This window comes from Candidatus Leptofilum sp., assembly GCF_965223525.1.
Lineage (GTDB): Bacteria > Chloroflexota > Anaerolineae > Promineifilales > Promineifilaceae > Leptofilum.
In genome coordinates, this window is record NZ_OZ245005.1 from 115,343 (window position 1) to 230,685 (window position 115,343).

Genomic DNA, 115,343 nt, shown 5'->3' on the forward strand with positions numbered 1-115,343 from the left:
CACGATTCTCATTGGTGAAGTCGAAGACCAAGCCGCCCTCTACGGATTACTGGCTCGCATCCGCGACCTCGGCATTTCGATCTTGCTCGTCGCTCGCCTGCACCCCGCCACAGGCAATCAATCCCATTTACAGGAGAATGAATGATGAAAAAACCATGGCTTGCCGCAGTAGGAAACTTTTTCTTTGCTGGATTAGGAACGTTGCACAACGGCCGTCGTAAAACGGTTGGTATCGCATTGACCCTGGGAGCAATCCTGCTCACCTACGTTGAGTTCTCTATTCAGAAACCGTTGCCACAGTTGTGGGGAACTATGTTTACGGCCGTATTCATTATCAACACCGCATTAGCCTACGATGGCTACCAAGAAGCAAAACAAATAAACCATTTGGAGAATAAACAATGAAAAAAATTTTACTTGTTCTAGCTATCGCTCTGACATCAATCACTGTTGCCAATTGGTCACTTATCAAACAGATCGCCACCTTTAGCCCCATCTTCATGCCCAGGCATGGCTCGACGCCTGCCAATGAAGCCGAGGCACACCTACAAGATATTGAATACCTAGAAAAATTGTTGAACTATGACCGCAGCTTTGACGAGGCAGCCAGAGCCGAGTTTGTACAACTCCTCGTCAGCAGCAAACAGAATGTTGACTCGATGAGTCTCGCCGACTTATATATGCTGGGTGCCAAAGCGACTGCTCTGGCCGATAATGGACACACAGGGATGTCACCATGGCCGATTCGGGGCGAATTTAACTCTGTCGGTGTACGCTATTTTTATTTCCAGGATGGTTTGTATGTGGTGCGGGCTTTAGCCGAGCATGAGCCGCTGATCGGCAGGCGTGTCATTGAAATTGACGGCCAGCCTATTGATACGATCTTGGCAATTTTGGATAGTTACTCTGGCGGTACGGCCGTTTGGCAACGATTAAACAGCGTCATCCTGCTGGAATCTCCCCAGCTATTACATGCAGCCGATTTGGTAGATTCGCCTGATGGCTACACATTAGCTGTTGAAGATCAATCTGGCAACACCCTTCAAGTTGAATTGAATGCCCAATTGCCCCTAGCCCCAGAAAACATCCCTTTTCCCCGAACCAATAAGAACCTGGATGCTGAGGCTTGGCCGGTTGAAGGGGATGAGTGGGTGCGGGCTTTGCAGGACATTTCGGCTGACGAAGTGCCGCTTTATTTGCGACAAATGGATCAGCTTTATATGTGGACACCGCTCCAAAACGACGGTGGCTACGTCCGCATACAGGAAATGGTTAACACCCAGGAGCAATCCATTCAATCCTTTTTTGATGACAATCTCAAGCCACTGCCGGATGGTTCCTTGCAATACTTAGTGGTTGATCTACGTGCCAATGACGGCGGTGACTTTGTGTTGTTCGTTGAGGCTGCCAAGTGGTTGCCGGACAAGGTGGCGGATAACGGCCGTTTATACATCCTCGTCGGTTCCCAAACATTCTCGGCAGCCATCAACAGCGCTGGCTTGCTGAAATATTATGGCGGCGAGAAAGTCATGATCATCGGCTCGCCGATGGGGGATCGTGAACAATATTGGGGGGAATTTGGTATCGACTTCCATCTACCAAATTCCGGATTCAAAGTGAGATATGCCACGGGCTACCATGATTGGGAGAATGGGTGTGAGGATCACCCCTATTGCTACACACAGTTCTTGAAACATGGTGTGGCCGCTGGCAGTCTAGCTCCCAGCCACATCATCGAACCAACTTATGCAGAGTATGCGGCAGGTCAAGATGTGGTGCTGGAGTGGGTTTATGAGCAAGAACTTACCGTAGCATCAGTAAATAGTAATCAGTGAGTAGTGAGCAGTGAGTAGCAGCAACTTACAAAAAGGAGTACAAAATGAAAGTCATAGGATCAGGATTTGGTCGAACGGGAACAAAGTCAATGAAATTGGCACTGGAGCAGTTAGGTTTTGGGCGTTGTTATCATATGGAAGAGGCATTGGCTGACGCAGGACACACTGAAACTTGGTATCATATCAGCCAAGGTCAGTCTGCCGATTGGCAACAGTTATTTCAAGCGTTTGGGGCAACGGTGGATTTTCCCGGCTGCGTTTATTATCAGGAGCTTTTAGAGACTTTTCCCGATGCCAAAGTAGTACATACTGTTCGAGACTCAGAAAGTTGGTATCAAAGCACCTACGATACCATTTATCGAGGGGTCAAAGATAAATTGTTTCCCAGTTGGTTACAACGCGCCGTAAAACGGATTGGGCAGCTTCAGGGGATGGTGAGCAATATTATCTGGGATGGCGTGTTTGAAGGGGAGTTTGAGAATCGGCAACGGGCGATTGAAATTTTTGAACAACATACGGCAGAGGTGAAGCGCACGGTTCCTGCAGATAAGCTGCTTGTTTTCAGCGTGAAGGAGGGCTGGGAACCACTATGCCAATTTTTGGATGTGCCCATTCCGTCTATACCGTTTCCCCATGTCAATGATCGGAAATCGATGCTAAAGACTTTTCGGAAACTTCAGTTTGCCGTACGGGCTATTCCTGTTGCTTTGGTAGCGAGCGTTGTGGTTGTTTTGGCGACGATTATCTGGGTGTTTTAAACGGCCGTTTCACATTATCTATCAGTAAATGATCAAGCACTCCCAAACAAAAAACGCACAGTTGCCTGTGCGTTTTTATTTTTTATAGAAGACTATGAGGGGTTACGGCCGTATATGCCCATCTCCAAAACAAACCCACTTGTAAGTGGTCAGTTCTTCCAGCCCCATCGGGCCGCGAGCGTGTAGCTTTTGGGTGCTTACAGCCACCTCGGCGCCCAGGCCAAACTGTCCACCGTCATTGAAGCGGGTGCTGGCATTCACAAAAACGGCCGAACTATTTACCTCATTCACAAATTTGGTGGCGTTTTGCCAGTTGTTGGTCACGATGCTGTCGCTGTGCTCCATGCTATGGGCATCAATGTGGTCAATTGCTTCGTCCAATTCCATAATTTTCACACCCAGAATCAGACTCATCCACTCCGTGCTGAAATCATCGGGGCCAGCAGGCACCACTTTGGCACCGTGTCCGTTGCCGCTCAAAATGTCCAGCGCGCGTCCAGCCGGACGCAGCTCCACATCATTTTGTGCCATCCGATTGGCCACTTTGGGCAAAAAGTCATCGGCGATGGCGGGATGCACTAGCACCGTGTCTAGCGCGTTGCATACGCTGGGCCGCTGCACTTTGGCGTTCTCGATGATGTCCAACGCCTTCTCCTGATTGGCACTCTCATCCACAAAGACGTGGCAAATGCCAATGCCGCCAGTGATGACGGGAATGGTCGCTTGCTCGCGGCAAAGGCGGTGCAAGCCTGCCCCACCCCGCGGGATAAGCATATCTATATATTTGTCCAGCCGCATCATCTCGGCAACCAGGGCGCGGTCAGGATTGTCAATGTACTGAACGGCCGTACCTGGCAAGCCCACTTTCTCCAACGCTGCCTGAATCACGTTCACCAGCGCCAAATTGCTGCGTAATGTTTCGCTGCCGCCCCGCATAATGGCGGCGTTGCCCGTCTTCAGGCACAACGTAGCGATGTCAATCGTCACATTGGGGCGTGCCTCATAAATAACGCCCAGCACCCCCACTGGAATACGACGGCGGCTGAGGCGCAGGCCGTTGGGCAGCACGCGGCTGTCAAATTCCGCCCCCACCGGGTCAGGCAAGCTGACAACCTTGCGGGTGTCGGCAGCCAGGCCAGCCATGCGCGCTTCGGTAAGCAGCAGCCGATCGAGTAAGCCTTCGCTGAGTCCTTTTTTACGGCCGTCTTCAATATCCAGCGCGTTCTGGGCCAAAACGGCTTCGGTTTGCGCCTCCAATTCATCAGCAATCGCCAGCAAAGCAGCGTTCTTCTCGTCTGTCGTCAGGGTTGCCAACACCCGCCCGGCAGCTTTGGCTGCCTTCCCCATCGCTATTAAATCAGTCATCACATTCTCCTGAATGCAAACTGCGATTGGTCTCTAATTTTCTAAACTCTTCTTGCAGTTTACGTAAATTTGCCTTTGCCACAGAGATTAAGAGAATTTTCTCTTTTCCCTCTGTGTTCTCTGTGGCTAAAAAATCTACAACAAAATCAAATCGTTCCGATGTACGACTACTGACCCGTAGCCATAGCCTAACTCCCCTTCAATTTGGTCAGAATGCAGCCCCGCAATTTGGTGCAAATCGCTGCTAGTGTAGCGGGCGATGCCTCGCGCCAATTCTTTCCCATCTGGCCCCTCGATGCAAATAGTGTCCCCGCGAGTGAATGTACCAATAACGGCCGTAATACCTGCAGGCAACAGGGAACGGCCGTTTTCCAACAACGCCCGCACCGCCCCCGCATCAATACGTACACAGCCTTGCGGCTTCCGCCCCGCAAAAATCCAGCGCTTGCGGTTTTCCAACGGATTTTCCAAAGCGGGGAATCGAGTTCCCACCGGCTCTCCCCCGGCAATGCGGGCAATAACGTTTGGCGCACTGCCAGCAGCAATCACTACATCTGCCCCCGCGCGACGTGCCACATCGGCCGCTTGTAGCTTGGTTGCCATCCCCCCAACGCCCAGGCCACTCACGCTGCCACCAGCCAACGCTTTCACCGTTTCATCAATCTTGTGTACTTCGGGAATAAGCTCCGCGTCGGGGTTTGTTCGGGGATCGGCCGTGAACAGACCCGGCTGGTCTGTGAGTAACAGCAGCAAATCGGCCTCCGCCAATGTGGATACTAGTGCCGAAAGATTGTCATTGTCGCCAACCTTAATCTCTTCGGTGGCAACAGCATCATTTTCGTTAATGACAGGCACGATGCGATTGTCCAGCAGCGTTAGCAAGGTATCCCGCGCATTGAGATACCGCTTACGATTGGTCACATCTGCCCGCGTCAGCAACATTTGGCCTACGTGGATGCCATAAATCTCAAAATAGCGTTCCCACATTTGCATAAGGCGGCTTTGCCCCACGGCCGCAAACATTTGCTTGTTAGCAACAGTGTTGGGGATATCCGGGAACCCTAGCCGATGCCGCCCGACCGCAATTGCCCCTGAGGTGCAAATGATAATATCTTTCCCTAGACGATACAGCTTTGCACATTGGCGCACCAGTTCCACCATGTGAGGATGATCCAATTCGGGAGAGCCACCAGTGAGCACGCTGGTTCCTAATTTCACAACAATCCGCTGATACTCCATAATACTCCTGTATTGCTGCTGTCCTTTAGATTTAGTGATGATAGCGCGTGGCTTTAGCTGCAATTCGGCCGTTTCCATATCTTTTTCTCGCGTATGTCTGTGAAGTTTGCTGCGTCACTGCACAATAATCAGCATTTCTTACGTGGGCGATTACGCTGTTTGTGAATAATGTATGATAAATGGCAGGAATTGTCGTGCCAAAAAGAGTGGCATTTTGCCCCATTTCTCTGCATACTTATTGATGGGGGTAGCTTATTGTTTGCTGTGCAGCAATATCTGCATAATTTATTTGCTATCAAGATTAAGGAGAGTTACCGATGTCAGGATTAAGTCATCTACCAGCTGGTGTTATCACCGGAGATCAAGTTCAGGAAATTTTTACTCATGCCAAGGCCAACAGCTATGCGTTACCTGCGGCCAATGTGGTAGGCACCAACAGCGTCAACGGTGTTTTGGAAACTGCCCGCGATGTCAATTCACCTGTTATTTTGCAGTTTTCTAATGGCGGGGCCACCTTTTTTGCAGGGAAAGGGCTAAGTAATGAGAGCCAAAAAGCGGCCGTTGCCGGGGCAGTTTCTGGAGCGCATCATGTACACCAGGTAGCTGCCATGTACGGCACTCACGTCATTTTGCACACCGACCACGCCGCTAAAAAGCTGCTGCCCTGGATTGATGGGATGCTGGACGCGGGCGAAGCATTTTACAAAGTTCATGGCATCCCGCTCTATAGCTCTCACATGCTGGATTTGTCTGAGGAACCCATTGAAGAAAATGTCGAAATTTGCCAACGATACTTGGAGCGCATGAGCAAAATGGGCATGACGCTGGAAATTGAGCTAGGCATTACCGGCGGTGAAGAAGACGGCGTAGACAACACCGATGTAGACAGCGCCCGCCTTTACACCCAACCCGAAGAAGTTGCTTACGCTTACGAGCATCTCATGAAGGTAAGCGACAAGTTCACCGTGGCCGCAGCCTTTGGCAATGTTCACGGGGTTTACAAGCCGGGCAACGTCCAGCTACGGCCGATTATTTTGCACAACTCTCAAAAATACATCGAAGAAAAGTTTAGCACCGCCGAAAAACCGATCAACTTTGTTTTCCACGGCGGCTCTGGCTCCAGCCCGGAAGAGATTGCCGAGGCGATCTCCTACGGCGCAATCAAGATGAACATTGACACCGATTTGCAGTGGGCCTTCTGGAATGGTGTGCGTGGCTACGAGCAGAAAAACCACGGCTATCTGCAAGGCCAGATCGGTAACCCGGACGGCGACGATGTGCCCAACAAGAAGTTCTACGACCCACGCAAATGGCTGCGCGTGGCTGAAGATTCCTTCCGCACGCGCCTGAAGAAAGCGTTTGAAGATTTGAACAATATCAATCGCCTTGCCTAAAATGCAAATTGGTCAAAACAACCTAGCCTAAAAAAACGGCCGTTCCCTCACGAGAACGGCCGTTTTTATTCACTTAAATTCAACGCCTGAGTCGCTAATCAAGCATCTCCGAAATTAAGCCTGTTGCCAGATCATGCACTTCAGCCGCATCGGCCGCCGAAATGAATCCAATGTTTTCCATCACGTCTGTTACGGTAATGATGACAATCAAATTTCTGATGGCCGGATTGTAAAAGCCTGCATTGTACGCTAGCTTGGCCCGTTCAGCCCTGAGCACCAGAATTTGCCCGATGCGGCCAGGGAAATCACCGGCATCCGTCAGGGCTTGTAGCTTGGCAATGAGCGCATCAAACTGCTCATCAACCGACGGTGCGTAGGTAGTGAAGCTAAACGATGCCGGCACTTGCTGCACGTTACCGTTGCTCACCTGCCCGCTAGCAGAAACCGTGTAAGTCGTTCCCTGTGCCAACGGCATGTCGGGCGTGAAAATCACGGTTTGATTCGTATCCGTCATCACAAAGGTACCAGAAATAACGCCAGACGGCCCGGAAACCTCAAAGCTGGTGCCGTCATCCATCGGCAAGCTCCAGGTGAGGGAAACCGTTGTGTCCACTGGCACATCCACAGCACCATCGGCAGGGCTACTTTCGGTTACGATGGGATCGCGCCACAGCTGCACCGCTTTGGTATCATCCGGGCCGTTGCCCCAATCCGTTGCGGTTAAATCAACTAGCTGCGTCCCATCCGTGCCGTAGCTCACGACCATTTCACGGTTTGTCAACCCAACGATTTCACCCCAAGCTTCTACCGTTTCCCAGTTGCCCCGCGTGAATTTGTACTGAACGGCCGTACCGTCCAAAACATCCAGCGTGTAGCTCCAGGTCGTCGCATCCACTTGCGTCATTGGCACCAAACCAGGATCCCACGGCCCGAAGGCATCCAAATCGCCCACAATGTAAACCGTGCCCGGCGTGTAAGCTGGCACCCCCACTGTGAAAGTGACGCTTACCAAACGCGCTTCGGCCGTGGCGTCCACCGTGTTGGAAGCTGCCGAACGATTATAGTTGTCATCAAAGGCCACCAGATAGTAGCTGTACGTCTCGCCGGTTGTCACGCTGCTGTCGGTGTAGCTTGTTGCCGCCGACTCAGCGATGGTGGCCAGGCGCGTACCGTCCCGGTACAGCTCAAAACCAAACAGATCGCCATCGCCGTTAGGATGAGCATCCCAGGCCAGTGAAATACTGCCGCTGGTGCTGCCCGCTATGGCTAGATTGGTCGGAGCAGCAGGCGCGGTTGTGTCCGCGCTAGCAATGACTGCCAATACACCAAACGGCCCCGGACAGGTCGCATTGCCCTCATCCGGCCCGTTTACAGCGTAGAACCAGGTCGCCCCACCGTCCCCGCTGTAGCGCGTGGTGTAGCAGTAGGTGCCTAGCGCATCGGGCAACATGCTGCCTACATACTCATCGTTGCTGCCAGAATCTACGTTGAAGGTCATGTCTGTCCACGTCCAGCTATCGTCGGGTGTGGACCCAACCGCGCCAAAACCAACCTGGGCTAGCAGGCCAGGTGTGGCACCAGGCTCGCTGGTCACGCCATCAATCCAGATTTGCCCGTAGACATTTTCTGTACCAGTAATGGTGCTGATGGTGTGCGTAATCGTCGGTGGCCACTGCAAATTGGCCCAGCCGATGCTGTAGGCTGTTGTAGCCGAGGCTTCGTTGGAGAGAGCAGCCTCAAGCCCGGTGGCATCATCGCGGCTGACGACGACGTAATAGTAGCTGGTCGCTACGTCCAGGCCGCTGTCGCTGTAGCTGGTACCTATCACATTCGTTACCAGAGCATAGCCACCGCCGCTCACCAAACTGCGGTAGACGTCGTAACTGCTGGCTCCGGTATTGCTCCAGCTTAGGTCAACATTATTGCTGGAAACTGCCGTAACCATCAAATCCATCACAGCCGCAGGTGGCGCACTCAACACGCCATCCAGCACCAAAACCGCCCCGCTCATGCTGGGCATGCTGCTCAACACGATGTTGCCTGCAGCATCCACGGTGTAGCTGCCACCGTTTAGCGCATCGGTAAAGGTTGCGCCGATAGGTAGATAGCCGCTCACATTTAAGGTCACAGCCTGGGCTGAACCTGCGCGATTAACCACCACAACCGCTACATCGGAATAGTCTGGCATGAGACGGCCGTATGCGTACACATTCGCCCCGTCATCTACCAACAACGTATCGAAACTGCCTACACGAAGCGCCTCTGAGTTGTTACGCGCCGCCGTTAGCGTTTGGTAATAGCCAAACAAGTCATCCTGGCTCGTTTGCGATTGCAGATGGCTGTAGAACGGCGTACCCGTCTCATCCAGCCACGGGTATGGCAGACGATTGTATGGATCATCCTGCCAGGTAGAGCCATCCCAGGTAACTGGGCCGACTAAACCAACCTCGTCACCGTAGTAAATGGTTGGCGCACCGGGCAACGTCATTTGCAGCAGCACCACCCCGCGCAGGCGGGTCATGGCGTCGCTCCAGTCGTAGTTGGGATCGTCGTAAAGGGTATCGTCCTGCAAACCGGTATTCTCATCCAGCATGAACAAGGCACGATTGGTGTCGTGGCTGCCCAGCAGGTTCATCATCGCTTGGAACGCTTCAGGCGGATACCGTTCTTCTAAATTGTGCAGCTGTGCATCCAATTCTGATGGCGTCAGCGGCGACAAAATGCCTGCCGAACTGCCCGAATTGTGATCATTGTCTACAAAATCGCTGTCCCGCCAGAAGCTCATGATTGCCGAGCCAAACTGGTAATTCATCGTGGCATCCCACTCCTGGCCAAGCGTCCAGGCAGTGGCAATATTCCACTCTTCGCCAACGATGTACGCATCTGGGTTGGTGGTGTGAACCGCATCGCGGAAGCCTTCCCAGTAATCGTTGTTGGGGTCATTGGTCAGACCGGAATCCACGTCGCCAGCTACGTCCAAACGCCAGCCGTCAGCCCACTGCATCCAGTACCGCCCAATCGAATCCTCGCCACCAGCCCAGAAGTAATCGCGCACTTCCTGGTTACCGGCGTCCAGCTTTGGCAAGCTGTCGAAGCCAAACCAGGATTCGTAAGTGGTGTCCCCAGCACATGGCCCACCGTCCTGTGGCGAGAAGTAGTACCAGTCACGGAACTCGCTGGTTTCCGATTCACAAGCACCTTCCGAGGCATAGCGATTGTAGCGGTCAAAGTAGATGCTGTCCGAGGAGGAGTGGTTAAATACGCCATCCAGCACCAGACGAATGCCCCGTGCATTGGCCTCGGTTGCTAACATCTCAAACAATGCCTGATCACCAAAATTGTCATCAATAATGCCAAAATCGGTGGTGTCGTATTTGTGGTTCGAGGGCGATTCAAAGATGGGGTTCAGGTAGATCACCGTCACGCCCAAATCTTGCAGATAATCCAGCTTGTCGATGATGCCCTGCAAATCGCCACCGTAGAAGTTTTGGCCGTAGATTTGGAAACAATCATTCTCATCGCGCGGATCGCAAATCGGTGTGTGCCAATCGGTACCCTCAGAGCGCACAATGCTGCCTCCGGGAATGTCGTAATGGAATTCGCCCGCAGGCGGGTTGTTCGTTGGGTCGCCATCCCGGAACCGCTCGGGGAAAATTTGGTACATGATGCCATTTTTCACCCAATCTGGCGTCTGGAAGGTGGGATCATAAACGGTGAGTTGCCAACTGTTGTCCACGCTGTCGCCGAAGGTTTGGCCCCAGCCGCCATTGCGTGTGTCATCGTCTTCGTAGTAGGCAACGGCCGTTCCATCCACAGCAATAAACCGGTACCAGTAAATGGTTGGATCGGCACTGGAGGGGACGGTGGCTTCCCAATATTCGTAAGTGCCATCATCGGCCACGCGGCTCATGTTCAGCAGCATTTGCACATTCAGGCGGTCGTCCCAAACGCGCACCTGCGCTCCGGTGAGATCGTTGCTGGCGGCGCGGAGGCGGAGGGTAACGGCCGTACCGGCCTCCACCGCCCCACCGGGTGTGCGGAACAGCGTATTGCGGCTGTTGTGGCCCAAATCGTCCCACCAGATGTCGTTATCGTGGCTGGCCCCGCCGCTGGGGTTGTTGATGCTATCTTCTATCGTATTGTCGGCGCAGTTGTAGCGGATGGTTACGGCCGTTTCCTCCGTCACATCCAACACAACATTATCTGCCGGATAGCTCTCATCCCAGGCTTCATCGCGGGCAACCTTGTATTCGTAAGTGCCTACGGGCAACGTGGCTGTAAAGCTGTACCAATCGCTGCCTGCGGCCTCTTGCCAAAGCATCGTCCGCAAATTGTCTGGTGCCCACTCTGGCCCGCCAACCACTGGCTGCAAATTGCCAGCCACGGTAGCAATACATTGATTGGCATTGTCCGCCACGCGATTGTCGCCAGGCTGGAAGTACCAGCGCATCTGGCTGCCATCGGCCGCAAAGGGAACGTTATCCGCCGGATGGGCATTATCCCAATTGTCAAACTCCACAATTTTGTATTCGTAGCTACCAGCAGGCAGATCGTTGCCTTCAAAACGATAAACGCCGTCCCCGTTGTTGTCTTCCATGCCTGTCTCAACACAAACATTGTTCCACTCGCCGCAGGCGGCAGAAACGGGCAAATCATCCTGGAAGTTACCAGCCACCACCCATTCCGGGTCGGCGGTGGTTTGGATTTCATGTTCTACCGTATTGTCGGCACAGTTATAGCGGAAAGTGACGGGGGTATCAGCAGCCAAACTCAAAGCAACATTATCGGCGGGATAGCTCTCATCCCAGGCTTCGTTGCGCGCAACCTTGTATTCCCACTCACCAGCGGGCACGGTGGCGGTGAGGCTGTACCAATCACTCCCAACCGATTCTTGCCAAAGCATAGTCCGCAGGTTGTCGGGTGCCCAATCACCGCCGCCAAGCTGGCTTTGGAAGCTGCCTGCAACGGTCGCCACACATTGGCTAAAGTTATCGGCTATCAGACTGTTTTCTGGCTGGAAATACCAGCGCACCTGTCCGCCATCCGTGGTAATGGCCACATTGTCGGCTGGGTGGGCATTGTCCCAATTACCCAACTCAACAACCTTGTATTCATAGCTGCCGGCGGGCAAGCCATCAGCAATGAGCCGATTGACGCCATCGCCGTCGGCATCTTCGGTGGTAGTGGCAGCGCAGACATTGTCCCACTCGCCGCAGGGCGCACCGGGCAAATCGTCCTGAAAATTGCCAGCCACCACCCAATCAGCCCCAAATGCCAAGTTCCAGGGAACCAGCAAGAGCAAAAGCAAGCTCGTTCCCAAAAGTAAGTGCCATTTCGGCTGAAATGTGTATTTTCTCTCCATTCTTTGACTCATATTTCCTCCGTTTGTAGCCACATGGCGTGGCTACCAGTTCAGTGATGAATAGGAATATTAAAAAACCGCGACCACCTGTTTGTCGGCAGTCGCGGTTCTAGATTTAAACCAATACGTTGGATAGGTTGTCAGCCCAAATTTGCAAGGTGAGCTGACGAAAAGAAACAATTTTTTGTGGATGAGGTTGCCCGGCTGTGGGCCGCAGAATGTGTATCACTTTCTTCCTAAAGAAAAATGATTGCAAATGCAGTTAGTTGACACATCAACTAATTCTAATACACAAAATTTATGCAGTCAATCTTACGGCCGTTCTTACAAAAACGCATATCTTTAGCAAAAATTTGGCAGATTGTGATGAACGGATGAGAACGGCCGTTTCGCATGCCGCAACTTGGCTAACAAGCAGTAAAATTGGAGAGGGGTATCAACCGTCAATCTGGGCAAAAACCCAACGACTCACCAATAAATGACCCTGTATTGCCACCAAAATTACCTTTTATGGTACAATCGCTGGCACAAACATTCACTCGAAAAGGAGCATCCAAAAATGGCAGATATTGAAGCAGTGGCCAATACCATTGTAGAAAATGTGGAGAAAGTTATTGTCGGCAAGCGGTCGGCCGTACAGCTTACCGTACTAGGACTGTTGTGCCAGGGGCATATCCTCATCGAGGACGTACCTGGCGTGGGCAAAACCGTGCTGGCAAAATCACTATCGAAATCAGTTGGCTGCAAATTTCAACGTATTCAGTTTACACCAGATATGCTCCCTAGTGATGTCACTGGCGTCTCTGTATTTAACCAAAAATCACGCGAATTTGAGTTCCGGCCTGGCCCAATTCACGCCCAAATTGTGCTGGTAGACGAGATTAACCGGGCTACGCCTAAAACGCAATCTGCTTTGCTGGAAGCGATGGAAGAAAAGCAGGTAACGGTAGATGGCACAACGTACCCGCTAGAAGCCCCATTTATGGTGCTGGCCACGCAAAACCCTATCGAATATGAAGGCACCTTCCCCCTGCCCGAAGCACAATTAGACCGGTTTTTGCTGCGGATTCAGCTTGGGTACCCAAGCAAAGAGCAAGAAATGGACATTCTGGATCGGCAGCAATTTAAGCATCCAATTGAGTCTATTGAGCAAGCTGTCTCGGTTAACGATCTGCTGGATGTGCAAACGGCTGTTAAAGAAGTGTACATTGATAATCTGGTAAAAGAGTACATCATCGAAATTGTCCAGCAAACGCGTGAACACCCGGATGTGTATCTTGGCTCCAGCTCACGGGGGGCATTGGCATTGTACAGGCTAAGCCAGGCGCGTGCCGCTATGTTTGGCCGCGACTATGTATTGCCCGATGATGTGAAGGCGCTAGCTGGCGCTGCCTTGAGTCACCGCATTATTGTTGGCCCTGCCGCCCGCATCAAGGATATTGAACCAGACGTCATCGTACAGGATATTTTAGACAGAGTGCCTGTGCCCGGTGGCCAAATGCAAGCATCTTAACAAAAGGCCAACTCATGTTTAAATTTAGGCAACAACGGCGAACGGCCGTCATTGTGCTGGCATTTGTGGCGCTTTTTAGCGGCCTGATTACCGGGCGAGAGATATTGTTCAACCTAGCTTATCTCCTGGGGCTGCTGCTAATCATCTCTTTTGCCTGGGCCTGGACCAACATCAACTATGTCCATCTGTCCAGAGTCACCCGCACCCGCCGCGCTCAGGTGGGACGGCCGTTAGAAGAACGATTCACCGTCCGCAACACTAGCCGCATCCCCAAATTGTGGCTCGAAGTGCGCGATTTTTCCTCATTGCCCAACCATTATTCCAGCCATGTCGTCAATGGCCTGGGACCGCGCCGCACCTACACCTGGCGCGTAACCACCATTTGCCGCCAACGGGGACGCTACCAGCTAGGCCCCATCCGCCTTAAAACCAGCGACCCGTTTGGCTTGTTCCCAATGCAGCGAGATTTGGTAGCAACAACAAACGTGGTCATCTATCCATTAACCTTTGAGATTCACCAATTTGCCCTGCCGCTTGGCATTCTGCCCGGTGGTGATGCGCTGCGCCGCCGCACGCATTACGTTACCACCAATGCCTCTGGCGTGCGCGATTATGCTCCTGGCGACAGCTTTAGCCGCATTCACTGGCGCAGCACCGCCCGCCGCAATCGGCTAATTGTCAAAGAGTTTGAGCTTGATCCGTTGGCAGACATCTGGATTGTGCCAGACATGGCTGTGTTTGGGCACGTTGCGCCACGCCCGGAAGATGAGGCAGAAGAACTTAGCTGGGGGCCTTGGGGGTTTATTCCTAATTGGCGACAGGGGGATGAGTTTACGCTGCCGGCGACCACCGAGGAGTACACGGTGACAGTTGCCGCTTCTTTGGCACAGTATTTCTTGCGGCATGACCGCGCTGTGGGCATGTTGGGCTATGGCCAAACCAATGAAATTGTGCAGCCAGACCGCGGCGAACGGCAGATGAATCGCATTTTGGAAACGCTGTCGGTGCTGCGTGCAGAAGGCGAAATTCCTATCTCAGATATGCTTCACGCAGAGTCGCATCTGTTTCCGCGAGGCACAACCGTCATTGTCATTACGCCCACAACGCATGAAAAGTGGCCTACGGCCGCTCGGCAACTGGCTCGTCGCGGGCTACGGGTGGTATCGGTTTTGATCAATCCAGCTTCATTTGGCGGGGTTCGCGGCTCAGATGGGGTGTTTTCAATGTTGCAAGCCAGCGGCATGGTAGCCTACATGGTGAATAGTGAGGATGATTTAACGACCGTTCTTAGCCAAAGCCAAAAGCAAATGGGTAGTTTTACCGTTGTGCAGTAGCCAAACCAAGAACTATTTGTGGTGCTTTATGGCTCCAAAACAGTAAGCGGAATTGTTTCTACGGGTGTTGGTTGAGGTTGATTGGCAGTAACTAGCGAACCTGAGAGGCTCCAGGGGCCAGCGTGTTCAATTTTTACCCGAACCAATTCCCCTTTCAAATCCCGGGGGTCGTCGAAGAAAACCAGCTTGTTTTGCGGGGAACGGCCGCGCCAGCTCCCTTTGTGCTTATTTTCAACCAACACTCCTACAGTTTCACCCAGCCAGCGTTGATTTCTTTCTTGCGAAATCTCTTTTTGCAACGCTTCGATGAGATGGAAACGACGCCGTTTTTCAACATCCGGCACGTCATCTGCCATGCGGCGGGCACTCACGGTGCCAGGACGCGGACTGTATCGTGCCAGATGCACCTTGTCTAGCTTTAAGTCTGCCAGCACGTCGTAGGTGTCCTGAAATTGCGCCTCGGTTTCACCTGGAAACCCCACAATGATGTCGCAATGAACGGCCGCATCCGGCACAATCTTATGAATTCGCTCTACTAGCCCACGGTATTCAGCCTGGGTGTAGCCACGCTTCATGTTGGCTAACACTTCATCGTTGCCAGCCTGAATAGGCACTTCAATTTGGGGCATCACTTTGGCCAGATCGGCCACCGCTTGGAGAATCTTGTCGGTCATGTAGTTGGGATGGCTGGTCAGGAACCGAATGCGCTGCAAGCCGTCAATATCATTGATTACGCGCAACAGATCAGCCAAGTCAGGCCCGTCAGGAATATCATACCCGTAACGGTCCACAATTTGGCCTAGCAGCACCACCTCTTTCACGCCCTGAGCCACTAGAGAGCGAACTTCAGCCGCAATTTCGCCGATAGGACGGCTGCGCTCAATGCCGCGCTTTTGGGGAATGATGCAAAAAGTGCAGGCATGGGAGCAACCGTAGACAATACTCACTGGCGCAGAAACGAGCTGGCCACGCTGGTCGGTAGGCAAAATCACCTCGCCATCCATCATGGCGTGGCGTTGCGTGGTTTCGGCTAGCTCCAGGTAAAGGTCATCATCTTGCCGCAACAGGGAGACGAGCGGTTTGCCATCGGTAGCGGGCTCCATGAAAACATCTACGAAGGGAAATGTTTTCGACAATTTTTCGTTGCCACGCACACCCACTACGCAACCCATCACGGCGATGGTTTTGTCTGGATTTTTTTCTTTTAACGGCCGTAAATTTTGCAGCTTGCCATACGCCTTATCTTCCGACTGCTGCCGCACCGTGCACGTTTCCAGCACAATCACATCGGCATCTTCGGCACGGCCGGTGGATGTGTAGCCGAGCTTCTCTAGCTCCGTAGCCACACGGCGAGCATCGGCGTAATTCATCTGACAGCCTGTAATCCAGAAATGATATTTTTTACTCATAGTTTTAGTTGCTGGTGGCTAGTTGCTAGTAAACCATACCAGCCACTAACCACTACTGCTAGCCACTTCTCCCAACAATTAGTAGTTCGGTTAACCGAAACGTGATTCTATCGTTGGAGATTTGGGGCGTCAAGAAGTCGGCAACGGCCGTTGGTGCCTGAATTAGCATCGCTTTTAATCGGGTAATGCCATCTGCCGACGCCTGCATCCGGGCTGCCCAGCCACCGAATTCCATTTCCTTACTCAGCAATTCCTGATGCACCACGCTCAACCCAGCTTGGCCAAAGCCATAAACCCATTCAGAAACGCTCCAACAACGGCCGTGGCTTGGGTCTCGCAGCTTCTCAAAAGCGTTGACGTAGTTACCAGCATCATTCAGCAATTGCGCCTTTTTACCGCGCAGATGCGTTCCCGGCACAATGTTGTCTACGACGGCCAACAAACCGCCGGGTTTAAGCACTCGTGCCGCTTCGTTGATGAACTGCTGAATATTTGGGAAATGGTGGGGCGCAATGCGGCAAGTCACGCACTCAAACGATGCGTCATCATAAGGCAACGCCTCTGCATCAGCCGGGGCAAAAGTGACGTTGGCGAGCCCTTTTTCTTGAGCCAGATTCGCCGCGACCACCAACATTTCTGGGGTGAGATCGGTGGCGGTAACGTGGGCAACATGAGGGGCAAAGGCAAAGGCGGTATGCCCTGCGGCGGAAGCCACGTCTAACAAATACCAATCTGGCTGGGGATGTGTAATTTCTACCAGGCGCTTTAGACTATATCCTTTGGCATGAACGTTGCTGGTGGCATAGGCAGCGGCATTGGCACCAAATTGCTGTCGAACTTTTTGTTTGCTCATTTTGAATTTCTATTGGTTTATCCAGGCAAGTGACGTGCAATTGCCATTTTCGTGGGGAATGGACTGTTGAAAATTGTAGGCAGGTGCTACGAGGCCTATAACGTTGGTGTCTCGTGTAAAGGCTAGCCAATTACCATCCATTGCCCAATCAAAGGTGAAGGAAGGCAGAAATGTGTCAATGTTAACCAGGATGGTTTGCAAGCTGCTATCTTCAAAGTCGTACAAAAATAGTCCGCCAAAGAAGTTGTTTTGCTGGCTCGACACTGTGGTTTCCGGCTGAATGGCACCGGTTGCTACCAGAAAACGGCCGTCTGGCGAAAAACCAAGCGTGTGGTCTCCTCTGGAAATATCGAGTGCAAACAAGCGTTCAATGTCTCCTGTTTGACGATCCACCAGGTACAGGTGGGCTTCAAATATTTGCTCCACAGCCATGACAACCAACAAGTCTGGGTTGGTGGGATGCGCCAATGCGTACCGCATCTGGAGCAAGTTGGTGGCGAGCTGCTTTGGCAAAACGTTTACTAAATCCTCGGTGGTGAGCAAGGGAACAGCCGTTGGATCAGCAATGGAGGCAATAACCAGCTCCTGCATGGGGGTTTGTGTCTCTCCCAAAACGGTGCGAATGTAGCCAAACTGCTCGTTGTTTACCCAAAACGGAGCAACCCCTTCACCTACCACAACGGCCGTTTCCAGCGCCTCAGCCACATACCTAAAAGAGATTTCAGAAGGCGTGTCTGGTGCTTCTGGGCTTAGTGTAATGATACGGCCGTCAACCACATATTGCGTCTCGGCAAACAGTGGATTTGTTGTCAGCAGCATTCCCTGGCCATCAGGCGACCAATATGGATTTCGGGTCAATTGTACGGTCTCACAGTTTCCATCCCGACAGCTTTCAATATCAATAAGCAGCGGCTCAGGGGAAAACTCCTCTTCAATGCTGCCAAAGTAAGTGAGCAAGAATTGGCCTTCTGGATCCATTTGCCCCAACGAAATCGTATAAACCTCGTCCGGATTGGCAACACTTATCCCGGCACCGTCTTTCCACCAAATGGTTTGCCAATCAGGTAACTCGGAGGTTGTGTCAATTTGCTGCAAAATGATGCCGTTATCATGCGGAGGGGGGTTAAAAAAATAAAGCCCAGTAAACGTGGTTTCTTCTACCCACTCATCTTTATCTAGCTGGTAACGATACAAAATAGATTCAGGAAAGTCGCCAAATTCACCATCCGTAACGCAAGCAATTTGCAGATCTTGGGCAGGGAGCGGGATAGGCTGTTGAGAAACGGCCGTTGCTTCCGCCTGCGTCATCGCATAAAACCACCAATCACGCGAAATTCGGTTCATTTCGCCAAACAGTTGCCCACCGGCCGCTTCTTGTAAGCCAACAAGCCAGGATTGGTACACGCGTGATTCATTCATCTCGCGCATTAAATCCATTGTCGAAAGTTGAGGCACATATTGGTTAAGCAAAAAATCAATAAATCCATATAACTGCCAACTGTCCTCGTTGTTGATCAGGGCAAAATCGGTGCTACTCCAATAGGGAAACAGCAGTTCTGTATGCACACCCACCAGCGCCAATTCCTGCTGGGTTTGCTGCGTCACTGGCCAATCGGCCACGCCCATTTCGCTTAGTTGAAAACGCATCAACGCCTGAAACATAGGGGCTTGTTGGCAGCATTCATACCCTACAGATTGGGCAATCAGGCCAGAAAATAGCTGCGCGGCATACGCATTTAGCACCGCCTGGTAGCCTGCCTCGTTAACGGGCAAGCCAATGAGGGAAGGTGTGGGCAGATTAAAGCGCAAATTACCATCGTATAAGTTGGCCGGGTCGGCCACTGTCAGTAAGCTCTCTGGATTAAAGTCTAAGCGCAGCCGGATGGGCGTGAAACAGTTCAAATCTAATCGTTCTGCACATGCTTTGGCCACCAAAGCATCCAAATCCTCTGTAAGCTGCATGGCAATCTCTTCATCCCGCGTCGGGAAGCTGACATTAACTACCTCACCTTCTTCTGTTTGCCACTCTCCCCAAAACTCCTCCAGCGGCGGCGCAAACAGCCAGCGAGTTTCGCCACGCCGGTAAACGGCCGTTTGCAGCAAAATAATCGTCTCCATCCCATCTTCAGTAAAGGCCCGGTATTCTTGACCATATTGCAGTTCAGCACTTTCTAATGCCGGATCAATCTCAAGCGACACAAACCGATCATCTGCCCGGGACAAAGGCGCATAAGCAGCTTGTGGGCTTGCTAATGCCAAGCCAAAGGTGGGATTTTGAGAAAACAAACCCGCCGCCAACAAATCAGTCTGTGCTTGGCTCCAGCCAAGGTCGCGGCCAGATAAAACCGCCTTACCCAAATCGCCATCCTGCGCGGCAGCAGCGCGGCCCAACAGATTGTGAGTGGCAAAAATGTCTGCCTCTACCGCTACAGTTGCCTCTTCCAGACGCTCATTCACCTGTTGGTAAATGATAAAACCGCCAACAGAAAGCAAGATGAGTATGAGGATGATTGTGCGCCAGGGACGGATAGGCGGAACGGCCGTTTCTGGCGTTTCCTGCCACTGTTGCTCATCCCAGTCACTCTCTTCTTCTGTTTGCCAATCAAAAGACATTGCTATCCCCTTGCAAATTGGAGCTTGGTAGTCAAAAATAGCCCAAACGAACACGAGATACCATACCACTCAAGTATGAAACCGACCTGACGGAATTGCCACGTTTATGCAACTGTATTAACCAATTCACAGGAAAAACTCAGATAAGCAGCCCCCTGCTCCTGACCACTATTAAACGGGCTTGTCCAACTGCCACATTGTTGCCCCCCCCAACAGCAACAATGTACCAAAAATGAGATACCCCTCCACCACTGTTGCCTCAGTTACAAAGACACCAATCATGCCGCTCGCCCCAGTGAGCAAATAAAGTAGCAACACTGCTTCACGCTGGCTAAACCCTCGCTGCACTAAGCGGTGGCTTAAATGATCTTTACCGGCCGTATTGGGGCTAACCCCACGCCGCAGCCTGGAAACCACGACCAGCGTTGTGTCAAAGATGGGCAATCCCAAAATAAAGATGGGTACCATCCAGGTGACAAAGCTGCTGTTGGCTGGGAACCGTAGCTGCAAGCCCAGCAACGCTAAAATGAAACCAAGAAATAGCGAGCCAGTATCTCCCATGAAGATTTGGGCTGGCTTAAAGTTGAACCGTAAAAAGCCAAGACAGGCACCGAAAACGGCCGCTGCCAAACCAGCCACCAAAAACTGATCATTTTGCAAACCCAGCAGCATAATAAACGCCGCCGCCACGCCACTGACGCCCGCACTCAAGCCATCCATGTTGTCTAAAAAGTTGATGGCGTTGCTGATGCCCGCCAGCCAGACAAAGGTAATTGTGTAATTAAGTAATTGAGGGATTGGCAATTTAACGTGGATATCAAATAAGGTCAGGATGAGAAAGCCCAAAAACTGCCCAGCCAGCTTGGCCCAGGCGGGCAAACCGTAGCGATCATCCAGCAACCCAACCAACGCAACTACGGTAAGTGAGAGCAAAACGCCCGCTACCGTGTTGGGAAACGCTGGCACGAAGGCAATGACCGCCAACACGGCACCACCAAAAATCGCCACGCCACCCAGCAAAGGCATGGGCGTGCTGTGCATCTTGCGTTTTGCCGGACTATCTACAAAGCCAGTGCGAAGCGCCAGGCGACGCACCCAGGGAATGCTAAGTGCCGTGACAGAAAGAGCCATGAGGAAGACGGCGATGACGGTTCTCATATGAAAACGGAGATTGGAGACTGGAAATTGGAGATTATCACTCGCTTCCCACCTCAACAATATCAATACGGAGAATTTGGTCGCCAGTGAAATCAGGGTTTTGCTCCGGGTCACGTAGGGTGAGGCTTTGTAGGGCTTCTTCACCGTCAATTAGCTCGCCAAAAATGGTGTGACGGCCGTTTAAAGCCGGTTGCTCTGCCAGCGTGATGAAAAATTGGCTGCCGTTTGTATTTGGCCCAGCGTTAGCCATTGCCAACAGACCAGGACGATCAAACAGAAGGCCATTGTCCACCTCATCCGTAAAGCGGTAGCCCGGCTCGCCACCGCCCGTGCCCAGTGGATCGCCCCCCTGGGCCACAAAATCGGCCAGCACGCGGTGGAAAGTGGTGCCATCGTAAAATCCCTGCTGTGCCAAAAAGACAAAGCTATTCACCGCGAGTGGTGCTTCCTCTGCGAAAAGCCGCAGGCGAATTTCGCCCTTTTCAGTCTGAATGATGGCCTCATACATTTTGGCTTGATCAATCACGAAGGCGGGGTATTCGCTGTAGAAGTTGTGGCGTTCAGCGAGGGGGATGGTGGCTAACGGCCGTTCCTCATCCCCAGACGACTCAGGCAAATCAGGCTGTGGCTGCAGCTGCTGCAGGAAAAGCTGCACCTCCCCCTGATACTCCGGGGGGCTCAACTGCAGCACTTCAAGCGCCACTGCCTCCGCCTGTGCCAAATCGCCCAGGTCACGGTACGCTTGCGCTTGCAAATATTTCACGTTCCAGGCCGGGATTTCTTGCTGGGCGGCATCCAGCAGCAACGCCTGGTCATAAGCGGCAATTGCCTCTGAATATTCATCAATTCGCTGGTAAAGTTGACCAGCCCGCACCCAGGCACGGGCCTTGTCTGGCTCCAGATCAAGTCCCTGGCGCAACGCCGTCACCGCTTCGGTATAATACGCATCGGCTTCGGCATCGTCTGCTTCGGCAGCACAGGCGGCTGCTGCATCTGCCCAGGCAAAAAATGTCTCCCCATAAAATGGGTCAATCGTGGCTGACTGTGCGTAAATAGTCAGACCATCGGCGCAATTTTGCCCCTGGCCCAGCACCAGCCGGGCGTACTCATTGCGGATCACCGAGTTTTGTGGACTCAGTTCCAGGGCACGTTTGTAAAATTGCTCTGCATCTGCCAAATTTTGGGCGCGCACGGCATCGTTGCCGCTACTGTTGGCCCAGAGCGTATTCAATCGCGCCAAATTCGCTGTGTGATCTGTATTGAGCGGGTTGATTTCCTGCGCGATGAAAAGTTGCTGCTCTGCCTCGGCCAAAAGCTGCTCTTGCCGCACCGAATCGGTTGTTACGTTTGACAGTTCTAAATAAGAGCGTCCCAGGAAGAGGTAGTAAAAATCTTCGTTTGGGGCGCGGTTAATCGCATCCTGGTAAATGGCGATAGCATATTCCCACGCATTGGGATCAGTTGTGGAGGCAGCTTCACTGTCGTAGAAACGGCCGCGTTTGTACACAATATCTGCCTGCACAATTTGCAAATTCGTGAACACGGTCATCACGCCCGCTACCACCGTTAACGCAGCCAAAACACCGTATCCTGGCGTTGTGCCATTATTCCGCAACCGCGGCTTCTTTCCCATGCTGACGGCAAAGGCTGCCACCACCATCAAAACAAAGACAAAGAGATAAAAGTAAGTCAAAAAACCTGCGGTATACGCTGCCTCGCCAATGAGGTAGTTTGGTAGCTGCTCCACAGTTTGCGGTGGCGGCTCAAAGGCACGGTAGAGCAAGGAGTAGCGAAACAAATTGGCCTGGAAGAGTGCGTACAGCAAGCCCAGCACAAATGAAACGGTGGCCACGATGCCAACGGGTGTTAGCAAATTGCGCCAGGCTGGGTCCCACAGGTAGTAGAGGAGGATGCCGCTGAATACGGCCGTACCCAACCCCACCACAAAACCACCGCCCACCATTACCGGCAGCGAGAAAAGCAAACCAGTAACGGCCACGCCAGCAGCAAACAAACGCGCATTTTTTGTAATATCCAGCAACAAGTTGCCGCCTGCCCACAGGCAAAGTGCCCCCCAAATCCAGAGCAATGTTTGGCCCAGCAGAGCCGTTGCACTAGCATCAGCCGCCAGCGGGAAAATAAGGCGAAACGGGAGCGAAATCCCACCCATTACCAAAAAGGCGATGGCGATGCTGTTGATCCGACTTTTGTTGATGTTGCGGGTAACGGCCGTTATCCGCAGCTCCCTATCCTTCACCATTTCACTGATGGCAATGAGCAGCCCCAGGCTCCAGGCCAGCACCAGCATCAGATAGACAAAGGGCGATTCCACAAAATCCCGCTTGATATTCATAAACAGGCTTTGGTTCAGTACATCCAGCGCGGTTAAATCGCCAGCACTTTCAATAACCAAATCAGGCGGTTGTGAAAACGTTACGAAAGAAAAGCCGATAATGCCAATGAGCAGCGTCAGCATAAAGCTATACAGCAGCACGGGGCCAGTCCAGTTAGCAAATACGGCCGGAGCCGCTCCTTTGCGCCGCGTCCGGCGGCGCTTGCCCTTGCCTTTGCTGGGTGCTGGGGCATCTGCCTCGGTGTCAATCGCGTCGCCCTGCTGGCGTGGCAACCAATAGGTGATGATAAACAGCAGCCCGACAAACAAGAAGAAGTGCAGGCGCGTCGCGGAGATGGCAATCCCAAAATGAATTTCGACAAAATGGGCCAAAATGGCAGCAACCAGAGCCACCACCAGCAGACGTTCGGCGGCAAACGGCCGTTCATTCTTCTCATCGCTGCTGGCAAAGAGGGCATAGTAAACCAGGTACAGCACCAGCCCCAAAATGGAGCCAAATGGGAGCGCTACGCCAATGTAAACCACGCCACGCACCAAAGCAAAAATAACGGCCGTAATCACCCCCGCACCAATCCATAACCCAATGAGCAAATTCCGCTCAAAGGTACTCTGCAGCACGCCCAGCCAGCGGAAGCTGTACAGGAAAACGCTGAGATACAATGCCTGCCATACCAGAAAGCCCAGCACGCCGGTAATCACCAAAGCGTCAAACGTCTCATTGTGCGAGCGATCCGGCGAGGCGTTGCGCGCTTCTAGCGTTGCCAGTTCTGGTGGATAAAAGCTGTTGTAGGCCACGTACATAGATTCTGGTCCATAGCCGACGAACGGCCGTAAAAAATTAAATGTATCGCTGCTGCCATCAGGAAACGTGATGGGTTCATGGGGCTGGATCAGATCCAAAACGCCCTCCCAAATGAGGATACGCACCCGGCCCGTGCCTGTGTCGTCCTCCAGCACCTCACCCAAACGGCCGATTCGGGGCAGATCGCGCCATTCGTTTAGCGTTTCAAAGACGTTGCCTACCACAGGTGCTTCGGCCAATTCTGCACTGGTCAGATTAAACATTACCAGCCAAACTGCCAACAATGCCGACATCACAATCCAACTAAACCAAAGCCAACGCCAGCCGCGCTGCGCCGCTACCAAGACAAATATGCCCACGATGACCAGCCCGACGGCAAAAACAAAGGCCACAAAGCTAGACATCACCCCAGCCAAGCTGGCTAAATAGCCCGCTCCGGTGAGTCCGCGCAAAATGAGCAAGATGATGGTGTAAGAAACGGCTGTTCCCACCAAAACAAACGCCGCGCCAGTGCCAGCTTCTTTTAGGCGGAACCGCCCCTGGTCTTCGGCCGCGTTACGCAGTCCCACCAGCACCACCAAAATGAAGGCAAACAGTCCCACGCCCAGTCCCAGCCACGGGCCACGGCTGCCAGACCAGTAAATGGCAATAAGTTGGATCGCCACCGCAAAAATGTAGGCCGACGAGCGCATCACATCCGCGCCAGACAGTTCTTCATCGCTCAAAATGGAGCTAAACGAGGCGATGATCCGCGCCACGGTCAGCGGTACGGCCATGATGAGGTAAGCTGCAATGAAGATGGCATTGCCCATGTGCCCGGCCACGCGAGCGGTCACATCCCCTGCCCAGGGTAGCGGATCTAAATCAAAATGTTGCAGCAGGCCGTAAAAAGCTACGGGGATGGATGTGATGATAACGGCCGTTACCAACCGCCGCACCTGCGCCCGTGTCCGCATCGTGGCAATTGTCGTGCCAAAAATAACGATGTACGAAAGCGTCGTGTACGTTCCCTGCAACCGCTGGTACGACCCCGCCCAGCTCACCGCAGGCGTCACCGAGAAAATGGAAGAAATAATGTAAACCAGCACCAGCAAAGTGATAATCAGCAAAAACGGCATCCGCCAAAGCGAATTTTCGGTACGCCAGCGTAGGCGAGACGCCTGCTCCCACTGCCGCAGCTCGACAAATTTCACCAACCAGGCAGCCCCCATTACGAGCGCAATGGAGCGCATAAGCGTTAATTTATCCGGTTCAAAAACACGATCAGAATGAATGTTGAAGAAGAGCGGGACGGCAATGACCACAAACAGCCAGCCAACCTCAATAAGACCATCGCACCAGCGAGAGAGTTTTGTTTCCATAAGGCCGCAATGTTAACTGAAAAAAGGTGAATGGTAAACGGCCGTTTTACAGTAATCTTGTAGGGGCGAGGCGGTGGCGAATAATCTATCCCCTCGCAAATAATCCGGTCTCGCCACCGCCTCGCCCTGGTTCACGCAATTCAGGGCGAGGCAATCGGAGAGAAGGACATTTGCAGACTTGTTATGGAAAGAAATCTCCAGGTTCTCTTGGATACCAACCACCTATATCATTACTATCAAACCCGTATTGATAGGGTATTAATAATTCTTTTTCAATTGCTTTTTCTACCAAGTCAGGATTAGCAAGTATAAAAACAACGGGAGTGGCTAATTCTGTAGGCATACGAACTCAATCACATGTTTCTTGTCAAACGGCCGCATCCGATTGTGCAACTGACGTCGGTTCCAGGCATGAGCAAACGCTTTCACATGACGATTTAACCAAACCAAGCTGCGTGAGAAGCAACGGCTCTTTCTGACTAGTCGAGTGAGATAGTGTCGCAGTTCCGCATTGCCTCCTTCAACTGAGTACGTTTCGCTCTTATCTCTTAGCGATAAATGGTAGCCGCGACGATAAATCAAACTGTCGTACAGAGGGAACTTGTCACTGTAATACTGCTCGGCAGGCGCCTCATCAATCATTTTTTGTGCCACTGCCTGCGTGCGTTGCAAAACGGGCTCAATCCCTAGAAAACAGCGGGTTTGCCGGTCTACAACGGTCATGATGTAGATTTCGTTTTTTTCTCACCGATAAAGGTGAAGAGCTCATCCTGTTCAGCTACTTCCACTGGTTCATTAGGGCCGGGCAAGGTTGATGGCAACTTATCAGCGTATGCTTTAAGCCAATTAGCGACCGACTGTGGCGCAACACCTAGATGTCGTGCTGCCTGACGTTGGCTATTGCCATCCAAGACCAAGCGAATGGCTTGTTGGCGGATGGCAATTGGATGGCCATTTGGCTGAGGCTGGGGTACATATTTACGATTGCAGGCTTTGCATTTGAATACTTGGCTACCAGCCACAGTTTTGCCATTTCTAACTTGAGAATCTGTTCGGTGACAGTGCGGACATTGGTTCATGTGCCTTTTATACCATGCCTTTGTGTTTAGTCACTCCCAAAACAACTTCCTGAGTGAAATTCCCCGTATAATGAGTAATTTCAACAAAACGCAAATTAGTACCTGAATCTGCCATAAGCTGATCTAACAAATTAAAAAACTCGAAACTAACCCAATCACTATCGTGTAGGAATGTGATCTCATACTCCCGTCCATTATTCTCAAATGTCAAAACAAAATCACCATAGGCGTCTGAATTGCTAACATAACGTTCTTTTATATTGGTAGGCTGAAATAAATTGTAAGAATTTTTAGCAAATTCCTCTAAAAGCTGCCGATAAGGTTCATCAAGGGAATCAATATTTTCCAAATCCATGTAAATCACAACAGGCGGTGAAAGGGCACGATACCCATTGGAAACGCTCCAACGAATGCTATCCTCCGTTGCCTCAATTAGAGCAGGGGTAAATCCTTCAAACCATCCCATATTTTTTAATTCTGATCTTAGTTCTTCTTCAATCACTGAATTACCTCCACCACAAGCGGCAATTAGCAAAAATAATGGCAGCAACAATATCAATCGACCCATTTTCTGCAACATGAGAGTTTTCATTTTCAATTTTCCATAGCTATTTTGGTTCAAGCGACATCACATAATCGTAGCTTTCGTTCAGGTATTCTGCTAATTTGTCCAAATCTTTAAACATGTGCTCTGGGATTAGCACATACCCACGCATGACGGCTCCGTAAGACTTGAAGAGGGTCGTGTCAAATTCCTCGATGTACTTTTGCTGAACCTCTTTGCCATAGCGAAAGCCCAATTCACCATCCTTGTTAAGTATCGAAAACATATGCCCATTGGCCGAGGTGTAAGGTACCGTTTTCCCTTTTCGCACAAATCTTGGGCATTTATCCACCAACTTATCGTAGCGTTCTAATTTTTGTTCCCACATGCTATTTTGCCTCCTTACAATTATTTCACGGGCTGTGGCCGGTCTCCTGACCGCGCCACCCACCCGGCACGCCTCCCAGTCCCGTAGGGCTGCTCTGGAGACCGGCCGGATCAATAAAATTATCGAGCTTAATATCGGTCGTGTAACCCGATGCCCTCAAAGATTTGGGGCATACATTTTTCTATCCGCGAGGTGCGGGTTTTGGACTGCTTTGCCTTAGAAAAATGGAGCAGGTAGCCTCTTTGCCGTCCCGGCGTCAACGCCTCAAACGCTTCTCTGAAGGCTGGGTCTTCATCAAAAATGGTCTGCAACTCATCTGGCATGTTAAATTCTGAGGTCTTTTTGTATTCAACTTCCAAGCCTGTTTTTTCCACTTCAATCGCTTCCTGGACGTATGCTTTTATCACAGACTCCAATTCTACAACTTGCTGCACCGTGGTAAAGCGAAGCTGGCGCTCCGCCTGCATGTTTGGCGTGGACTGAATCAAAACGCCGTGTGGGTCTTTTAGCAAAACACCTTTGAAAAAACCAAGCACCACATACTTCTTCAGGGCACTCATAAGCAGGATATTTTTGCCATCAAACGTGTAGCAAGGCACACTCCACTTCACTTCTTCGGTCAAGTCAGTTTCCAGCAGGATGGCGCGTAATTTGACCAACACATCTGGCCAGTTGTGGACTTTGCACTCTGGCGTGCCGCCCAAGGGGCAACGGCCGCATCCAACTGCCAAATAGTTATCAACTCCGGGGTTCATGTTCTTTAGCTCCAACTGTCATTCCCGCCTGCGCGGGAATCCATATTCTTGTCATTCCCATTTTCACGTTGAATTGTGACCCTTGAAGTGTCCTTGATGAACGCTTTTATTTCAAATCAAATCTGTCCTCCCCTCAACGCGCAGGCGGGAATCCATTGCCACATGCGAGATAGACCCCCGCGCAGGCGGGGGTGACAAGCATAATAGACAAATTTAGGTAAAAGCCCACCCTGTTCACCCCTTCATCTCTAGACCAACTTATGACAAACTAGTACAATAAATGGTAATTCGCCGCACCTGCTGAGAAATCCGTCCAGAAAAGGAGTTTCCGATGAGCGATTTCAAATTTGAAGCGTGGCCCACCGAATTCCGCCAAATCAACCAATATTTTGGACAAAACCCACAAAATTACGCCCAATTTGGGCTGCCTGGCCATGAAGGTCTCGATTTAATGGCGCCTACTGGCAGCAGAATTTTTGCCGTTGCTCCCGGCACCGTGCGTGTGGTCAACACGTCGCCAACCGGGCACAATTACGGCATCCACGTCCGCGTAGACCACAAAGACGGCTGGCAAACCATCTACGCCCACATGCAGCGCGCCAACGTGCGCGTGGGGCAGCCCGTCAAGGCGGGCGACCAGCTAGGTTTGGCCGATAACACTGGCAACAGCTTCGGCTCCCACCTGCACCTGACGCTTAAGCGGCAAAACAGCAGCTACACAGACAACAGCGGCACCAAATGGCCGTACAACATCTATGATCCGACACCATTTTTGCTACCGCTCCTCGGCTGGCAGCGTCCGGCTGGCCCCTACACCGATGGGTATGCCTACACCAACGGCATCATCGTAGTGGGTGATTTGGCGCAGGTAAACAGCGGCGGCATCAATTTGCGGAAAAACCCCAGTATTGTGGGGCAATTAATTGATTTGGTTCCTGGCGGCACTATTATTATCGTGACCGGGCCGGCCAAAGGGCAGTACACACCCGTACAAGTGGCCAATGTCTCTTTGAGCAATCCGCCCGTGCCGCCTGCGCCCACGCCAGGGCCACCTCCACCCGCCACGGAACATCAGGTGGACGGCTGGGCGTTTACCAATTATATCACCCGCAGTGGCAACCAGGCGGTTGTGGGGCAATATGGCATCAATTTGCGAGCCGCGCCGCAGCGCACGGCCACCAATATTGGCCTGGTAAAAGGTGGCAGCACAGTCACCGTCACTGGCTCGTCGCAGGGGGAGTACACGCCCGTGCGCGCCCGCCGCATTGATTTTTCTGGCCCGATAAATATTCCCGATGATGTAACCCAACCAACCCCACCGCCCGCTCCGCAACCCACGCCTGACCCCCAGCCGTCTCCTCCGCCAGCAGACGCAATTTTGGGCTGGGCGTACACAAATAATTTGACGATTAACGGCCGTACCGTCACATCCGGTCGCTTCGGCACCAATTTACGCGCTGCCCCGGTACGCGGTGGCAGTAAATTGGGACTGTTTGTGGAGGGGGCAACTGGCACATTGGCAGGCCAAAACAGTGGCGAATACACCCCTGTTTACGTCTCGCGCAGCAGCTTGCGTAATATTCCCGCCACGCTGCCGCCCGTCACCCAGCCCACCCCGCTGCCAGGCGATACGCCAGCTCCGCCGCCTACGCCCCAACCCACAGCGGATACCACGCCCGGCTGGGCATTTACAGCTGCAATTACGGTTTCAGGGAATACGGCCGTTGCCGGACAGTACGGCATCAACCTACGCAACGCCCCCCGGCGGGATGCCAAAAAAGTGGGCTTTGTCCCCGGCAATGCCAGCATGATCGTCACCGGCGCGGCGCAGGGCGAGTACACGCCCGTGCGCGTGGACGACAACATTTTGCAGGATAAAGTGACTGGCCCCGTGGTTGTCATAGACACGATTTCACCGCCGGATAATGTGCAAAACCCAGAGCCTCCTATTCTGGGCAGCGCCAGCATTGGCCTACATGCTTCGGCCGATCCGGGCATCTCTCAAGCAGAGATTGATGAGTTTGCCGATATGCGTCCAGGGATGATCAAAGTGCTCTCTTTTCATGAGCCAACGGCCGTTCAAAAGCTATCCCAGGCCCATCCTCGTGCTCGCTGGGTGGTGCGTGCTTTCCTCGATTTCCGCTCGCAAGGTGGGGTACGCACCATCAGCCCCGGCCAATTCCTCAACGACACCATTAACGACGTGAAGCGCACGCTCAACATGATTGGCTCCGGCAAGGATGTGGTCATTGAGCTGCACAACGAACCAAATCTGGTGCCAGAAGGGCTAACCGGCGCGTGGAGCGATGGTGCATCCTTTGCCCAGTGGTGGCTGGAGGTGCTGCGCCTGTACAAACAAGCGTTGCCGGGCAGCAAATTTATCTATCCAGGATTATCGCCGGGAGCGGCCGTTTCTGGCATTAAGCAAGACCATATCCAATTTGTAGAAGCCAGTCGCGCCGCCGTAGAAGCCGCCGACGGTCTAGGGATTCACACCTACTGGTCCAACGTCTACCCCATGTCCCGCGCTCTCGATGTTCTGGACGACTACATCAGCCGCTTCCGCTACAAGCCCATCTGGATTACAGAAGCGAGCAACAACAAGGCTGGCACGCCCGTCTACCGCAAAGCGCAGCAATATCTAGACTTCTGGCGTGAAATACAAAAACGGCCGACCGTACAGGGTGTTACCTACTTCGTCGCCTCCGCTAGCGACCCCAACTTTAAGGAAGAGGTTTGGGTTGGCCGCGATATCGGCAAGCGCGTTGGGCGTCGTTAGCGCAAGATTGGTTCAATCTTTGAAATTGAACCAATCTCAGGAGAACATGATGGAAATTGTCATCGTTGTTACGGCTGTCGCCCTCATCATCATTTTTGTGGGATATTTGCAGCGAAGCAAGCCCAAAATTAGCTGCCCACAATGCAACAATACGCAGGTGCGCCAATTGGAGCAACAGCTAAAAAAGCTACAACAAGATGAAATAATTGGTCTGGGCATGAAGTTGGATGTTCAGCTGATCATGGAAACCAAATACCGTTGCCAAAATTGCGAACATACCTGGACAATTACTGCCCCAGAAAGCTAGCTTTGTAGGAGATTGCCTTGAAATTTGCCCGCTATGAAGTGAACGGCCGTTCCCCCAAAATCGGCCTCGTTGTAGACAATGAACTGATTGACCTCTCTGGCGTGGCACCTTCCATGCAGGCTGTCATCAATCTCAGTAACGAAGGGATGGCGATGATTGCCCAACATGCCAACCGAAGCAGCCGCCTTCCGTTATCCGAAGTAAAACTGCTTGCACCGCTGCTGCCCCGGCGCAATGTGATGTGCCTGGGGAAAAATTACGCCGACCACGCCCATGAAATGCAGAAAGCCAATGACGAGCCAGTAGAATTACCCAAATATCCGGTTGTGTTTACAAAGGCGACAACGGCCGTTTCCGGCCCCACTGATCCCGTCCCTTTCAATCCACAACTCTCTGAAAAAATGGATTACGAAGTGGAGCTAGCACTCATTATCGGCAAGCAAGGCAAAAACATTCCTGCTGAACAGGCAATGGAGTATGTTTTTGGCTACATGGTGCTTAACGACGTCACCGCCCGCGATTTGCAGCGGCAGGGGAAGCAATTTTTCAAAGGCAAAAGTTTAGACGGCTGCTGCCCTACGGGGCCGTGGATTGTCACCCGCGACGAGCTGCCCATCCCCCACGATTTGGAAATCCGCTGCTTGGTTAATGGCGAGGAAAAGCAGGCTAGCAACACCCGCAATATGATTTTCGACATTCCCATCACCATCGCCTACCTCTCTAATGGCATGACGCTGCTACCTGGCGACATCATCGCCACCGGCACCCCCGACGGCGTTGGCGCAGCTCGCACCCCACCCCAGTTTTTGCGCCCCGGCGACGTGCTGACTTCGATTGTGGAAGGTGTGGGCGAGTTGAGGAATGTGGTAACGGCCGTTTAATTCCTGTCCACCTGCAAAACATAACCCGTACACTAATCGTCCAAAAAAATTGGGGTTGACGGCTACGGCCGTTTCATGGTAGATTATTTCCCATCATTAAAAATAATTTAAATGATAAAATTTCACCCATCATACGAGGAAAAGTTCCCAATGGAACAATTTCAACCGAAAGATATTTTAATCATCGAAGAATTAGAGATGCTCAAAGTTATCTCTGACCCCCTCCGCACTCAAATCCTTGAAATCCTGATCTTTCAACCCGCTACTGTCAAACAGCTCGCTGATAAATTGGGTTTGGCCCCCAGCAAACTGTATTACCACGTCAATATGTTAGAAAAAGCTGGCTTTATCACCGTGGTCGAAACCCGCATGGTGGCCAATATGCAAGAAAAATATTACCGGGCAGTAGCAAACTCCTTCCAATTAGACGAATCTCTACTCACCTTTCACACAGATACTGGGCGTGACACCATCAATACCATGCTCAACAGCATCATGGATGCCACCAAAGATGATATTTTACGCAGCCTGCAAGCCCGCCTTTTTGCCCTAGATCAAGGCGCACCGGAACAACCGCGACGCTTTATGCTAACTCGGCACAACGCCGTTATCTCCGAAAGCCGGGCTAATGAATTTATGGCTCGCCTGGATGAACTACTTAAAGAATTTTCCTCTGAGAAAGAAACAGCAAAAACGGCCGAATCCCAACAAAACTATGCCTTCACCGTCGCCTTCTATCCCTCAATCTACTATCCAGACGAAAACCATGAGAGTTAACTAAAGGCGCAATCATTCGGCCCCAGAGGTGACAGTCACTTCAAAATGGCTTGGATGTTGCCATCACCTCTGGAAAAAAGTGACTGTCACCTGAACACTTTACCTAAAGGCAAAAACATGACCGTAAAACATACACCTCAATCCATGCGAACATTTTTCATAATCTGGGCAGGCCAGATCATCTCAATTATTGGTTCTGGACTTACAGGCTTTGGACTAGCCGTCTGGATTTTTGAACAGACTGGCGCAGCCACACCTTTCGCCCTTACTGTCATGTTTGCCAACATTCCCCAAATCCTCCTTTCACCTTTTGCTGGTGCCCTGGTGGATCGCTGGAACCGCCGCCAGGTAATGATTGCCGCCGACACCGGCAGCGCCCTCATCACTCTGGGCGCTTTGCTGCTGTTGACGATGGGACAGCTTGCCGTTTGGCATATTTATCTCATCGCCGCGCTGCATTCAGCCCTGGCCGCCTTCCAAGAACCAGCTTATTCCGCTTCCATAACAATGCTGGTTCCAAAAAAGGATTTAACTCGCGCCAACGGCCTCATGCAAATGGGCCAAGCAGTGCAAATGCTCTTAGCGCCGCTGCTGGCCGGCATTCTGTTTGTAGCAATTGGGCTCAACGGCATCATTCTAATTGACTTTGTTACTTTTTTGTTCGCTGTAGGAACCTTGCTGTTGGTTCACATTCCGCAACCCAAAAAGAGCGAGCAAGATGAGGCCGAAAAAGCTAAACAATCCTTATGGCAAGAAGCATCGTTTGGCTGGCGCTATTTACGGGATAAAGGTGGTTTGCTAGGACTGCTGTTTTTCTTTGCGCTGGTAAACTTCTTCTTGAACTTTTCGGCCGTTTTGCTGGGCCCAATGATTTTGTCATTTGGGACGGCCGCGGGTTTGGGTACGGTACAGATGGTTGGCGGCTTGGGCATGTTGATTGGCAGCATTGCCATGAGTGCCTGGGGTGGCCCCGAACGACGAATTACGGCCGTTATCGGCTTCATCATGTTGGCTGCACTCGGTCTCTTTATTGCTGGGCTGCAATCTACTGTATGGATCGTCGCCGTGGGCATGTTTGTGCTGATGTTTAGCGTGCCGTTTGGCTCCGGCATCAGCCAAGCCATTTTCCAGAGCAAGGTAGAGCCAGAAGTACAAGGGCGCGTCTTTTCCATTCGCAGCATGATCTCCCGCTCAATGATGCCACTGGCCTTTTTGCTGGCCGGGCCACTGGCAGATCAAGTTTTCGAGCCGCTTTTGCGAGAAGGAGGCACCCTGGCCGAAGGAGTTATCGGTCAGATCGTTGGCATCGGGCCGGGGCGTGGGATTGGTCTGCTCTTTCTCATTTCGGCCGTTGTGCTGTGGATTGCCAGCGTCGCTGCTTTCACCAACCCGCGCATTCGCAACATTGAAACCGAGCTGCCAGATGTGGTGATTGAGGAAGAGGATGTCTCCGACGAATCTGTTCTCGGTTTGGAAACAGCATAGTCATCATAACCTGGGCATTAATCTTAATAGCCTGGGGCTAAAATCCCAGGCTATTCGTTTTTGATAGCCGAAATGATATTCACTTGGCTGGCTCGCACCGCCGGATACCACGCTGCCAGCATCGCCACCAAATACGCCAAGAAAAAACTGTAAATCATTGGCACCACTGGCACCTGCGACTCAATCACAAAACCCCCAATCGAGCGCAAGCCAATGATGAACACGTCAGACAGCACCGCGCCAAAGCTCACGCCAAACACCGCCCCGATGAAGCCCATTGTCGTCGCCTCCGCCAAAATCATGCGGCGCACCTGCCGGCGGCTCATCCCCAGGCTGCGTAAGCCGCCCAGCTCCCGGGTGCGCTCCAGCACATTCATCAGCATCGTGTTGATAACGCCCAGTGCCGCCACGACCAGACCAATCAGCCCCAGCACATCAAACAAGCTAAATGCTTCAGAAGTTATCTCTCTAATTTTCGCCTCAAAAGATGCTTTGCCCTCAACCGATAAATTTTGCCCTCGTCCTAGCTGGTTTTCGATGACATCAGCCACCGGTTCAAGTTCGGCACCGTCGGCCAGGGTAACGGCGAAGCTGCTCACGTCGTTTACGCCAAAATAGCGGCGCATATCCCCCATCGAACCCGTCACCGAGGGTGTTTCGCCTGCACCAAAATCCATCACGATGGCGATAATCTCAAAGTCGCGCCGCCCGCGCCGCGTTTCTAGTGTGACCACTTCCCCAACTGCCAAACCAAATTTATTGGCGACATCTGCCCCAACATACAGCGCGTCCCCTTGCTGTAGCCGAGTCATTATTTCTGGCAAAGTTGGCCCTTCCTGAATGCGTAAATCGCGCACGGTTTCGTACGTTTCCGGGTCAATGCCTACAAAAAGGGCAAACTCATCGTCCCCGTCACTGGTTAAAAGTCGAGAAGCCACAATGCGTGATGCGGTAACGGCCGTTACCTCCGGCAAAGCCAATAGTCGTGCTTCTAAATCTGGCTGCATTGGCAGTGGCGAACGTACAAACAGGTCGCCGCCCAGGGCACTGTTTAGCCACTGCTCAATGTCCTGCTCAAAGCTGCTGGTCAGGCCATTAATTCCCACCACCATGCTGATTCCAACCATCAGCGCCGCCACCGTCAAGGCAGTGCGCCCCCGTGCGCGGTTGATGTTACTGCTGCCTAACCGTCCCTCGTTGCCGAAGATTAAGTTTGTGAACGGCCGTATCACCCGCTCTAATCCATTTGCCAATACAGGAATACAGAGGGTTGCCCCCAGCAACAGCACAAAAATCATGCCGCTGCCAATGTAAAATGCCACCGACTGCCGGAACGGCACATAGTAAAGAATTAAAATCGCTGCCGCAACCGTTAGCGGGCCAAACTTTAACCCTAGCATCAGCCAGCGACGTTCGTCCACGTTTCCCTGCACCCGCAGTGCCTGCAAAGGAGAAATGCGTGCTGCCTGCAAGGCTGGAATCGTCGCTGCCACCAGCGTCACAATCACCCCAACCAATATGGAAAGCAGCATACTTTGCGGCGTTGCCGTTACCTCATTCACCGTCTGCCCGGCAAAGTTACCCATCGTGATCACCAAGCCACGCGCCAGCAGCAAGCCAAATCCCACCCCAAGCACCGAGCCTGCAATGCCCAGCAGCAATGCCTCTGTCAGCACAATTTTGATGATTTGCCGCTGCGTGGTACCCACCGCCCGCAGCATTCCAATTTCGCGGGTGCGCTCAACCACCGTCATGGCAAAGGCGTTGTAAATGAGGAAGGAACCGACAAACAAACTCACTACGCTAAAAAAGTTTAGCCCCTGCTGGTAGCTGGCCAAACTGTCGGTGACCAGTTCGCCCCGTGAGGCTGGCCGCTTCACCTCAAATTCTGGCCCCAGCCGCGTCGCCAAAGCCTCCCGGAAGGCGTCCAGTTCGGCCGTGCTGCTGCTAATTTCGTCTTCAACAATCAGTTCGATCTGGTCAATGTCGCTGGCGGCCCCAAACAGTTCTTGCACAACGGGAACGGCCGTAATCCCCAACACGCCCTCATTGCTAATACCAATCTCCTCTTTGGCAATCAACCCCACCACGCGCAGTTCCACGACGCCACTGGTCGGCGTGAGGATGGCAAAATCCTCCCCAACTTCAATACCTTTATCCTCCGCGTAATCTTCAATGAGCACCATGTTGTAGGCGGTTTCGTTAGAATTTAGTAGACGGCCGTCTACCAAACTGTACGTATGAATCCCCTCATCAGCAGCCAAATCTCGCCCCATCAGCCAAAAATTGGTACCTGGCACGATGTTGCCACCTGCTCCATATTGCTCCTCCCAGCCATCCGCCTCATCCGCGGGGATAGTGATCCCCACAATGCCCGGTGCCGCCGCCACCACACCCGGATACCGTCGTACAGTCGCTAGCACAGATTCGTCAAATCGTTCCCCAGCAGCGGCCGTTTGCACCACCAAATCACTTTGGCCCGCCGCCTCATCAAAAAAACGGTTAATCGAGTTAATGGTGCTGTTATTTGTCGCATTCACAGCCACTATGGCTGCTACACCTACCACAATACCTGCGGCCGTTAACACCGTCCGCACCCAGCGCGCCCGCAAATTGCGAAGCACCATCAACCAGGGCAAGCTTAGTTGAAATCCAAACAAATGAAACATAATCGTACAGGGAGATTGGAGACTGGAAATTAGAGACCAAACCAGTCTCCAGTCTCTAATCTCTACAATTCCAACTCCCGCATTACCCGCATAATGTTGCGAATGTCGTCACTTGCGCCCGATTTGGATTCGATGGAGAGAGTTTGTACGATACGGCCGTCTTTCAAAAACACCACTCTATCCGCATAACTCGCTGCCCGTGGATCGTGCGTCACCATTACAATTGTCTGTCCCAAGTCTTCGGCACTTTTACGCAGAAGCTCCAAAATTGCCGTGCCAGATTTGGAATCCAGGTTGCCCGTTGGCTCATCAGCCAGCACAATCTCCGGATCATTCACAAAGGCGCGCGCAATGGCTACCCGCTGCTGCTGCCCGCCACTCATCTGGTCAGGTTTGTGATCCAGCCGATCACCCAAACCTACCATCTTCAATAAATTGTCAATTTTCTCCCGATACTTTTCAATTCGCTGACCATCAATAAGCAGCGGCAAACCAACATTTTCTGCGGCCGTAAGCGTAGGTACCAAGTTGTAAAACTGAAAAATAAAGCCCACCTTCCGCCGCCGCACCACCGTCACCTCATCATCCGAGAGATGTGTGATCGTATGCCCCGCTAGCGCAATCTCTCCTGATGACGGTTCATCTAGACCCCCTAGCAAATGCAGCAATGTGCTCTTCCCCGAGCCAGATGGCCCCATCACCGCTACAAATTCGCCCTTGCTCACCACAAAAGAGACCCGCTGTAACGCCTCAACCGTCACTTCGCCCATGTTGTACTGCTTGGTCACTTCTATCGCTTCTAAAACAGTCATAAAAACCTCAATTTGCTTTCGTGATTTTTCTCACAACTTAATCTTACCAACATTCACCCAGTTGCCAACGAAGGGAGCAAAATAGGAGTGTCACCCAGTCGTCACCTAATTGACAACCCTACCCCTAACCGCTATAATCTCGTTTCTGGGTATATTGGCTGATTTTTCTGAATTAGGTCGCTTTACAATTGCACATTCTGTAGAGTGCGTATCGAGTCAAAAAAGGATCAAACGTGGTGGCTCACCTGTACGTATTTCGTCAAAGGCTCTGCATTTTTCTCGGCAGACCAATCCATGAATAACGCGTCGTAAACGACATTTTGAATAGAGAATTTTGATCGGCCTATGCCTCGCAGAAAATTGCGCTTAGGCCGATTTTTTGTTTATAATGACCAAAATCCTTATTTGAAGAGATGAAACTCGTATGAGCAATGAAGAATCAAATTTTATGGAAGAATTTCTAGACCAACACGATTACGAAGAACCGCAGGTTGGTGACATTCGCAAGGGCATCATTGTTGCCATTACCCCTCAGGGTGTCATTGTAGATTTGGGCTTGAAGCGTGATGGTCTGGTACCTTCTTCCGATTTGAGCAAGCTAGAACCAGAAGAACGTGAAGCCTTGCAAATCAATGATGAAATTTCCATCTACGTAACCAACACAGATGCCCCAGACAGCCTGTTGGTGTCCATCCATTTGGCACAGCTTAACCAAGACTGGATTGATGCTGAAGCGCTGATGGAAAGCGGCGACATTGTGGAAGGGGAAGTAATTGGCTACAATAAAGGTGGCGCGATTATTCCATTCGGCCGTTTGCGAGGCTTCGTTCCAGCATCACATCTCAGCGAGTTATCACGCGGTCTAAACGACCGGCAACGGCAGCAAAAATTGGCAAAATTGCGCGGCGAAAAAATCCCCGTGAAGGTCATCGAAGTGGATCGCCGGCGGCGGCGGTTGGTCTTTTCTCAGCGGGATGCCCAAAAAGAGTGGGAAGACCAACGTAAGAAAGAGCTTCTTAAAGACCTCAATGAAGGAGATGTTTTAACGGGGCGTGTCAGTGGTCTCCGCGATTTTGGTATTTTTGTGGATTTAGGCGGGGCCGATGGCTTGGTTCATATCTCTGAACTAGCCTGGTATCGTATTGCCCATCCGCGGGAAGTCGTAAAGGTTGGGGATGAGATTGAAGTGTATGTGCTCAATATCAATGCAGATTCACAGCGGATCAGCCTGAGTCGCAAGCGGTTGCTAGAAAATCCGTGGAGCACAGTGGAACAGCGTTATCATGAGAATCAGTTGGTAGAAGGAACTATTACACGCATCGTGGATTATGGTGCTTTTGCTGAAATTGAGCCTGGTGTGGAAGGGTTGTTGCACGTATCGCAACTTTCTCGCAGCCAAGTAGATAGCGCAAGCGAGGTTGTTAACGAAGGCGAAACACACTTGCTGCGAATCGTGAGTATTGACCCGAATCGGCAACGGATTGGCTTGAGCTTACGACAGGTGAGCGCTAGCGAACAAATTGAGTGGATGGCCATGCGTGAGGCAGAAGAAGCTGAAGAAGCGGACGAACCTGAAGCTGAAGCTGAAGAACCAGTTGCAGAAGCTGCTGAACCAACTGAGGAAAACAGTGGGGAAGCAACCGAAACGGTCGAAGCTGAATCAGAAGAGCCAGAAGCAGAAACTGCTGAACCGGCTGAAGAAAGTAGTGATTTAGACAATAGTGAAGAAGAAGCCGAAACGGCCGAATCAGAACCTGAAGAATCAGCAGAAGCTGAAGAAGCTGAGCAAACAGAAGAAAATGAAGATGAAAGTTAGCCACAAGAGCTAACGCAACAGTCTGGTAAATCTGCAAACGATTTGCCAAGAGAAGGAATTTTATGGCTAAAGACGACAAACTGGAAGTAGAAGGAACAGTCACTGAGTTGCTCCCCAACACCCAATTTACAGTTGAATTGGATAACGGGCATAAGGTGCTGGCGTACCTTTCCGGCAGAATGCGTAAATATTACATTCGCATTTTGTTAGGTGACCGTGTGCGCGTTGAAATGACCCCGTACGATCTTGATCGAGGGCGGATTACCTACCGGTACCACCGCAATCGGGCTCGTTAATCGCTTTCAGTTTTTCCGAACAATAATAAATATGGAGCGCCTCGGCAATGCCGAGGCGTTTTTAGGTTGTGAGAGTTACAGTAAGGCAAACCCAGTCTCGCACCTGGATTTTTTCGATGATTTGGCCGCCTGCTTGGGCTACGGCCGTTTCCACCGTCCCCAACTGCTCCTCAATAATTCCGCTTAAAATTAACTTGCCATCTGGTGCCACATACTCCAGCAAACGATCATTCTCAATCAGCGAAACAATCACATGCGCCAAAATATTGACAACCACAACGTCCCATTTTGTTAGTGGCACATCAGCCAAAACACCCTGGTGAATGTTGATGCTATGGATGCCATTCTGAGCGGCATTGCTTTGCGTTGTTTTCACCGCCAGCGGGTCCATGTCGAAGGCACGCACCTGCCCTGCTCCCAATTTAACGGCCGCAATCGCCAAAATGCCAGACCCCATGCCCACATCCAGCACAGTGTGATCCGGCTGGATAACTTTTTCCAAAGCCTGCAAGCACATTTGTGTGGTAGGGTGCAGCCCGGTACCAAAAGCCATGCCCGGATCAAGCACCAAGACCACATCTTCTCGCTTGGCAAAATCGTCATCGTAAGCTTGCTGTTCTGCTTCAATCCAGCTTGGCTGAATCCACACTTTCTTGCCTATGCGAAATGGACGATAATGTTCTTTCCAGGCGTTGGCCCAATCTTCATCTTTTAGCTGGCGAAATGTTGGTGGAGGAATTGGGTACAGGCGACCCATATGGTAGATAATCTCTTCGATGCGCTGGCGACGTTGTGGCGTATCTTCTGTTTCTGGTAGATAGATTTTGACGGTAACGGCCGTTTCCAAAGCATCATGCACCGGGTTTGACTCATCACCCAACTGCTCCAGCACCACGCCGTCGTTGAAGGCAAACGGCCGTAACGCTTCCGCTACCGCCTCGGCTCCTTCCCCATCAGTTATAACACTGACTTCAAGCCAGTAAGCAGCACTCATTTAGCTAAAAACCCAACGCATTGCGAAGCTGATCCCAAATGCCTCGATCCCCACGCGGCACCACTTCCTTGCCCAGCGTGCGAGAAAGCTGCATGAATAGTTCTTCCTGCTCCTCAGTCAGCTTGGTAGGCACGGCCACCTGGATCAGCACATGCTGGTCGCCCCGCCCCATTGGCGCACCTCGCCCAGACCGATCCAGTCGCGGCACACCTTTGCCCCGCATACGGAACACTTTGCCGGGCTGCGTCCCGGCCGGAATATCTAGTGGCTCCTCGCCATCCAGCGTCGGTACCATAATGCTGTCACCCAGTGCCGCTTGCGCCACATTGATGTGTAAATCGAGGTAAATATCTTCGCCCCGCCGCTTGAAAAATTCATGGGGCTTCACGTCTATCACCACAAACAGATTTCCGGGCGGGCCACCACCCTGGCCAGGGCCACCTTCCCCTGTCAAGCGGATTTGGGTATCGCTATCCACACCGGGCGGCACTTTCACACTCAGCTTGCGAACTTCCATCACCTGCTTTTGTCCGCGGCAATTGTCGCAAGGCTCAGGAATAAGCTCCCCGGTGCCCTGACAGGTAGAACAAGTCGTAACGTTTACAAAAGAGCCGAGGATTGACTGCTGCACCCGCCGCACTTCGCCAGAGCCATTGCAGGTAGTGCAAGCAATGGGGCTGCTGCCCGGTTTTGCGCCGTTTCCGTGACACACAGAGCAAATTTCTGGACGGCGAATTTCTACTTCCTTATCCGCGCCGAACACAGCTTCTTGAAATGAGATGGTCAAATCTGCCCGCAAATCAGCTCCGCGCCGGGGGCCACGCCGCCGTCGCCGACTGCCACCAAAGCCCGCGTTAAATAGCTCTTCGAAGATGTCGCCGATGTTGCCGAAGCCGCCTTCAAAGCCACCGCTAAAGCCGCCAGCACCATTTTCGACACCGGCATGACCATACGTATCGTACATATTCCGCTTTTTCTCATCCGACAGCACTTCATAGGCACGCTGGACTTCTTTGAATTTGTCCTCTGCACCTGCTTCTTTGTTCACGTCAGGATGATATTGTCGCGCCAGTTTGCGGTACGATTTTTTGATTTCATCTTTCGAGGCACTGCGCCCAACGCCCAGTACATCGTAAAAATCTCGTTGTGTAGCCATACGGCTCCTAAAGATTTGAGGCTGGAGACTAGAGATTGGCCAATCTCTAGTCTCCAGCCTCTTTAATTATGCGTCGCTAAATTCGCCTTCGATGACGTCTTCATCATCTTCATTACTGCCAGCGGGATCGCCACCATTGGCGGCTGGGCCATCTGGATCAGGCTGTCCTTCTTGCTGCTGGTACATGGCTGCGCCCGCTTCGTTGAGGACGTTTTGCAGGTTGGTAACGGCCGTTTCCAAAGCCGCCGCATCCCCATCACCCTGCAAAATTTCCTTCACCGCGTCTACCTGGCTTTGAATCGCCGCCTTGGATGCCTCAGGAATCTGCTCACCGTTGTCTACTAAGAACTTCTCCGCGGAGTAAACGGCCGAATCTGCCTTGTTACGTGATTCCACTTCTTGTCGCCGGGCCTCATCCTCAGCTGCGTGCGATTCAGCATCCTGCACCATCTTTTCAATTTCAGTGTCTGACAAGCCGCTGGAGGGGATGATCTGCATCGCCTGCTGTTTACCTGTTGCTTTGTCTGCGGCCGTTACATTCAAAATGCCGTCGGCGTTGATGTCAAACGTCACCTCAATTTGCGGCACACCGCGTGGCGCGGGTGGAATGCCATCCAAAATGAACTTGCCCAGGCTCTTGTTGTCAGCCGCCATTTGCCGTTCACCCTGCGTTACATGAATTTCTACCTGCGTCTGGCTATCGGAAGCCGTGGAGAACACCTGGCTCTTCTTGGTTGGAATCGTTGTATTGCGCTCGATGAGCGGCGTGGCCACCCCACCTAGCGTCTCGATGCTCAAGGTCAGCGGCGTCACGTCCAGCAGCAAAACGTCTTTTACATCACCGCCCAAAACACCTGCCTGAATGGCGGCACCAATGCCCACCACCTCATCAGGATTCACGCCCTTGTGCGGGTCTTTGCCAAAGAATTGGCGTACAGCTTCCTGAATGGCTGGCACGCGAGTCATACCGCCTACCAAAACCACCTGCGTAATGTCACTCTTGGACACACCGGCATCTTTCAGAGCATGGCGGCAGGGCTCGATGGAACGCTTCACCAGTTCGTCGGTCAGCTGCTCAAACTTGGCGCGTGATAAGGTGAGGTTCAAATGCTTGGGGCCAGACGCATCAGCCGTGATGTACGGCAAATTCAGTTCGGTTTGCATGGTGGTAGACAGCTCAATCTTGGCTTTCTCGGCCGCCTCGCGCAAACGCTGGAGCGCCTGGCGATCGTCGCGCAAATCAATGCCCTGATCCATCTTGAACTGCTCAGCCGCCCAATCAATTATCTTTTGGTCAAAATCGTCACCACCCAGGAAGGTGTCGCCATTCGTAGACTTCACCTCAAACACGCCATCGCCTACTTCCAAAATGGAAATATCGAAGGTGCCACCACCCAAATCGTAGACGGCAATCAGCTCATCGGCCTCGTTGCCCAGGCCATAGGCCAGGGAAGAAGCAGTTGGCTCGTTGACAATGCGTAACACTTCCAGACCGGCAATCTTGCCCGCGTCTTTGGTGGCCTGCCGTTGGCTGTCGTTAAAGTAAGCCGGAACGGTAATGACCGCCTGGCTGACTGGCTGGCCCAGGTAGGCTTCGGCATCGGCCTTAATTTTTTGCAGCACCATCGCAGAAACTTCTGGCGGTGAATATTCACGCTCGTTCATCACCACGCGCACGTCGCCGTTGGGTGCTTTGCGAACTTCGTAGGGTGCATATTTCAACGCTTTTTGCACGACGGGATCATCATATTTGCGCCCCATAAACCGCTTTACAGAAAAAACGGTGTTGAGTGGGTTTACAACAGCTTGCCGCTTGGCAACCTGCCCCACCAAACGCTCCCCGGTTTTGGTGTTAATCGCTACGATGGAGGGAAAGGTACGGCCGCCTTCCGCGCTAGAGATGACGACTGGTTCACCGCCTTCCATAACGGCCGCAACTGAGTTTGTGGTTCCTAAATCAATTCCAATTATTTTGCCCATTTTTATTATTCCTTCTTACTATTTTTGCTAACCAAGGAGTTAAACTTTTCTCTAAAAGTTGAACTTCTTGCAGTTTTATGCGGCTACGACAACGAGAGACGGCCGTATCACACGATCACCAATTTTGTATCCAGTTTGCAACACGCGGCACACCGCCCCACTCTCAAACTCGTCGGTGGGTTCTTGGGTGACTGCCTCATGTAAATTCGGGTCAAATGGCTCCCCAAGTGCTTCAATAGCAATGACATTAAAATTTTCCAGGGTGTTCAACAGCTTACGCTGCATAAGCTGAATGCCCTCTAGCCAGCTATTCTCGCTGATTTCTTCTGGCAAATTCTCCATTGCCCGCTCAAAATCATCTACGATAGGCAGCAACTTATCCATGACGCTGGCCGTGGCGTTTGTGTACGTGTCCAGACGCTGCTTTTCCATCCGCTTACGGGCATTGGCAAACTCTGCCTGGCTCCGCATCCAACGGTCCTTGAAATCAGCCGCCTCTGCCAATGCAGCGTCTAGCTGCTCCTCAACTGTTGGCGGAGCTTGCTCTTCAGCCTCACCATTTTCGGTAGATTCTGGCGCAGCTTGGCCATTTTCCACCGCTTCAGCTTCGGCAGCATCCTCCTGAATCTCTTCTGCTACTTTTTCTTCACTCACTGGTTCTTACCTCTTCATGCAGATTCTTTTCGTTCGGGATCTTCTAAATAATAGTCATAGACAAAGCCGCTCATGAGGTTGGCGACATATTGCACGGCAGCGACGTTACGGCCGTATGACATTCGCGTTGGCCCAATCACAGCTACCGTACCGCTAAACTGGTCAGCCACGCCGTAACGGGACAAAATGATGGAGCAATCTTTTAATTCTTCCCAACGGCCGTCGCCACCAATCACTACTTGTACCCCACCCTGAGACGTTTGCGTCTCAGCCAGCACGTTGGCCAACAAAGTGCGCTCTTCCAGCACACGAACCGCCTGGCGCGTGCCCTCATCATCCACAATGTTCATCAACCCATCCCGATAAATATCGGTTATGGAGCGTGTGTCTGAGCGGCGCAAAATATCGAGCGTTAGCTTGGCTATATCAGCTTCCAATTCATCCAAATGACCCAAGCGGGCAATCGCTTCCTCATAGTTGGCATCTACCAACAGCGCATTCATCCTGTCTGCCACCGCGCTAAGACGCGCCTGAGAAATTGGCTCCGCCAGCGTCAACATCTGCTGCTTCACCTCGCCACCGTACAGCACCAAAATCATTAGCACCAGTCGCCCTTGTGTGGAAATGAGCTGCAAATGCTTAAACCGGTTAGAACGTGGGCGGGGTGCGGTAACAAAGCTGGCACCTAACGACGTGCGGGCCAGAATAGCCGCTGCCAGCCGCATCCACTGGTCAATATCCAAACGCGCCTGGTGGAACTGATGGCGAATCATCTGCTGCTCATGCACCGGCAAGCGAAATTCGCCTAATAATTTTTGCACAAAATAGCGGTACCCCACCTCGGTGGGAATGCGCCCGGCAGACGTATGTAGCTGTTCCAGGTAGCCCATTTCATCCAGAGCGGCCAGCTCATTGCGAACGGTAGCCGAGCTAACGCCCAGCTCATACTGGTTAACCAGGGTTTTAGAGCCAACAGGCTGGCCGGTTTCGACGTAAGTACGCACAACCAGCCCCAGAATTTTCTCTTGTCGTTCGGTGAGCGTTGCAAACATGCTGTGTCTTGTTGGGCTTTTTCAGATAAATAATGATCCAATTCGATCTGAAAAAGCCTCTAGCCAATTCCAAAAATATCGCCTATTCTGGACATTTATTTTTGGAATTGGCCTTAGCCCTTACGGACAATGAGACTAGTGGTGCAATGTGCAAGCCCTAGTCTCATTTTGGTTTCTGGAAATTGTTAGCACTCTCTTTAATTGAGTGCTAAAGGGGTGCTTCAAATATCATAACATGCCGCTTGGCGAGCGTCAAATAAGAACAATGTTAGATCGAGGGAGAGAGTGCTAATCTTGAGAAGTGGCGGAGGGGGTGTCGGACGGCCGTATCTCCTGCAACGGTTCTGGCAGAGGCTCCTTTCGGCTTTTGCGCTCTACAATTTGCCACAGCGTCCGCAAAACTATTTTGATGTCTAGCAAAATTGACCAATTTTCCATGTACCACAGATCATATTTGGTGCGTTCGGCAATAGAGGTATCGCCCCGCAAGCCGTTAACCTGCGCCCAACCCGTCATGCCACCTTTTTCCTGATGCCGATCCATATAGCGCGGCACTGTTTCACGGAACTGTTCCACATAATGGGCCTGCTCTGGTCGGGGTCCCACCAAACTCATTTCCCCTAGCAGCACATTGATTAGGTTGGGCAATTCATCTGCTTCAATTTTGCGAATAAACGTTCCTAGCTTCGTTTGGCGGGGATCGTTGTCGGTTGTCCAGCCTGGCCCATCCCGCTCGGCATCTCGCCGCATGGAACGGAATTTGATCATGCGGAACGGCTTGGCATCCAGCCCCATCCGTTCCTGTACAAAAAAAACGGGCCCCGGCGATTCTAGTTTGATGGCAATAGCAATGAGCAGCATCAGCGGCGAAAGCAGCACCAAGCCAACGGCCGATCCGAGAAAATCCATCAGCCGCTTGAAAATAAGCAGATAGCCCCGCAACGTATAATCCCGCACCGAAAGCAGCGGCAGGCCACCCAATTCATCAATGCTTGCCTGAGAGGTAACAAATTGGAACACATCGGGGAATATTTTGATGGTAACGCGTCCACGTTCGCAGTAAGAAATGACCCGAACGGTTTCCCGGTGTCCCTTCTCTGGCATAGCAATGATGACTTCATCGAGAGCCATTTCTTCGATAAGCGTGGGCAAATCTTCCGGGGTTCCAAGCACCGGCACGCCCCCGATCTCGGTATCATTTTTTGCTCCGTTAACCACACCGAGCAGTTCATACCCCAAATAAGGTGACCGCAAAATGCGCTGTACCACCGCCTGGGCCATGTCGCCTGTGCCCACCACAATCATACGATCTTTGCCCCAGCCCCGGTTTCGCAGCGCCGTTCGCAGAAGCTGATGCACGAGACGGCCAAGCAACAGTAAAATGATGGCAAGTATCCAGGCATACACGATCATCGCCCGTGGATAATCTAAAATGACCCGATCGTTTTTGAACAAAAAGGTAGAAACTGCGACGGCAACCAAAGTGCCTATGGAAACGGCCGCAAACACATAATAAAATTGATCCACGCGGGAAACAGCACGAGGAATATAGTACAGGCGGTAAAAAAACAAAGCCGCAATCACTGAGATAACTTGGACCACAAGCAAACCTGTGTAAGCCGTCAGGGGTACATTTATAGCGAGTGGCTCCGGCCAATCAATTTGCGCCCGCACCTGGTATGCCAACACAAAGGCAACCGCCACCATAAGCGCATCCAGAAGGAGCAATGAGATGGAATAAATCGTGCGAAGCCGCTGGTTGGACATGTTCATATTGTATCAAACAGCATGGGGGCAACCAACTACGGAAACAACGGCCGTTCATCGTTCAGGCAGTGTTAAACCTACGTCAACCACACTTTAATAAATGATCTTATAATAAGCACTTCAGCAGTAAAAATTCAAATTATTGGAGCTTTTCATGAACCCTCGTACCGTCGTCAGCTACTTTTTCACCTTTATTGGCGCAATCATCATTTTTTCCACAGGCTACCTCATTGGGCAATCACCCAATGCCCCCATTCGACTTTTTCGAGAAACGGCCGCTACCACCACGGGTGGCGACCAGTTCGACCCATTTTGGGAAGTGTGGGATCTGGTTCACGAACGGTATCTACGCCAACCTGTAGACGACACGGCTCTCATTGAAGGTGCGATTGACGGCATGTTGGCCACGCTGGATGACCCGCATACGCGCTACCTGTCCCCCGATGACCAGCAAGCTGCACAAGAATCTATGGATGGCGAATTCCAGGGCATCGGCGCAGAAGTACAAGACGTAGATGGGGCTATTACCGTCGTTACACCCATTGATGGCTCCCCTGCTCAGGAAGCTGGCATCCAGCCCGGCGATATTTTGCGCGAATCCGATGGCGTGCCGCTGACCGGCATGGATGTAACCGAAGCCGCCGCCTTGGTGCGAGGACCGGCAGGCACAACGGTAAGCTTGGTCGTAGAACGAGACGGCGAACTGCTCAATATTGACATCGTGCGGGATGTGATCAAACTGGCAACGGTTCGGGGTGAAGTTTTGGAGGAAGGCATTGCCTACGTGCGTTTAAGCCGCTTTGGCAACAACACCGGCGAAGAGTTAGATGATTTACTCTCGGAATTGCTGGCAGAAAACCCAACCGGGCTAATTTTAGACCTGCGGCGCAACCCCGGTGGCTCCTTAGACACGACGGTAGACATTGCCGATCAATTTTTGGATGGCGGACTCGTTTTGGTAGAGCGATTTGGTGACGGTGAAACACGGCCGTTTGAAGTAGACGACGACGGTTTAGCCCAGCACATTCCCCTGGTAGTGCTCATTGATGAAGGCAGTGCCAGTGCCTCTGAAGTGCTGGCTGGTGCCATTCAGGATCGGGGGCGGGGCATTATCATCGGGCAAGTATCCTTTGGCAAAGGCACGGTGCAAACGTGGCATACCTTGTCCAACGACGGCGGCGTGCGCGTTACCATTGCCGAGTGGCTTACCCCCGCAGAATCTTCCATTGATCAGATCGGCTTGACGCCCGATTATTACATCCCCCTGCCCGAACCAGTTGAAGGTGAAGAGTTAGAAGACACACAGCTACAAGCCGCCATTGACTTTTTGCAAGGCGAAACCATCATCAGTATCCCGCCAGAGCCTAACTTGCAAAGCGAATAAGTAAGCAGTTATTCGCAGAGAAATCGGATTTTTATACTTGGAAATATAATGCTACCAGATAAAAATCCGATTTCTGGAGGCGCAAAACATTGGCAACCGTTTTGATTACAGGCGCGACAGATGGTATTGGGCTGGCAATGGCACGCCAATACGCCAAATTGGGGCATCGCTTAATTTTGGTGGGGGGACGGCCGTTCCCACAACTCACCGACCCGCTCTTCACCCCACAAACCTACTGCCAAGCAGACCTCGCCCAACCAACTGCTGCCGAATCTGTTGCTAGCTGGCTGCTAGCACAACAAATCAACGCACTCGACTTGCTCATCCACAATGCCGGAACTGGCTACTTTGGCTCGCTGGCAAAACAAACCCTCGACCAAATTGATGAGCTGCTCACCGTCAACCTGCACAGCCCAATTGCATTGACCCACCGGCTGTTTCCCTGGCTGCAAAAAGCGTGTGGGCAGGTGGTTTTTGTAAGTTCGGTAGCAACGGCCGTTCCCACCCCAGAATATGCCGTCTACGGAGCCAGCAAAGCAGCGCTGGAAGGGTTTGCCCGCAGTCTGCGGGTGGAGTGGCAAAGCCAAGTAACGGTGCAAACCATCCGCCCAGGGGCTACCCGCACGGGCATGCACCAAAAAATCGGCCTGACCCAAGAGCAGATGAACTGGGAAAAGTTCCCCTCAGCAGAAACGGTTGCCAGCAAAATCGTGCAAGCAATCGAAAGCAAGCGGCCGTCTGCGACCATCGGTTTTGGCAATAAATTGTTGCGGTTTGTGGGGAGGAACGGCCGTCCCCTCCTCGATCCCACCCTGCAAAAAAGTGCTCCCCAACTCAGCAGCCAATCCTGGCGGAATAGCCCGTCAACTTGCCTCATCACCGGCGCGGCTGACGGCATTGGCCGGGCGTTGGCACTGCGCTATGCCCAGGCGGGCTACCGTATCGTCGGGCTGGACATTGACGGCAACAAAGCAGCCCAAACCCACGCCGACGTCGAAGCGTTGGGCGGCAAAGTCCATTTTGTCATTGGCGATTTGAGCAATCGTGCAAACCTGGCTGAAATTCTGCCCCAACTGGTTGATTTTGCGCCTTTCAACTGCGTCATTCACAATGCGGGCATTAACGCCGTTGGCAAATTTGAAACAATTCCGCTCAAAAAACAACAAGCTATGCTGCACCTAAACCTGCACGCCCCGCTTTGGCTCACGGCCGAACTGTTTCGGCAAGATTGGCTCACGCCAGACGCCAGTTTCGTCTTTTTGTCGTCGCTGTCTTACTTTGCCAGCTATCCAGGGGCGGCGGTATACGCCGCCAGCAAGGATGGCTTGGCCAATTATGCCCGCAGCTTACGGGCTGCCTGGCGAGGCGACAATTGCCTCACTGTGTTCCCTGGCCCCGTCCGTACCGCCCACGCTCGCCGCTACAGCCCAGACAACAGCCGCGAAGACGGCCGTATGCTCCCCGAAACGCTTGCAGAAGCCATCTTCCGCGCTGAGCAGGGAGGTAACTCCCGGCTGATTCCCGGCGCACAAAACAAATTGATGGGCTTGGCAGGCCATCTTTTCCCCAGCCTTTTGGAAATGGCAATGAAAAAGGTGATTTTGGAGAAGTTTGAGGGGAGGTAATTATGTAATCGAGAAATTTTTATCAACAGATTATGCAGATTTTTCAATCTTTTTCATCTGCAAAATCTTTGATTTTAACGATCCATCTCAAGTCAACTCACCTTGATTTTTCAGTGCATAAAGTTGCCAAAGAAGAAATGCCCCTATAACAATCGCAAAATAATTGACGCCACGCCCCATTGCAAAGGCATAAACAATAGCACCGATCATTTCCACTGCAATGACAAGCAAAACAATCTGCTTGCCGTTTTTTAACAACCATGCCGCCAAAAGCGAAAGTAAACCAAGTAAGGTATTAAAAACCATGTCCCCAATAATTATCGGAGTAAATTCTGATGTTAAACCCGAAAACAAATGTATCAGTCCAGCAACGATACCAAAAATTCCGCCAATCATTAAGTATTGACTCAGAGAAGCTCTAGATAAAATTCTCATATTTGAAATCCCTTAACAATTGTTGTAGGAAATTACCCAATTACTCAGTTACTTTGCTTTACGGCCGTTTTCGCCCCAGTCGCTATTTTCAAAATAGATTCCGCACCGCCACGGGCGTGTTCACCTTGTGTGCCGAGCATGGCAGCCAACTCTTGAATACGGCCGTCTCCCTCCAGCGTGTGGATGCGGGTGGTGGTACGGCCGTCTGCCTGGGCTTTGCTGACGTGAAAATGCACGTCCCCGTAACCCGCCAACTGGGGCAAATGGGTCACGACAATGACCTGGTGGTCGGCAACGGCCGTCAGCCCCCACAGCTTGCGACCCACCACATCCCCCACGCGGCCACCAATGCCCTGGTCAATCTCGTCAAAGATGAGCGTGGGCGTTTTGTCTACTTGAGCTAGCGCCGTTTTCAGAGCCAGCATGAGCCGCGCGGTTTCACCACCGCTGGCGACTTTAGCCATTGGCTTGAGCGGCTCGCCGGGGTTGGTAGAGATGAGGAATTCTGCCCGGTCAAAGCCAGTTTTATCAAAGGCGAGGCGCTCATTTTCCACGTAGAGGCCATCGGCTTGTGGGGAACTTTCAAACTGCACCTCGAACTTGGCTCCGTCCATTTGCAAATCGGTAAGCTGGGTGACAACGGCCGTTGCTAACTTTTCAGCGGCTGCTCGTCGCTTTTTAGAGAGCGCCAGCGCGATTTCGCCACAGCGTCGCAGGTAGGCATCTTCCGTTTTGGCAAGCTCGGCAATGCGCTCTTCGCTGTTATCAATGCGTGCCAGCTCAGTTTTGGCACGATCCCGCATGGCTAAAACGGCCGTAATATCCTCACCATATTTGCGCTTGAGCTGGTTAATCAACTCCAGCCGCTCCTCCACAAAATCCAGCCGCTTGGGGTTAAACTCCACCTCATCCAAATAACTTTGTAGCTCAGAAGAAACTTCGCTTAATTGGTAGATGAGCCCTTGCAGCCGCTCCAGCAGCGGCCCTTGCGTCTCGTCGTAGCGGGTCAGCTGCACCAATGACCGTTCCACCTGCCCCAGCATGTCGGCGGCAGCTTGCGACTCATCATCCATGCCCGTAAGTAAATTCACCGCCTCAGACGCAGCCCGCAGAAGCTGCTCGGCATTGGCCAATCGGGTGCGCTCGGCGCGAAGCTCTTCTTCTTCGCCCGCTTCCAGCCGGGCTGCTTCAATTTCCTCAACTTGGAAGCGCAGCATGTCGGCGCGTTGCGCCAGCATGCGCTCATTTTGGCGCAAATCGGCCAGTTCGCTTTGAACCTCCAAAAGAGCGGTGATCTCTTTGGCCAATGTGGCCCGCTCGGCCTGCACCCCTGCGTAAGAATCCAGCAAAGGTAAATGGGAGCGGGGCTGCAGCAGGGAGAGATGCTCACCCTGTCCATGAATGTCAATCAGCGGCTCGGCCACATCGCGCAGCACGGACAGGTTGACGGTACGGCCGTTCACCCGACAAATATTACGGCCGTTCAAGCGCAGTTCGCGGGAGAGCAAAACTGAATTGCCATGCTCCTCATCCAAGCCTTCCGCCTCCAAAATTGGCCCAACCACCTGTTTGAGCGATTCCGACAGCTTGAAGGTTGCTTCCACATACGCTTCGTTGGCCCCGGCACGAACCAACGTCGTGTCGGCACGACCGCCCAGCATCAGCGTCACCGCATCCAAAATGATCGATTTACCCGCGCCGGTTTCACCCGTCAGCACGTTGAATCCATTGTGCAGCTTCACCCGCAGTTCATCAATAATGGCAAAATTACGAATGTACAGTTCTGTTAACATAGTTTTTTAGAAGTAGGCGAGTAAGCGAGTTTGCAAGTGGCAAGTGCAAATTTTTCTTCTTATTTAAAACTCACCATGTCATCCAACCTTATTTCATGTAAGAAAATAGCGCACCGCCTGCCACAAACAGGAAGATGCCTGGGCCAATGAATGCAAACAAGCTGCCAAATCCAGCAAAAATAAGAATTGGCAAGAGCCAAACGGCCGTTCCCAAAACCAACATGGCTACCATCACATGCGGCAAATAACGACCGCGCCGTCGTCCAATGGCCTGCTTGCTAAACTGACCGATAATCCGCCCCACAATGCCGCCCAAAAAAAGCGCACCAATATACACTATAAACCCACCACGAATGGCAAAGCGAGACACCAAATAGCCCGCTATCAAACTCAGCACCAGGCCAATGGCAGGTGCTATTACATAATCCAGGGTGGTGGCGTTGAAAAAGATCTCTTCTTTTTCGCGGATGCAGTCTGGGCAGCTATATCCTACTGGCGTTTTGATGGCGCAGCTACTGCAAATGGGTTTGCCGCAGTTGTAACACCGCAGCGATGTGGGTCTGTTGGGATGGCGGTAGCAAGCGAGTTCAAATTCTTCTTCAGCTTCGGTGGGAACGGCCGTATGCTCATGATCTATAAGCACTGTTTCAGGCTCTGGTTCCGGCTCCACTTCTTCCAGTTCTGGCGGTTCGATAGCCCATTCCGGCACTGGCTCGCCGCGCAGTTCTGCCAAAGCGCGCACCGCAGGCGCATAATCTGGCTCTAGCGATACGGCTTTTTTATATGCTTCCTTCTGTTGAGCCGCATCATTCAAAACCTGACCCAGCCCAAACCACCCTTCGGCCACATCCGGTGCTTCATCTAGCAGTTGCCGATAAAGCTGTTCTGCAGCCGCCTTTTTACCCGAATCAGCCACCTTGTTGGCTTGCCGCAGCAAAGAGCGTAATCGAGGGTCTTGTAATTCCATAAGCGTATCCTATTCAATAAATATGCAATTTCTCCAAGAAATCGCTAGGGTTTTTCAAAAGTCCCCATTCGTAGCCAATAAGACGCGGATGAACGCAGACGAGCGCAGATTAGAAGCAGTTTTCCGCGTCATCCGCACTTGTCTGCGTCCCAAAAAACTGAAAAGCCCTGAAGAAATCGCACATTTTCTTACCGTGAATAGCCCAGCCGCCCCATAAGCCGCCGATAAAAGTAGCCTCGGCTTTCTACACGGGCAAATTGGCAATCATTTTCCGATTTTGTAATGTAGACCACATCTTCATTTTCCAGCAAAATGCCGTCGGTGCCGTCTGGGGTGAGGTAGGCTTGATGATCCATTTGCACCGTAATGGCAATCTCTGCCTGCTCGTGAAAAATAATGGCGCGGTCAAAGGTGAGATGGGGTGCTACGGGCACCACCACAAAGTTTGGCAACTGGGGCGGCAACAACGGCCCACCAGCAGCCATCGAGTACGCTGTTGAACCAGTTGGCGTTGCTACAATGAGGGCATCAGCTGTGTAGTCGGTGACGTGGTCGCTATCCACATGCAGTTGAAAACGAACTACCCGCGCCTGACGGCCGCGCCCCACCACCACGTCATTCAGCACAGAAAAAGTATGTAAGATACGGTCGTTCCGCTGAATCCGTGCCGCTAACATCAGTCGGTTTTCAACCCAGCTATCACCAGCCAGCACCTTCGTCAACTTCTCTGGCCACTCATCCGGCTGGGCTTCACACAAAAACCCGACGCGCCCCAAATTGATGCCAAAAATAGGCACCCGGCATACCGATGAATAGCGAGCTGCCCGCAACAAAGAGCCATCACCACCCAGCACCACCAGCAAATCGGCCGTTGGCACCAGCTCCGCCAAACGCTGTTCGTCGTGGGAGGAGGCTTGCCAGGTAGCAATTTGATGCGCTGCTAACCACTGCTCAATCTGTGCAGCCAATGGCTGCGAGGCAGCGACTTTTGGGTGGTGGAGAATGCCAATTCGGTTCATTCAGCTTTTAAGAATGTGACAATATCGGCCAATTTGACAAGCTGCTGTTCACCGCCATCTAACGGCCGTACCATCACCGACTGCTGTTCGACTTCAGACTCACCCATGATGAGTACGTTTTGAATGTCGTGCTTGTTGGCTTCGCGCATTTGGCTTTTCATGCTACGCCGGTTGCGAGCAAAAGCCAACCGGGTGCCAATATTTGCCGCCCGTAGCTGAAACGCTAGCTGAACGGCCGCTTCTTTTGTTGCCCCGCCAAAATGCGCCACCAACGCGGTAGGCTGCTCCGGCGCAGGCGGTTCTAGCCCTGCTTCCTGCATTCCCAGCACAATGCGTTCGATGCCGCTGCCAAAGCCAACACCTGGCGTCGTGGGGCCACCTATGTCTTCAGCCAAGCCATCGTAACGCCCGCCGCCACAAACGGCCGCTTGCGCCCCAATGCCATCCGCCCATACCTCAAAAACCGTCTTGGTGTAATAATCAATGCCGCGCACCAGTCGGAAATTGATACTGTAGCTCTGATCCAGCGCATCCAGCAAGCCGCGCAAATCGGTAAAGTGGGTTTCGCAATCGTCGCACAAATGATCCACGATGTGCGGCGCGTCGGCCAGCAGATTATCCATGCCCGGCTCTTTGCTATCCAGCACCCGCAGCGGATTGCGGCTCATACGCTCCTTGTCAATTTCCGCCAGCTTGTCCAAGTGCCGATCCAAATAAGCAACCAGCTTTTCGATATAAGGAGGCTTGCAGGCGGGGCAGCCCGTGCTGTTGAGCTGGAAGGTTAATCCCTGAAAGCCCAATTCGCGGTACAAATTCATGGCCAGCAGCATCACTTCCACATCGGCGGCGGGGTCTGTCTCACCTAAAATTTCGCAGTTAAACTGGCTATGCTGCCGATACCGGCCTGCCTGCTGCCGCTCCCGCCGAAAGGCCGGGCCAATGGTATACAGCTTTACGGGCTGCGGCCAGCTAGACATCCCATTTTGGATGTACGCTCGCATAAACCCAGCCGTGAACTCTGGCCGCATGGTGATTGTTATACCGTCAGACTCTTCAACGGTGTACATCTCCTTCTGCACAAAAAAGTCCGACGCCTCGCCTACGCCGCGCTGATACAGTTCCGTATATTCCAAAATGGGCAAATCTACGCGCTGGAAGCCGTAGAGGCGTGCCAATTCAGTCGCTTTGCCAATAATCCAGTCCCAATAGCTCCAATCATCGGGCAAAACATCCTGCATCCCTTTGGCGCGTTGTATTGTGGTCAAATCTGCCTCCTTCGTAAATAGAGCATATTGCGTAGAAGATGACGGAATACGCAATACGATTTACATATTATAGCCACATCAAGGGGATTTTGTAATTTTCTCATGCTGCTCTGGACGGCTTTCTTGACCCATCCGTAAGTTCATCTTTAATGATGGATCGTTTACAATGAATCTATGGCAAATCAGAATTTTGTGGGCGGCAGCCTATCTATTTTGCGTGCTTTTGGCGGCTTTTTAATAGCACTTGGCCTGATTTTTGGAACGGCCTGGATATTCAATCGGAACGATGCCCATCGGTTTGCCGACGGTTACCGGGTAGAGGGCACGGTTGAACGCATTCATGAAGGGGAGCCGCCCATTGTGATGGTGACTTTTGTGGATAGAAACGGCCGTTCCCAAACGTGGCATCTGGAAAATATGACCCAATCTGTCCGCGAAACGCTGGCTGAGGGGGATGAGGTGGTGGCCGTGCAGATGCCGAATTCGCCATCGCGCATTATGCTGCTGGAGCAAATTGAAAATCGCCCCGATGACCGCAACGGTCTGATTATGACGGCCGTCTTTCTGCTGCCGGGACTGTTTTTGGTTTTACAACGACGGCCGTATGGCAACCAGGAAAATCAACAAAAAATGGCCACCCGGCAGCACCATTTGGCCAGTGGCAGCCTTTTTCTGTTCATGGGGCTCATCATGCTAATTGGCTTTTTTGCCACCGCGTTTGATGCCAACCTCCACTGGCTGGGCAAACTCATTTTTGGTGGGTTTTGCCTGCTAACCGGAAGTGGCATGGCGTTAGGCGGCTTGCGGGAGCTTTGGCTTGCCTGACAGCAGCCCACAAAACAGACCAGTAGCAAAATGTGACTCTTTGCCAACTTGTCTGTCCTATAAGGTGTTGCCGCAAAAGTTGCGGCCGCACAACATGCCAGTCGTGCGACTGCAACCAAATGGGAAGTGCTGCGTAAGGAACACCGTCTGGCATGATTGTGGAGAGTTACGATTATCTCCACCAGATGGATTTAGATTTTGATGGATTGGACCACAGAACAAATATTGGGTCTGGCACCTGACCAATTTACCCTCCGCGCCGGGCGTGGCCTGGCGAACCCCAAAAAGTGGATCGCCCTGCATCAGGCAGACGACATCATTTGGGGTATTCACCCGAACGGCCGTAGCAAAACCGGGGAAACGGCCGTTTACCTACCCACATTTACCACCCGCTGCACCTGTAAGAGCCGCAAATCACCCTGCCGCCATAGCCTGGCCTTGCTGCAACTATGGCAACAGCAAGCACACAAATTCACATCCCACAGCAAAAGTAAAACCATCAGCGCCTGGATACAGCGCGAAAAAATGGGGCAGTACGCCAGCATTGGGCCACAAGCCCAGGATTTGGCGCAGCTCAAAGCAGGGCTGCACGCGCTGGAGCTGTGGCTGCTGGATATGGTGCGGCACGGTTTGGCCCGCCTGCCAGAACGTCCCAAAACGTATTGGGATACAATGGCTCACCGCCTGGTAGATGCCCAGGCCGTCCTTTTGGCCCAGACAGTACGAAAAATTGCCCAAATTCCCAAGAAGCAACCCAATTGGCCAGAACAGCTACTGCAAGAAGTCGGCCGTCTTTTCTTGATTGTGCAAGGGTTTCGCAATTTTGATCAGCTTCCCCTCACGACCCAAACCGATTTGCAAACGGCCGTTGGCTGGCTACCCACCTTCCTTCCTACAGCAACCCATCAGACCGACCATTGGCTGGTGCTGGGCAGACAGCAAATAGATGTAGGCAACCATGTGCGCCACCTTACCTGGCTGTGGGGGCAGCAAACCAAAACGATCGCCCAGCTCATTGTGCAAACCCGCCAACAGCAGCCAGAAGGTATCTGGCTCCCCACAAACACGAACTGGCTGGGTACACTCAAATTTGCCCCCAGCAACTGGCCACAAATCGCCTCCCGACATGGGCAGCTTCAAGAATCAACCGCTGCTGCCGTTCCGCCACGCGGCTTTGCCACAGTGCGGGAAGCAGCTCAGGCATACACGCAAGCCCTGGCTGCCAACCCGTGGCTAGTGCACTTTCCCATTCTGCTCAACCAGGTGCAGCCAAGATTAACGGAAGCCGGTTGGCGCATTGAGGACGGCACAGGCACCTGGCTACCATTGCCAGAAAAATTCAGCTTTGGCTGGCAACTGATGGCGCTGGCTGGCGGGTCGCCTTCGTTAAGACTGTTTGGGGTGTGGAACGGCCGTTTCCTCCAACCACTTTCTATCAACCAAAATAATCAATGGCTCGATATTCATATTTGGCAAGGTGTAAAATGAGCAGTTGGCACGAAACCGTAAAAACAGCGCTGCTGGGAACCGACCGCGCAGAACTGCCGGTGCAATCGAGCCAGGGTGCTTTGGGGCAATTTGTGGCCCAACTGCCAGGGCAAGATGCGGCCGCCACCCTGCTCACGGTGGCTGGGGCGATGGCGCTACACCAGCAAACCGGCTGGCAACCACACCAGGCTGCCCCACCCAGCCCAACGCCTACCCAACCTGACCTGCCCCTTTGCCCGCCTGCGCTAGCCCACCAAATCGAGGCACTGCTCACCAGTTCAAACGCCTCCCTTTTGCCAGAAATGTTGGCGGCTTTCGCTCAAACTGGGCACCGCCTGCCTGAACATCTGCTGCCTATTTTGCTGGAAAAAGGGAACAAGCTTTGGCGGATACGGCCGTCTATCCTCCAAGTGATCGGCAAGCGGGGTCGCTGGCTGGCGGGGCAAAACCCAACGTGGCAATATGCCTCGCCTGAAATTGATCATTGGATGGGCCTGCTGAAAGCGTGGCAAACGGCCGTTCCGCCCAAACGTCAGGCCCTGCTGCGCCAAATCCGCACCATCCACCCAGAACGCGGCCGGCAGATTCTGGAACACACCTGGAAAAGCCACAACGGGATGGTGCGCCACCAAATTCTCAAAATTCTAGACATCAATCTAAGCCTGGCCGATGAGCCATTTTTAGAAGCCGCTCTGGATGACCGCAACCATCTGGTGCGTCGCGCCGCATCCGATTTACTAGCCAAATTGCCAACGTCCCGCCTGAGCCAACGAATGCAGCAACACGTTGCTGGGATTCTTAGCTGGGCACCTGGTCGCCCCCCAAAAATCAACGTGCGCTTGCCAAAACATATCCCCCCTGCCATGCTGCGCGACGGCGTACCGAACATCAAAGAAGAAGACCGCATGAAGCTAAGAAGCCGTCTATTGACGCAAATTATTAACCGGGTGCCGCTGACCCATTGGCAAGATTTATGGCAAAAAACGCCAGCGGAAATTGCCCAGGCAGCCAAAAACAGTGCCTGGCCGCGCACCTTAGCTTCCGCTTTTAGCACCGCTGCCATTCGCCAAAAAAACGCAGCCTGGGCCGAAGCGCTTATCGTTGCCAGCGAGTTCAATACATCCGCCGGGCGGCTGGTTCCCCTCCTGCCTGCGGATAGATGTTTTGCTCTCATGCAGCAGGCGGCCAAGCAATCCACGCAAATTATACGGCCGTCTCCTTTGCACATCTTTCTGCAACATTGGCAACAGCCCTGGTCTGTGGCAATGGGAGAATTTTGGCTGGATCTCTTCGCCCAACATTTGCAAGACGCTAACCAAAAGAAAGCGCCTGATCCTGCTATCGGCAACCTGTTCCGGCGGTTTGGGCAAAAATGTACGCCGGAATTGGCGGAAACGGCCGTTACCCAACTCACCAACATCCCTGGGCTCAACAGCGCCTGGCAAAAAACCATCACCTACGTCTGCCAAACCCTGCAACGCCGCCAAAACTTACTGGCAGAGATTGAAAAAATAAAACGAAACCCAGATGAACAGTGATTCACACAGATAATACAAAATCAGTGAAAATCTGTGTTTATCAGTGTCCACTTTTAGGAGAAGAATCATGGAGACAATTTTACGCGCTCACGCAGAGCAGCAGTTTGCCGCCGAGCTTTACGAACTGGAGGAAGCGGATCGCCGCCCCAAGCCCACCAACTGGCGGCTCTCCCCCTGGGCGGTGGCCACCTACATTTTGGGCGGCACGCTGGATAACGGTTTTGAAATCACGCCAAAATATATTGGCAACGGCCGTCTCATCGAAATCGCCATCGCCACCCTCACCACAGACCGCGCTCTGTTGCTGATGGGCATTCCTGGCACGGGCAAAACCTGGGTCTCTGAACACCTCGCCGCCGCCATTTCTGGCGACTCTACCCTGCTAGTGCAGGGCACCGCCGGAACCAGCGAAGAAGCCATCCGCTACGGCTGGAACTACGCCAGCCTCATCGCCAAAGGGCCAACTGCCGAAGCCCTCGTCCCCAGCCCCATCATGGTCGCCATGCGCGACGGGCAGCTTGCTCGCGTCGAGGAGCTCACCCGCATCCCCGCTGACGTGCAGGACGCGCTCATCACCATCTTGTCTGAAAAGCTGCTGCCCATCCCGGAGCTAAACCAGGAAGTGCAGGCGATCAAAGGATTCAACGTAATTGCCACCGCCAACGACCGCGACCGAGGCGTGAATGACCTCTCCAGCGCACTCAAACGCCGCTTCAACACCGTCGTCCTTCCCTTGCCCGCCACCGCCGAAGAGGAAGTAACCATTGTGCAGCAGCGGGTACACAGCCTGGGGCAAGCCCTGGAATTACCGGCTGAACCACCTGCACTGACCGAAATTCGGCGCGTGGTTACCATTTTCCGCGAGCTACGCCAGGGAATGACGGAAAGCGGCAAGGCAAAGTTGAAATCACCCAGCAGCACGCTTAGTACGGCCGAAGCCATTTCCGTCATCAACAGCGGTTTAGCACTGGCAGGTCACTTTGGCGATGGCACCCTTCGCGCTGGCGATTTGGCCGCCAGCCTCACCGGAGCCGTGGTCAAAGACCCCATCCACGATACCGTGATTTGGCGCGAATACCTGGAGACCATCGTGAAAGAGCGGGAAAATTGGGAAGATTTGTACCAAGCATGCCGCGCACTTGTGTAATTTATGTCACGAAAGATGGAACCCATGAAGCCACCACCATATTTACACCTCTTCCCCATCCGCCACCACGGGCCGGGTTCGGCGCGGGCGTTGCTAGATTCGCTACACGAATTAAAGCCGGATGCCATTTTGGTTGAAGGGCCGCCGGATGCCAACGAAATCATTCACTGGCTGGGGCATGAGGATATGGAGCCGCCCATTGCCCTGCTGGTGTACCGCCCCGACAAGCCAGAAGTTGCTGGTTCGTATCCCTTTGCCGAATTTTCACCAGAGTTTCAGGCGTTGCGCTACAGCGTGCAGCACAATATCGTGACCCGCTTTTTTGATTTGCCGCAGGCCACCATGCTGACCGCAGATACCCGACCGATGATGCCGGATACGGCCGTTTTCAACCAAATGGCCACTGCCGCAGGCCACCAGGATTATGAGCTCTGGTGGAACGCGCTCATTGAGCAGCGGCAAAACCGCAGTGACCTGTTCGCCGGAATTTTAGAGCTAATGACCGCCATGCGTGCTGCCGCTGAAGAAAATCCACCAACTGATTTGGACGAGAATACGGCCGCATCCCACGCCGACGCCAGGCAACTTGCCGAGCAGCGCGAAGCCCACATGCGCCGCGCCATCCGCCAGGCCCATACCGAAGGTTGCAAGCGAATTGCCGTGGTGTGCGGCGCGTGGCACGCCCCTGCCCTGTTGAATTTAGACACAAAAGCAGCCGATGACGATCTGCTGGCCAATCTACCCAGCGTAGCTGTAGAAACTGCTTGGGTGCCGTGGACATACGGCCGTCTCTCGGCGGCAAGGGGCTACGGTGCGGGTATTCGCGCCCCCGGCTGGTACCATCATCTGTGGCAGCAAGGGCGGCAGCAAGCCACACCCACCCACATGAGCATCGCCTGGTTAAGCCAGGTGGCCCACCTGCTGCGCGAGCAAGATTTAGATGCGTCCTCCGCCCACATCATCGAGGCGGTGCGCTTGGCGGAATCATTGGCGGCACTGCGCGGCTTGCCGGTTCCCGGTCTGCCAGAGCTAAACGAAGCCAGCCAGACGGTGCTTTGCTTTGGCGATGCTGCTCCAATGCAGCTTATCCAGCGGCAGCTTATTGTGGGCGAACGGATGGGTGCCGTGCCGCCCGATTCGCCCATGATTCCGCTCCAGCGAGATTTGCACCAGCAGCAGCGTCGCCTGCGCTTGCACCCAGAGCCAGAACCAACCACGCTCAATCTCGATTTGCGAAACGACACCCACCGGGAACGCAGCCAACTGCTGCACCGGCTCAATTTGCTCAACGTTCCCTGGGGCAAAACGATGCCCGTTCGGGGACAGTCTGGCACGTACCAGGAGGTGTGGCAGCTTGCCTGGCAGCCCGCCTTTGTGGTGCGGGTGATTGAAGCGGGCGTGTGGGGGAATACGGTGGAAACGGCTGTTACCAACTTTGCCACCGATCAAGCCCAACAAGCCCAGGATTTGCCTACGCTCACCCATTTGCTAGACCAGGCATTGCTGGCCGATTTACCAGCGCTGGTGGTGAATCTGCTCACGCGCATCGAGGCGCAAGCGGCCGTTACCAGCGACGTGCCTCACATGATGGACGCACTGCTGCCGCTAGCACGCGTTTTGCGCTACGGCGACGTGCGCCAAACCAATCCAGAAGTCGTGCGCCACGTCGTGGACACGCTCGTCACGCGCATTTGCATTGGTCTGCCCAGCACCTGCGCCAGCCTGGACAACGACGCCGCCGCCGAGATGCTGGACAAGATAACGGCCGTTCACAACGTCATCGCCACGCAGCAAAATCCAGACCATTTATCCACATGGGAAGAGACGCTACGCCAACTGGCCGACCAGCGGGGCATTCATGGACTGCTGGCTGGGAAATCAACGCGGCTTTTGTTGGATACGGCCGTTTTTACCCCAGACGAAGCAGCAACAAGATTAGAAAGAGTGCTATCTGGCAGGACTGCCAACCCAAGTCAGCTAGCGCAGATGGCCTTCTGGATCGAAGGCTTTCTCAAGGGCAGCGGCCTGCTGGTGCTGCACGACAAAACGCTGTGGCAACTGCTTGATGACTGGGTGATGCAGCTTGAGGCGGAGCGGTTCCAAACCATCCTGCCCCTGCTGCGCCGCACCTTTGCCACCTTTTCAGATGCCGCTCGCCAGCAGCTTATGGATCGGGTGCGTTTTGGCAATTCATTTTATCCAAATCAGGTTATTCACACCCCAACATTCGATGAGGAGCAGGCAGATAAAGTCTTGCCGTTAATCGCACAATTATTGGGAATTCACTCGTAGGGGCGACCCGGCGGGTCGCCCCTACCCACAAATGAAATATGAACGAAACACAAAACCCTTTCCAACCGTTCTTCTCCGCCGCCGAAGAACACGGCCGTCGCTGGCGACTTATTCTTGGCCAAACGCAAGAGGAGCAAGTTCAAGAAACGCAACCGGGCGAAGGTGATGGCCAGGGAGACGAACAGCAATCCCAAAACGACCTCTCTGAGCAAGATAGAGCGATGGACGATGCGCTAGAAGCGTTATACGGTGACAGCACCGATGGCGATCTCAGCGACTCGAACCCAGACATTGCTCGCTGGCTAGGAGACATCCGCAGCTACTTTCCCGCCTCGGTGGTGCAGGTGATGCAGCAGGATGCCCTCAACAAGCTCAATCTGCGCCGTCTGCTGAATCAGCCAGAATTTTTGGAAGCCATTGAGCCAGATGTGCAGCTCGTGGCCAATTTGCTGTCGTTGCGCCGGGTGATGCCCAGCAAAACAAAGGAAACGGCCAAAGAGGTAGTAAGAAAAGTAGTCGAACAGCTTTTGGAGCAGCTCACCTATCCACTAGAACAAGCCATCTCCGGCAGCCTCAACCGCGCCATCCGCACTCGCCGCCCGCGCCACAAAGAGATCAATTGGCAGCGCACGGTTCATACCAATTTGAAGCATTACCAGGTGGATCAAAAAACAGTGGTGCCAGAGACGTTGGTGGGATACGGCCGTAAACGCTCTGCCCTGCGCGATGTGATTATTGCCCTGGACAGCAGCGGCTCGATGGCCACATCCGTCGTTTATGGCAGCATTTACGCCTCGGTCATGGCCTCGATTCCAGCCCTGGCCACCAAGCTGGTAATGTTCGACACGAAGGTGGTGGATTTAACCGACCAGCTAGACGATCCGGTGGAGCTGCTATTTGGCCTAAAGCTGGGGGGTGGGACAAATATTGATCGGGCGCTGGGTTACTGCCAGCAGCTAGTCAGCCGCCCTCGCGACACCGTTTTGGTGTTGCTCACCGATTTATTTGAAGGGGGCAACAAGGCGAACATGATCCGTCGCGTGGCCACGCTGGTTGACGACGGGGTGGAAATTGTCACGCTGCTAGCTCTCAATGACCAGGGTGCGCCCCGCTTTGACCGGCAAATGGCGCAGGAGCTGGTGAATTTGGGCGTCCCGGCCTTTGCCTGCACGCCGCAGCTTTTCCCCGATTTGATGGGTGCGGTGCTAAACGGCCGTGACATCCGCCAATGGGCCGCCACCCACAACATCGTCACCGCGCCAGACAATTAAGTAGCACCGGGGGATGAATCCCCAGCAACTGATTACCGAAAACTGATAACCGATTACTAAATACTAACTCAAGTTGCTACCTTAAAAATATGGCTGACACTCTCAGCCAGAACAAATAATGCGATTTTCAGCTCAAAGCCTGCGGCTGTGACTGCATGAATGCTCCTCGGCATCCTGCGTGCAATGGATGACCCTGTCGTCTCCACAATCTTGCGATGCAGTTTTATCCAATAAGTGCGCCACGGTGGATACGGCCGTTTGCTGTTTTTCTTGCGTACAGGACATAGTTTCACCTGTCTTGTCTCATTGATTAAGTCTTCCATGGCATAATCATTGTAGATTTTGTCTGCATAGATTTCTGAACCCGTCGGTAGGTCAAACTGAAAGGAGCGCAGGTGAGTCACATCGCTTTCAGAACCCGGTGTTAGGAAGAACTCAACTGGTTGACCCTGACTGGTGACCATCAAATGTAGTTTGAGTCCATAGAAGTAGCGGCGTTTGCTCGCAATCTTGCCGCGATACTTCTCTTCTCGATAGAGACGACAGCGGCGAATGCGCCAATTGTCACACACCACAATAGGAAAGGTATCGATCACATAGATGGAATCATCACACAGTTCTTTCCAGTGATTGCCTAATATCTCGATAAAGGTCACGATATGATGGCTCACTCGGTGCAAACGACGCGAGTACCGACTTTTGCTCAACATCGCTGGGATGTAGCGGCGTTGCCGCAAAAAAGCGCGGGCAAGTTCATAATTGCCGCCAAAAAACAGAGCGGCCACAAGTGCTGTGGTGATGACCTCTGAATCATTCATGCGGCATTGGCTATTTTCATGATGACCAAGGCTGCGCAAAAGGTCGTTAACCAGCGTGTAAATCGCTACAATTTGTTCGTCCATGATTGTCCTCGTAAATATGGTTTGGTGGTTCAAACCCACTTTACTTGGCTTTCATGGACTTCACCATTTTTGACTGTTAAGGTAGCAACTTAGGTTAAATACTACTCCTAGGCAGATCGCACTCGTGGAAACAACTCCGGTCGCATAGCAGCCATCCGCAGCATGTGTCGAATGTGCCTGCTAGAGATGATGCCCACGATACGGCCGTATTCCACCACCGGCAACGCGCCCAACTTCTCACGAGCAAACCGCTGCTGCACGTCAAACAAATCGGTTGTCAACGTCACAGGCTCCACATCCTTCGCCATTACCGAAGCTACAGATTGATCTGGCCCATTATGTTGCAAGGCCCTCATGAGTCGCTCACTACCCAGGAAGCCGACGTAGGTACCAAATTGGGCAACCGGAAAATCCGTCTGACCGCGTGCCGTCCAGTTCACCACTTCGCGTAGACTGTCGGCTGGCTGCAAGACAGGCACCTGGTTGCTATATGCCTGCTGCACCGTGTACCCACGCAATCTCTGGCGGAACTGCACCATTCGTGCTTCCTGGGTTGCCCCGGTGAAGATAAAAATGGCAATCAATACGCTAAAGAACTGGCCATTGAACAAGCCATAAATACCAAACAAGAGAGCCAATGTACGGCCAATCCCGGCAGCAATTTGAGTGGAACGGCCGTAATCCAGCCTCATGGCCAGCACCGCCCGCAGCACCCGCCCTCCATCCATTGGAAACGCCGGAATCATATTGAACACGGCTAGAATCACGTTGTAAAAGAAGATATAGGAGAAAATTGCGCCAATGGTTAGCGACACGCCGCTTGTCAGTGGATTGGTCAAGGACAAACCAAACAACAGCGCAGCACCCCCCATCAAAATGGCTAAAGCCACATTCACGGCAGGGCCAGCCAGCGCAATAACAAACTCCTGCTTGGGATTGTCTGGCATGTGACCCAGCTGCGCCACGCCACCAATCGGCAGCAAAACAATGCGCTCTACAGGCACCCCGTAATGCAAAGCAGCAAAGCTATGCCCCAACTCATGCAGCGTTACCAGCACAAATAGCAGCGAAATGGAAATAATGCCAAACATGGCCCCAGCCAGCCCGCCACCACCCAACACACCAAACTGAAACGCTGCCCACACCAAAATCAGCGGGAATGTCAGGTGAACACGAATATCAATACCGCGTACAGAAAACAGTTTCAACGAGCTGTTCATACTCAACTTCCTTTGTTGAATTCATTCATTTAAACATGATTCAGCATAGTCGAAAACTGTTTATTTTTTGTTAGCACGAGATTAAGGCAAAATGAATGCAACGCTTATACCAGAACAAATCTTGGCATCTGGCTGCGTTACACAAAAAAAGCCTCCATATCATCTGATATGGAGGCTTGAAGTACGCCCTGAGAGACTCGAACTCCCGACCTTCTGGTTCGTAGCCAGACGCTCTAATCCACTGAGCTAAGGGCGCGTGACGGTATTCAGTTATCAGTAAACAGTAAGTCAGTGACCGATTACAGATTACTGGCCTACCGATTACCGAAAAGGCGGGGAGGATGGGATTCGAACCCATGAACGACTTTTACGCCGTTAACCGCTTAGCAGGCGGCCCCAATCGTCCACTCTGGCACCTCCCCAGAAAGCTAGCGTTGCTGCCAGGTTAGGCGTACAACCAATTGGTAAAGCAAAGGCGGAGGGAGAGGGATTCGAACCCTCGGTGAGCTAGGCCCACTACGGTTTTCAAGACCGTCGCAATCGTCCACTCTGCCATCCCTCCAGGCTGTGGAGGGGGTTTTTGCAACCCGGTCGCGGAGTATAACACGCCGATTTTTGCCCGTCAATATAATTTCGCCACATTCATTACCCATCGGTAACAAAACCTTAACTGGGCTGGTAGCATCAGATTGTGCCGTCTCCACTTATCCGCTATCATTTGCTCAGTAAATTTCAAATGAGGCAGTTCATGAGCAATTCAGAATCCAATAATGATTTTTTTACCGCCCTGGGCGGCGAGCTTAAACAAGTTTGGCAAGAGATAGGCAATGGGTGGCGGCAAACGGCCGTTTCCCTACGCAATGGTTTTCGTAAACTGCGGCAGGCAGAGATTGATTATGTAGTGGTTGAAGTGGGTGGCGCCATGCCAGAACGCGCCGAACCGCCCCGCAGCTTCTTCCAGCGGCAGCTACCGTTGCCAGAGCCTGCCCTCAGCGTCGAACAGTTGAACAGGCGGCTCAGTCGCATTGCAGATGCAGATAATGTCCGCGGACTTTTGCTCATTTGCACGGGCATTAGCAGCGGCTCGGCCACCATCCAAAACATACGCCGGTCGCTGGTGCGGCTAAAAGAGGCAGGCAAGACGGTGGTGGTTTACACACCATACCTTGACTTGCGACACTACTATCTCGCTACCGTTGCGGATCGCATCATCGTGCCGCCATCGGCCAGCTTTGAAGCCTACGGTCTCCATTCTGAGGTCTCATTTTTGAAGCCCGCGCTGGAAAAAGTGGGCATCGGCGTGGAGGCAGTGCAAATTTCGCCTTACAAATCGGCACCCAACACCTTCATCAAAGAAGACATCACGCCTGAGCAGCAGGAACAGATGGAATGGCTGCTGGACGATTTGTATGACCAAATTACGGCCGCATTTGCAGACGGCCGTTCCCTCACCCAAGCCAAAATTCAGGACCTGATGAACCAGGTTCCCATGACGGCCGAAGCAGCCCTCGCCGTTGGCTTGGTAGACGATGTGGCCTACCAAGATGAGCTAGAAGCACTGCTGGCAGCCCCAAATGAAGCAGAAGCTGAAGGTGAAGCAGAACCAGAGCAGCCTGAAACTGAAAGTGAGGATGAATCTGAAGAAGACAATTCAGACGAAACAGCCAAAGCCACCTTGCTAGATTGGGAAAAAGCCAGCCGCTTGCTCACCGAAAAAGTACGCAAACGCAGCCGCAAATTTATTGGCGTCATCAGCCTGGAAGGTGCAATTATGATGGGCAGCAGCCAAAACCCACCTATTGATTTGCCCATTCCGCTGGTGGGTGGGGCGACGGCTGGGGAGCAAACGCTGGTTTACCTGCTGCGCCAAGCCGAGCAGCTAGACAACATGGCCGGGCTAATCTTCCACGTAGACTCCCCCGGCGGCTCCGCTCTGGCTTCCGACTTAATTGGCCGAGAGATTCAGCGGCTGCAGCAAAAGATGCCTGTGCTGGTTTATATGGGCAATACGGCCGCTTCTGGCGGGTATTACGTCAGCGCTTACGCCAACCACATTATGAGCCAAACGCTTACCATCACTGGCTCCATCGGCGTCTTTGCCCTGCGGCTGCACGCGCAGGCGCTTTACAACAAAGTGGGCATCAACCGCGTGGGGCTGGATCGGGGTAATCGGGCCAATTTGTTCAACGGCATGGCCCCCCTCTCTGATGAGGAGCGGGCTGCTTTCCACAACTCTATCGTAGAAACGTACCAGCAGTTTAAGCAGGTTGTTTCTACTGGGCGCGATTTACCCTATGATGAACTAGATGAGATTTGCAACGGCCGTGTGTGGACGGGTCGGCAAGCGTTGGCACATAAATTGGTAGACAGCCACGGCGATTTTGCAGACGCAGTAACAAAATTGGCAGAACTGGCCGAACTGCCTGATCCCGCCAGCCACGATATCCCTGTGCTAAACCTGTTTGCCAAAAATACGCGGTACGTCACACCACAGCCGTTTGAGATTGGCGAAACCATCGCCAATTTATTGGCTCCTAGCCGACTGGAGGCGTTCAACAACAAGCCGCTCTTCCTGCTGCCCTATTCCATCAAATTCTAAGTAACCACGGGTAGGGGCGTACCCCCGTGTGCGCCCAGCGTGGGCAGACACGGAGGTCTGCCCCTACCCTACGAAATCCCAACCAGCCTTAAGGTTTTTGCCATGAACAACCAGCAATACGACGTCGTTTTTGTGGGTGGGGGAGTGATGGGCTGCGCCATCGCCACCAATCTTCTGCTGCGAGACCCCCAGCTTAACGTTGCGCTCGTCGAGAAAGATTTGAGCTACAAATATTCCTCCACCGTCTTGTCGGACGGCAACAGCCGGGTGCAGTTTAACGTCAAGGAAAACATCCAGATGTCGCTGTACGCACTGGAGGTGCTGGACAGTTTTGCCGAAGATATGGCGGTGGATGGTGAAAAGCCAGAAGTGGGTTTTCGGCAGCAAGGCAATTTGTTCCTAACCGATGAAGCAGGGCGCACTGAAGTGGCAGCTGGGCTAGCTTTACAACAACGTTTGGGGGGCAATGTTTCCTGGCTAACGCCTAGCGAAACCAAAGCTGTTTTTCCGATGCTAAACATTGAGGCTGGTCTGTTTGCGGGCACAACCTTTGGCCGCGATGATGGCACGATGCTGCCCCAGGCAGTGCTGGAAGCGTACAAAAAGAAGGCCGTGAGCTTGGGGGCGCATTTGCTTGAAGCAGAGGTTACGGCCGTTCGCCACCAATCCAACCAAGTCACCGGCGTACAGCTCAAAAATGGAGACGTGCTCTCAGCAGGCATCGTTGTCAACAGTGCTGGCGGTTGGGGCACCCAAATTGCCCAAACCTGCGGCGTGGAGCTACCAATGGAGCCAGTCATGCGGCAGGTGTATATTATAGAAACGGCCGTACGCTCCCAAAACATTCTGCCGCTGCTGCTGCTCCCCTCTGGCACCTACCTAATTCACGAAGGACATGGTCTGTTTATGTGCGGCCGTTCCTTTGCCGATGATCCCATTACCACCACCGACTTTAGCTGGCAGCGCAGCCGGTTCGAGGAACGCCTCTGGCCGGAACTGGTTGATTTTCTGCCCAGCTTCGATTCCCTGCGCGTCACCGATGGTTGGGCAGGTATCTACGCCGTTAACACCTTCGATGGCAACGCCATTTTGGGTGAATGGCCGGAACTGCGCGGCTTTTATTTGGTCAATGGCTTTTCTGGGCATGGCTTCCAGCAATGCCACGCAGTGGGACGTTACCTGGCAGAGTGCATTTTGGGGCTGCCGCCCACGCTGGATCTAGCCATCTTCTCCCCCCACCGCATTCTGGAGAATGCACCCGTGTTTGAAAACCAGCAAAAGCTCATTTGAGGCGGCACAAAACGGCCGTTTCTGCTCACCCAAACCACAGAAGTGCATTTTCCTTGCTAATTCCAAGCCAGCCGTGTTAACCAGTTAATTGATTTTACCCTCCTGATTCAGTTACACTGCCACCAATCATTTCACCGGAGGCAACTTCCTCATGCTAGAAAGCTTTGAATGTCCCAATTGTCAGGCATCACTGGATTACGATGCCGCATCCCCCACCCTGACGGTGCGCTGTCCCTATTGTGGCAGCACGGTCATTGTGCCCGATAATTTACGCAACCCTCGCCAACAACCGCAACAATCTACGGAAGTGCTGACAGAGGTGGTTCAATTGGTGGGGAACGGCCGTAAAATTGAAGCCATCAAGCTGTTCCGTGAACGGTTCAATGTGGGGCTAAAAGAGGCCAAAGACGTCGTGGATTCCATTGAGCGGCACGAAGATGTGCTGCTAGGCGGCACGAACTTTCACACAGAAGCCGTCACCATTGACCTCACCAATTCGCGTGCTGTGCAAACTGGCGGCAGGGGGTGTGCCATTTTCATTGGCGCGATGGTCCTTTTAGCCGTTGGCGTTGCTGCCGCTTTCTTTTTTGTCGTCCCTAGAGAAGCCGCAACTATTGTTGAAAGCATCACAACAATTACTGAATCCAGCTCAGAAACCATCATCATTGAAGATGAAATCAACAACGTTTTTGAAACGGTAGAATCCGCCCTGCCAGATGATGTCGCTATCGTCAGCACTGATCCCGATTTTGTTGAGGTTATCTTACGCATCGGTGGTGAAGAAGGCACTGGCCCCGGCTTTTTCAACGACACGCGCCGTCTGGCCATTGATGGGGATGGCAACATTTACGTAGGTGATTACAGCGGCGGCCGTATTCAGGTTTTTGATGAAAATGGCGAATTTGTCACTACTTGGAACGCTGGCCAAGATTTGTATATGGTGGGCATTGCTGCCAACCGGGCAGGTACTGTCTATGTCATCAAAACCTCCGAAATTGAACTGTACAACGGCCTGACGGGGGAGTCGTTGGGGATGCTAAATTTACCCGGCGGGCGAACGCTTTTTAGAACGGCCGCTTCTGGCCCAGATGGCTCTGTCTACTTCATTGCCAAAGATCGGTTGGTGCGGCTAGATAACAACGGCAACATCACGCTAGACATTACCGACCCCTTTGCCAACATCCCCGACTTTGCCACCACGCAGGAAGATGCGGCCGTTGATGGCGCGGGCAACATTTACGTGGTGGGCAGCGAAACCATCTACAAGCTCAACAGCAACGGGCAGTTTGTAGACCAAATTGGCAGCCAGGGAGACGCAGAAGACCAATTCTTCACCTCACCACGCGCCATTGCCGTAGATGGTCAGGGACGCATTTTTGTAGAATCGTTTCGGGGCATCAAAGTGTTTGAAGCAGACGGCCGTTACCTCACCACTATTGACTCTCCGGGTGCCAGCTTTGATATGGCGTTTAACGACGACAACGAACTGCTGGTAATGGACCGCAACGGCAACGAACTACGCAAATACCAACTGCTTCAGTAAATCAGTCATTCCTCCACCTTCGTGAGGGCAGGCTTTGCGAAGGCGGGAGCAACTGTGATAAAAGTCAAGAGCAAAAAGCGCATTTCGTTAAGCTGATATCCAAGCAGAGCCATCACGGACGATGGCATTCAAAATGGTTAACAATTTACGCATACAGGCCGTGAGAGCGACTTTGGGGAGTTTTCCTTTCGCAATCAAACGGTCATAAAAGGCTTTGAGAACCGGGTTATAACGAATGCCTGAAAGAGCAGCCATGTACAAAACAGAACGAACATCTGAACGTCCGCCAAAAATATGGCGTCGTCCGCGAGAACAGCCGCTGTCCCGATTGAAGGGAGCCAGGCCAACTAAGGCGGCGATTTTTTGTCGAGACAATGTACCCAATTCGGGCAATTCAGCCAGCAACGTAAAGGAGGTGACCTGGCCCACGCCGGGCACGCTTTCTAAACTGGTTCGTTTTTCGCGCCATTGGGCATTTTTGTTGATCCAATCATTGAGGTCTTCCTCAATTTCAGCTAATTCAGTAGCTAACCAATCCAGGTGCTTCTCCAAACGAGGCCGCAATTCTGGATTGACCGTGGTGTGCCGATTCTTCTCGGCTGTTTGCATATCGATCAGTTGGCGACGACGCGTGACCAATGCTTTGATGAGCTGCTGGTCTTGCGTCTTCAAAGTACGTACCTCTGGACGGACCGCCTGGGCAAAGCTGGCAATCATCTGGGCATCGATCTTGTCTGTCTTAGCTACTTGCCCTTTGGCACGAGCAAAGTTACGCACTCGTGTCGGGTTGACGACGACAATGGGCAGAGAGGCAGCGGCCAGTTCTGTAACCATAACTTGCTCGAATCCACCGCTGGCCTCAACCACTATCAAGGTGACAGCCGTTTTCGTTGACATTATTTCCACCAGGGTGGCGATACCGGTTGCGTCATTATCGTGTCGCAACACTTCTTCGATTCCCCACTGGGCTAAATCCAGGTGGTTTTTGGAAACGTCAATGCCAAAAAAGGTTTCTTCGGTTTGCTTTGCCATCAGGTACTCCTTTGTGACCCGCACTAGCAATGATACGGACTGCAATGTCCCAACAACTGTTCGGGTTCTCGCTGAATCTCTTGGCTCGGTGACCTGCGCTCCTGCGCGGCTGGTTGCCAATGACATCGGCCTACCAAGCTGGAGCAATCCTAACAAATGGTCGCTTTTTTGGCTGCTTGTTTTATCTTTTTCACGATGGGCCACATCTCCCGCACGGTTTCTTGCACCTAATGACAGTCGGCCTTTCGTCTTTGCTTTATCATACTAATGACAATCTGTTACCGTTTTATTTTCTGAATAACTGTTTTTTTTGCCCCTTCCCCACTCATCCACTAAACTCCCCCTCATGAATGACGTCCCTGCTGAATTTCGCTATCCCCACCGCCCCACCTTTCGCCGATTTTTGCGCTGGCTAGCTCGCCTCACGTTAAAATCCTTAACGCATTTCGAGGTCATTGGTGAAGAAAATATCCCCAAAAGCGGCCCATTTTTGGTAGTGGGCAACCATTTTGATTTTGCCGATCCGGTAGCAGTCTTGGCTGTGTTGCCGCAGCCACTGGAATTTTTTGCCGGTACGCAGCGTCCTGCCGCGCCACTCATCGCCAAATGGATACCAGAATTGTGGAAAGTGTATCTAGTTGAGCGGGGAACAAGCTCCAGATATGCGCTCAAGGCGGCCGAATACGTGATGAAGCAAAATGGCGTCCTGGGCATCTTCCCTGAAGGGGGCGCCTGGGCGCAGGTGCTTCGCCCAGCGCGACCCGGCACGGCTTACGTGGCTACGCGAACGGGCGCACCCATCTTGCCCATTGGCCTCACGGGAATGCCAGACATTTTCCCAGCGCTGCGGCGGGGGGAACGAACAAAATTAACGGTGCGAATTGGACGGCCGTTTGGACCTTTCAAGATCACCGGCAGAGGCAGAGAACGGCGGGAGCAGCTTGACGAAATCGGCCACGAAATCATGCGGCACATCGCCGCCCTGCTGCCGCCAGAAAAGCACGGCATTTATGCCGCCGACCGCAAACTGAGGGCAGAAGCAGAAGCGGTAGCCGCCTTTCCGTGGGATCCAACAACTGAGTTTTAGCCCCCTCCCTAGCCCTCCCTAAAAGGGGAGGGACGGCCCCCTCTCCTTGTGGGAGAGGGCTGGGGTGAGGGTGAAGGAGACAAAGATGCACTTCGATTTCGATACGGAAGTCAACAAATTTGGCATCAACAGCGTCAAGTGGGAATTTATTTCTGATGCCCATCTCAACACCAGGCAAACCAACCTGACCCACCCCAAACATGGGGCTAAACGGTTGCTGCCGCTGTGGGTGGCAGACATGGATTTTCGCTGCCCGCCACCCGTGGTGGAGGCGGTTGTCGAACGCGCCAAGCGGGGTGTGTTCGGTTACTGCACGCCAACCGACTCGTATTATGAAGCGGTCATTAACTGGTTTGCCCGGCGATACGGCCGTACTATTCAGCGTGACTGGATCGTAATGACACCCGGCGTCGTACCCGGCATCAACATGATGATCCAAACCTACACCCAACCCGACGACAAAATCATCATCCAGCGGCCTGTGTACCATCCCTTCACCAATTCCATTGTGAATAACAATCGGGTTGTTGTCTCTAATTCACTGGTGCTAAAAGACGGCCGTTACCAAATGGACTTTGACGATCTGGCAAAAAAAGCCGCCGACCCCGATGTAAAGATGGTCATCCTGTGCAGCCCACACAATCCCGTCAGCCGCGTCTGGAGCCGCGAAGAGCTCACCCGCTTTGGTGAGATTTGCCTAGACAATGACGTGCTGGTTGTTTCTGACGAAATTCATTGTGACCTGCTCTTTAGCGGCGTAGAATTCACAAGCTTCGCCAATATCAGCGAACGCTTTGCCCAAAACAGCATCGTCTGCACGGCTCCCAGCAAAACGTTCAACCTGGCCGGGATGAAGCTGTCTAACATCATCATTCCCAACGAGGCATTACGCACCCCGTTGGTCAAAACAATGAGCCAGGCTGGACTACATAACACCAACAGTTTCAGCGTAGTGGCAACTGAGGCGGCCTATAACTTTGGCGAGGAATGGTTAACGGCCGTTATGGCCTACGTAGAGGACAATTACAACTTCATGAAGGCATTCCTCGCCGAGCACCTGCCCCAGCTTCATCTGCTGCCCGCCGAAGGCACCTACCTGGTCTGGCTAGACTGCCGCACTTTAGAGCTAACCGTCGAAGAACGCAAAAAACGCATCTTTGAAGACGCCCGCGTCTACCTGGACGAAGGCGAAATGTTTGGACCCGAAGGGGCAGGCTTTGAGCGGTTTAATTTGGCCTGCCCCCGCCCATTGTTGGCAGAAGCGTTGGAGCGCCTGGCGACGGTTATCGGTAATCAGTAATCCGTTTACCGTTCACCGATTACCGACTTATGAAAGTAACCTTAATCGCTACTGCCAAATTCGGCCTGGAAACAGTCGTGAAGCAAGAAGTACAGGCTTTGGGCTTTGAGGAAATTGTGGTGTCAGACGGCCGTATCGAATTCCAGGCCACCCTCACCGATATCCCCAAAGCCAACCTGTGGCTGCGCTGCGCTGACCGTGTGCTGCTCAAAATCGCAGAATTCCCCGCCCACACCTTCGATGATTTGTTTGAGCAAACCACTGCCCTCCCCTGGGAGGATTGGATTATGCAGGACGGCAAATTCACGGTTAATGCCAAATCACACAAATCGGTACTCAAAAGCGCCCGTAGCTGCCAATCCATCGTCAAAAAAGCAGTCGTGGAGCGGCTAAGAACCGCCTACCAACTCGACTGGTTCCCTGAAACCGGCGCTGAGTTTACCATTCAACTGGCCCTGGTGCGGAACAGTGCTTTGCTCACCCTGGATACGTCTGGCATAGGGCTGCACAAGCGCGGCTACCGCGCCGATGCGGGCGAAGCACCTCTTAAAGAAACGTTTGCCGCCGGGCTAGTAAAACTCAGCTACTGGCAGCCAGACCGCCTGCTGCTGGACCCAATGTGCGGTTCCGGCACCATTCTCATTGAGGCAGCGATGATGGGGCGCAATATCGCGCCGGGGCTGCAACGCAGCTTTGCCGCCGAAGGGTGGCCCACCATCCCCGCCGAGGCGTGGGCGCAGGCCCGCCAGGAAGCCCAAAACGCCATCTTGCCCAGCGGCAACTTGCAGCTACAGGGCAGCGATAGCGACCTGGCCAGCATCGAAATCGCCAAAAGCAATGCCGCCAAAGCAGGCGTCGCCGACGACATTCATTTCCAGGTGAAAGACGTTAGAAAATTGTGGATTGACCAGCAGTTTGGTATCGTGATTACCAATCCACCCTATGGCATTCGCTTGGCAGAGTACCGGGAGCTGAACAGTATCTACATCGCGCTGAACAAAATGTTCCGCAAAAAAGATGGCTGGTCCATTTACATCCTCACTGCCGACAAAAAGTTCCCAGATTATTTCAAACGAGCCAAACCCAACCGGGTACGCAAGCTGTACAATGGTACGATTCAGACAAACTATTACCAGTATTACGGCCGTAAACCCCCAAAAAGCTAGCAACATCCACCTTTCAACCTATCCATGACTTTCCTCCTACCATTCTGGGGCTATTTGTCACTTCGGATGCGCTACCCTTTGCCTCATACTGTTTTTTAATATCCTCCGCATAAGAACTCCTTATCCTTAACAGATTAGTTTTACATAATCAAAGCATTTCATGCCGTTCACGGCGGCATGTCATGCCTTAACTTGATTCCACCTGAGGAACTAGACATTATGGCCCACGTTTCACGCAAACTGTCGAATGCCTTTGAAGGTGCGTTGGCTGGCGGCGGCGATCCAGCTACCTCACCCCTCTATATTTTTGGTCCATTTCTAAAATTAATTGTGGTCGCAGGCGTTGCCCAGGTGACGTTTGGCGCTAGCGTTTGGCTGGTAGTGTTTACCATTGCGATGGTTTCTGCCATGTACCGGCTGGTGATGCTGTGGATTACAGATGGCAGCGGCGGCAGCGGCCTCAGCGAAGAGGAGTTTGGCAGTTGGGCCGTAAAGCTCAATGCAGGCATCACGTTTATTGAGTACACGCTTACATTTTTAGTAAGCATGGCCGCGCTGGTCACGTTTATTGCTGACCGCTTTCCGGTTTTGAATGATCTTTTCCTGGGGCTACGAATCCGTGTTTTTGTCGCCATCGTCCTCAGTTTGCTCACAGGCTGGCTGGTGAACCGAGGCCCCAAAGTGGCGGCAACCGCGTTTGGGCCAGCGACAGCGGCCGTTTTGCTGCTGCTGTGGATTATGGTTTTTGCCACCATTTGGCAGTATGGCTTCCGTCTGCCCACCATTGATTGGCGGGCGTTCGCTCCACCTTACATCGGCTTTACGTTTGGTGGCTTTGCTCGCATTTTGGCGGTGATGACAGGGATTGAGGTGTTTGCCAATCTGGTTGCTGCTTACGACGGCTCACCGCAGGAGAAAAGCCAAAAAGCGTTTGGCAGTTTGCTAATTATTATGGGAACAACGGCCGTTACCATGCTCATCGTCGGCCCCATCATCTTTGAATTGGCAGACCCCACCAACACGGAAGTCTCTGTCTTTACCCAGACGATGGATTTGCTTTTGCCCGCACCACTGCCGTTCATCGGCACGTTGGTGGGCGTGGCGGTGCTGCTTTCTGCCTCGGCGGCCAGTGCCCAGGGACTGCAAAATCTGTTTGTGGGGCTGCGCTTTCGCCATTATGTGCCTAAGTTCATGGGCAAGCGCAACCAGTTTGGCGTCGCCGACAAACCAGTCTGGCTAGAAGTCATTTTGGTGATTATCTGCTTCCTCTTTTTTGGCACGCACGAGGAGACATATCTGGCAATTTATGCCGCTGGCGTCTTTATTTTACTCAGCATGACGGGCTGGGCTGCCAGCAAGCGGCTGCTGCGGCAGCTACGGCAAGCTTTCTCCATCGGGCAAACGGCCGTTCTCCTGGGAACGATCATTGCCTCAATTCTTACCACTGGAGCCACCGTCATCATTTTCCAGGAGCGATTTTTTGAAGGAGCCTGGACGTATCTGCTTTTTTTACCACTGCTGTACGTGGTGTTTAGCTACTTTCGCACCCATTTGGGTGAGCCAACAGCCGTTGAAGATCGACTGGGCAAGCTCATTTCCGCACGTCCTGCGCTGGCTTCGGCGCACATTGGGCTAGGCTTTACCAAAGCTTACCCGCCGCAGCACATTTTGGTACCGCTGGATGGCTCACCGCTGGCGGAAACGGCCGTGCCCGTAGCTACCCAAATCGCAAAGCAGTTCAATACGCCATTAACGCTGGTGTCTGTTGCTGAAGATTCAGCACAATCGGTCCAAAAAGCATATTTGGATGGCGTGGCAACGCAATGGCAAAATGGGTCTCATGGCATCCAGATGGCTGTACAAACGGGCCCTGTCGCCAAAACAATTGAGCAAACGGCCGTTGCCCAAAACGCTGATCTCATCATTATGTCTACGCGCGGGCATTCAGGCATGAGGCGGCTGCTATTGGGAAGCGTAGCCGGGCAGCTTGTGCAGCAAGTTACGCTGCCGGTTTTGCTGCTGCCGCCTGATTTAGAAACGGCCAAACCAACCCAGTTCCGCAAAATTCTCATCACTCTGGATGGCTCCCTCTATGCCGAGCGCGTTCTCCCCTACACACTACCCATTGCCCAAAAATTTGGCAGCGAGCTGCTGCTGCTCACCGTTCCTCAACCCAACGCCGAAGAAACCCTGGGCTTGAAAATGCAGCAATATCTAGACAGCGTCGCCAAATTCTGCAACAATGAAGGCGTACTCGCTAAAGTGTGTCTGACCGGAGATGATCCGGCCAAAACAGCAATACAGCTCAGCCAGGAAGCAAACATTGACCTCATCATGCTGGCTACCCACGGACGAGGTAGCTGGCAGCGAATGCTCCTTGGCAGCGTTGCCGACGAAATCGTGCGGCAGGCAAATTGTCCCGTATTCCTTGTGCCAATTCGAGAACAACGAATGCCGGATGAAGGAAAATAACATGCTAAAAGATTCCCACAATTTCCCCACAAACGGCCTCAACGTTCTTTCTGATTCCTTGCGGGACATCACGATTGAACAAAAATTTGCCACCATTCAAAAGCGAATGGCCCCAATGTTTGAAACGGTGTTTCCCGATCCGCTAGCGCCTCGCACCGTTATTGTGATTCCCAGCCTGACAATGGATGCGGAAGAGCTAAATAAAATCTCTGGCATCTATCATTACGAGGAGCGCATGTTGTGTCTGCTGATGCTGCTGCAACTGCCGCGCACGAATCTTATTTTTGTTACCAGCCAGCCAGTTCATGAGGCGATCATTGATTATTATTTGCATCTTTTACCGGGCATTCCGGGCTACCATGCCCGGCGGCGGCTGACTTTACTTAGCTGTCATGATGGCTCCTCTATTTCGCTCACCGAAAAAATCTTGCAGCGGCCTCGCCTGCTAGACCGTATCCGCGCCGCCATTCCCAACCCGGAAGTAGCACACATCACTTGCTTCAACACCACACCACTAGAGCGACGGCTGGCGGTGGAGCTAAATGCGCCGCTCTACGCTTGCGATCCGGCCTTAACGCATTGGGGCTCAAAGAGCAACGGCCGTAAAGTGTTTCAGGCGGCTGGCGTACCTTTACCCATGGGCTTTGAAGATTTACGCGACGAGCAAGACATCATCAATGCACTCACCCAACTAAAAGAAGCCCAACCATCGCTGCGAAAGGCGGTTGTGAAGTTAAATGATGGTTTTTCTGGCGAGGGAAACGCCGTCTTTTCTTACGAGGGATGTGGCGTGAACGGCAACTTGCGTTCCTGGATCGCCACCGAACTACCCAAACGCCTCCGCTTTGAAGCAGCCACCGAAACGTGGGCCAGCTTTAGCCAAAAGTTCCGCCAAATGCAGGGCATCGTCGAAAGCTGGATTGACGGTGAAGACAAACGTTCCCCGTCCGTGCAGTGCCGCATCAACCCGCTGGGACAAACTGAAATTGTGTCTACGCACGATCAGGTGCTAGGCGGCCCGTCCGGGCAAATCTTCCTCGGCTGCACTTTCCCCGCCGACGCCGAATATCGCCTGGAAATTCAGGAAGCCGGCCGGCGAATTGGGGAGGTTTTGCAGCAGCAGGGGGTGATCGGCCGTTTTGCTGTTGACTTCATTTCAGTACGCGAAGGAGATAGCTGGCAGCACTATGCCATCGAAATTAATTTGCGAAAAGGGGGCACCACCCACCCCTTCCTCATGCTGCAATTTCTCACCAATGGCATCTACGACGTGGGTGAGGGACAATATTTCACGCCAATGGCCCAGCCCCGCTACTACTACGCCTCCGACAACGTACATAGCAACGCTTACCTGGGACTCACGCCGGACGATTTGGTTGATTTGGCCGTGCTGAATGGGCTGCACTTTAGCGGCGCCACGCAGCAGGGCGTGGTCTTTCATCTGATGGGCGCGCTATCGGAGTTTGGCAAATTTGGCACCGTCTGCATCGGCGACAGCCCCGAACGCGCCAAAAAACTGTACAAAAAGACAATCAACACGCTGGAACAAGCTGCCAATCTTTAACTACATATAGCTGCTTTTGAGGGAAATAACCGCGTTTCATTTGTCATTACCGCGCAGGCGGTAATCTAGTGGACTCCCGCCTGCGTGGGAGTGACAGGTGAGAGATAGCAGCAAGGCAGGATACCGTCACAGCACAATCATGAAGACCTGCCTAAAGTAGAAGCAGGGTTTGGTCTTGCTGGAACGCGAAAATTCTTACCCTTCAGTGAGCTCAAATTGCCATGAATAACTTTTTATTTCTCCCGATGTCTGCTGGAATTCAAACGTAACCTCTTGCAGGCCAGGAGCCAGCAATGCCTTACCGCACGCTACAGCATCGCCAACACCTCTCTTGAGAATCTCACCCTCTAAATTGCCGATGTTAATTAATTCTAAGCTACTATGACCAGCGGTAATATCGGTAAGATCCTCATTGTTGATGCTTATTTTGATTCTTTCTGAAATCGAGCTATCTTCACTGAAATCGTCCCCTACTTGGGCAAGGACTCCTAAACGTATTTCTATACAAACTTTACTCTTAAAGCCAAATCTTCGACTTCCTAAAGCGGAATAAACTATAATACCAGTTCGCTCATAATATTCATCAGTTAAATCGGCTGAATAAATACTTAATGGTATTGACTCAAATTCTTGTGGAGAAACTTTTTGAACAAAATTAGGCTGTTCAATAATTTCAAATTGCCACGAATAACTTTTTATTTCTCCCGATGTCTGCCGGAATTCAAACGTAACCTCTTGCAGGCCAGGAGCCAGCAATGCCTTACCGCAAGCGACAGCATCGCCAACACCACTCATGAGAATCTCACCCTCTGAATTAACCAGGTCAGTTGATACTAAGTGCATATGACCAGCGGTAACATCGGTAAGGTCTTCATTGTTGATGCTTATTTTGATTCTTTCTAAAATCGAACTATTCTCACTGAAATCGTCCCCTACTTGAGCAAGGGTTCCTAGACTTATTTCTAAACAAACTTCACTTTTAAAGCCAAATTCACGACTTCCTAAGGCGGTAGAAACAACAGCACCTGTTCGATCATAATATTCATCAGTTAAATCTGCTGAATAGAGACTTAATGGTATTGCCTCAAATTCTTGTGGAGAAACATCTAGAACAAAATTAGGTCGCTTGACACTGTTCGCTAAATCATTTTGATGTACTAAATTCTTAGATTGATTCTCAGTGGTATTTGAGATTTTCGCACAGCTACAGAGCACCAATAATTGGAGCAAAGTCGTATAAAAAAGGAAGCGGAGAGTTGGTAGGTAATTTTTCGTACGCATACAAATTTGTGTCCACATATCTAGCGTGCGGAAGCCGGGGCGGAGTTGCTAGTTTCCTTGCGCCCCGCTAACCCACTCCGCATAAAATCAATTAAATAGTTTAAGTTATTTTCTATCTCGTCAGGGTTTGTTAGATCGGCAAAATCAGCGACGTTGTTGAACAGGTAACCAATGGTGCGCTTGATAAATGCCAATGGCAAATCCTCCCGAAATTCACCCCGCTGATACGCTTGCTCAATGAGCTGGTTGATCCCATCGTTTTCGCCAAAATCGTGCCGCGCCATCGCTTTTTCGTAAATGGCATTTCCTTTCTCGCGTACAAAGCTTTGGCCAAAATCGTTCACAGCCGGGTATTGGGCGGCAAAGGCTACGCCATGCTCAATTTGCGTCTTGAAAACGGTAAAAATATCTTGCTGAAAATCTTCTGGTCGCATGACGCTGGCCAAAAATTGCTGTTTCTGCTCCACCAGCAAATCTGTTAGCGCCAAGTAAAGTGACGCCTTGTTCTTGAAGTGGTAATAAAATTGCCCTTTGCTCATGCCGGCATCGTCTAAAATGCGATTGATGGAGGCTTGCTCGTAGCCATAAGCAATAAACTCTTTCAGGGCTGCATCCAGCAATTTTTGCTTGTGCTCAAATGTTTTTTCAAAACTCATTGAGATTCCTCTGATGGCCTTGCTAAAACCTAGTTCTTCGTTAATGTCAGTCATATTAGACCAACAAGTCTAGGCTGTCAAATCCATAATAATCTGGTGATTTTTGGCACTTGTCCGGCGCATAAACATTTTCGTACAATGTCCGCATGCCACCCACAACCCCATCTTCCCGCCTAACCGACAGTCGGCTGGCCAACTTGGCCGCCCGACAAATTTACGATGGCTTTTGCCGATTTTGCGGCCGTTTCCAAGAAATTACCTGTTTAGCCCAAAAACGATTTGAAGAAAAGGATTGGCACGCCCAACGCACTGACTCAGTGCAGCGTCTCAATTTGTACCGGGAAATCGTAGACCGCGTGGTGATCATGGTGGAAGAGTTACTGGGCGAGCGGCGCACGCGCAAAGTAGTGTGGTCTAGCATGAAAGCCGTCTACTCTGGCCTCATTGCGGAGCAAGCGGATTGGGAGCTAGCCGAAACGTTTTTCAACTCCATTACGCGCCGCATCTTCACCACGGTGGGGGTTGATCCCCAAATTGAGTTTGTTGACCCGGATTTTGATTTGCCGCCGTTGACCAATCCGCAATCCTTGTACACCGTCTACTATCCTGACAATTTGGACGAGACGGTGCGGCAAATGCTTTTGGCCTGCCAACTTACGGTACCCTTTGCCAATTTTGCTGAAGATTGCCGCCAAATCAGTGAACGGCTGCGCTGTTTTCTGCAAAAAAATCGCACTTCTCTGTATCGAATTGACGTTATTGATTCGCTTTTCTTCCGAGGCAAGGGTGCTTATCTGATTGGACGAATCTACACGCCACAGGGGTTGGTGCCATTGGCTTTGGTTTTGCTACAGGGCAAAAAGGGCATTTTTATTGACGCGGTGCTGCTGGATGAGGGCAGCGTCAGTATTTTGTTTAGCTTTACCCGGGCATACTTTCATGTGATGGTGGAACGGCCGTCTGACCTTGTGCAATTCATCCGCTCCATCCTCCCTCGCAAGCGCATCGCCGAAATTTACATATCGCTAGGCTACAACAAGCATGGCAAAACAGAGCTGTATCGCACGCTTCTGAATCATTTCAAACAATCAGACGCCCAACTAGAAATTGCCCCCGGCCAGCATGGCATGGTGATGACCGTTTTCACACCGCCAGACCTTGACGTGGTATTCAAGCTCATCAAAGATCGGTTTGCGCCGCCTAAAACAACCACACGCCAGGATGTGATGCGTAATTATGAAATGGTGTTCCGCCACGACCGTGCCGGAAGGCTGATTGATGCCCAATCGTTTGAATTTTTAGAGTTCAAGAAAAGTCGGTTTACCAAAGCGCTATTGGCTGAACTGCTGGAAATTGCTGCCAATACAGTGCATATTGAAGAAAATATGGTCATCGTTGACCATGCGTACGTGGAGCGGCAAGTTACGCCGCTGGACATCTTTTTGAAGCAGGCAGACCAAGCCACGGCCAATCGCGTCATTGTGGATTATGGCCAGGCGATTAAGGATTTGGCGGTGACCAACATCTTTGCCGGGGATATGCTGCTGAAAAATTTTGGCGTGACGCGGCATGAGCGGGTGGTTTTTTATGATTACGATGAGCTACGGCCGTTAACCGAATGCAACTTCCGCAATTTCCCCCAGGCCATGAGCTACGAAGATGAGCTAGCCGCTGAACCGTGGTTCCACATTGCCGAAAATGATGTGTTCCCTGAAGAGTTCCTTCATTTTATGGGATTGCCTGGCAACGTAAAAGGAACATTTATGCAGCACCACAGCGATTTGCTAGACGCCACCTTTTGGCAGCAAACCCAGCAGCGCATTTTGGCGGGGGCGATTATTACGATACGGCCGTATCTAGAACAACACCGCTTGCCCCAACCCTCCGACATCCTTGACAGTTAACCATCCCCACGTAAAATTAGCCACACACAGAGCAAAAGAGTTTCGTGAGAAGACACCCTTCTCTTTTCTCTCTGTGTCCTCCGTGGCAAAAAAATTTCGCAGCAATGATCGCCTTTGGCAAGCGGGAGCTGCAAACCCAAGAAAGTGCCGCTGACCAATACCCAGCGGAAGCAGGGTGGAACCGCGACTTGAAAAAGCCGTCCCTGCAACACAGACATTGTGTTGCAGGGGCTTTTTTGTTTTTACTGATTTTTTGTAGGGGCGAGACGACCGGGATTCAAACTGGCAAAACAAAAAGGCATCTCTCCCGGTCGTCTCGCCTACGCACAACCAACATCGCGCAAAGAATGCGCGGCTACAGAAGAGGAAAATCATGACTGAATTTACTCTGGAAACGATTACCGCGCTGGCAAAGCGGCGCGGCTTTGTCTACCAAACCTCCGAAATTTACGGCGGGCTGGCCAGCTCTTACGATTACGGCCCGCTGGGCATCGAACTGCTGCGAAACATCAAAAACAAATGGTGGCAAGAAATGATCCGCAAACGCGCCGACATGATCGGCCTGGATTCGCAAATTTTGCTGCATCCACAAACGTGGGTGGCATCTGGGCATGTGGCCTCCTTCACCGATCCGCTGGTGGAGGACAAAGTGACGCACAAACGTTACCACGCTGATCATTTGATTGAAGCGTGGCTGGCAAAGCAGCCGGATCCGCCCGAATTGATTGTTGAAGCCTTGAGCGTGGCCCAAATGGGAGAATTTATTGCCGAAAAGAAGATTCTTAGCCCGGACGGCAACCATGTGACTGAGCCGAAGGAGTTCAACATTTTGTTTGAAACGGCCGTTGGCGCAATCGAAGGAGCCAAGTCCAAAGTTTATTTGCGGGGTGAAACCGCCCAGGGCATCTTCACTAACTTCCGACAGGTGCTGGATTCCACCCGCGTGAAGCTGCCGTTTGGCATTGGGCAAATTGGCAAAAGCTTCCGCAACGAAATCACCACCGGGCAATTTGTCTTCCGTACGCTGGAGTTTGAGCAGGCGGAGATTGAATATTTCTTCGACCCGGAGCAAACCGATTGGCAAGAACTGTTGCAGCAATGGCAACAGCACATGTGGGACTTTGTTGTCCACACGCTGGGCGTGCGCGAGGAAAACCTGCGCTGGCGACGCCATTCCGACAAAGAGCGCAGCCACTACAGCCGGGAAACATACGACCTGGATTACCGCTTCCCCTTCGGCTTTAAGGAACTGTGGGGCGTGGCCTATCGCACCGATTACGATTTACAGCAGCACATCCAGCATTCGGGCGCAAAACTGAGCTACAAAGACCCGTTCACAGGCAAGCAGTTTGTGCCGCACGTCATCGAGCCAGCGGTAGGCATTAACCGTCTCTTTCTCATGCTGCTGTGCGATGCGTACTGGCACGATGCGGAGAACAAGCGAACCGTTTTGCGTTTTAATCCGGAATTGGCACCTTACAAGACGGCCGTATTCCCCCTCCTCCGCAACAAGCCAGACCTGGTGCAAAAAGCCCAGGCCGTCTACGAGATGGTCGCCCCGCATCACGCCACCACCTGGGACGACCGAGGCAACATCGGCAAACGATATTACTACCAAGACGAAATCGGCACGCCATTTTGCATCACCATAGATTTTGAGACATTAGAAACCAACAGCGTCACCGTCCGCCACCGCGACACCACACAGCAAACGCGCGTGAACATTGGCCAATTGTTGAGCTATTTGCAAGACCAACTTTAGAGGACGATTTCATGTAATTTACAATCCCGATTCATCAAATTCGCGCACGGCTTTGGGGCCACTAAGTTCAAGTCCGGCATAAAAACCAGCGCGGTCTTTTTGGCGATAATCCAGCCTCTCAACCTGGAATGGCATTAGCTTTTCCCGATTACGCCGCCGCTGCACGACTTCCAGATAATAATCCAGCGCATTCCGCACACTATGCACATCTGTCCAGTTCGATTTGTACACGGGAACGGCCGCACGGTTAAAAATCCAGGTCATGTTGGGCATAGAGCCAAAGGCACGGTGACAAGCCCCGTCCAGGCTGTCTAGCAAGATGGGTCGCGTCACGCCGTAGACGGTTTGCATCGCCCGTGCGTGGGCTGTTTTCTGCACCATCGAAGTAAGATGTGGGTAATTTTCACCTGGATGGGCTTCATGCGTGTAAAGAAAAATGGAGCCGATTTGTTGGCTGGCGTATTCATCGGCCAGGGCATTCATGGATGGCGCCGCCATCCCGCAATAAGGTCAGGTAAAGCTGCCAAACTCCACTACCGTAAAGCGATTGGCCGCTAAAATCTGGCTAAGGTTCGTTTCCGTGCCACCCAAATGCCACAAAGGAAAATCCGGCATCGTTTCACCCAACGGCGGACTGTCCATAAAGTTCATCCAGGGTGCCACGTTTTCTTCGGTAAATGAATCATAATTGTACGCTTTCATTAAGTCAGTTGTCGTCATGAAAACTCCTTCTATAAAATGAGACGCGCTGATTTTAACAACTTCGGCCGTTTTCGTCGCGGAACAGTAGCACTTTATGAACAGTCACAAAGTAAACGGCCGTCCGTGAGCCAGATCACATAACTCTTTGCTGCTAAACAAACCATGAGGAACTGCTCCCTCTTTTGAAGCGCAGGGGCACAATGGGTAAAATCAACCCATGAATAAATTGATGCGCTTTACCACTGGTTTTTGCCTCATTATCATCGCGCTGGCCGTTAGCTGCGGGAGTGAGCCTCAAGTTGAAGAAAGTGACGAGGGTGATCCAACCGGTACGGCCGTTCCCGCCACCACTGAATCCACTGACAACACCCCACTTCCCCCACCCGCCATCGCCACGCAACTGCCCACCGGCACGCCTGCCATCACCGAAGAAACCACTACCAGCGAAGCCAGCTTCATCCCCTCCCCCATTGATGGCGAAGGGTCGCTGATTGGCCTGACAATGAACAGCCAGGTAGGCATTTTGCTGGACGAATATCCTGAGGCGATGCGTGATGAAGTAGCCACCGTGCTAGCTGCCGAATCGGACGCTTTTTGGATTGATCTGGCCCAACGGCAGGTGGCACTCACCTATAACCGCCTCTATTTTCGGCCGTATTTCTATGCTGACAAAGGAGAACTCCCCCTGCCGCCGCAATCCCTCTGGCACATCGAGCTAACTAGTGAACCCACGCGCCAAACCATCAATAATCACGAACTCATTCTGATTGATTACACCTTTAGCAGCACCTTGCTCGCCGCGCAGGACGAACCGGGCAAAGCAGAACCTGCTTTGGCAGAAGTCGGCGGCGTTTGGGAAGAGCCATTCATCTTGCCGCCAGACCCCACACAGCTGCTCCAGCGCACGAGCAACGCCTGCCTCAACGAAGGTGGGTTCCCGCCCAACAGTTATGACTCGGAAAATGTGGACATCTTCTTCGATTACAGCTGCACAGCAAACAGCAGCGGCGCGGCAGGTTGCCATCGCTCTACGCTGCCAGCCCTCTCCTGTGTGCAAGCGTTGAATGCAACGGTGGGTACGGTGGAAACGGCCGTTCGCTTCACGCGCCTGCCCTGGGATGAGGAACTTGCCAACCAGGTACGCATCGGCGTAGTGGTATCGCCGGATGCCCCCGATTTGCTGGTGGTCAGCGAAGATTTGCAAAACACCCGCATCATTTACCGCTACTTCCCCAGCAACAGCTGCGCCCGGGCCGAAGGCTGCATCAACGGCACCGGCTGGCGGCGGCTACTCCAGTTCGACGCCACCGCCCACAATTTAGGCGCCGCAGCACTGGACATCGGCCCGGTGGTGGCAGAAAATCCGCTCACCAACATGCTGGAATACAATAGCTGCCACGACCATTTTCACTTCCAAAATTACGGCGAATTCCAGTTGGGCACTAATAGCCAGCCCAGCAAGCAGGCATTTTGCGTGGAAAGCACCAGCCGCTTCAGCAATAACGAACTGTCGCCGCTAACCCACGACTTTAGCTGCACCTATCAGGGCATCCAGGCAGGCTGGGTAGATGAGTACCGCGCGGGGCTAGATTGCCAATGGGTAGACATTACAGATCTGGAAATCGCAGGGGACGCTGCGGAGTTGCCGCTCAGCTTCCGCTTCAACACCGAGCAATTTTTGTGCGAGGGCTACCCGGTGCTAGACGATTCAGGGCAGCCGATCTTTGAGCCGAGCGGCCTCCGCAACAGCGACGGCCTGCCCATCAGCCGCCCGCAGTGTGACTTTGTAGCCGATTGGGATGCGACAAACAGCGGCACAGAAACGGTCACCATTCCCGCGGCGGGCAGCTTCGTCACCGAACCTTGCGCCAGTAGTGAGCTAGGACCACGCCGAAATTGTGGCTTTACGGCCGTTCCCCTCCCAAATTTGCCCGAACCGAGTGATTCAGAGGAACGGCCGCTCCGCTGCACACCGGGCAGCACGGTGCAGCTAAGCTGTTCGGTTGATGGCAACGCGGCGCAAGTGGCACGCCTCTGCGAGACAAGTTCGGTACTCGGCGTAGGTACCGCCTGCACCTTCACCGACTCGCTACTCAATCAGATAATCTCCGGCAGCAACGTCACGCTTAACTTCACTTGCCCATTCGTGCGGGATGAAAACGAGCCGGGCGGCGACTACGCACTCTACACCGCCCCACTCTTCACTGGCGATGCGCCTGCCGAAGTTACCTGCACACCGATAGAATAATAATCTAACCGCTGAGGCGCGGAGAACGCAGAGGAAACCAAAAAGAACTCCGCGTCCTTTGCGACTCCGCGGTTAAAAACAGGAGGATTTGTGAGATATTTTTTTGCATGGTTGGGGTCTAAACGCGCCGCCAAGCGGGATGTGGCGGAACCGGGCTGCTTGCTCGACCACGCGGCCAACGCCAATTTGCCCGTCCCGGCGGGCGGCATTTTGCTGCACAATTTTTATGAGCTGCTGCTGGAAGAAAACGTCCTTGAAGAAAGTGAAGGCAAAGTGACGGTCATATCTGCTGACGCTTTACACGAGATGCTTTTCGATTTGGCTCATTTTCCCGAAATTGACGCGCCGATGGTGATACGGCCGTTACATACCAACAGCTTCAGCCCCACACTCCCACCCATCCAAATTGCCAACCACACCCAGCTTGCAAATTCGCTATGCGAAGGATGGTCTACACAAAACGGCCGTCACGACCTGCTACTAATTACCTTGCCAGAGATTGAATGTAGGGGAACGGCCGTTTCCCCAAAAAACGCCACAACAGACCAGCTCATCCAGCAAGACACCACCACACCTCTCCCCCGCCTAATCCGCTGGCAGCGCCCCGGCGACAATCTGCCGTCCCACGCTCAGCGGCTGCAAATGCTCCTGCGCGGCCTGCGCCGCACCTTTGGTGATGATGGGTGGGAGATTGAGTGGGTGGATGACGGCCGTATCTGCTGGCTGTGGGAACTAAAGCAAACAAGCTAATCAGGAAGAATGTAATGGGTAAAACAAAGAAAAAATTCATTCTCTTAACACTTGTTGGCTTCTTCGTAGCTTTGTTTGTTTACCGAAGCTTCCAGCCAATATCAACGCTACCCCTTGACGATCAATGTATTGCTTCATTCGACACATTTGCATTTACATTCCCTGACAGATACGGGCCCACACAAGAAGTGATATTGCCTCTTCACCCGTGGGAAGCCATCACTACATTACCCGAGGTGGAAGACTTGCCCGCTGGTCGAGTCAGCGGAAAACTTGAAGTAGAAACTGTCCGGCATAACAATGGGAATCGGGAAATTTGGGTATCAAATCCTAGATCAGATAAGGGTTTTGTTTACCTTGTGTACTTTGAAGGCGCAAAAGAATGGCTTCAAATTCAGATGGAATTTAAAGGCTGGTTCTACCCAGAAGAAAGTTTACACATTTCTCGTGAAAATAGCGTTTGGAAAATCAGAATTTTTGACGGGCAAATCCTTCTTTTCGTTTTTGATGATGATTCAAAACGTTTCATTGAGCAACAAGTAGTAACCATTCCACCGGAATGGAGGCTCAAAACGAAATCTTTACGAAGAAATGTCTTTGACAATATCCAGACATTGTGGGATGAGAATGACACCTTGTGGATATTTTCTAGCAATGATGCAGTTTACAATTTTGATCCAGCTACACAGCAACTAAATCGTCTTGCGTCACTTGAAGGATATGCGACCTTTAGCGACTTAGCTTCTGACTTCAAAAATGAAGTTTTCTTCGATGCCTATGACGATCAAACCGTTTCTGGAACTGTTTTGCAATACAATATTTCCACTAATGAGCTTGCAGAGGTCTCGCTTTCAAAAATGCCTGGCTCCTCCGTTAGTCTCGTTGACTTAAACGGCAACTTTTGGCTAGGAAATAGTTACGGCTATCGAACACCTGAAGGGAATTGGAAACGGCTCAATCCAAACCCAATCAATTTCTGGTGGCACATGGATTTTCTTGATGATTGGAGATATTACGTTCCTCCAACCCCAGTTCAACAAACTTCTGACGGCCGAATTTGGTTTGTCATCAACCGATCACAAGAATGGAACACATTGCGAAGCGGCATTGCCTGGTTTGACCCAAATACAGAAGAGGGTTGTTGGTTTACTAGTGAAGGTGCCCAAATTGTCGAAGATAGTCAGCAAAATTTATGGGTGGTGATCGAAAACACATTGTACAGATACGAAAACGAAACGCTGGCACAGTGAGTTATCCTTGACTAACCAACACTATTAGCATACAAATTATGTTTGAGACATTACTTCGAGACATAATCCCAGTCCCCATTATTTTCATTATATCTATTATCTTTTTGCTGCTTGGAGCATGGAAGTCCGTATTTAATCCTGCGAGAAGGCTATATAAAGGGAGGCTTTTGGAGGATGAAGGGTGTCATAAAATCCGAGTTCAAGCGAGCCTTTTTTACAGCATCTGCTCGGTTTTTCTTTTCTTGTTGATATCGCTCAATTCAAACGAGATAATCCTGAAAGTAAAAGACCTGCCATCCTTCTTTCTTCTTTCAGGTATCTGCCCAGGATTACTGTGTTTCTTGGGCAGTTATGCCCTCTTGAAGCGATTGTGCTAGGTCTAGGTCAAACAAGTCTTCCAAAAAATCTACTGTGGCTATCGTCTTGCCGTGCCACCTGCCTGCTTTGGGATGGTCTTCTGGATGTGCTGTGACTGACCTGCGTCCCGCCGTGCCACTTTTTTGCCTGTCGTGGATGTGGTAGAAAGTTGGGAATTGTTGACGAAAACGGCCGTTACCTCCTACCGCTCGCGTAAGCGTGGCTCAAAAATGCGCTCCAAACCGATGCCCAGCATGGCAAAGGCAAACCCCGTCAGGAACAGCAGCCCCAACGGTGCCATTACCAAATGGGTGGAATTGGTGTAAATGCCATAGGAGAGAGCTTCTACCACCAGCTTACCCCAGGTGGGTAAATATGGGTCGGTAATGCCCAAAAAGGCGAGCGTCGCTTCCAAAAAAACATAGCTTGGCACCAAAATAATCAGTTTAGGCACCAACACCGTGACGATGCGCGGCACCATGTAGCGCACCACAATCCGCCAATTGCTGGCTCCATACACCTGCGCCGCCTGAACGTACGGCTCCGAACGAATTTGCAAAAATGCCGCCCGGTATGTCTTTACCGCACTACCAAACAGCGTCAGCGCCACCGTCACCGCCAAAATGGTGAGAATGCTGCGCGAGTAAAGCACAAACACCATCAAGGCCACAGGGAAAAACGGCAAGATCAGGTTTACCTCGGTTAAGAATTGCACAACGCGATCCACCCAGCCCCCAAACCACGCGCCTAGTGCAGCAACCAGCATCCCGCCCACGGAGGTGGCAAAGGCCGCAATCAAGCCAAATCCTAGGGCAATTGGTGTCCCCCACAGCAGGGCAATCATTAAATCTCGCCGCGACGAATCGGTGCCTGCCAAGCCGTGCACCTGCCCCAGCATCGTTATCTTCACGTCAAAATCAGCATCTGGCTCAAATAGCAACGCCTGCACCCGCAGCGTGTACGTGCCGGGTACTGGTTCGGTCACCAGGCCGTCTGAGCCAAGAAAAAGTGCTTCCAGGGGGGCGTCTGAGCGCAATCGCCGCTGCAAACGGTCGTCGCGGCTCACAAAGTAAGAATCAGATTGATTGGGTTGAAAGCTGGTTAGCTCTTGCTCGCTGCCGTCAGGCCATACCCAGGAAACGGATACATGCGGCCCTTTTTCTACAAATTGCGTCTCCATATCCAGCACAATTTCCTGAGGAAAGTCGCCGTAATCATATTCAAACGTGAAGGGGATGATGACGTCTGTCAGGTTTTCATCTAATTGTGCCACTTGTTTGGAGGCATCTGGCGATCTTGAGTCAAACGCGATGGTGGGTGGCAAATCGCGGAAAAGAAAAGCGTTTACCCAGGTGGGCTGTGCGCTTTGCGGATTACGCAGCCAGACTTCATTGTCTGCACGCCACAGGCTCACAGCTTCCTGGTAAGGAATGTTAATGACCGTGTGTACAGAAACGCCTATCAATCCCGTAATCACCAATAATCCGAAGATGGTACCTGGATTTTCGCGCATACCTTGCACAAGCGTGCGGACTGCTCGGCCCCATCTTTGGAGTATGGCAAGCAAGCCACTAAGCCGGAAGCGAGGCCGGGTTTGCTTTGTGCGGTCTGTCTCCGCTAGTGGCGAAAGACGAGCACGGCTGCGCCGTCGCCAAAAACGCCAATTAGGTTTTTTGGCAATGTGGCCCTGTGTTTGTTGGCTCCCTATCCGCACTCTGGGGTCTATTAGCAGGTAACAGATGTCTAAGACAAAGACGATAATAGCGATGAGGTAGGCAAACATGGTGACAATGGCCACAATCAAGGCTGTATCGAAATTGGTTAGGGCTTGAACGAAAAGGCTGCCAATCCCCTCGATGTTAAAGAAGGCTTCCAAAGCAATCATTTCTTGCCACAAGACGGCTAGCAGCAGGGCAAAGCTGGTAAGCAGGGTTGGCAAGGCAGGGAGGATAATGTAGTTGCGGTCAATACGGCCGTTCGACAATCCCTTCGCATACGCCAAATCTACATAATCTTCGTTACGGTACACCTGGAAGAAGCTGCGCCAGATGTAAGCACTCTGGAAAAAGCCCGCCAAGAATATGGCCAACAGCGGCAACGCCAGGTGGCGCAAAAATACAACAATCTGGGCAAAGCGAAACTCCTCCGGGAAAGCTGTAAAAGTGCCACCCGGTGAAAAACCAAACACCCGCAAGGCAAATACCGTTAGCAAAACGCCAAGCACCCAGGCTGGCGCAGATGAAATCGGCGACAACCAGATAAACAGTTTATCCAATCGCCCCCCGTGGCGACGACTCAGCATGAGCGCAAACAAGACGGCCACGCCAAAAAGCAGCACGTTGGACACGCCAAATATCAATAACGTCCGTGCCAAATTATCAAGAATCAGCTCCCGTGCTGTGACATTTGAAGAAAAATCTAAACCATAGAGCCAGGGTCTTTCCAGCTTCCAATCAAGCGTTAGGCCATCGCCTAGCCAAATGGCAGAGCGCAGCCACAGAGGGTCGTTTAAGCCCGCCGCCTTTCTGGCAGCTTCCATTCGCTGCTCAAATATTGCTTCTTGCTCTTCCTCTGACAGGCCACTACCACGTAGAGACAGGCCAACCGCAAACTCTAATTCCGACTCGACAATCGTATCTACATAGCCGCCAAAGTTGGCAATGATGATGGTGAGGTAAATGGCTATAACAACGGTTAGCAGCAGCAAAGAAAGACGCTTGAGGGAAAACAAAGCCACATTACGCCAGGCCGAAGGCTGTTGTGTCTGGATTGTGCCGGGTACTTCTGTTCTTGAGATTTGCTCTGCCGTCATTGAATATAGATCCCCTCCCGATGCCCAAACGTTAATATCCGCTCAGATGTCACCAACTTGCCCCCTTAACGGCAATTGTACCATTTAGCCATCAATAATGGAATTCTGCTTGGATATTCACGCGATTAACGGAATTTCTGTTGGCGGGATCGTTTAGCTGTGGTAGACTGGCGTTTCGTGCGTTTTTGGCTAACCAAAATGGTTAGCATGTAACAGTGCTGGTGTCAGTCAGTCTGGCATCACAAAGGAGACTTTCTCAACATGTTTCTGTTACACAACTCCCCTAAAATTCGTGCAGCTGCTCCCTTCTGGGGTTACCACATCTGGTAATCATCGGTTGGTTGAGCCAGCCACTGGCCGTTAACGGCCGTTGGCCATTCTCGTAATCCGCAACTTTTTGCCTAACAACTAAATAATTTTTGTCATTGGGCGTCTGAGACGGCCGTTTGTCGTCTCTGGTCGTTGTGGCTCGTTGTTGATGGATTTGCCATCAACTATTCTTCACGCGCCCCTATCACTATTTTGAGGAGGAAAAATGGAGTTACCAATTCGTCGTTACGGGGATTTGATGTATCAATATCTCTATCCCCTGCGGCGCAAAGTGTATTTGCTGGCTGGGCTAATCTTTACCACATTGGCTTTGCAGTTGGTGAATCCGCAGATTATTCGTGGGTTTATTGACACGGCCGTTTCCACCACGGACAGCCAACCCCTCATTTGGGCTGGAGCTATCTTCTTGGGAACATCGCTGCTGCTGCAATTGGTTGGGGTCACTGCCACCTACCTGGGCGAAGACGTCGGTTGGCAATCCACCAACCAGCTCCGTGCCGATTTGGCGCGCCACTGCCTGCGGCTGGACATGTCATTCCACAACGAGCACACCCCCGGCGAAATGATCGAGCGCATTGACGGCGATGTGGCCAACATTGCCATCTTCTTTGCCCAATTCATCATTCGCATTGTGGGCAACCTGCTGCTAATTACGGGCGTGCTCATCGTGCTGCTGTGGGAAGATTGGCGAATTTCGCTGGTGCTGGGGGTTTTTACGGCCGTTTCCCTCATCGGTCTGAGCAAACTGCGCCAGATTGCCGTACCTGCCTGGAAAGCCGCCCGCGAAGCCAACGCCGATTTGATGGGCTTCATCGAAGAGCAGCTTGGCGGCACAGAAGATACGCGCTCCAGCGGTGCCGTGCCGTACGTCATGCGCCGATTGGCCGTGTTTAGCCGCCAGCGGATGCACAAAGAAATTGAAGGCGCAGAAAAAAGCATCATCATCATTTTGTCGTGGATTGGCCTGTTCACCATCGGGCAGCTCATCGCCATCTTGTCTGGGTACTTTTTGTACCGTTCAGGTGCCATCACAATTGGCACAGTTTACCTGGTGATTAGCTATACCAACGCCATCTTCCGGCCGCTGCGCGAAATTAGCAACCAGATTGAAAACATGCAGCAGGCCGCCGCTGGCATTGACCGGGTTGAGCAGCTTTACCGCGAAACCAGCCGCATTGTGGACGATGGTCAAGCCACATTGCCAGACGGCGCGTTGGGTGTTTCCTTTCAAAACGTCAACTTCGCCTACCACGACGACCTGATTTTGCACGACGTTGATTTCCAACTAGCTCCCGGTGAGATGCTGGGGCTGCTGGGTCGCACCGGCAGCGGCAAGACAACCATCACCCGGCTGCTGTTCAGATTATACGAGGTGACGGATGGCGCGGTTTGCCTGGCTTCCCAAAATATCCAAACCTTGCCGCTCAGCCATCTGCGCCAAAAGGTGGGCATGGTGACCCAAGAGGTGCAGCTTTTCCGCGCTTCGGTACGCAACAATCTCACCTTCTTCAACCCTGAAATCCCAGACGGCCGTATTCTGGACGTGCTGCACGATTTGGGGCTAGGCGACTGGTTTGCCTCGCTACCAGACGGACTAGATACTGAATTAGCGTCGGAAGGTGCTAGCCTTTCTGCTGGCGAAGCGCAACTGCTCGCGTTCACCCGTGTCTTCTTGCAAGACCCAGGGCTGGTGATTTTGGATGAGGCGTCATCCCGATTAGACCCGGCCACAGAGCAACTCATCGAGCGGGCAGTGGACAAGCTGCTGCACAATCGCACGGGCATCATCGTGGCGCATCGGCTCACGACGGTTCATCGGGCAGACAAGATTATGGTGTTGGGAAACGGCCGTATCCTGGAACACAACACCTATGAAGCCTTAGCCCACAATCCAGACTCCCACTTTGCGGAATTGCTGCGGACGGGGTTGGAAGTGGAAGGTCTGCCAGTGGGCGAGTATGCGAGTGGCGAGTGAATTACTCGCAAACTTGCAAACTCGCATACTAATTAGGAGGAACATGAGTACAAAACAAACCACTGTTGAAGCACCAACCTGGAAATTCATTCTGGCGTTGGTGCGCTTCATGCCCTGGCAGCATTTCTTCAACTTGCTGTCGCTTATAGCGCTGCTGCTGGGCTTACTGGGGCCGCCGCTTGTCATTCGCTACTTTTTTGATTTGCTCACTAACGAAGCAACCGCCGCCTTCGACCTTACCACGCTGGTTGCCCTGCTGGTTGTTGTGGCGCTGGGACGCATGGGGGCACGGCGGGGCATGATTAAGATGAATCGGCCGTTTATGCTGCACTCCCACGCCCTGATGCACAACAACATGCTTGGGCGCATTATGGAACGACCCGGTGCCAACTCCCTGCCAGAAGCACCAGGCGAAGCAATCAGCCGCTTCCGTGGCGACGTGTGGGAGCTGCCATTCTTCGCCCTTTGGGTAAATGATGTGGCGGCCAATGGCGTTTTCATGCTGTTTGCCCTCGCCATCATGATGAGCATTAACGCCAAAATTGCCCTCATCGCGCTGCTGCCGATGGTGTTGGTCACGCTCGTCACCAACAGTGCCACTGGGCGCATCCGCATGTATCGGCAAGAAATGCGTAAGCGTAGCGGCATCGTCACTGGCTTCATTGCCGAATCATTTGGCGCGGTGCAGGCAATCAAAGTGGCCTCGGCAGAAGACCGCGTAATTGATTACTTCGACACGCTCAACGAGAAGCGTCGGCAGGCAGCCTTGAAGGATCGCTTGTTCAACGAAGTGCTACATTCTGTCTTCCAAAACTCGGGGAATATTGGCACGGCCATCATTTTGCTGCTGGCCGCACAAAGTTTGCAGGCAGGTGAGTTCACCGTGGGGGATTTTGCGCTGTTTGTGGCTTATTTGGGCAACACAACGGGCTTTGCCAGCTTCCTGGGATTCTTGCTGGCACGCTACCGTCAAGCCGCCGTTGCCGTCAGCCGGATGGTGCGGCTGCTGCAAGGAGCCGAGCCACTCAGCCTAGTTAAGCATCGCCCAGTGTACATGTCTGGTGATTTACCGGAGGTACCGTTTGTGGAGAAAACGGCCGTTCACCACCTCAACTCCCTCTCCGTCCACAATCTCAGCTACATTCATCCAGATTCTGGCCGGGGCGTTACCAACATCAACCTGCATTTGCCCAAAGGCTCCTTCACCGTCATTACGGGGCGCATCGGGGCAGGCAAGACCACATTGCTGCGGGCGCTGCTCGGTTTGCTGCCACAACAGGCAGGGGATATTCGTTGGAATGGCGAGTTAGTTGGCGAGCCGGCCGAATTTTTCGTGCCGCCGCGCACGGCGTACACGGCGCAGGTGCCGCGTCTGTTCAGCGACACGCTGCGGCAAAACCTACTGCTCGGCCAACCAGAGGAACGTGTCAACATCCCAGCGGCCATCGAGGCTGCCATTTTGAACGAAGATGTGGTTCAGCTAGAAAATGGTCTGGATACGATGGTCGGCCCCAAAGGTGTGAAGCTGTCTGGTGGGCAAATTCAGCGGTCGGCGACGGCGCGTATGTTTTTGCGCGAGGCAGAGCTATACGTCTTTGATGACCTGTCCAGCGCGTTGGATGTGAACACAGAAAAGCAGCTATGGGAGCAGCTTTTTGCTCAGGAGAACCCGCCCACGTGCCTGGTGGTGTCCCATCGGCGGGCAGCATTACGGCGGGCGGATCATATTGTGGTGTTGGAAAACGGCCGTATCGAGTCTGAAGGACACTTAGAAGAATTACTCGCCACCAGCGCCGAGATGCGGCGGCTGTGGGAGGGTGACATCCAGTAAGTTCTTGTAGCCGCGGTTTCTTTCCGCGCTTGAAATGCGGGAGGAAACCGCGGCTACTTGGCGATTAGTAAGCTAATCACTTGCTGCATGTTTTGATGGTAGGTGGAAACGGCCGTTCGCCCCTCGTCAGACAAACGAATCAAAGTACGCGGCACGCGCTCCACAAACTCTTTGGCCACGGTGATGTAGCCCACCTCTTCTAGCTTGCCCAAGTGCGAGGACAAATTGCCACGCGTGAGACCGGTTTGCGTCAGTAAAAAGGTAAAATCAGCACATTCCACCGCCGCCAACAAAGCTAAAATCATCAAGCGAGCTGGCGCATGAATCGCGCGGTCAATATCGGCAATTGGTTTCAGCGCTTCCAATCCTGACTTAGCTGAACTCATTGTCAGCCTCTTTTTGCGCGGGATATTTACGGATAAAGCGAATGAGCAACCCCAGGCCAATGACTGTAATGATGCCGCCGAGAACCATCACAAACGTGGGTTCGGCAACGTCTAGCTGAATCCCCACAAAAATTACGCCTATCATCAAAACTGCATGGAGCAAAAAACGGTAAACACCTAGCCAGATTCCTGCCACAGCCAGCAAAATGGCCGGAAAAGCAGCCAAAACAAGCAGGTAATATTGCCGAAACCAGCTTTCAAATTCAGCCAAGAAATTATCTGACTGGAAAAATACGTACAGGCCCAGGAACAAAGACAACGTCATCAACCCCATCCCCAGCATCAGCAGCAATTTGGTTCGCTGCTTGCTGGCTGAATCAAACTGCACGTACCCCATGCGCGGGATAGCAATGGCACTTTTGAGAGGTGTGTACATAATGATCCCAATCCAGGACAAGATAATGTAAGCACCGCTTTCTGTGCTCATGTTAATACCAAATCCCAAGATGTTGAGGCCCACGACCAAATCCAGAATGCCATCCTGATGGTATGACAGGTAAATCTTTCGTTTTAATGCTTCAAAATCTACTACTCGTGACATTTTTTGACCCTCTTGAATAATTGTATGGTTTTCATATTAGTTTGTTTTTCAAACTAGTATGAAAAATATATTACTCGAAACTAAATCCTGTGTCAAGTAAATTATCCCGGAAACTTTATAAAATAGAATTTACGTGCTGTGGCCGGTGTCTCACCGTGCCCCTATCTGGCTCGGTCAGAGCATTGCGTCAGTCCTGTTAACCAGTTTATTGGCCAGTTTCCAGGGAAATACTTTAGCGACTAACGGCGGAGCGATCGGAAATCCAGGGAGCGTATGGCGCGCGGGTAAGGGCCGCCAACGCTAACAGCACATCATCATAATTGATGCGCCAACCAGCAAAATCTTGCCATGCCTGATCGCGATCTTCTTTAAGCGGCACGCCTTGAGCCATGAGCTCCTCGCAAACCTTATCAAACTCGTAGCGACTGATGCTAATAGGCATATCGGCCGTGGGATTGGCCTCGTGAGGCAAATTAAAGAAATCAGCGATTTGGCGCAGCGCCAAAAAGCCCGCCCGAATACAAAATGCGGCTTGTGGGTCGAAGCGAACGTCTACGGTGGAGAGAATAAAAGCGGCGGAGTCCATGACGTTGCCTGCGGCCGTTATCCATGAGCGCTGCGGCTGGGGCGAACGAAAAAAGACAAGCGGCGACAAAGACGTGTGGCTCTCTTCTAACTCGGCAAACCAAGTTTGCCACGTTAACCAAACGTCGCGCAGTCGGTCTAGCTCCTGGGTGCGATGCGACCGGGCAACCATTTCGGCCACAGTTGGGGGTGCCCCTGCCCGTGATTCCCACAGGACAACGGCCGTTTCCCGTCGAGAAAATGCACTGTACATCGTGGGCAAATAAGCAATGAGCATGGCAATCAGTACGAGGCCAATCATCGCCTCAGAAAATTCCAAAATCTTGGAGGCGGTTGTATTCACCGAGGCATACCCCAGCGTGAGCAAGGAGGAACCGCTAAGAAAAAATATCTCAGGAAACGGCCGTGGCTCCAAAGCCCAAAATAGCAGGATGTAGCCTACCAAAATGAGCACTAGCAAAATCATCGGCATCAAGAAAAGTGCCAACGGCGGGAAAAATGCCAAAATGCGATCCCGATCGTCATAGGTAGCACGCTTTACGCGCAGCCAAAACCAAAAGCCAATCGCACGAAATACCACCCGCGTAAGCCAAACGTTTACCCCGCGCGGCAAAATAAAGGTCTTGATAGCCGCAACCAGCGTGCCGCCAATGATGAAAATGCCGCCCAGGAAAACGGCCGTTCGCAAAACAATCATGCCCATGCTGTTCAAATCCATACATTTATTATCGCCAGATCGACGCATTGTGTCGAAGACGATTTGGCACGCTGTTTCTGCCTCCGCTAAAATGGTCTTGGTGGTTAGCAACTGGTTGATGGTGCAAACCAACTAACCACCAGCCACTAACCGCTCGCAAACAAGGACAAAGCATGAACTACGAAGATTTCCAACACATTTTGTTTGAAAAACGTGAGCCACACATTTTGTGGATGACGCTCAACCGACCAGAGGTGCTAAACGCCGCCGATGCCCGTCTGCATACTGAACTCGTTGAGGTGTGGCGCACGATTGACCGTGACCCAGACGTGCATGTGGCCGTCGTCACTGGTGCAGGGCGGGCATTTTCGGCCGGGGGCGACCTGAAGCTAGTAGAAAATGCCTATCAAAACCATGATGAGGTGATTCGCATTTTGGATGAAGCCCGCGATCTGGTTTACAACATGCTGCATTGCAGCAAGCCCATTATTTCTGCCATCAACGGAGCGGCCGTTGGCGCGGGCTTGGTGGTGGCACTGTTGGCAGACGTGAGCATTGCTGGGGAGAGTGCCCGGCTGGCCGACGGGCATGTGCGGATGGGCGTGGCCGCTGGTGACCACGCCGCCATCATTTGGCCACTGCTGTGCGGCATGGCCAAGGCCAAATATTATCTCATGACCAGCGATTTCGTTTCTGGCCCAGAGGCAGAGCGGATGGGTTTGGTAAGCCTGTGCGTGCCAGATGCGGAACTACTGGAAAAGGCGATAGAAATTGCCACCAATCTAGCTAGCGGCCCCCGCCACGCCATTCGCTTTACCAAACGCGCCCTGAACCAATGGCTACTCCAGGCAGGCCCCATCTTCGACCATTCGCTGGCATTAGAGATGCTAGGCTTCTTTTCTGAAGATATGATGGCAGGTATAGAGGCATTGCGGAGCAAAAAACCGCCCCGCTATCCATCTAGCCAATAAAGGAATTATTGCCGGAAGACTATCGGCAGGAAGGCTTGCTCTGACAAATTAGCCAGCATGTTGAGCGGAGTTTCTTCAGAGCTGGTGTCGTAAAAACGGCCGATATTCGGGAACACTGCCTCCAAATCGCCAGGAGCCACGCCAAACCAGAGCGCTAACTCAGCAAAATATTCATCGCAGGAGGTGGTAGGGATAAGCCGTCCGCGCCCCGTGTCTAGCGGATTATCTTCGTACAGTGCCGGAAAATCACCATAGATGCGACGCCCCCGCACGGAGCCGCCCATCACCATGTGGTTGCCGCCCCAGGCGTGGTCTGAACCTTGTCCGTTGGAGGTGAGTGTGCGGCCAAAATCGCTGGCCGTAAACGTGACCACATTATTGTGGACACCTAGCTCCATCATAGCATCCCGGAACTCTTGCATTGCTTTGCTCACCACAGAAAGCATGGCCAACTGATTGTTGAGAACCTCATCATGATGATCCCAGCCGCCCAGCATGACAAAAAAGGTTTGCCGCCGGAAGCCCAATGCGTTACGCGCCGCGATTGTCTTAGCTACTATTGCCAAGCCGTTGGATAGTTCATTGTCAGAAAACTGGGTAGCAAATGCAGGCACTCCCTCGATAGCAGTGGCAAACAACGCCGCCCCGTCAATGGCTGCTCGTGTGCTGTTGGCGAAGGTTTGGTCAAATAAATTCTGGTAGGATAAATCCAGCATGGATTCGATAGCTGCGTTTTTCAGAACATGACGCGACCACCAGATGTCATCATGGCCGATAACCTGAACTGCCCCATTCCCCCAGGGCACGACGCTATACTCAGTGAGCGTTGTCCCGGTTTGGAACAAGTTGGTGCCAGCCAATGAAATATTCATGGAAATCACGTCGCTATCGTTTAGCGACTTGAGCAAATCGGCGGTACGGCCGCCCCAGCCAAAGCCGGTGCGCTTGTCTGGCACGGAGGTTTGCCAGTGCATAATCTGGTCGCTATGCGAATAGAGGCCCAACGGTAGCTTATTCAGGCCAGATTCAATGCCGGCCAGTGTGGTTGGCTCGACCAGCGTGCCAACATTGGCCACAAAGGCTAGCTGCCCCGCGTCAAACATCTGTGCCACTTCAGGCATGGCGGGATGAACGCCGTAGGCACGGCCGTCCGTATCCTGTGCGTTGATTGGTATGAGATCGCCCTGCGGCAGCGCCAAATCGGCACGAATTGTTGCGTATTCGCCATATTCGCTGTTGCCACGCGGCACCAGCATGTTGAATGAGTCGTTACCACCGGCTAAAAAGATGCAGACCAGGGCTTTGTAATCGTTGCCGCCTGCCAACCCGTTGGCAGAGAGTTGCGAGATGGGTAAGTTTTCAGCAGCGGCCGTATTGGCCATGCGTAGGTTCATCAGGGTAGAAAATAATGAGGCAGAGCCAACGGCCGCACAACTTGCGCTCCCCAGAAATTGTCGTCGGTTCATTTTGAATGGCATAATTTTCTCCATTTTTGCCACAGAGAACACAGAGAAAAAAAGGAAAATCTCTTAACCCTCTGTGTCCTCTGTGGCTATATTTCTAAACTTGCACCGCGTACTCTGGGCAGCTCATCAATAAAAAGATGGCCATTTTGACCACATCTTCATCATCAGCGTTTTGGTCTCGGTAACCGGTAACGGCCGTTTCCAAAATCCCACGCATCTCAGTAGATAACGTTCCGCAGGTAAGCAGCAAATCCAGGTGGTCGAGTAGCGCCGGAATATCATTGACCAACGTTATTTCGTAACTTAAATCCGGAGCTGGCTGATCCAAATCGTATGTTTGCCCTTTAATTTCAGTAGTCGGGTCTGGCAAATCAATCACGTACCCCCACCACAGCCGGGAATACCAAAAATTAACGGTAGAAATAGCCGTATAGCTGTTTAACAACTGGAACTCTGGCCCAGCCAAACCATTGTCACTCAGTGCACCGGCTGGTCTGAACCCTGGCGCAAAAAAGTTGAAAACGCTAGGCGCATTGAACATATACTGTCTCAAAAGACCCTCCACGTCCCAACCTGCGTCCCAAAATTTTGCCTGTGGATTGGTAAAATGGAAGGCACGAACCATCTGTGTAAAGCGGAAAAATGGTTCGCGCAGCTTGCCGTGCGTAGGATCATCAATGTGAATAGGATTGCGCGCTTCATCATCCAGCAAAATTGCCTTGATAACCGCCTGCATATCCCCCCGCACGCCAGAACCATTGTCGTTGAATACGGCCGTTACCCGCGCCACATACGCCGGCGATGGATTCGACTTAACCAGCCGCTGAATAAGCTGCTTGCCGATAAACGGCCCCACATTTTGGTGGTTAAACAGATGATCCAACGCCTCGTTCACATCTTCCATACCGATTTGGCCATCTGGCACCACATAACCATTGAGCAATGTTTTGCTGCCAGGCTCATGCTCCTCATCCCACATCTTCATCGGGCGAACGGCCGTGTACGGATTCAGCCAACCGCTCAAAAAATCTGGTATCCAGGTCACATAAGGATCGCCATCAAAATCATACTGCAACCCCGTAAAAATTTTGGCAAACTCAGTAATATGGCTGTTGTCGTAGGTAGGAATTGGCTCGTTGTCGCCATCTAAAATGAAAGAGCCATCATCATTCAGCAAAAAAAGACCAATGGTGAAAAGCTGCATTATTTCGCGGGCGTAATTCTCGTCAGGGAAGCGATTTTCATCCACGTTGGTTTTACGATTACCCGCATGGCTCAAATATCTACCCATAAGCGGTGAAAGCGTTACATCTTGCAGCAGATCACGAAAATTGCCAAAGGCGTTGCGAAGCAGCATGTCGTACCAATCGGCCGCACCATTAGCAACAGCATAAATAGCGTCATCCTCTGTGGAGATCACAAAAATCTCGCTCAATGCCAACGCTACGCGCTGCCGCAACAAATCGCTCCCACCCAGCACCGCCTGCCACAACGCATAACGGAAAAGCGACCGCCAGGGTGCTTCGGCACCGTAATCACCTATCGTCGTTTCATCAAACAACTCAGAATAGAGATAATCCAGTATCTGGCTTTGGGGCAAGGCAAACTGTTGATCTATCCACGGCTCAATGCCGGTGGCGGCCACTTCCTGAATAAGCGCAAGGTCCGCTCCCAGAGTTGCCTGAGCCAAAAAGCGCGACGCTTCTTGTTCAGCCGTTAGCGTATTATTGCGTGATACGGTGCTGGCTCCCTGCACCGTCATATGAGGCGGGTTGAACAATTGACGGAAAAACCCCCGCCGACTCGTTGAAGCCATGCCTTATCTGCTCCTTTGAACACATTGGGCGTACACTATCTCGCTACAGGCAAGCGAGATATTCAACCCTGCAGAGGTTAAAAAATGCGTCCACTATACGGTTTGGCCTTGTGCAACGGGATACCTACTGTTCTGAACTTGCCTTCTTCACGGGCTTTTGCTTATTACAATTGGTATCTGACTAAACGCCTGCCAAAGCAATTGTGCTGCCAAACAGTCACAAATATCAACACGCGCAGCAAATATGTGAGGCACAGTTTATGGGGAGATTTGGTCAATAGCAACCAATCTGGTATGACTTATGTACCACGATACTCATCCAGAAAGATTCTATTCACGCTTTCTTTATTCATGCTTTCTAATAAAAATATGCCGGGTCACATTCTACCCGACACGTTCAGCATCTTATATAGTTAACGGTGAATTACGGCCGTTACCCTCTTTGATCAACGATAACAGCACAACAAATCTGACAATTGATTATACAATCAGTCCACCTCAACTGAAGCTGTCATAATTGCCTTCAATAGTTGTGGCTTCCAGCCATAAAAAGCAGCTTTACAAATACTACTCACCATAAACATAAAAAACAAAAGCACACTAACATTTGCCACTTTCACAGCAACATCAACGTTTGCCAAACCCAAAAAACTGTTCAGGATTGCCATTGCCCCCAAGAAAAGGTACAAAAACTGAGGCCATAACATTGCCCCATAAAAGCCATTCTGCCGTGTTTTTCGGGTAACCTTGTAAGAAGGTTTGCTTTTACGAGAGCGAATAGCAACCCAAAACGCCTTATGATATGTAGGTGCATGGCTTATCCAATATTGCCACATCCTAACCAAAAATTCACTCCGCCCTTTGGCCAATACCAAATAGTAAAAGAAGCTAGCACCAACCCACGGAAACAAAGCAGAGCCTTCAATGGGTACGAAGGTGCCTGTTAACAATGATATAACCGGGATTAGTAGCAAAATGGGCATAAAAAACGCAGAAGTCACATAAAAGAGACCCAATTCTAAATATTGCAACCGCTGGCCAATCGTAAGACCAACCGCTTTTATAGGATTTTTGAATAAAAACAGCCGCCATGTATCAGTCGCCCAGGTGCCGCGCTGTTTTAACAAGCCAGGAATATCATCTGGTGCTAAACCAACTGTTAAAATCTCATTATGATACTCTGACCTATAACCAGCACTATGCAACAAATAGGATGTGGTTAAATCCTCAACAATATTCCAGGTAGCAAATCCGCCAATTGACTTAATAGCTTCAACGCTCCATAAAACACCGCTGCCACAGGAGAATGCAGCGCCAGCGCCATTGCGTCCGGGTTGAATTGTGTCGTAAAACACCCGATCCCTTACGCCAAAAGGATCACCTGGAGGAGCAACCGCTTCCTTCGGCGTTTGCACAAAAGCAATTTCTGGGTCAGAAAAATAGCCAACAACTTTCTTAAGAAAATCAGGGGCGATAATTTCATCCGCGTCCTGAGTTAGAATGAGGGATGCCTGTGGGAAGTAGTCATCAAGGTAATCAAGAGCTGAATTGAGGTTGCCTGCTTTGGCATTATGACGTGGCCCCATATTGTAAGCAACGCCATATTCGTTTGCTAAAGCTTTCACTTGCCGGCGATGCCCATCGTCAGAAACGAGAATGAACAGTTTTTCTTTTGGATAATTGAGCTTTGTTAAGGAAATAAGCGTATCTCGTAAAACATGAATCGGCTCGCCATATGTTGGGATAACTGCAGCTACATTAGGAAGTTCCTCTGGGAGAGGGTGTGGAACTTTATTATTCTTGACCCGTGACTGATTGAGAAAACTAAGAAGCATGACCAAAAAAGTTCCCAATATGCCTACCAAATGTAAAAGTGCGACAAATGAGAAATCTTCTAATACTACTTGGAAACTATGAAGCACATAACATTCGCCAACAAAAATCATCAAAAGCCCCGTAGCCCGCAGAGCCCAAACACCAGAGAAGAGTTCAGGGAACCACAAAGCAAAAACAATAAACCCGATAACGATGTAAATGCCTGGTTGGGGCCATAGGTAAGGCCAAATGAGCGTATTGAAAAAGCGAACCAGAAGAAAATTGCCAATAAACAAGGCTGTGAAAATTAAAAATAGGGGAACTGGTTTCTTACCTTTGAATAATTCTGAGCTTGTCACGATGTAACTCCTTCTTTCAATGTGTCAGGGAGGCTGCTTTATGCTTCCTTACTTCATGCTTCCTTATGGTGAACGATAAATGTTTACGGTTATTACTTGCCCGGTGCTTAACTGCTGGGGGACCGGATCTTGATAAACAAGCTGATAATCATACTCTATAAGTGCGTCTCGAATGTGCTGATTGGTTTCCGGGGTGTAATAATCATCCAGAATCACAATGTCAAAATAGTGATCGCGAATGCCAGCAACCATCGCGTCGGCTCCCTGAAAACCGCGATATTCCATGTAAAAGGTGTTGCTCCAAACATCGCGGTCATAGGCACCAAAATCATTATAATATTCGTAAACGGCCGATTCTTCTGCCAATATTCTTGTGTCCAAAGTGAGCGGTTGAGATTGCAAATAGGCATTCGCTCCGCTTAAATTAGGCCAGCTATGTGTAAGCCCCCAATTTTGAGCTAGCCCCAAGTTTATGAACCAAATAATACACACAATAGATATGAACGAGTACAGTAAACGGTAAGGGATGTCCCCATTTCCTTTGCCAAAAATGTAACGCCCTTTTGCCATGAGTCGGGACAGGCCAAACCCGGCAAACGGCGCAAAAAAGATGGAGCTATAAGCAGCATGTTTCCATAAAGATTGGATATTCTCGGAAAAAATTTGATAAGCAGCAACCATTGTGGCAAAAGCCAAAAACATCAAAAAGAATCCCTTCTGTTTAGGCGAAACCGCAGGCATATCTGGATTTGGAAAAGAAGGTATAAATAACACACCTATGAAGGCAAAAAACAGAGAAACGCCTGCGTGGCTGAGGTAGCTGCGTAAGATGACCCATCTCTCTTCCGGGTAAAATAGCAACATCTCTCTTTGAACCCACAGAGAAACCAAATCTTCTTGATTCCATAAAAAGTAACCGCCCAAGATAAAAATAGTCGTTGGGAAAAATATCAGCAGAACCGACTTTAACGGCCGTCCTCTCCAAAGGAAGAACACAATAGCAAACCAAAAAAGCGCAGGCAAAAAAAGAAGCCCGATATATTTTGTCAATATACTTAACCCAAGAGTGACGCCAGCGGCCAAAAGGTAACGGTTCATTTTATCTGGTTCAACAAGGCCTGCCTGAATCACACAGTAAAAAGCGGCCGTCATTATCGGCAAACCCAAGGAATCGTAAACTGCTAACTGCCCTAAACTGATATTAGCACCACTGAAACCAAACAGTAAGGTAGCTAATAACGCAGAGCGGTGATCAAATAGATCGCGTGTAAGGAAGAAGATAAAAATAACGGCAAGCGTATTTAACGCCGCTGTAAATAACCTTATGCCAATATCTCCGGCATAATGATGAACTGTCCCCGAAATCATCGGATAGAGGTATGAGCCAAATATCCACGAGGTTGCATCCTGTGTAAAATCACCGGAGACGGCTTCCCAGCCTAAGGTTATATTCACCGCCTCATCATAAAAAATAGTATTTGCACTGGAGCCAACAAACCGAATGCTAAAAATAGCAATCAATAAAATCAGGAATATTCCATATCCTAAATGAATACGGATACCCGTTGCGGATTCCCCAAGTTGCCATTCATCTTGAGATGAAGTTGAAGCCATCTATCTTCTCCCAGTCTAGGCGACAACCAACTTTTCAACAGAAAGTGTTTATGGAATTTGCTAATCATCTTGAATGATACGCAAGGAATAAGATGCTTAACATTAGTTGTCTCAGACAAGCCACTGAATCAATCTACCATTAGACCTGGGATGGGGAGTTTGAGTCACAAATTGAATAGCGTAAACCGCAAGGCTCATCTCAAATAACATCCCGGCAAGGATAATGGCCTCTTGCCAAACAAGAAATTGTTAGATCTGTAGAATTTTTATTTGTTCAGTGTGGACTATATTGCTCAGGTGGCTATCATTACGCCTGAAGATACTCAAACTTAATGACCCTATGAGAATAGGAACAAATTCTTACAAACCACTTTACGGTATCAACAGGCCAAGTGGTCGTGTTTCATTTTTAGAATGGAAAAATAAGCGGCAACAGTAACGCCACTGCCACCAGCATCAGAATAATGAGCGGTACGCCCACTTTTACATAATCGCTAAAGCGGTAATTGCCTGCGCCCATCACCAGCGTGTTGGTGGGCGAAGCCACAGGCGAAGCAAAAGCCATTGATGCCGCTATTGCTACCGCCATTAAAAATGCTTGCGGCTGGATGTCGAGTGTTTCTGCCGCAACCAAAGCAATGGGGGCAATCACCACCGTTGTGGCGGTGTTGGAAAGCACTTGGGTAAAAAGTGAGGTCAGCAAAAAGAGGCCGAGCATCACAGACAACGGGCCACTTCCACCCAGCGTGTCTACAAAGCCATTAGCAATCATGTCCACTAAACCCACTTTTTGTAGAGCGGTGCTCATGGGCAGCATTCCGGCAATGAGCACAATGCTCTTCCAGTCAATGGCATCATACGCTTTGTCCATAGTGAGGCAGCCGGTTAGCACCACCAGCAATGCCGCCACCAGTACGGCCGTTACCACTGGCACAAATTCCCCCACCATCAACACCAGCATGCCCACCATAATGGCAGCAGCCCAGCGAGCTTTGCTGCGCGGAGGCCGATCAACCTCAGATTCCGGCTCGCCCATTACCACAAAATCACGCCGGAAATCGCGTAAATGCGAAATGTCGCGCCAGCGACCTTGCACGATCAAGGTATCGCCAAATTGCAGTTTAGTAGTTTTAAGATCAAGCCTCTCCCCCGCCCCTGGCCGGCTAATTGCCAAAACGGTTAAGCGATAAGTGGTGCCAAAACGCACATCTTCCAATGTTTTTCCCACCAGGCTAGAGCGTGGCGGCAACAGCAGTTCGGCCACACCCACCTCGCGGCTCAACAAAGCCTTTGAATCTTTTGGTTTGGCGGGCTGCACAGCCATGTTCCAGTGAATGGCAGCCTGGTTCACCGCATCATTTTCGCCCTGCACCACTAGCACATCGTGGCGTTGAATGGTCTCTTCTTCATCGGGGATGAGGGGGGTATCTTTGAGATCGGTATCGGTACGGCCGCTTTCTGCCAATTCCCATAAGCTGGGTGGGCGCATAATTTTAAGCACCGTCACGTCAAACTGGTCCCGCAAATCTGACTCGAATACCGTTTTGCCAATCAGATCAGAGCCACGACGCACGCGCAGCCGCAGCAAATTTTCTGGCAGGCGGTACGCATCAATCAACTCTTTTGGGGTCGCTACCACCTGCTTTTCTACCGTCACCATGCGGTCTGGCAGCAAACGCCGCCCGACAAGAAGCATAAAAGTGATGCCAATTGCCGCCAAGATCAACCCCATTGGCGTGTAGCTGAAAAAGAAAAATGGTTCGTATCCTCCATCCCGCAGCACATCGCTAACAATGATGTTGGGCGGCGTACCGATGAGGGTCATGGCTCCACCCAACAGCGAACCAAAGGCCAGTGGAATGAGCAGCTTGGCCGGGCTAATTTTGGTGTTGATGGACAAGCTAATAATGGCCGGCAGCAGCACAGCCACCGTGCCGGTATCGCTCATGAAGCCAGACAACAAGGCCACTGCGCCCATGATGACCAGCACCAGCCGCCATTCACTATCCCCAGCAACGGCAAGGATGCGGCGACCAATGGCTCCAGCCAGCCCGGTATGCAGCACGGCACCGCCCACCACAAACAACCCGGCGATGGTGAGCACGGCCGTACTCGAAAACCCAGCCAGTGCTTCACTGGTCGTCAACACGCCGGTAAGCATGAGTGCCAACACCACACCCACAGCCACCACGTCTACCCGCAGCCATTCGGTAATGAAAAAGAGAACGGCCGTTGCCAAAATTCCCAGCACCAACCACATTTCAAGCGTCATATATTTCCTCGTTATCAGTAATTGTTTCTCTTAGATTTCAAAAGTCTAGCAACGATCTGGAAATGACCCAATGGCCAGTAAGACTTTTGAAATCTTTTTCATTATACCGATTGCTTCGTGATAAACACCCGTCATCCTAACTAAATCGGTGAGCAATAACATGTGAGGTTTGTCATATCCTGATTATGAACCTTGACAATCATAATTTTGGAACCGCGACAGTATGCTAAAATGTATGAAATTGCATTGAGAGAATCCAGATTAAAATGCCTTTTCTTTATCAAAAACGTGCCACACTCAGCAAATAATTGGATATTTCAAAAGTCATCATCAAAATGAATAAAAAATCAAAACTTCAATTTCTTTTGGTAGCAATTCTATCAACACTCAGCTTGCTCTCTTCTTGCCAAATCAGGGCTGAGCCACCACCAGCCTGTGCCGGTGAGAATCTGTGGGGCAGTCCACCAATTGCTGTAGATTGGCTTGGGTATGTCCCACAACTTGTATGGCTAAATAATGGCAAACAGATCCTATTTCAAACTGATCGACAAAGTCTCTATGTTGCAGATTTGGAGAAGAGTGTAAGGAGTATTGTTACCTTCAGACAATATTCAGAAGTTGAAGTGTACGACATCTCCGGGTTGGCTAATAGCACAACGATCTTCCACACACAATTGCATGATGATAACAGCGCATATATTGTTGCCATAGACATCGCCACCCAATCCGAAATACAGCTCACGGAGGGAAAAGATCCTTTGCCTTCACCAGATGGTCGTCAGCTTGCCTTTGTCCGAAAGGATGGCCTGTATGTTATGAAGATGGAAAATGGCACCACAAATCTGGTTGCAGAGGATTATTTCAGAGGGCTGTCATGGCATCCTGATAGCACAAAACTTGCCTACTATGGTGATTCTTTTGAGGACAAAGTTCATATTTTAGATCTTGGCAGTGGTGAAAATAGAACTATCACCGATAATGATTATTGTGAATGGTATCCAGCTTGGTCAGCCGATGGCGAGATGCTTGCCTATGTTGCAACCTACGAAGACAACCTCGATATTTTCGCCATTGAGGAGCCAAACGACACCCCAGTTAATCTTACTCGGAGCGATCTAAATGAATATCAATTTGCTTGGCATCCAAAGCAAAAACAAATGGCGATTGTCGTGCGTCAGGAAGGTAAGGTTAGTATTAACCAACGCCAGATGGACATCTATCTCCTTGATGTTGAGACGGGTAGTCTAAAACAGTTAACACAAACCCCTAATATCCATGAATCATTTCCGCGTTGGTCGCCACAAGGAGACTGGCTGGCTTTTATTGCTCTAGATGGTGGTAAATGGTATGTAGAAGTATTAGATATGGAAAGTAGTGAACACTTTCGAGTCGCCGAACCCACAAGATAGAGAACGTTAGCTATCTATCATGCGCCAGTTGCGCTGCACAGCCATTTCCCTTAGTAACTTATCTGGATGCACCACAACGGCCGTTTCTGCCAGTTCCAGCATCGGGATATCCCACACCGTATCCCCGTATGCCGCCACCAGCTTGCCCGGCAGGTTTTGCAGCTTGGCGACCTTGTTTGGCCCGACGTTTAGCTGCCCCACGATCTCGCCAGTGAGACGGCCGTCCATCACTTCCAGCGGCGTACCAATGCAATCCACCTGCAGCTTGGCGGCAAACTGCTGCAAAATTGGTTCAAACATGCCCGAAACGACGATGACGGAACGGCCGTTTTCCCTGTGCGCCAATAATTCTTCGACCACAGCATCCCGCCGATTCGGCCAAAACGTACGCTCCACCACCCAAGCTGCCGCTTCTGCAAATCGCGCTTCCGAATATCCCTCAAACAAGCGCATGATCTCCAAAATCCATCGCTCCTTAAAAGCGCGCTCATCCCGCACAATACCTACGCGAAACGCTAATGCTTTCAGGAAATTCTTGCGGAAAAAGCGTTGAAACTTGGCTCCTTCCCCATGCGCCACCAAATAATCGCGCATCCCCTCCCAGGCAATCCCGGAAGAGAGAGTTCCTTCTAAATCAAAGGCTACGATTTCTGTCTCAGCCACGCATCACGCCCCATTTTTGTTGCAGCAGCACTTCGGCCGTTTCCAGTGCCCCTTCAATCCAGCCCTGCGACCCGGAATACGCTTCACCGATGATGTAAACGGCCGTATCCGCTAGCGGCTGCACCATCTTCTCCTGCACTTCCCACGCCTTCACATGGATATTCCACGAATTCCACGCGCCACCAAACGGGTCCTGCCCCCAATCCTGGAACCCTGCCGCGTACGGTTCGGGAATGTATTCCAAATCGTGTACTAGTTGGAGCTGTCGTTGTGCATGTGTCACCATGGCCGGTGGGCAAGCGTAGCGGTTCCAGCGCGGTTCATCCGACGGTGGAAAGCAGTGCGTGGTGCTGTGCCCTTGCTCCGCCAGCCCGGTCCAGAAACCAACAAAATGGCCGTCGTCGTAGCTAGCCATCACCAGCGAATCGCGCAGTTCAGGATTAAACACGGCTGGCCCGTCTGCCTCGGAGCCAAAGTAATATACCTGGCGTACCGGCAAATCGGTCACGGAACGGCCGTTGTTCACACCCGCATCTTGCCACCACGCATATCGGTAACACAAAAAAAGTTTAAACATCGGATGCGGCGTGACGGTGGAAATGAGCGGCTTTACCTCTGGATGCAGCAGGAATTCCGTGTCGTCGTCTAGCAGCTCCAGCGAGCGGCGCGGCATTGCCAGCACCAGATGACGGGCTAAGAAGGGAGAACGGCCGTCAACCTGCAACTCAATCAGCCCATCTTCCCGGCGGCGAAATGTGTTCAGGCGGCTACCGAAATGAATCTGCCCGCCCGCCTCCACAAAACGATCGGCAACGGTGCGCGGTACGCTTTCCATCCCGTCAATCACGGTACGATACTCCGCTTCCGGCCCAAAATCTGCCAAATACCAGGGGATCGCTTCGGCGGCGTTCCAGTTGGTCATCGTCGTGTTATAGCCACCCGCATCCATCACCAACTTGTACGCCTCGCTGCTCATCACCTGATGCAGCAAATTCCAGAAGCCAAGTTCCCAAAGATAACGGCCGTTAAATGTGTAATTCTGCTTCACATCCAGCCATTGCGCCGGCGTCAGCTTCGTCGCCCCTGGAATCAACACATCAATTGCTTCCATAATGAGCTGCCCTGGCGTTTTACCCCGCTCCTGCCAGCGCACTTGGTACGGCACCTTGTCTGGGTTGGCAAACTCAGACTGGCGCAAATGCTGCCCCCGAACGTAGTAAATGTTTTCGGGGCCGCTGACGGGAAACGGCCGTGTCGCCAAGCCCAACTGCTCAATTAACCCTGCTACCAACGGCTGGTTGGTTAGGTAGCGCATCCCGCCAAACTCCGCCTTTATCCCCGGCATCTCCGGCGGGTCTAACGAAATCAACCGCCCGCCAATGCGGTCGCACAGTTCAAAAAGCTGCACATTCAAGGGAGAATGATGGGTTAGAGAAGATGGACGCAAATCGGCCGTTAGCAACCGCCAGCCCGTGTAAATTCCCGACACACCTCCACCCACAATTGCCACGTCAATCACTGAATCACTCATCTTTTATTACCTCCAAAACAGTGTAGCCCAAACTCCACCCCCTGCAAATAGCCATATTTTTCTTTCCAGATTTCCTCAAAACACACGCTTTTCGTGACATTTATCATAAAGAAATTAGACGGAACACAATCACCCCCAAAACAAACATTCGATACCATGCAACAAAGTATCACCAGCCTGCCTAAAATGAGCAACAGCCAAAACGATCTCGCTGGATATTTCCATTCGTAAACAAAAGCTACAGTGCAATTTTCTATGCTCCCTGTAGCTAAATTCGACAAAAGGAGTGTGCATGTTAGCGAATCCCAAGCAAATTAGCCCGCCAACAGACGACAAGCGTTGGCGCTTTGTCCAGGCAACTATGCGCCGCAACGGGTTTCGGCGCAGCGCCCTCATCGAGACGTTGCACAGTGTGCAGGAGTCGTTTGGCTTTTTAGATGAGGCATCGCTGCAATATGTGGCTACCTCTTTGCGCGTGCCGTTGAGCCAGGTCTATGGAGTTTCCACCTTTTACCACCTATTTAGCCTGAAACCAG

At 51.9% G+C, this 115,343-nt stretch carries 84 protein-coding genes and 3 tRNA genes (2 of these 87 running past the window's edge); 40 read left to right on the top strand and 47 right to left on the bottom strand.

All coding sequences use genetic code 11. From position 1 onward, the window contains the following. The 4 genes in view from ACOQPM_RS17710 to ACOQPM_RS17725 are tightly spaced (at most 44 nt apart) and all read left to right on the top strand, a layout consistent with a single transcriptional unit that may run on beyond the window. A protein-coding gene (locus ACOQPM_RS17710) for a hypothetical protein (RefSeq protein WP_420631594.1) crosses the window boundary here: on the top strand, window positions 1-145 show its 3' portion. 98 nt of this gene lie to the left of the window's left edge; 145 of the gene's 243 nt are visible here — the last part of the coding sequence; the start codon falls outside the window, past its left edge; the stop codon is at window positions 143-145. Further along, window positions 142-405: a hypothetical protein gene (locus ACOQPM_RS17715; protein WP_420631595.1), complete on the top strand. Its 264-nt coding sequence runs from the start codon at window positions 142-144 to the stop codon at window positions 403-405. The genes ACOQPM_RS17710 and ACOQPM_RS17715 overlap by 4 nt, the downstream gene beginning before the upstream one ends. Next, on the top strand, window positions 402-1,835 hold the full coding sequence (locus tag ACOQPM_RS17720) for a S41 family peptidase (RefSeq protein ID WP_420631596.1): 1,434 nt from the start codon (window positions 402-404) through the stop codon (window positions 1,833-1,835). The genes ACOQPM_RS17715 and ACOQPM_RS17720 overlap by 4 nt, the downstream gene beginning before the upstream one ends. Before the next feature lie 44 nt (window positions 1,836-1,879). Then, window positions 1,880-2,593, top strand: a complete 714-nt coding sequence (locus tag ACOQPM_RS17725; protein WP_420631597.1) for a sulfotransferase family protein — start codon at window positions 1,880-1,882, stop codon at window positions 2,591-2,593. A gap of 102 nt (window positions 2,594-2,695) precedes the next feature. Here the strand turns inward: ACOQPM_RS17725 and ACOQPM_RS17730 are convergent, their stop codons facing one another. Then, on the bottom strand, window positions 2,696-3,958 hold the full coding sequence (locus tag ACOQPM_RS17730) for a glutamate-5-semialdehyde dehydrogenase (RefSeq protein WP_420631598.1): 1,263 nt from the start codon (window positions 3,956-3,958) through the stop codon (window positions 2,696-2,698). Between the two features lie 135 nt (window positions 3,959-4,093). Then, window positions 4,094-5,197: a glutamate 5-kinase gene (gene proB, locus ACOQPM_RS17735; RefSeq protein WP_420632424.1), complete on the bottom strand. Its 1,104-nt coding sequence runs from the start codon at window positions 5,195-5,197 to the stop codon at window positions 4,094-4,096. Window positions 5,198-5,514: 317 nt separating this feature from the next. Between proB and fbaA the strand changes: the two genes are divergently transcribed. Beyond that, window positions 5,515-6,591: a class II fructose-bisphosphate aldolase gene (fbaA, locus tag ACOQPM_RS17740; protein ID WP_420631599.1), complete on the top strand. Its 1,077-nt coding sequence runs from the start codon at window positions 5,515-5,517 to the stop codon at window positions 6,589-6,591. A gap of 94 nt (window positions 6,592-6,685) precedes the next feature. On the opposite strand, the gene ACOQPM_RS17745 is transcribed toward fbaA, so the two are convergent. Then, complete coding sequence (locus ACOQPM_RS17745; protein WP_420631600.1) at window positions 6,686-11,965, bottom strand: alpha amylase N-terminal ig-like domain-containing protein; 5,280 nt, start codon at window positions 11,963-11,965, stop codon at window positions 6,686-6,688. 547 nt (window positions 11,966-12,512) lie between these two features. Here ACOQPM_RS17745 and ACOQPM_RS17750 point away from each other — a divergent pair. Further along, complete coding sequence (locus tag ACOQPM_RS17750) at window positions 12,513-13,466, top strand: AAA family ATPase (protein ID WP_420631601.1); 954 nt, start codon at window positions 12,513-12,515, stop codon at window positions 13,464-13,466. Window positions 13,467-13,480: 14 nt separating this feature from the next. After that, complete coding sequence (locus ACOQPM_RS17755) at window positions 13,481-14,800, top strand: DUF58 domain-containing protein (protein WP_420631602.1); 1,320 nt, start codon at window positions 13,481-13,483, stop codon at window positions 14,798-14,800. A gap of 26 nt (window positions 14,801-14,826) precedes the next feature. Here ACOQPM_RS17755 and miaB read toward each other — a convergent pair whose 3' ends face one another. The 11 genes from miaB to ACOQPM_RS17810 form a co-directional block, all read right to left on the bottom strand. After that, a complete protein-coding gene (gene miaB / locus ACOQPM_RS17760) occupies window positions 14,827-16,209 on the bottom strand; it encodes a tRNA (N6-isopentenyl adenosine(37)-C2)-methylthiotransferase MiaB (RefSeq protein ID WP_420631603.1) in 1,383 nt (460 codons plus the stop codon). Between the two features lie 58 nt (window positions 16,210-16,267). Continuing rightward, window positions 16,268-17,062: a class I SAM-dependent methyltransferase gene (locus tag ACOQPM_RS17765; RefSeq protein WP_420631604.1), complete on the bottom strand. Its 795-nt coding sequence runs from the start codon at window positions 17,060-17,062 to the stop codon at window positions 16,268-16,270. Between the two features lie 9 nt (window positions 17,063-17,071). After that, window positions 17,072-19,675, bottom strand: coding sequence for a TolB family protein (locus tag ACOQPM_RS17770; protein WP_420631605.1), 2,604 nt, complete (start codon window positions 19,673-19,675; stop codon window positions 17,072-17,074). 171 nt (window positions 19,676-19,846) lie between these two features. After that, window positions 19,847-20,833 carry a glycosyltransferase family 4 protein gene (locus ACOQPM_RS17775; RefSeq protein ID WP_420631606.1) on the bottom strand — a complete coding sequence of 329 codons (987 nt, stop codon included), beginning with the start codon at window positions 20,831-20,833 and terminating at the stop codon, window positions 19,847-19,849. A gap of 37 nt (window positions 20,834-20,870) precedes the next feature. Further along, window positions 20,871-25,349, bottom strand: coding sequence for a peptidylprolyl isomerase (locus ACOQPM_RS17780; RefSeq protein WP_420631607.1), 4,479 nt, complete (start codon window positions 25,347-25,349; stop codon window positions 20,871-20,873). A 181-nt stretch (window positions 25,350-25,530) separates the two neighbouring features. Further along, a complete protein-coding gene (locus ACOQPM_RS17785; protein WP_420631608.1) occupies window positions 25,531-25,692 on the bottom strand; it encodes a hypothetical protein in 162 nt (53 codons plus the stop codon). Continuing rightward, window positions 25,677-26,072 (bottom strand): IS1 family transposase, encoded by a 396-nt coding sequence (locus ACOQPM_RS17790; protein WP_420627216.1) that lies wholly within the window; start codon window positions 26,070-26,072, stop codon window positions 25,677-25,679. The genes ACOQPM_RS17785 and ACOQPM_RS17790 overlap by 16 nt, the downstream gene beginning before the upstream one ends. Beyond that, window positions 26,069-26,428, bottom strand: a complete 360-nt coding sequence (locus tag ACOQPM_RS17795; RefSeq protein ID WP_420627217.1) for a helix-turn-helix domain-containing protein — start codon at window positions 26,426-26,428, stop codon at window positions 26,069-26,071. Before ACOQPM_RS17795 ends, ACOQPM_RS17790 begins: the two co-directional genes overlap by 4 nt. Before the next feature lie 7 nt (window positions 26,429-26,435). Then, window positions 26,436-27,020, bottom strand: coding sequence for a hypothetical protein (locus ACOQPM_RS17800; protein ID WP_420631609.1), 585 nt, complete (start codon window positions 27,018-27,020; stop codon window positions 26,436-26,438). A gap of 16 nt (window positions 27,021-27,036) precedes the next feature. Beyond that, window positions 27,037-27,360: a hypothetical protein gene (locus tag ACOQPM_RS17805; protein ID WP_420631610.1), complete on the bottom strand. Its 324-nt coding sequence runs from the start codon at window positions 27,358-27,360 to the stop codon at window positions 27,037-27,039. A 128-nt stretch (window positions 27,361-27,488) separates the two neighbouring features. Then, window positions 27,489-28,115: a YdeI/OmpD-associated family protein gene (locus tag ACOQPM_RS17810; RefSeq protein WP_420631611.1), complete on the bottom strand. Its 627-nt coding sequence runs from the start codon at window positions 28,113-28,115 to the stop codon at window positions 27,489-27,491. 331 nt (window positions 28,116-28,446) lie between these two features. Here ACOQPM_RS17810 and ACOQPM_RS17815 point away from each other — a divergent pair, with 331 nt between their 5' ends. The 5 genes from ACOQPM_RS17815 (at window position 28,447) to ACOQPM_RS17835 (ending at window position 34,344) form a co-directional block, all read left to right on the top strand. Next, the gene (locus tag ACOQPM_RS17815) at window positions 28,447-30,894 is read left to right on the top strand and encodes a peptidoglycan DD-metalloendopeptidase family protein (protein WP_420631612.1); all 2,448 of its coding nucleotides are present in this window, start codon (window positions 28,447-28,449) and stop codon (window positions 30,892-30,894) included. Window positions 30,895-30,940: 46 nt separating this feature from the next. Then, the gene (locus ACOQPM_RS17820) at window positions 30,941-31,201 is read left to right on the top strand and encodes a hypothetical protein (protein ID WP_420631613.1); all 261 of its coding nucleotides are present in this window, start codon (window positions 30,941-30,943) and stop codon (window positions 31,199-31,201) included. Between the two features lie 17 nt (window positions 31,202-31,218). Next, complete coding sequence (locus ACOQPM_RS17825) at window positions 31,219-32,082, top strand: fumarylacetoacetate hydrolase family protein (RefSeq protein WP_420631614.1); 864 nt, start codon at window positions 31,219-31,221, stop codon at window positions 32,080-32,082. 150 nt (window positions 32,083-32,232) lie between these two features. After that, the gene (locus ACOQPM_RS17830) at window positions 32,233-32,859 is read left to right on the top strand and encodes a helix-turn-helix domain-containing protein (protein WP_420631615.1); all 627 of its coding nucleotides are present in this window, start codon (window positions 32,233-32,235) and stop codon (window positions 32,857-32,859) included. Between the two features lie 117 nt (window positions 32,860-32,976). Next, complete coding sequence (locus ACOQPM_RS17835; RefSeq protein WP_420631616.1) at window positions 32,977-34,344, top strand: MFS transporter; 1,368 nt, start codon at window positions 32,977-32,979, stop codon at window positions 34,342-34,344. A 50-nt stretch (window positions 34,345-34,394) separates the two neighbouring features. On the opposite strand, the gene ACOQPM_RS17840 is transcribed toward ACOQPM_RS17835, so the two are convergent. Together ACOQPM_RS17840 and ACOQPM_RS17845 are read right to left on the bottom strand one after the other, a co-directional pair. Then, window positions 34,395-36,983 (bottom strand): ABC transporter permease, encoded by a 2,589-nt coding sequence (locus tag ACOQPM_RS17840; RefSeq protein ID WP_420631617.1) that lies wholly within the window; start codon window positions 36,981-36,983, stop codon window positions 34,395-34,397. Window positions 36,984-37,075: 92 nt separating this feature from the next. Next, window positions 37,076-37,825, bottom strand: coding sequence for an ABC transporter ATP-binding protein (locus ACOQPM_RS17845; RefSeq protein ID WP_420631618.1), 750 nt, complete (start codon window positions 37,823-37,825; stop codon window positions 37,076-37,078). Window positions 37,826-38,249: 424 nt separating this feature from the next. Here ACOQPM_RS17845 and ACOQPM_RS17850 point away from each other — a divergent pair, with 424 nt between their 5' ends. After that, a complete protein-coding gene (locus ACOQPM_RS17850; RefSeq protein ID WP_420631619.1) occupies window positions 38,250-39,641 on the top strand; it encodes a 30S ribosomal protein S1 in 1,392 nt (463 codons plus the stop codon). A 62-nt stretch (window positions 39,642-39,703) separates the two neighbouring features. Further along, window positions 39,704-39,937: a translation initiation factor IF-1 gene (gene infA, locus ACOQPM_RS17855; protein ID WP_420631620.1), complete on the top strand. Its 234-nt coding sequence runs from the start codon at window positions 39,704-39,706 to the stop codon at window positions 39,935-39,937. Window positions 39,938-39,998: 61 nt separating this feature from the next. Here infA and prmA read toward each other — a convergent pair whose 3' ends face one another. The 6 genes from prmA to ACOQPM_RS17885 form a co-directional block, all read right to left on the bottom strand. After that, on the bottom strand, window positions 39,999-40,931 hold the full coding sequence (prmA, locus tag ACOQPM_RS17860) for a 50S ribosomal protein L11 methyltransferase (protein WP_420631621.1): 933 nt from the start codon (window positions 40,929-40,931) through the stop codon (window positions 39,999-40,001). A gap of 4 nt (window positions 40,932-40,935) precedes the next feature. Then, window positions 40,936-42,087, bottom strand: coding sequence for a molecular chaperone DnaJ (dnaJ, locus tag ACOQPM_RS17865; protein ID WP_420631622.1), 1,152 nt, complete (start codon window positions 42,085-42,087; stop codon window positions 40,936-40,938). A 66-nt stretch (window positions 42,088-42,153) separates the two neighbouring features. Continuing rightward, window positions 42,154-44,067, bottom strand: a complete 1,914-nt coding sequence (gene dnaK / locus ACOQPM_RS17870) for a molecular chaperone DnaK (protein ID WP_420631623.1) — start codon at window positions 44,065-44,067, stop codon at window positions 42,154-42,156. Between the two features lie 75 nt (window positions 44,068-44,142). Further along, window positions 44,143-44,721: a nucleotide exchange factor GrpE gene (grpE, locus tag ACOQPM_RS17875; protein ID WP_420631624.1), complete on the bottom strand. Its 579-nt coding sequence runs from the start codon at window positions 44,719-44,721 to the stop codon at window positions 44,143-44,145. Window positions 44,722-44,735: 14 nt separating this feature from the next. Continuing rightward, complete coding sequence (gene hrcA / locus ACOQPM_RS17880) at window positions 44,736-45,773, bottom strand: heat-inducible transcriptional repressor HrcA (RefSeq protein ID WP_420631625.1); 1,038 nt, start codon at window positions 45,771-45,773, stop codon at window positions 44,736-44,738. Window positions 45,774-46,061: 288 nt separating this feature from the next. Continuing rightward, window positions 46,062-47,546 carry an undecaprenyl-phosphate glucose phosphotransferase gene (locus ACOQPM_RS17885; protein ID WP_420631626.1) on the bottom strand — a complete coding sequence of 495 codons (1,485 nt, stop codon included), beginning with the start codon at window positions 47,544-47,546 and terminating at the stop codon, window positions 46,062-46,064. Between the two features lie 148 nt (window positions 47,547-47,694). Between ACOQPM_RS17885 and ACOQPM_RS17890 the strand changes: the two genes are divergently transcribed. Together ACOQPM_RS17890 and ACOQPM_RS17895 are read left to right on the top strand one after the other, a co-directional pair. Continuing rightward, entirely contained in the window at window positions 47,695-48,924 is a 1,230-nt protein-coding gene (locus ACOQPM_RS17890; protein ID WP_420631627.1) for a S41 family peptidase, read from the top strand. Between the two features lie 89 nt (window positions 48,925-49,013). Then, the gene (locus ACOQPM_RS17895) at window positions 49,014-50,549 is read left to right on the top strand and encodes an SDR family NAD(P)-dependent oxidoreductase (RefSeq protein ID WP_420631628.1); all 1,536 of its coding nucleotides are present in this window, start codon (window positions 49,014-49,016) and stop codon (window positions 50,547-50,549) included. An 87-nt stretch (window positions 50,550-50,636) separates the two neighbouring features. On the opposite strand, the gene ACOQPM_RS17900 is transcribed toward ACOQPM_RS17895, so the two are convergent. The 5 genes from ACOQPM_RS17900 to hisS all read right to left on the bottom strand — a co-directional run bounded on the left by ACOQPM_RS17900 (window position 50,637) and on the right by hisS (window position 56,028). Beyond that, window positions 50,637-50,984: a hypothetical protein gene (locus ACOQPM_RS17900; protein WP_420631629.1), complete on the bottom strand. Its 348-nt coding sequence runs from the start codon at window positions 50,982-50,984 to the stop codon at window positions 50,637-50,639. Window positions 50,985-51,028: 44 nt separating this feature from the next. After that, complete coding sequence (gene recN / locus ACOQPM_RS17905; RefSeq protein ID WP_420631630.1) at window positions 51,029-52,777, bottom strand: DNA repair protein RecN; 1,749 nt, start codon at window positions 52,775-52,777, stop codon at window positions 51,029-51,031. A gap of 88 nt (window positions 52,778-52,865) precedes the next feature. After that, window positions 52,866-53,744 (bottom strand): B-box zinc finger protein, encoded by an 879-nt coding sequence (locus ACOQPM_RS17910; protein ID WP_420631631.1) that lies wholly within the window; start codon window positions 53,742-53,744, stop codon window positions 52,866-52,868. A 188-nt stretch (window positions 53,745-53,932) separates the two neighbouring features. Next, window positions 53,933-54,763: an NAD(+)/NADH kinase gene (locus ACOQPM_RS17915; RefSeq protein WP_420631632.1), complete on the bottom strand. Its 831-nt coding sequence runs from the start codon at window positions 54,761-54,763 to the stop codon at window positions 53,933-53,935. After that, complete coding sequence (hisS, locus tag ACOQPM_RS17920; protein WP_420631633.1) at window positions 54,760-56,028, bottom strand: histidine--tRNA ligase; 1,269 nt, start codon at window positions 56,026-56,028, stop codon at window positions 54,760-54,762. The genes ACOQPM_RS17915 and hisS overlap by 4 nt, the downstream gene beginning before the upstream one ends. 174 nt (window positions 56,029-56,202) lie before the next feature. On the opposite strand from hisS, the gene ACOQPM_RS17925 reads away from it, so the two are divergent. The 6 genes from ACOQPM_RS17925 to ACOQPM_RS17950 all read left to right on the top strand — a co-directional run bounded on the left by ACOQPM_RS17925 (window position 56,203) and on the right by ACOQPM_RS17950 (window position 64,589). After that, window positions 56,203-56,853 (top strand): phage holin family protein, encoded by a 651-nt coding sequence (locus ACOQPM_RS17925; RefSeq protein WP_420631634.1) that lies wholly within the window; start codon window positions 56,203-56,205, stop codon window positions 56,851-56,853. A 201-nt stretch (window positions 56,854-57,054) separates the two neighbouring features. Beyond that, window positions 57,055-58,341: an SWIM zinc finger family protein gene (locus ACOQPM_RS17930; protein WP_420631635.1), complete on the top strand. Its 1,287-nt coding sequence runs from the start codon at window positions 57,055-57,057 to the stop codon at window positions 58,339-58,341. Continuing rightward, window positions 58,338-59,879, top strand: coding sequence for a DUF5691 domain-containing protein (locus ACOQPM_RS17935; protein ID WP_420631636.1), 1,542 nt, complete (start codon window positions 58,338-58,340; stop codon window positions 59,877-59,879). Before ACOQPM_RS17930 ends, ACOQPM_RS17935 begins: the two co-directional genes overlap by 4 nt. Before the next feature lie 67 nt (window positions 59,880-59,946). Next, on the top strand, window positions 59,947-61,026 hold the full coding sequence (locus ACOQPM_RS17940) for an ATP-binding protein (RefSeq protein ID WP_420631637.1): 1,080 nt from the start codon (window positions 59,947-59,949) through the stop codon (window positions 61,024-61,026). A 3-nt stretch (window positions 61,027-61,029) separates the two neighbouring features. Beyond that, window positions 61,030-63,318, top strand: a complete 2,289-nt coding sequence (locus ACOQPM_RS17945) for a DUF5682 family protein (RefSeq protein WP_420631638.1) — start codon at window positions 61,030-61,032, stop codon at window positions 63,316-63,318. Between the two features lie 38 nt (window positions 63,319-63,356). Continuing rightward, window positions 63,357-64,589 carry a VWA domain-containing protein gene (locus tag ACOQPM_RS17950; protein WP_420631639.1) on the top strand — a complete coding sequence of 411 codons (1,233 nt, stop codon included), beginning with the start codon at window positions 63,357-63,359 and terminating at the stop codon, window positions 64,587-64,589. Window positions 64,590-64,657: 68 nt separating this feature from the next. On the opposite strand, the gene ACOQPM_RS17955 is transcribed toward ACOQPM_RS17950, so the two are convergent. The 5 genes from ACOQPM_RS17955 to ACOQPM_RS17975 all read right to left on the bottom strand — a co-directional run bounded on the left by ACOQPM_RS17955 (window position 64,658) and on the right by ACOQPM_RS17975 (window position 67,273). Next, window positions 64,658-65,491: an IS982 family transposase gene (locus ACOQPM_RS17955; protein ID WP_420629193.1), complete on the bottom strand. Its 834-nt coding sequence runs from the start codon at window positions 65,489-65,491 to the stop codon at window positions 64,658-64,660. 107 nt (window positions 65,492-65,598) lie between these two features. Then, entirely contained in the window at window positions 65,599-66,711 is a 1,113-nt protein-coding gene (locus ACOQPM_RS17960; protein ID WP_420631640.1) for a site-2 protease family protein, read from the bottom strand. A gap of 182 nt (window positions 66,712-66,893) precedes the next feature. Further along, a tRNA-Arg gene (locus tag ACOQPM_RS17965) sits at window positions 66,894-66,967 on the bottom strand. Window positions 66,968-67,044: 77 nt separating this feature from the next. After that, window positions 67,045-67,133, bottom strand: a tRNA-Ser gene (locus ACOQPM_RS17970). A 54-nt stretch (window positions 67,134-67,187) separates the two neighbouring features. Next, a tRNA-Ser gene (locus tag ACOQPM_RS17975) sits at window positions 67,188-67,273 on the bottom strand. A 186-nt stretch (window positions 67,274-67,459) separates the two neighbouring features. Here ACOQPM_RS17975 and sppA point away from each other — a divergent pair. The 3 genes from sppA to ACOQPM_RS17990 all read left to right on the top strand — a co-directional run bounded on the left by sppA (window position 67,460) and on the right by ACOQPM_RS17990 (window position 72,143). Next, complete coding sequence (sppA, locus tag ACOQPM_RS17980) at window positions 67,460-69,310, top strand: signal peptide peptidase SppA (protein ID WP_420631641.1); 1,851 nt, start codon at window positions 67,460-67,462, stop codon at window positions 69,308-69,310. Window positions 69,311-69,412: 102 nt separating this feature from the next. Then, window positions 69,413-70,600 carry an NAD(P)/FAD-dependent oxidoreductase gene (locus ACOQPM_RS17985; protein ID WP_420631642.1) on the top strand — a complete coding sequence of 396 codons (1,188 nt, stop codon included), beginning with the start codon at window positions 69,413-69,415 and terminating at the stop codon, window positions 70,598-70,600. Window positions 70,601-70,751: 151 nt separating this feature from the next. After that, window positions 70,752-72,143 (top strand): hypothetical protein, encoded by a 1,392-nt coding sequence (locus tag ACOQPM_RS17990; protein WP_420631643.1) that lies wholly within the window; start codon window positions 70,752-70,754, stop codon window positions 72,141-72,143. Between the two features lie 87 nt (window positions 72,144-72,230). On the opposite strand, the gene ACOQPM_RS17995 is transcribed toward ACOQPM_RS17990, so the two are convergent. After that, window positions 72,231-73,175 (bottom strand): IS110 family transposase, encoded by a 945-nt coding sequence (locus tag ACOQPM_RS17995; protein ID WP_420627234.1) that lies wholly within the window; start codon window positions 73,173-73,175, stop codon window positions 72,231-72,233. 346 nt (window positions 73,176-73,521) lie between these two features. Here ACOQPM_RS17995 and ACOQPM_RS18000 point away from each other — a divergent pair, with 346 nt between their 5' ends. The 5 genes from ACOQPM_RS18000 (at window position 73,522) to ACOQPM_RS18020 (ending at window position 80,764) form a co-directional block, all read left to right on the top strand. Then, on the top strand, window positions 73,522-74,262 hold the full coding sequence (locus ACOQPM_RS18000; protein WP_420631644.1) for a lysophospholipid acyltransferase family protein: 741 nt from the start codon (window positions 73,522-73,524) through the stop codon (window positions 74,260-74,262). Between the two features lie 85 nt (window positions 74,263-74,347). Then, entirely contained in the window at window positions 74,348-75,562 is a 1,215-nt protein-coding gene (locus ACOQPM_RS18005) for a MalY/PatB family protein (protein ID WP_420631645.1), read from the top strand. A 29-nt stretch (window positions 75,563-75,591) separates the two neighbouring features. After that, the gene (locus ACOQPM_RS18010) at window positions 75,592-76,728 is read left to right on the top strand and encodes a THUMP domain-containing class I SAM-dependent RNA methyltransferase (RefSeq protein ID WP_420631646.1); all 1,137 of its coding nucleotides are present in this window, start codon (window positions 75,592-75,594) and stop codon (window positions 76,726-76,728) included. A gap of 219 nt (window positions 76,729-76,947) precedes the next feature. Then, window positions 76,948-79,200, top strand: a complete 2,253-nt coding sequence (locus ACOQPM_RS18015; protein WP_420631647.1) for a universal stress protein — start codon at window positions 76,948-76,950, stop codon at window positions 79,198-79,200. Between the two features lies 1 nt (window position 79,201). Continuing rightward, window positions 79,202-80,764 carry a peptide ligase PGM1-related protein gene (locus tag ACOQPM_RS18020; RefSeq protein WP_420631648.1) on the top strand — a complete coding sequence of 521 codons (1,563 nt, stop codon included), beginning with the start codon at window positions 79,202-79,204 and terminating at the stop codon, window positions 80,762-80,764. 195 nt (window positions 80,765-80,959) lie between these two features. Here ACOQPM_RS18020 and ACOQPM_RS18025 read toward each other — a convergent pair whose 3' ends face one another. Both ACOQPM_RS18025 and ACOQPM_RS18030 read right to left on the bottom strand, forming a co-directional pair. Then, window positions 80,960-82,045, bottom strand: coding sequence for a hypothetical protein (locus tag ACOQPM_RS18025; RefSeq protein WP_420631649.1), 1,086 nt, complete (start codon window positions 82,043-82,045; stop codon window positions 80,960-80,962). A gap of 20 nt (window positions 82,046-82,065) precedes the next feature. Further along, window positions 82,066-82,701, bottom strand: a complete 636-nt coding sequence (locus tag ACOQPM_RS18030; protein ID WP_420631650.1) for a TetR/AcrR family transcriptional regulator — start codon at window positions 82,699-82,701, stop codon at window positions 82,066-82,068. Window positions 82,702-82,847: 146 nt separating this feature from the next. Between ACOQPM_RS18030 and aceK the strand changes: the two genes are divergently transcribed. Both aceK and ACOQPM_RS18040 read left to right on the top strand, forming a co-directional pair. Further along, window positions 82,848-84,605, top strand: coding sequence for a bifunctional isocitrate dehydrogenase kinase/phosphatase (gene aceK, locus ACOQPM_RS18035; RefSeq protein WP_420631651.1), 1,758 nt, complete (start codon window positions 82,848-82,850; stop codon window positions 84,603-84,605). A 373-nt stretch (window positions 84,606-84,978) separates the two neighbouring features. Continuing rightward, window positions 84,979-86,367 (top strand): glycine--tRNA ligase, encoded by a 1,389-nt coding sequence (locus ACOQPM_RS18040; protein WP_420631652.1) that lies wholly within the window; start codon window positions 84,979-84,981, stop codon window positions 86,365-86,367. 18 nt (window positions 86,368-86,385) lie between these two features. Here the strand turns inward: ACOQPM_RS18040 and ACOQPM_RS18045 are convergent, their stop codons facing one another. After that, window positions 86,386-87,087, bottom strand: a complete 702-nt coding sequence (locus tag ACOQPM_RS18045) for a peroxiredoxin family protein (RefSeq protein ID WP_420631653.1) — start codon at window positions 87,085-87,087, stop codon at window positions 86,386-86,388. 199 nt (window positions 87,088-87,286) lie between these two features. Between ACOQPM_RS18045 and ACOQPM_RS18050 the strand changes: the two genes are divergently transcribed. From ACOQPM_RS18050 to ACOQPM_RS18060, 3 genes are all read left to right on the top strand, one after another. Next, on the top strand, window positions 87,287-89,317 hold the full coding sequence (locus ACOQPM_RS18050) for a lysyl oxidase family protein (RefSeq protein WP_420631654.1): 2,031 nt from the start codon (window positions 87,287-87,289) through the stop codon (window positions 89,315-89,317). A gap of 90 nt (window positions 89,318-89,407) precedes the next feature. Further along, the gene (locus tag ACOQPM_RS18055) at window positions 89,408-90,067 is read left to right on the top strand and encodes a hypothetical protein (protein WP_420631655.1); all 660 of its coding nucleotides are present in this window, start codon (window positions 89,408-89,410) and stop codon (window positions 90,065-90,067) included. 14 nt (window positions 90,068-90,081) lie between these two features. After that, window positions 90,082-91,317, top strand: coding sequence for a hypothetical protein (locus ACOQPM_RS18060; protein WP_420631656.1), 1,236 nt, complete (start codon window positions 90,082-90,084; stop codon window positions 91,315-91,317). Window positions 91,318-91,876: 559 nt separating this feature from the next. Here the strand turns inward: ACOQPM_RS18060 and ACOQPM_RS18065 are convergent. Further along, window positions 91,877-94,486: an ABC transporter permease subunit gene (locus tag ACOQPM_RS18065; RefSeq protein ID WP_420631657.1), complete on the bottom strand. Its 2,610-nt coding sequence runs from the start codon at window positions 94,484-94,486 to the stop codon at window positions 91,877-91,879. Window positions 94,487-95,021: 535 nt separating this feature from the next. Here ACOQPM_RS18065 and ACOQPM_RS18070 point away from each other — a divergent pair. Together ACOQPM_RS18070 and ACOQPM_RS18075 are read left to right on the top strand one after the other, a co-directional pair. Continuing rightward, window positions 95,022-96,791 (top strand): ABC transporter ATP-binding protein, encoded by a 1,770-nt coding sequence (locus ACOQPM_RS18070; protein ID WP_420631658.1) that lies wholly within the window; start codon window positions 95,022-95,024, stop codon window positions 96,789-96,791. A 43-nt stretch (window positions 96,792-96,834) separates the two neighbouring features. After that, entirely contained in the window at window positions 96,835-98,622 is a 1,788-nt protein-coding gene (locus tag ACOQPM_RS18075) for an ATP-binding cassette domain-containing protein (RefSeq protein ID WP_420631659.1), read from the top strand. A 53-nt stretch (window positions 98,623-98,675) separates the two neighbouring features. Here ACOQPM_RS18075 and ACOQPM_RS18080 read toward each other — a convergent pair whose 3' ends face one another. The 3 genes from ACOQPM_RS18080 to ACOQPM_RS18090 form a co-directional block, all read right to left on the bottom strand. Continuing rightward, window positions 98,676-99,008, bottom strand: coding sequence for a transcriptional regulator (locus ACOQPM_RS18080; protein WP_420631660.1), 333 nt, complete (start codon window positions 99,006-99,008; stop codon window positions 98,676-98,678). After that, window positions 98,995-99,609, bottom strand: coding sequence for a hypothetical protein (locus ACOQPM_RS18085; protein WP_420631661.1), 615 nt, complete (start codon window positions 99,607-99,609; stop codon window positions 98,995-98,997). The genes ACOQPM_RS18080 and ACOQPM_RS18085 overlap by 14 nt, the downstream gene beginning before the upstream one ends. Before the next feature lie 232 nt (window positions 99,610-99,841). Then, the gene (locus tag ACOQPM_RS18090; RefSeq protein ID WP_420631662.1) at window positions 99,842-101,023 is read right to left on the bottom strand and encodes a hypothetical protein; all 1,182 of its coding nucleotides are present in this window, start codon (window positions 101,021-101,023) and stop codon (window positions 99,842-99,844) included. A gap of 41 nt (window positions 101,024-101,064) precedes the next feature. On the opposite strand from ACOQPM_RS18090, the gene ACOQPM_RS18095 reads away from it, so the two are divergent. Next, a complete protein-coding gene (locus tag ACOQPM_RS18095) occupies window positions 101,065-101,862 on the top strand; it encodes an enoyl-CoA hydratase/isomerase family protein (RefSeq protein ID WP_420631663.1) in 798 nt (265 codons plus the stop codon). Window positions 101,863-101,867: 5 nt separating this feature from the next. Here the strand turns inward: ACOQPM_RS18095 and ACOQPM_RS18100 are convergent, their stop codons facing one another. From ACOQPM_RS18100 to ACOQPM_RS18120, 5 genes are all read right to left on the bottom strand, one after another. After that, complete coding sequence (locus ACOQPM_RS18100) at window positions 101,868-103,340, bottom strand: DUF1501 domain-containing protein (RefSeq protein WP_420631664.1); 1,473 nt, start codon at window positions 103,338-103,340, stop codon at window positions 101,868-101,870. Between the two features lie 82 nt (window positions 103,341-103,422). Beyond that, window positions 103,423-105,144 carry a DUF1800 domain-containing protein gene (locus ACOQPM_RS18105; protein ID WP_420631665.1) on the bottom strand — a complete coding sequence of 574 codons (1,722 nt, stop codon included), beginning with the start codon at window positions 105,142-105,144 and terminating at the stop codon, window positions 103,423-103,425. A 488-nt stretch (window positions 105,145-105,632) separates the two neighbouring features. Then, a complete protein-coding gene (locus ACOQPM_RS18110) occupies window positions 105,633-107,318 on the bottom strand; it encodes a glycosyltransferase (RefSeq protein WP_420631666.1) in 1,686 nt (561 codons plus the stop codon). 63 nt (window positions 107,319-107,381) lie between these two features. Beyond that, entirely contained in the window at window positions 107,382-108,932 is a 1,551-nt protein-coding gene (locus ACOQPM_RS18115; protein WP_420631667.1) for an ArnT family glycosyltransferase, read from the bottom strand. Between the two features lie 409 nt (window positions 108,933-109,341). Beyond that, the gene (locus ACOQPM_RS18120; protein ID WP_420631668.1) at window positions 109,342-111,204 is read right to left on the bottom strand and encodes an SLC13 family permease; all 1,863 of its coding nucleotides are present in this window, start codon (window positions 111,202-111,204) and stop codon (window positions 109,342-109,344) included. A gap of 308 nt (window positions 111,205-111,512) precedes the next feature. Here ACOQPM_RS18120 and ACOQPM_RS18125 point away from each other — a divergent pair, with 308 nt between their 5' ends. Further along, window positions 111,513-112,613, top strand: a complete 1,101-nt coding sequence (locus ACOQPM_RS18125) for a TolB family protein (RefSeq protein WP_420631669.1) — start codon at window positions 111,513-111,515, stop codon at window positions 112,611-112,613. A gap of 6 nt (window positions 112,614-112,619) precedes the next feature. Here ACOQPM_RS18125 and ACOQPM_RS18130 read toward each other — a convergent pair whose 3' ends face one another. Further along, window positions 112,620-113,276: an HAD family hydrolase gene (locus ACOQPM_RS18130; RefSeq protein WP_420631670.1), complete on the bottom strand. Its 657-nt coding sequence runs from the start codon at window positions 113,274-113,276 to the stop codon at window positions 112,620-112,622. Next, window positions 113,269-114,807, bottom strand: a complete 1,539-nt coding sequence (locus tag ACOQPM_RS18135; protein WP_420631671.1) for a flavin monoamine oxidase family protein — start codon at window positions 114,805-114,807, stop codon at window positions 113,269-113,271. Before ACOQPM_RS18135 ends, ACOQPM_RS18130 begins: the two co-directional genes overlap by 8 nt. Before the next feature lie 292 nt (window positions 114,808-115,099). Between ACOQPM_RS18135 and hoxE the strand changes: the two genes are divergently transcribed. After that, window positions 115,100-115,343, top strand: the 5' end (the start) of a protein-coding gene (gene hoxE, locus ACOQPM_RS18140; protein WP_420631672.1) for a bidirectional hydrogenase complex protein HoxE. The gene runs 263 nt beyond the window's last position; the window shows 244 of its 507 coding nt (coding positions 1-244); the start codon lies at window positions 115,100-115,102; its stop codon lies off the right edge, out of view.

What these genes read in the sequence shown, in the direction of transcription:
- ACOQPM_RS18020 (WP_420631648.1), top strand. Translation starts at nt 79,202, where the DNA reads ATGCTAAAAGATTCCCACAATTTCCCCACAAACGGCCTCAACGTTCTT.
- ACOQPM_RS17745 (WP_420631600.1), bottom strand. Translation starts at nt 11,965, where the DNA reads ATGAGTCAAAGAATGGAGAGAAAATACACATTTCAGCCGAAATGGCAC.
- ACOQPM_RS17915 (WP_420631632.1), bottom strand. Translation starts at nt 54,763, where the DNA reads ATGAACCGAATTGGCATTCTCCACCACCCAAAAGTCGCTGCCTCGCAG.
- ACOQPM_RS18040 (WP_420631652.1), top strand. Translation starts at nt 84,979, where the DNA reads ATGACTGAATTTACTCTGGAAACGATTACCGCGCTGGCAAAGCGGCGC.
- ACOQPM_RS18120 (WP_420631668.1), bottom strand. Translation starts at nt 111,204, where the DNA reads ATGACGCTTGAAATGTGGTTGGTGCTGGGAATTTTGGCAACGGCCGTT.
- ACOQPM_RS17795 (WP_420627217.1), bottom strand. Translation starts at nt 26,428, where the DNA reads ATGAACCAATGTCCGCACTGTCACCGAACAGATTCTCAAGTTAGAAAT.
- ACOQPM_RS17780 (WP_420631607.1), bottom strand. Translation starts at nt 25,349, where the DNA reads ATGGAAACAAAACTCTCTCGCTGGTGCGATGGTCTTATTGAGGTTGGC.
- ACOQPM_RS17790 (WP_420627216.1), bottom strand. Translation starts at nt 26,072, where the DNA reads ATGACCGTTGTAGACCGGCAAACCCGCTGTTTTCTAGGGATTGAGCCC.
- ACOQPM_RS18085 (WP_420631661.1), bottom strand. Translation starts at nt 99,609, where the DNA reads ATGTCACGAGTAGTAGATTTTGAAGCATTAAAACGAAAGATTTACCTG.
- dnaJ (WP_420631622.1), bottom strand. Translation starts at nt 42,087, where the DNA reads ATGGCTACACAACGAGATTTTTACGATGTACTGGGCGTTGGGCGCAGT.
- ACOQPM_RS17985 (WP_420631642.1), top strand. Translation starts at nt 69,413, where the DNA reads ATGAACAACCAGCAATACGACGTCGTTTTTGTGGGTGGGGGAGTGATG.
- ACOQPM_RS17850 (WP_420631619.1), top strand. Translation starts at nt 38,250, where the DNA reads ATGAGCAATGAAGAATCAAATTTTATGGAAGAATTTCTAGACCAACAC.
- ACOQPM_RS17750 (WP_420631601.1), top strand. Translation starts at nt 12,513, where the DNA reads ATGGCAGATATTGAAGCAGTGGCCAATACCATTGTAGAAAATGTGGAG.
- dnaK (WP_420631623.1), bottom strand. Translation starts at nt 44,067, where the DNA reads ATGGGCAAAATAATTGGAATTGATTTAGGAACCACAAACTCAGTTGCG.
- ACOQPM_RS17720 (WP_420631596.1), top strand. Translation starts at nt 402, where the DNA reads ATGAAAAAAATTTTACTTGTTCTAGCTATCGCTCTGACATCAATCACT.
- ACOQPM_RS17835 (WP_420631616.1), top strand. Translation starts at nt 32,977, where the DNA reads ATGACCGTAAAACATACACCTCAATCCATGCGAACATTTTTCATAATC.
- ACOQPM_RS17770 (WP_420631605.1), bottom strand. Translation starts at nt 19,675, where the DNA reads ATGTCTTTTGATTGGCAAACAGAAGAAGAGAGTGACTGGGATGAGCAA.
- recN (WP_420631630.1), bottom strand. Translation starts at nt 52,777, where the DNA reads ATGTTAACAGAACTGTACATTCGTAATTTTGCCATTATTGATGAACTG.
- ACOQPM_RS17960 (WP_420631640.1), bottom strand. Translation starts at nt 66,711, where the DNA reads ATGAACAGCTCGTTGAAACTGTTTTCTGTACGCGGTATTGATATTCGT.
- ACOQPM_RS17950 (WP_420631639.1), top strand. Translation starts at nt 63,357, where the DNA reads ATGAACGAAACACAAAACCCTTTCCAACCGTTCTTCTCCGCCGCCGAA.
- aceK (WP_420631651.1), top strand. Translation starts at nt 82,848, where the DNA reads ATGCCACCCACAACCCCATCTTCCCGCCTAACCGACAGTCGGCTGGCC.
- sppA (WP_420631641.1), top strand. Translation starts at nt 67,460, where the DNA reads ATGAGCAATTCAGAATCCAATAATGATTTTTTTACCGCCCTGGGCGGC.
- ACOQPM_RS17805 (WP_420631610.1), bottom strand. Translation starts at nt 27,360, where the DNA reads ATGTGGGAACAAAAATTAGAACGCTACGATAAGTTGGTGGATAAATGC.
- ACOQPM_RS17815 (WP_420631612.1), top strand. Translation starts at nt 28,447, where the DNA reads ATGAGCGATTTCAAATTTGAAGCGTGGCCCACCGAATTCCGCCAAATC.
- ACOQPM_RS18135 (WP_420631671.1), bottom strand. Translation starts at nt 114,807, where the DNA reads ATGAGTGATTCAGTGATTGACGTGGCAATTGTGGGTGGAGGTGTGTCG.
- ACOQPM_RS17800 (WP_420631609.1), bottom strand. Translation starts at nt 27,020, where the DNA reads ATGAAAACTCTCATGTTGCAGAAAATGGGTCGATTGATATTGTTGCTG.
- ACOQPM_RS17930 (WP_420631635.1), top strand. Translation starts at nt 57,055, where the DNA reads ATGGATTGGACCACAGAACAAATATTGGGTCTGGCACCTGACCAATTT.
- ACOQPM_RS17755 (WP_420631602.1), top strand. Translation starts at nt 13,481, where the DNA reads ATGTTTAAATTTAGGCAACAACGGCGAACGGCCGTCATTGTGCTGGCA.
- ACOQPM_RS17845 (WP_420631618.1), bottom strand. Translation starts at nt 37,825, where the DNA reads ATGACTGTTTTAGAAGCGATAGAAGTGACCAAGCAGTACAACATGGGC.
- ACOQPM_RS18000 (WP_420631644.1), top strand. Translation starts at nt 73,522, where the DNA reads ATGAATGACGTCCCTGCTGAATTTCGCTATCCCCACCGCCCCACCTTT.
- ACOQPM_RS17900 (WP_420631629.1), bottom strand. Translation starts at nt 50,984, where the DNA reads ATGAGAATTTTATCTAGAGCTTCTCTGAGTCAATACTTAATGATTGGC.
- ACOQPM_RS17730 (WP_420631598.1), bottom strand. Translation starts at nt 3,958, where the DNA reads ATGACTGATTTAATAGCGATGGGGAAGGCAGCCAAAGCTGCCGGGCGG.
- ACOQPM_RS18075 (WP_420631659.1), top strand. Translation starts at nt 96,835, where the DNA reads ATGAGTACAAAACAAACCACTGTTGAAGCACCAACCTGGAAATTCATT.
- ACOQPM_RS18010 (WP_420631646.1), top strand. Translation starts at nt 75,592, where the DNA reads ATGAAAGTAACCTTAATCGCTACTGCCAAATTCGGCCTGGAAACAGTC.
- ACOQPM_RS18065 (WP_420631657.1), bottom strand. Translation starts at nt 94,486, where the DNA reads ATGACGGCAGAGCAAATCTCAAGAACAGAAGTACCCGGCACAATCCAG.
- miaB (WP_420631603.1), bottom strand. Translation starts at nt 16,209, where the DNA reads ATGAGTAAAAAATATCATTTCTGGATTACAGGCTGTCAGATGAATTAC.
- ACOQPM_RS17830 (WP_420631615.1), top strand. Translation starts at nt 32,233, where the DNA reads ATGGAACAATTTCAACCGAAAGATATTTTAATCATCGAAGAATTAGAG.
- ACOQPM_RS17935 (WP_420631636.1), top strand. Translation starts at nt 58,338, where the DNA reads ATGAGCAGTTGGCACGAAACCGTAAAAACAGCGCTGCTGGGAACCGAC.
- ACOQPM_RS17725 (WP_420631597.1), top strand. Translation starts at nt 1,880, where the DNA reads ATGAAAGTCATAGGATCAGGATTTGGTCGAACGGGAACAAAGTCAATG.
- ACOQPM_RS18060 (WP_420631656.1), top strand. Translation starts at nt 90,082, where the DNA reads ATGGGTAAAACAAAGAAAAAATTCATTCTCTTAACACTTGTTGGCTTC.
- ACOQPM_RS18030 (WP_420631650.1), bottom strand. Translation starts at nt 82,701, where the DNA reads ATGAGTTTTGAAAAAACATTTGAGCACAAGCAAAAATTGCTGGATGCA.
- ACOQPM_RS17955 (WP_420629193.1), bottom strand. Translation starts at nt 65,491, where the DNA reads ATGGACGAACAAATTGTAGCGATTTACACGCTGGTTAACGACCTTTTG.
- ACOQPM_RS18080 (WP_420631660.1), bottom strand. Translation starts at nt 99,008, where the DNA reads ATGAGTTCAGCTAAGTCAGGATTGGAAGCGCTGAAACCAATTGCCGAT.
- ACOQPM_RS17990 (WP_420631643.1), top strand. Translation starts at nt 70,752, where the DNA reads ATGCTAGAAAGCTTTGAATGTCCCAATTGTCAGGCATCACTGGATTAC.
- infA (WP_420631620.1), top strand. Translation starts at nt 39,704, where the DNA reads ATGGCTAAAGACGACAAACTGGAAGTAGAAGGAACAGTCACTGAGTTG.
- ACOQPM_RS17925 (WP_420631634.1), top strand. Translation starts at nt 56,203, where the DNA reads ATGGCAAATCAGAATTTTGTGGGCGGCAGCCTATCTATTTTGCGTGCT.
- ACOQPM_RS18105 (WP_420631665.1), bottom strand. Translation starts at nt 105,144, where the DNA reads ATGGCTTCAACGAGTCGGCGGGGGTTTTTCCGTCAATTGTTCAACCCG.
- ACOQPM_RS18015 (WP_420631647.1), top strand. Translation starts at nt 76,948, where the DNA reads ATGGCCCACGTTTCACGCAAACTGTCGAATGCCTTTGAAGGTGCGTTG.
- ACOQPM_RS17885 (WP_420631626.1), bottom strand. Translation starts at nt 47,546, where the DNA reads ATGAACATGTCCAACCAGCGGCTTCGCACGATTTATTCCATCTCATTG.
- ACOQPM_RS17765 (WP_420631604.1), bottom strand. Translation starts at nt 17,062, where the DNA reads ATGAGCAAACAAAAAGTTCGACAGCAATTTGGTGCCAATGCCGCTGCC.
- proB (WP_420632424.1), bottom strand. Translation starts at nt 5,197, where the DNA reads ATGGAGTATCAGCGGATTGTTGTGAAATTAGGAACCAGCGTGCTCACT.
- ACOQPM_RS17810 (WP_420631611.1), bottom strand. Translation starts at nt 28,115, where the DNA reads ATGAACCCCGGAGTTGATAACTATTTGGCAGTTGGATGCGGCCGTTGC.
- ACOQPM_RS17995 (WP_420627234.1), bottom strand. Translation starts at nt 73,175, where the DNA reads ATGGCAAAGCAAACCGAAGAAACCTTTTTTGGCATTGACGTTTCCAAA.
- ACOQPM_RS18095 (WP_420631663.1), top strand. Translation starts at nt 101,065, where the DNA reads ATGAACTACGAAGATTTCCAACACATTTTGTTTGAAAAACGTGAGCCA.
- ACOQPM_RS17910 (WP_420631631.1), bottom strand. Translation starts at nt 53,744, where the DNA reads ATGGAATTACAAGACCCTCGATTACGCTCTTTGCTGCGGCAAGCCAAC.
- ACOQPM_RS17785 (WP_420631608.1), bottom strand. Translation starts at nt 25,692, where the DNA reads ATGCCTACAGAATTAGCCACTCCCGTTGTTTTTATACTTGCTAATCCT.
- ACOQPM_RS18115 (WP_420631667.1), bottom strand. Translation starts at nt 108,932, where the DNA reads ATGGCTTCAACTTCATCTCAAGATGAATGGCAACTTGGGGAATCCGCA.
- ACOQPM_RS17715 (WP_420631595.1), top strand. Translation starts at nt 142, where the DNA reads ATGATGAAAAAACCATGGCTTGCCGCAGTAGGAAACTTTTTCTTTGCT.
- fbaA (WP_420631599.1), top strand. Translation starts at nt 5,515, where the DNA reads ATGTCAGGATTAAGTCATCTACCAGCTGGTGTTATCACCGGAGATCAA.
- ACOQPM_RS18070 (WP_420631658.1), top strand. Translation starts at nt 95,022, where the DNA reads ATGGAGTTACCAATTCGTCGTTACGGGGATTTGATGTATCAATATCTC.
- ACOQPM_RS17775 (WP_420631606.1), bottom strand. Translation starts at nt 20,833, where the DNA reads ATGAGAACCGTCATCGCCGTCTTCCTCATGGCTCTTTCTGTCACGGCA.
- ACOQPM_RS18025 (WP_420631649.1), bottom strand. Translation starts at nt 82,045, where the DNA reads ATGCGTACGAAAAATTACCTACCAACTCTCCGCTTCCTTTTTTATACG.
- hrcA (WP_420631625.1), bottom strand. Translation starts at nt 45,773, where the DNA reads ATGTTTGCAACGCTCACCGAACGACAAGAGAAAATTCTGGGGCTGGTT.
- ACOQPM_RS17945 (WP_420631638.1), top strand. Translation starts at nt 61,030, where the DNA reads ATGTCACGAAAGATGGAACCCATGAAGCCACCACCATATTTACACCTC.
- ACOQPM_RS17890 (WP_420631627.1), top strand. Translation starts at nt 47,695, where the DNA reads ATGAACCCTCGTACCGTCGTCAGCTACTTTTTCACCTTTATTGGCGCA.
- ACOQPM_RS18100 (WP_420631664.1), bottom strand. Translation starts at nt 103,340, where the DNA reads ATGCCATTCAAAATGAACCGACGACAATTTCTGGGGAGCGCAAGTTGT.
- ACOQPM_RS18050 (WP_420631654.1), top strand. Translation starts at nt 87,287, where the DNA reads ATGAATAAATTGATGCGCTTTACCACTGGTTTTTGCCTCATTATCATC.
- ACOQPM_RS17940 (WP_420631637.1), top strand. Translation starts at nt 59,947, where the DNA reads ATGGAGACAATTTTACGCGCTCACGCAGAGCAGCAGTTTGCCGCCGAG.
- prmA (WP_420631621.1), bottom strand. Translation starts at nt 40,931, where the DNA reads ATGAGTGCTGCTTACTGGCTTGAAGTCAGTGTTATAACTGATGGGGAA.
- ACOQPM_RS17820 (WP_420631613.1), top strand. Translation starts at nt 30,941, where the DNA reads ATGATGGAAATTGTCATCGTTGTTACGGCTGTCGCCCTCATCATCATT.
- ACOQPM_RS18005 (WP_420631645.1), top strand. Translation starts at nt 74,348, where the DNA reads ATGCACTTCGATTTCGATACGGAAGTCAACAAATTTGGCATCAACAGC.